The sequence below is a fragment of the Pseudarthrobacter raffinosi genome (assembly GCF_023913735.1).
GTDB classification, from domain to species: domain Bacteria; phylum Actinomycetota; class Actinomycetes; order Actinomycetales; family Micrococcaceae; genus Arthrobacter; species Arthrobacter raffinosi.
Genome location: NZ_JAMXBH010000011.1, coordinates 1 through 115343, shown reverse-complemented (window position 1 = coordinate 115343; position 115343 = coordinate 1). Strand labels below are relative to the sequence as shown.

Below are 115343 nucleotides of genomic sequence, written 5' to 3'. Positions count from 1 at the left end.
CGTGCCCGTGGGTGACGGGCAGAACCGCACCCGGACGGGGGTGTCGGCGGTGACGGACGGGATGGCGGCAGGGTTCAGCGCGGAGGCAGTAGTCATAGTGGTTCCAACTTTACCCGTCAGCGGCGGACCACCGGGTTGGACAGTCGTCCGATGCCCTCGATCTCCACGTCAAAGCGGTCCCCCGCGGTGACGAGGTCAACGCCCGCCGGGGTGCCGGTCATGATGACGTCGCCCGGAAGCAGGGTGAAGGCGTGGGACACGATTGAGACGATTTCCCGGACGCCGCGGATCATCTGGCTGGTGCTGCCGTCCTGGCGCAGTTCGCCGTTGAGCCAGCCCTTGATGGCCAGGTCTTCGGTGTCCAGCTCGGTCTCGATCCAGGGTCCAAGCGGTGCCGACGTGTCGAAGCCCTTGGCACGGGCCCACTGCAGGTCCGTTTTCTGGACATCGCGGGCGGTGAGGTCGTTGCCGCAGGTGTAGCCGAAGATGACGTCGTCCACGCGGCCTTCCGGGACGTCCTTGCAGATCCGGCCGATGACTACACACAGCTCGGCTTCGAAAGAGACTTCGTCAGAGAATTCCGGCAGCACAATAGGGTCGCCCGGGCCGATGACCGAGGTGTTCGGCTTCAGGAACAGCAGCGGCTGCTGCGGGACTTCGTTGCCCAGCTCGGCGGCGTGCTCGGCGAAGTTGCGGCCCACGCCGATCACCTTGCTGCGGGGAATGATCGGCGCCAGGAGCCGGACGTCTTCGAGCTTGTGCTTGACATGGGTGCGCTCCACCCCATTGAAGAAGGGATCGCCGTTGATGACAGTGATTTCCTCACTGCCGGGCTCGCCTTCAACAACGCCGTAGAGGGGATCAGAATCGACTACAAACCTGGCAATACGCATGGTTGCTAGCCTACCGTCATGAGCGGCCGCCCTGCCCTTGCGTCACGTCTTACTGTCAGGCGCCGGGCATCCCACGGAGGTAGTCAAGCTGCGCGGCAACCGACATTTCGGCTGCCCGCCGGACGGAAGGTTCGACGTCGGCGTACACGGCGTCTGCCACGGCCGCCACCGCGGCGTCCCCGCCAAGCAGGACCAGCGCTGCGCGGATCTGCGCCAGCCTTTCGTGCCGGTGCTCGCGGTAGGCGTGGGTGACGGCTGCAAGGGAGGGAAGTACGGGCCCGTGGGCCGGCAGGACGGTGGCCGGGCCAAGGGCTTCGAGCCGGTCCAGGGACCGGAGGTAATCCCCCAGCCTGCCGTCCGGGTAGTCCAGCATTGTGGTGCCGCGGCCCAGGATGGTGTCGCCGGTCAGCACGGAACCGTGCTGGCCGTCGTCCGGAAGGTGGAAGCAGAGGGAGTCGGAGGTGTGGCCCGGCGTGGCCAGGACCTGGACCGCCACTCCCGCCGCCTGGATGGTTTCGCCGTCCTGCAGTGGCTCGCCGCCGCCGTGGCAGTGCCGGGGATCGGCGGCGCGGACCGGGGCGCCGGTGAGCTCATGGAGCCGCTGGGAGCCTGCCGTGTGGTCGGCGTGCCGATGCGTCACGAGAATGAGTTCCACTGGGCCCACATCTGCGAGGCGGCGAAGGTGGCCCTCGTCCGCCGGACCCGGATCCACCACCACGGATGTACTGGCGCCGGGGGCGGAGATGACGTACGAATTGGTGCCGTCCAGGCTCATGGGCCCGGGGTTGGGTGCCAGGAAGAAAGCCGTCAGTGGGCTGGCAGCGAGAGGAGTGCCGCTCGAGGTGGAGGTCACTGCACCATCTTCGCATCAGGACGGCACGGAATAGCCGCACCCCCGGGGCGGGTTATGGCTGGTGTACCCACCGCCCAGAGAGAGCAGCCAGGCACCACCATGAGCACTTCACCCACCATTTCGTTGTCTGAACTGTTGTCCGGCGCCGACGCCGTGGGGCACGACCACGCGCTGACGGAGAAGAACAGCGGCCTGCAGCACATCCATAACCACGCGACCGGCGCCATTGTCTGGTTTCCCACGTGGCGGAAGTTCCGTGAGACCACCGATTGGCGCGAGGAAGTCGATGCTTTCGCCGAGGACCTCAAGTCGGGTTCACAGCTGGTGGAAAAAGTGGCGTCCCGTTCCGTAGCCGGAGAGTTGGAGTCACTCCTGAAGCGCGCAGCCGCAGCAAGTGATGCGAATATCTTTGTCCAGGACAACCTGACCAGGCACCTGACCCGGACCTGGGCTATTGCCGACGCCGTAGCCGAGGTAACAGGGAAGGACCTGCCCGCCGGCGGCACCATACCGTCCATCTTTGCTGACTACCCCTACGACGTTTACGCCCAGGACGGCGGCGCCTTCGCCACCGCACTCTGGAACGACGTCATCGATGCCCGCCGCAACCGCGCCCTGGCCGACGAAGCGGCACGCAAAGCCCTGAAGCCGGTCTCGCGCAAGGCCCTGAAGAACGCTGCCCGGAAGGCCGCCCGCCGCTGAGGGTGCCTGGAATCAGCAACGCGGGGCGCGAAGGTGGTGCTTAGGCCAGGCGGGTCAGCCAGCCGTGGGTATCCGGCACGGTTCCGGTCTGGATGCCGAGGAGCTGTTCGCGGATGGCCATGGTGGTCTCCCCCGCCTTCGCGTCCTCGGAGCCGATGAATTCGGTGGTGTCCTTGAGGACACCGATCGGGGTGATCACCGCTGCGGTGCCGCAGGCGAAGACCTCGGCGATCTCACTGGAGGCCACGCCGTCGCGCCATTCATCAAGGGTGATCTTGCGCTCCGTCACCTCACGGCCCATGTCCTTGGCAACCTGCATCACGGAGGAGCGGGTCACGCCTTCCAGGATGGTCCCGCTGAGCGCGGGAGTGGCCAGTGAGCCGTCCTTCATCACGAAGAAAACGTTCATGCCGCCGAGCTCTTCCACGGCGTCATCGTTGAAGTGGTCCAGGAACAGCACCTGCTTGCAGCCGTTGGCTTCGGCTTCCTGCTGGGCGATCAGGGAGGCGGCGTAGTTGCCGCCGCACTTGGCCGCACCGGTGCCGCCGCGGCCTGCGCGGGCGTATTCGCGGGAGATCCAGATGGAAACGGGCTTGAGTTCGCCGCCGAAGTAGTTGCCGGCGGGCGATGCGATCACTCGGAAGGACACCTCCCGCGCTGCCCGGACACCCAGGAACGCCTCGGTGGCGATCATGAACGGGCGCAGGTACAGGGCCTCGCCGTCACCGCCGGGAACCCATTCCTTGTCCGCCTGCACCAGTTCCCGGATGGCGCCGAGGAAGTATTCCTCGGGCAGTTCCGGAAGGGCCAGGCGTCGGGCCGACTTGTTCAGGCGGGCCGCGTTGGCCTCCGGACGGAAGGTCCAGATTGAGCCGTCAGCGTGGCGGTATGCCTTCAGGCCTTCGAAGATCTCCTGGCCGTAGTGCAGCACCGCGGCAGACGGGTCCAGGGAGATGGGTCCGTAGGCCTCAACGCGGGCGTTGTGCCAGCCACCCTCGCCTTGCTCGTCCACGCTGTAGTCGACGACGGCGGTGTGGTCGGTGAAGTAATTGCCAAATCCCGGGTTGGCCAGGATGGCTGCACGCTCTTCAGCTGACTTCGGGGTTGCCGAGAGCTGCTGGTTAAATTCGACGCCATGGGCGGTCTGAGTCATGGTTCCTCCACGATCGGCTGCCTTCTGAATGTGGTTCAACACTGAACCGCAGGGCAGCATTTGGTGATTCGAAACAAGCTTACGCCCGTTGGCAGGACCTTCCGGCCGGGCCTAGAGCGCTGCGGCGATGGCGTCCCCGACGGCGCTGGTACTGCGGGCGCCGCCGTCGCGGGTTTCGACGTCGGCGATCACCGCAGCTTCGATCCTACGGGCAGCGGCGGTGTAGCCGAGGTGGTCCAGCAGGAGCACCGCCGACAGGATGGCCGCGGTGGGATCTGCCTTCTGCTGTCCGGCGATATCCGGGGCCGAGCCGTGGACCGGTTCAAACATGGACGGGGCGGTGCGGTCCATGTTGATGTTGCCGGACGACGCCAGCCCGATGCCGCCGGTGATGGCTGCTGCGAGGTCGGTCAGGATGTCGCCGAAGAGGTTGTCCGTGACAATGACATCGAAGCGGGAGGGGTCGGTGACCATAAAAATGGTGGCCGCATCGACATGCAGGTAATCGTGGGTGACCTCCGGGAATTCCTGGGCCACCGCCTCGACGGTGCGTTTCCACAGGTGGCCTGCGTAGACCAGGACGTTGTGCTTGTGCACCAGGGTCACATGCTTGCGTTCCCGGGCGCTGGCGCGGCGGAAGGCATCGCGGACAACGCGCTCCACGCCATATGCCGTGTTCAGTGAGACCTCGGTGGCCACCTCGTGGGGTGTGCCGGTGCGAAGCGAGCCGCCGTTGCCCACATATGGACCCTCGGTTCCCTCACGGACGACGATAAAATCGATGGTGCCGGGATTGGCCAGCGGGCTCCCGACTGTTCCGTACAGCCGCGACGGCCGCAGATTGACGTAGTGGTCCAGGCTGAAGCGGAGCTTGAGCAGCATCTCCCGCTCGATGATGCCGGACGGAATCCGGGTGTCGCCGGGGGCGGCACCGACAGCACCGAAGAGGATCGCGTCCCGTGTACGCAGGTCGGCAAGGACATCATCCGGAAGGGTCTCGCCGGTGGCCAGCCAGTGCTCGGCACCGAGCTGGTAGTGGGTCTGCTCGAGGACAACGCCTTCAGCGGCGACAGCCTTTTCGAGGACTTTCAGTGCCTCGGCAATGACCTCTGGGCCAATGCCGTCACCGGGAATGACAGCGAGATTGATCGTGGATGCACTCATGCTCCAAGAATATTTAGATCATCCGCATGCCGGACAATCAGTCTCATTTACTGAGACGGAGGAGTGGGTCCTCCGGTGAGGCCACCACCACCACGTTGGTGCCCCAGGCATCACCCGTATAGCAGGAAATCAGGACCAGCCTGTGGGGTGCCACCTGCCAGATGGGGCTGTCTTTGAGGCCGGACTTGACGTAGTTAGTCACCGAGTCCACCAGGTAGGCCACTTCGCCCGTGGCTGTGGCCACGGTCAGCCTGTCACCAGCCGCCGCGTGTGTACTCAGCCGGTTGAACGGCGCATCCCGGTCCGTCCAGCTGTGCCCGGCGATGTACGTGGTATTGACCGAGCCCACTCCGGGCACGCCGTAGGGCAACAGCCAGTAGCCGTCCATGGTGGGGGGCGGCACGATGGTCTGGGTGGCTTGGTCCTCGCCCGTGGGTTCGAGCGGATGGACCACCACATCGATGTCTGCGGCCGGGTACACCAGCCGCTGCGGCGGCGACGCTGCCGGACCCGCCGGGACCGGGGCGCCGGTGTCCGTGGAGGGCGTGGGGGTGGACGGCGCTGGGGCCTGGGTGGTCGGCTGCACAGCAACCCCGGTCACGGTCGGCGACGGTCCCGGCCCGGCCAGGAATGGCAGAAACGCGAACGCCAGGTAGGCCAGCACACCGCACAGCACCACAAAGACGATGCTTTTGGTGGTGAAGAGCCTTCGATCGCTGTCCATGGTTACCCCGCTTGTGAGTCGGATTTGCCTGGTTTGCCGGCAGGCGCCGTGCCCTTGCGGCCACGGCGCCTGCCGGTGATTCAAACAGCGCCCCTGCGGGCGCCAGTAGCCGGCGTCATTCCTTCCGGGGCCGGGATACGGTACCGCTGGCTGCCAGGGTCCTGCGGGCAGCCACTCCCGCTGCAGCGAGCAACATCACGACGATGCCAGCGGCCCAGGGGGCGATGGAAACGTCAGTCGAACCTGCCATTGCAGTCTGGACATTGAAGCCAGGGTTGTTGGCAGCTACGGCACCTTGACCCGTCGGCGTACCCACAACTGCCCCACTGGGAGTTTCGCCCGGCGTCACCGGAGGAACAACAGGCGGGACCACCGGAGGAACAACAGGCGGCACTACTGGCGGCACCGTTGTGGGAACGCAACCGTTGTTATAGGTTGCCTGCCCCTCAGCCGTCCAGTTCAGGCCTGCAGGCAGCACCCTGCCGTTGTTCGGCGGGATGATGTCTTCAGAGTGCTGGTGGTTGGCATTGGCGTGGCCGTTGAGCCCCTGCAGGGCGATCGTAATCGACACGTACGGGTTCTTGTCCGAGCCGGTGGCGTGGCAGATGCTGATCTTGTGATCGCCACGGCCGTTACCCTCGCCTGGTGCGGCGCAGCCTGCATTCCAGATGCTGGCCTTGTCAAGGTTCTGGCCTCCGGGACGAACTTTCCCGTCGTTGGCCGGAATGATGTCCTCATCGTGCTGGTGGCCCACGTGGGCGTTGAGAGCGTTGAGGCTGATGGTCACCGGCACGTAGGGATTGCTTTCCGAGCCGGTGGCGTGGCAAATGGTGATCTTTTTCTCGTCCTCAGAAGGCGACGCGGTGGCCGGCGCAGTGGCACCCAATAGCGCAAGACCCGCGACACCAAAAGCGGCAAGGATCCGTTTCATTTCCGTCTCCATCCATTGTCTGGTCCAAACTGATCAGACAGGTGGAAGAACGGCGCCATCCCCGACACGGAGGGCTAAAGGCAAACGGACAGCATCGGGGCGACGGTTCTCCCAGATGCGAATCATCAGTTTGCTAACCAGATAAGGCTAGACAGACGGACACCAGGATGTCTCCAGTACTCAGTACGCGCCTTACAAGGCGGGCCCTACTGACCGGCCCCGGAACCGTACTCAGTCCGCGTACCAGCAAGTAGCCAGCAGCGACATACCTAGGCTTCGGCCGGTTCCTCATACTTGGGGAAGACGGGCGCCGGAGCCGGCAGCGGAGTTCCGGCGACAATAGGTGTGGTGAGCGCGGAATACTGGCGGGATCCGCCGTCGGGCTGTCCCAAGGTGTCCAACAGCGCGGCCGTGGCGGTGGGCATCACTGGCTGGGCCAGGATAGCCACGATGCGCAGCACTTCCAGCGTCACGTACAGCACGGTGTTCATGCGTTCGACGTCGGTCTTCCGCAGTACCCAGGGAGCCTGCTCTGCAAAGTAGGCGTTGGTGTCACCCAGGACGCCCCAGATGGCCTCGAGTGCGCGGCTGAATTCCTGCTTTTCGAAGGCGGTCCGGGCAGTCTCCAGGAGTCCGTTGGCCTGTGCCAGGATCGCGGTGTCTTCAGCCGTGAAGGCACCCGGAACCGGGACCCGGCCCTCGCAGTTCTTGGCCACCATGGACAGCGAACGCTGCGCCAGGTTGCCGAAGTTGTTGGCCAGGTCCGAGTTCATGCGGCCCACGATGGCCTCATGGTTGTAGCTGCCGTCGGCGCCGAACGGGACCTCTCGGAGGAAGAAGAACCGTACCTGGTCCAGCCCGTACTGCGCCACGAAGTCTGCCGGTGCCACCACGTTGCCGAGCGACTTGGACATCTTCACACCGTTGTTGTGCAGGAAGCCGTGGATCATGACGCGCTTGGGCAGCTCAATGCCGGCACTCATCAGGAACGCCGGCCAGTAGATGGCGTGGAACCGTGAGATGTCCTTGCCGATCACGTGCACATCGGCGGGCCAGAACTTCTTGAAGGATTCCGAGTCGACGTCCGGGTAGCCGACGCCGGTCAGGTAGTTGGTGAGCGCGTCCACCCAGACGTACATGACGTGCTTGTCGTTGCCGGGGACGGGGACACCCCAGTCGAACGTGGTGCGGCTGATCGACAGGTCTTCGAGGCCGCGCTTGACGAAGCTGATGACCTCGTTGAAGCGGGACTGCGGTGCCCCGAACTCCGGCTGGGCCTCGTACAGCGCCAGCAGGCGGTCCTCGTAGGAGGACAGCCGGAAGAAGTAGCTCTCCTCAGCCGTCCACGTCACCTCGGTGTCCGTCTCCTTGGAGTACCGCACGCCGTCGTCCTTGACCAGGGTGTCGTCCTCCACGTAGAAGGCCTCGTCCCGGACGGAATACCAGCCCTCGTACTTGGACAGGTAGATATCGCCGTTGGCTTCCATCTTCTTCCAGATGGCCTGCGACGCGGCGTAGTGGTCAGCGTCCGTGGTCCGGATGAAGCGGTCGTAGGTAATCCCCAGCGCGGCGTGGGCAGACTTGTAGACTTCCGCGTTGCGGTCCACCAGCTCCTTGGGCGTGACGCCTTCCTTCTCGGCCGCCTGCGCAATCTTCATGCCGTGCTCATCCGTGCCCGTCAGGAACATCACGTCAAAGCCGTCAAGCCGTTTGAAGCGCGCCATGGCGTCGGTGGCGATGTACTCGTAGGCATGTCCGATGTGCGGAACACCGTTCGGGTAGGTGATGGCCGTGGTGATGTAGAACGGGGTTTTGGCTGTTGCGCTCACGTGCGGACGTTACCTTTGGTGCGGAGGGGCAGGGCTAGATCAGTTCAGTCAGCGTATCGCTCAGGCGGACCAGTTCGTGGTCGTGTGAAGCGACCAGTACTGCGATGCCGTCCGAGGTGGTGTCCTTGAGGATGCTGATGATGCGGTTGGCTGAGGCTCGGTCCAGGCTGGCCGTGGGCTCATCAACCACCAGCACGCGCGTACCCAGGATCAGGGCGCGGGCGATCGCCACACGCTGGCGTTCACCACCGGACAGCTGGGCCGGACGGTGCCGCATCCGGCGGCCCAGGCCCACCAGGTCCAGGAGGTCCTTGGCCATGTCGCGGCGCTGGTCCACCTCGCCGTCGGGCACGGCCGGCAGGAGGACGTTCTCGAGGGCGCTCATGCCGTCGATCAGGGCGCCGCCCTGGTCAACGTAACCGATCAGGGCCCGACGTCGGTCGGCGATTTCGTCGTCGCCCATGCTTTCGAGGGAATCACCTTCCCAGAAGACACGGCCCGACGTCGGCAGGGTCAGTCCCGCACCCACTGTCAGGATGCTGGTCTTGCCGGATCCGCTTCGGCCGGCCACGCAGTGCATCTCGCCGGCGTGCAGCGTGAGGTCGAAGTTCTCCACAACACTGACGGCTTCGGCACCGCTTTTACCGCCGCCATAGCGGATGGTGATGTCGCTCAGTTCCAGCGGGGTCCCGTGGTCCGCGGCCTTGACGATGGTGTTGGCACGGGTCTGCAGGGGCGACTCAGCCGAGCCGGACCTCCGGCTCCGGTAAACGTTCGTCTCGTTTGTCATTGGACCACTTTCGTTGCAATCGGTATCCAGCAAAGTACAGCCACGAGGCCGGCGACGCCGGCCCATAGCGCGGCATACGGGGCAAGGAGGAGCCCGATGCCCAGCGCGCCCAGGACGCCCAGCGGCAGGGCCACCGTGCCCACCAGCGCGTTTTCGAAAAGACGGACCTGGCGGAGCATGTCCGGGTTCCAGCCCATGGCCTCAAGGATGCCCAGGTACTGGCGTTTGGCGTTCAGCTCAAACCGGCCGGTGACCAGGGTCAGGACCAGCCCCACTGCGACGCCGGCGAGGGCAAGGAGCATGCTGGGCATCGCCACGCTTGCTGCGGCCAGGCCGCTGAGGGCGCTCGCTCCGGCAGCACGGGGGATGTCGATGAGCAAGGCAACCAGCCCGCCCACCGCGGCTCCGAAGACGCCGACTGCGACGGCCAGGGACAGGGTGTTGAACTTGTTCGTGCTGAGCTGCCGGTTGGCAAAGGTCAGCGGGGAGTCCACCGGGATCAGCCGCTCGTCGTGCTGCGGTTCCTGGTCCACCTCATCACGGTGGCGCAGCTGTTGGGCGGCGAAGAAGGCCGCTGCCGCATACAGGACCAGGACGGAGGCTGAGACGATGGCTGTGGTCACGCTCCAGCTCACCAGGCTCAAGACGATCCCGGCTACCGCGAGCAGCGCAGCGCCGACACCGAATTCCTCAAGCACCCAGTTCCTGATGCGCACTTGGGTCCAGCCCATGGCGCGGAGGGTCCCGGCTTCACGTTTGCGTTTGCGGATGTAGCTGACGGTGGAGGCGCCGGTCAACAGCGCGGCTCCGCACAGGGTCAGGAAAAGCAGTGTCACGTTGGTCCCGGTGAGGGAGCCGGAGACTGCGTCCGCTGCATTCTGCCGGACCCAGGACTGCTGGACAGTGCCCAGCGCTGACTCCTTGCCGGCGTCGTCCTTGGAGTATCCGGGGACAAAAATGCTGGCGTCCTCTCGGGCGGAACCGGCCACAACAGTAGCCTCAAGACCCATTTCGCGGATCTCGCTGGCGAGCTTTTCGACGTCGGGCTGGGCTTCCTTCCAGCTGCCAGGAGCCTTGGCCCGGACACGTACGGCATCGATCACGGCGGCGTTGTCCTTGTAGCCGCGCGCTGCGGCCAGGCCGTAGAAGTCGGTGATGGCACCGGCCGACTGGCTCGCCAGTCCGGTGGCACTGAGTGAAGGCTTGAGTTCGGTACCGGTGACCGTCTTGCCTTCCGCGTCCTTGGTGAGGGTAAACGGAGTGGGGTCGTAGCCACCCAGCGGAAGGCGGTTGACGTCGCCGGCAGCTTTCTCAACAGCCGCGGGGTCGAAGGTCCCATAGACCATGGCCAGCGGAGCCGCGAGCTTTTCCCCTGTTGCCAGGTCTTCCCGGTAGGAACGTTCATCCACGGGCTCACGCTGGGTCTGGTCCACCGGGGCGCCGTTGGCACCCTTCTCCGGCAGGCGGTTTACAGTGACCCAGTCGCTGGGAACGGCGGTCTTCTGGACCGCACCATTGGCCGCGGCGTCGCCGTCCGTGTACTTCGGCGCGGCAGCGAAGTCGGTGCTCCACTTGGCCGGGGTGTAGAGGCCCTGGTTGAAGTTGCCGGCGCTGCCGAGGAGACCGGAGTGGTCGGTGGAGCCGGGCCAGGACAGCGCGAACGGGTCCTTGGACACAAACGGCAGGTAGTCCTTGCCGAGGGAACGCGTGGCGGTGCCGACTTCCTTGACAACCTTGCCCGCGGCGTCGATCTCCTCGATCTTTACGTTGTACTTAAGGTCCAGTGACGTGCCGGAACGGACAACCAGGGGAATGGCCTGCGAGTCCGCGGTCAGCTGTCCGCTGCGCTTCGCCTGCTGGTACTGCGTCATCAGCGGTGCCCAGTACTTGAGCTTGACACCGAGGAAGTCAGGGCCCTCGTTGAGCTCTTCCAGGCTGATGCCGTTGGTGAAGAGGCTTTCGAAGTGCCGGCCGATTGCTCCGGCGTTCCGCGCGTCAGCGGGCGGGGCCTTCTCCAGCGGGGCGAGGAAGTCGCCCGCCGAGCCGAGCAGTGCCCGCTCGGAGACGGGGTCGACGGCGACCACGGACTCGGTCACTTCGGGAGACAGGGGCAGTGACACCGAAAGGTTGAACAGGTTATGTTCGGAGCCGCCGGCTGGAGCGGGGAATTTGATGCCTGTCTCGCCTGCGGGTGGTGCGATCCGGATGCTGGTGCCCCCGGCAGCCTTCTCCTCGACGAGTTTGGCCTTGCCCAGGCTGCCCTCGGCGGTGGACTTGAACAGGGTCTGCTCGGAGACACCGTCGGAGCTGACGGCGCTGGCGGTCAGGCGGTAGTTCTTGGGGGTATCGCCGAGCACGGACTCAGCAGCGGGCCATTTGCTGGGATCTGTGGCGCCGGCGGCCTGGTCCGTCGTCGCTGTGCCTGCCAGCCCGGAGTTGTAGCCAAGGTAATCCATGGCGTCGAGCCGTGGCGCTTCCAGGTTCTGCGTCACGCGGGACACCAGGCTGATGGGTGCCGCCACGGACGTTCCGGAAAGCTTCCGGATGTTCTCGAGCTGGTCAAAGCCGATGCCGCCGCCACCGTTGGCGATCTCCGGCTGCATCAGCGCCCCGGAGCCTGCCTTGGCCTGGACCAGGACGTCGTAGAGACCCCGCGAGTTCTCATCCACCGTTCGATTGAGTGCGGCCTGCGACTGGCCTTGGACGAGGACCGACAAGCACATGGCTGCGATCAAGATGGCCGCGGTCAGCAGCAGCACTTTGCTTCTGATGAACCTCTGGACGGCGTTCATTGGGCTCCCTGAAACCTGGATTGCGTGCGCACACCGGGATCCGCAGGCGGCGGATATATAGGATTTCCTGCCTGGTGTGCAAAAAGTATTGGCCGGTCTGCCGGCGTGGTCCTGAAACAGGACCCAGCCATTGTAAGCAGACCGGCCAATCATACGTGGCCGACGTTAAGGTTCGGTCACGCGTAGTTGATGGCGGTGCGGTTCTTAGTCCTCGAGGTCCACTTCGCGGACCATTTCGGCGCCGATGCCTGCCTTGATGGCGTCAAGCACCTGCTGCGGAACGGAACTGTCGATGGTCAGCAGTGCCAGAACCTGGCCGCCTTCCGCCTGCCGTGCCACCTGCATGCCGGCAATGTTGATGTTGTTCATGCCCAGGATGTGTCCGATGGTTCCGATCACACCAGGCCGGTCGGCGTAGGCCACCACCACGAGGTGCTCGCTGATGGGGATCTCAACGTCGTAGCCGTTGACGCCGACGAGCTTCTGGATCTGCTTCGGACCCGTGAGCGTACCTGCCACGGAGATCTGGCTGCCGTCGCTCAAAGCACCCCGGATGGTGAGGACGTTGCGGTAGTCCTCCGCTTCCGCCGTCGTGATGAGGCGGACGTTAATGCCGCGCTGTTCGGCGATAACCGGGGCGTTGACGTAGGAGACCTGTTCGGTCACCACATCGGCGAAGATGCCCTTGAGCGCGGCCAGTTCCAGGACCTTGACGTCCAGCGCCGCGATCTCGCCGGCCACCTCGACGTCGATCTGGGTCAGGGAGGCGTGGGTCAGCGCGGTGAAGATCCGGCCCAGCTTTTCGATCAGCGGGATGCCCGGGCGGACGTCGGGGGCGATCACGCCGCCGGCCACGTTCACGGCATCCGGTACGAGCTCGCCGGCCAGCGCCAAACGTACGGACTTGGCAACGGAGACACCTGCCTTCTCCTGGGCTTCATCGGTGGATGCACCCAGGTGCGGGGTGACCACCACGTTGTCCAGGGCGAAGAACGGCAGGTCCGTGCTGGGTTCCTTGACGAAGACGTCCACGGCTGCGCCGGCGATCTGGCGGTCCTGCAGGGCTGCGTAGAGCGCCTCTTCGTCCACGAGGCCGCCACGGGCCACGTTGACCACGTAGGCGGTGGACTTCATCTTGGTGAACGCGTCGGCGCCGAGCATGCCGACGGTTTCCGGCGTCTTGGGCATGTGGATGGTAACGAAGTCCGACTGGCTCAGCAGTTCATCGAGGGTGACGAGCTTGACGCCGAGCTGCGCGGCGCGGGCCGAGGTGATGTACGGATCGTAGGCGAGGATTTCGGTGTCGAAGCCCTGGAGGCGGGCAGCAACGAGGGCGCCGATGCGGCCCAGGCCGATGATGCCGATCTTCTTCTCGAATAGTTCGATGCCGGTGTACTTGGAGCGCTTCCATTCGCCGTTTTTCAGCGCGGAGCTGGCCTGCGGGATGTGGCGTGCGAGGCTCAGGATGTGGCCCACCGTCAGCTCCGCTGCAGAAATGATGTTCGACGTCGGGGCGTTGACCACCATCACGCCGGCCTGTGTGGCGGCTTTAATGTCAACGTTGTCCAGGCCAACGCCGGCGCGGGCGATGACCTTGAGGTTCTTCGCGGCGGCAATGGCTTCGGCGTCCAGGTGGGTGGCGGAGCGGACCAGGATGGCGTCCACGTCCGCGATGGCGGCGAGCAGCTGGGACCGGTCGGAGCCGTCAGTCTGGCGGATCTCGAAGTCCGGGCCGAGGGCCTCGATCGTGGCGGGCGAAAGTTCTTCGGCGAGCAGTACTACGGGTTTTGACACGAGTGATCCTCTGCGTTGCAGTCCTTGGGATGGAACAAGTCTAGGCGGACGGAAAGGCCGGGCTCACATTGTTAAGTGAACCCGGCCTCATAATGGCACCCGAGGGGCACCGGCACAGCAGACTTAGCGGGCTGCGGAGCCCTCTACGTAGTCCTCGTCCGTCTGCTGCCAGGCGAACAGGGAGCGCAGCTCGCGGCCAACGGCCTCGATCGGGTGCTGCTCAGCCTTGGCACGCAGGGCCTTGAACTCTTCGCCGCCGTTGTCCTGGTCGTCGATGAAGCGCTTGGCGAACGCGCCGCTCTGGATGTCGGCGAGGACAGCCTGCATGTTTTCCTTCACCTCGGGGGTGATGACGCGCGGGCCGGAGACGTAGTCGCCGTACTCTGCGGTGTCGGAAACGCTCCAGCGCTGCTTGGCGATGCCGCCTTCCCACATGAGGTCAACGATGAGCTTGAGCTCGTGAAGAACCTCGAAGTAGGCGATCTGCGGCTGGTAGCCGGCTTCGGTCAGGGTTTCGAAGCCGTACTGGACCAGCTGGGACACGCCGCCGCAGAGGACGGACTGCTCGCCGAAGAGGTCGGTTTCGGTCTCTTCCGTGAAGGTGGTCTTGATGACGCCGGCGCGGGTGCCGCCGATGGCCTTGGCGTAGGACTTGGCCAGGTCCCAGGCTGCGCCGGTGGCGTCCTGCTCCACGGCGATAATGTCCGGGATGCCTCGGCCGGCTTCGAATTCGCGGCGCACGGTGTGTCCCGGAGCCTTCGGGGCGATCAGGATGACGTCAACGCCCTCCGGCGCCTCGATGTAGCCGAAGCGGATGTTGAAGCCGTGGGCGAAGGCCAGGGCCTTGCCCGGGGTCAGCTTGTCCTTGATGGAGTCGTTGTAGATCGAGCGCTGGTACTGGTCCGGCGCCAGGATCATGATGACGTCGGCCCATTCGGCGGCGTCGGCAACGGTCAGGGCCTTGAAGCCGGCTTCTTCGGCCTTGGCGATCGACTTCGAGCCTTCCTTGAGGGCGATGACAACCTCGACGCCGGAGTCGCGCAGGTTCAGCGCGTGGGCGTGGCCCTGGGAGCCATAGCCAACAATGGCGACCTTGCGACCCTGGATGATCGACAGGTCGGCGTCGTCGTCGTAGAACATTTCAGTCACTTGGGTAACTCCTCTTGAGTGATTCACTGGGTAATTAGTCTGGGGTGTTGCGGTACTGCACGGGCATTGCGCCGCAGGTGGGGCCGTGCCCCGCCTTAACTAAGCGCTGCGCAAAGCCCTGTCACTCATGGAGCGGGATCCCCGTCCAACGGCCAGGGTGCCGGACTGCACAATTTCGCGGATGCCGAAGGGCTCAAGCACTGAGAGCAGCGCCGTGAGCTTTTCGGGGTGGCCTGTTGCTTCAATGACCACGGAGTCTGTGGAGACGTCAACCACTGAAGCACGGAACAGGTCTGCAGCCTGGGTCACCTGCAGACGAGTTGCGGCATCCGCACGTACCTTGACCAGGATGTGGTCTCGCTGCACGGAAGATTCGGAGGTGAGCTCAACAATCTTGATCACGTTGACCAGCTTATTGAGCTGCTTGGTGACCTGTTCAATCAGGTCACCGTCGGCGTCGACGACGACGGTCATCCGGGACATGCCCGGAACTTCCGTCGGGCCCACGGCCAGGGAGTTGATGTTAAAGGCGCGTCGGGCAAACAGGCTCGCGACTCGGGTCAGTACACCGGGCTTGTCTTCAACCAGAACGGACAGTGTGTGGCGGGTCATGTTCAGTCCTCCTCTTCCCATTCCGGGGTCATGTTGCGGGCAACCTGGATCTGGTCGTTGCTCACGCCGGCGGGCACCATCGGCCACACCATGGAGTCGGGGCTCACCACGAAGTCGATCACCACGGGGCGGTCATTGATTTCGAGGGCCTTCTGTATGGTGGCATCAATATCCTCGTCCCGTTCGCAGCGGAAGGAGGCACAGCCGTAGGCCTCCCCCAACTTGACGAAGTCAGGGATGCGGACGGATTCGTGGCCGGTGTTGAGGTCCGTGTTGGAGTAGCGCCCCTCGTAGAACAGGGTCTGCCACTGGCGGACCATGCCCAGCGAGGAGTTGTTGATGATGGCAACCTTGATGGGGATCTTGTTGATGGCGCAGGTGGCCAGTTCCTGGTTGGTCATCTGGAAGCAGCCGTCGCCGTCGATGGCCCAGACCACACGGTCCGGCTCCCCCACTTTGGCGCCCATGGCAGCCGGTACTGCATAGCCCATGGTGCCGGCGCCGCCTGAGTTCAGCCAGGCGTGCGGGCGCTCGTACTTGATGAACTGTGCCGCCCACATCTGGTGCTGGCCAACGCCGGCAACGTAGATGCCTTCGGGGCCAGTCAGCGCGCCGATGCGTTCGATGACGCGCTGCGGGGCGCTGAGCCCGTCCTCCGGCTCGGTCCAGCCCAGCGGGTAGGTTTCCTTAAGGTTGTTAAGGAACGCCCACCAGGTGGTGAGGTCCGGCGTGCCGGCGGATTCGAACTGGGAGCGGACAGCCTCGGTGAGCTCGGGGATGATTTCCTTGACGGATCCCACGATCGGCACGTCGGCGGTACGGTTCTTGGAGATCTCGGCGGGATCAATATCCGCGTGGATCACCTTGGCGTTCGGGGCGAAGGACTTCAGGATGCCCGTCACCCGGTCATCGAAGCGGGCGCCGAGCGTGATGAGCAGATCGGACTGCTGCAGCGCCGTGACCGCGGAAACCGTGCCATGCATGCCCGGCATGCCCACGTGCTGCGGGTGCGAATCGGGGAACACACCGCGTGCCATCAGGGTAGTGACAACGGGCGCACCCGTGAGTTCCGCCAGTTCGCGGAGTTCCGCGGCAGCGTGTGCCTTCACCACACCGCCGCCCACGTAGAGCACGGGTTTGGTGGCCGAGGCGATCAGCTTGGCAGCTTCGCGGACCTGCTTGTTATGGCCGCGCGTCACCGGGCGGTAGCCGGGGAGGTCGATCTTCGGCGGCCAGGAGAAGGTCATCTGACCCTGCTGGGCGTCTTTGGCGATGTCCACCAGGACGGGTCCCGGACGTCCGGACGAGGCCAGGTGGAAGGCCTCCGCCATAACGTGCGGGATGTCGTTGGGGTCGGTCACCAGGAACGAATGCTTGGTGATCGGCATGGTGATGCCAACAATGTCGGCTTCCTGGAAAGCATCGGTGCCGATCACACCGCTGGAGACCTGGCCGGTGATGGCCACCAGCGGCACGGAATCCATGTGGGCATCCATGATGGGGGTAACGAGGTTGGTGGCACCGGGGCCCGAGGTGACGATACAGACGCCCACCCGGCCGGTAACCATGGCATAGCCTTGCGCGGCGTGGCCGGCTCCCTGTTCGTGACGGACCAGTACGTGATTCATGCTGGAGGCCATCAAGGGGTCATAGGTAGGCAGGATAGCGCCACCAGGCAAACCAAAAATATCGTCGACGCCGAGTTCTTCGAGCGATCGGACAATAGCTTGCGAGCCGGTCATCACCGTTGGGGGTACAACGTTGTTCGGCCCAAGGACAGGAGAGACAGCGGCAAGATCAGCGACGACGGCGGCCTGGTCAGCCGTTCGGTCGGCGCGTTCCGGAGCCTTGGGGGCTCCAGCGGACTTAGTAGCCATCAGCGAGGGGCTGATCGGCGATCCTTTGCTCATCGGACTCTTCCTTGTGGATCATCTGTGTACTTGGAAATGCGGAAATAAAAAAACCCCTCAGCCTGGCGGCTTTTCGAGGGGTTGCGCGTGACGGTTCGTTACCAGTCGGGCTAGTGAGCCACGCGCTTGGTAAGGACGACGGCTGCATCTGCAGCGGCGCAGCTGGTAACGAATGCGATCATGCGTTCAGTTTTCCCTCTGTGTGAGATACATGTCAACGAGGACTGTGCGCATCTCACAGTGTGGACACCATTGTCCACTGGTTGGCCACGTTCCCCAACTGGGTCGCAGTAACTGTCGTTATGAGCGCTCATAACGACAGTTACTGCTACCTAGTTGGGCTCAACCAGCAGCCGAGGTTGAGGAACGAAATCGTGCTACCCGCAGTATGCGCCGGTGGAGGCGCTGTGGACCAGCTTGGCATATTTGGCGAGCACGCCCTTGGTGAACTTGGCAGGGAGGGGCTCCCAGCCGATCTTGCGGGATTCGAGCTCGGCCTCATCAACCAGCAGGTCGAAGCTGCGTGCTGCGATGTCGACGCGGATCCGGTCCCCGTCCTTGACGAAGGCGATGGGGCCGCCATCGACAGCTTCCGGTGCAACGTGGCCGATGCAGAGGCCGGTGGTGCCGCCGGAGAAGCGTCCGTCGGTCAGCAGCAGCACGTCCTTGCCGAGGCCCGCACCCTTGATGGCGCCGGTGATGGCGAGCATTTCCCGCATGCCGGGGCCGCCCTTGGGACCTTCGTAGCGGATGACCACAACGTCGCCGGCCTTGATCAGACCCTCATCCAGGGCGGCCAGGGCACCCTGCTCGCGCTCGAAGACGCGGGCGGTGCCCTCGAAGACGTCGGCGTCGAAGCCTGCACTCTTCACCACAGCACCCTCGGGGGCCATCGTGCCGTGCAGGATGGTGATGCCGCCGGTCTTGTGGATCGGGTTGTCCATGGCACGGAGGATCTTGCCGTCCAGGTCCGGCGGGTTGATCGCAGCGAGGTTTTCGGCCACGGTCTTGCCGGTGACGGTGAGGCAGTCACCGTGCAGCAGGCCGGCGTCGAGCAGTGCGCGCATGATGACCGGCACGCCGCCGATCTTGTCGACGTCGGTCATGACGTAGCGGCCGAACGGCTTCAGGTCGCCCAGGTGCGGGATCTTGTCGCCGATGCGGTTGAAGTCCTCCAGGTTCAGCTCGACTTCAGCTTCGCGGGCGATGGCCAGGAGGTGCAGGACGGCGTTGGTGGAGCCGCCGAATGCCATGGTGACGGCGATGGCGTTTTCGAACGCCTTTTTGGTCATGATGTCCCGGGCGGTGATGCCAAGGCGGAGCAGGTTGACCACTGCCTCGCCGGACTTGCGCGCAAATTCATCACGACGGCGGTCTGCCGAGGGCGGGGCGGCCGAGCCGGGCAGCGACATGCCCAGTGCCTCGCCGACGCAGGCCATGGTGTTGGCGGTGTACATGCCGCCGCAGGCGCCTTCGCCGGGGCAGATGGCGCGCTCGATGCGGTCAAGGTCGCCGAGGCTCATCTTGCCGGCGGCGCAGGCGCCGACGGCTTCGAAGGCGTCGATGAGGGTGACTTCCTTTTCGGAGCCGTCCTCCAGCTTGACCCAGCCCGGCATGATGGAGCCGGCATAGACGAAGACGCTGGCCAGGTCCAGGCGGGCGGCTGCCATGAGCATGCCGGGGAGGGACTTGTCGCAGCCGGCCAGGAGGACCGAGCCGTCGATGCGCTCGGCCTGCATGACGGTTTCGACGGAATCGGCGATGACTTCGCGGGAGACCAGGGAGAAGTGCATGCCTTCGTGGCCCATGGAGATGCCGTCGGAGACGGAGATGGTGCCGAACTGCATCGGGAAACCGCCGCCTGCGTGGACGCCTTCCTTGGCGCCCTGGGCCAGCCGGTTCAGGGACAGGTTGCAGGGAGTGATTTCATTCCAGGAACTCGCAACGCCGATCTGGGGCTTCGCGAAGTCGTCGTCGCCCATGCCGACTGCGCGGAACATACCGCGCGCGGGGGCGGCATGGATCCCGTCGGTGACGACCCGGCTTCGGGGCTTGATGTCGATCTTGTTCTCGGTTGCTGTTTGGGTGTCCTCACTCATGGGTCAAAGTCTATGACTCCGATCGGGACGCCAACGACCCGAACAGCACGTTTGGCCCATTTTCAGGAATATTTCGATCAAACAGTGGACGCTCGTCTCAAATTCTGAGACGGACCCTTACGGGCCTGCCGGAACCTAGACAGCCCCGTTCGCACCGACGTACCGTCAGGGAACGGCAACCGTGCCATCCGGACTGAAGGGCCCTGCTATGGATTTTGTCTTCTGGATTATCCTCATTGTGCTGATCGTGGGCGTTGTGTGGTGGCTGCTGAACCGCAGCAGCTCCTCGAGCACCGGTGACTCCACGCCCATCCGGACGGACGGCGGACTCTCCGGCGGAAGCGCAGCTGCCTCGGCGGAAGCCGCAGGCACGGCGGGCATCCCCAGTGCTGCGGGCTTCGGCGCTGCTGAGCCGACACCACCGACGACGGCGGACGAGGCGCCCGTGCGGTCCAGCACGGCAGAACCCCAGGAAGCCGGGGGTGGGCACAAGGCCGGCCTTGGAGAACCCAGCTTGGAAAAGGACACCATCGTCGGGCAGGACGCCGGTGTTGACCCCGACGTTGTCGGTTCCACTGTTACTGCTGGTGCCGCAGATACCGCTGGCGCCACAGACACTTCTGGTCCCGCAGAAACCGCTGCAGCCGATGCACGGGAACGCCCGTCCGCCGAAGAACTGTCATCCCCCGAGTCGGCTGGCTCTGGGGAACCCGGCCGACCTGGGCAGCTGGCTGGGCAAGAGGAGCCGGCTCGCCCGGAGTCGCTAGCAGCCCAGGAACCTGGCAGCAAGGAGAGTGTGAGCCGGCAGGCAGACGAAGCCGAGTGGGAAACCCAGTGGTCAGAGGCAAGCGCACCAGCCCAACCCGCCGCCAGCCACCGGCCGGCAGGCGAAGCGTCCACCGTAATTGCCGACACCCCAACGTCCGAAGCACCACCGGCCCAGGGCGCTGGATTTGTGCATCACCCGGAATACACGGAGCCCCATGCGCCCACGCTGCCCGGCGCAGAAACGGCCGCTGCGGAAGCCGAAGCCGCTGATACGCAACCCGAAGTGGCCGCCGCCGATTCAGCCCCGCACGCGGCAAGCGCCGCTCCCATGCAGGCTGCAGGATCCATGGAGGCCGCAGTAGCCACAGACACCGCAGTATCACCAGAGGCCGCTGAAGCCCGGACCATGGAGCCGGCAGCCGTGGCGGACTACGAAGCTGCACCGGAACCGACCGGGCATCTGGCCGCGGACCAGCCCTACGGCGCAGGTTCCGCGTCGCCCGGCCCGGATGGAAGCGGTCCGGCGGATTTCGAGGTCAAGGCCGACGCCGGAACAATGGTCTATTACGAGGAGGGGCATCCGGACTATGTGCAGACGAAAGCCGACGTCTGGTTTGAGTCGGCGGCCCATGCGGAAGCTGCCGGCTTCCGCGCCCCCCGGCGGACGCGTATCTGACCGGACGCAGGCGCACTTTCGGGCCTTCGCGGCGGCCAAGCCCACTGCGGGCGCCTTCGCAGTGTGCCTGGCCGTGCTGCTGTCGGGCTGCACGGGGGACGCCAACGATGCCCCCACCGGCAATATCACAGGAACCGGGACCGGGGCCGGCCCGGGTAACGCCACGCCACCGGAGGTTGTGGCACGGCTCGATCTCCAGCTCGACATTCCCTGGGCCGCGGTATTCCTGCCGAACGGAACCGCCGTCGTCTCCGAGCGTGACTCTGCGCTGCTGAAAGCTGTCCGTGATGGCAGGGCGACCACCATCGGCCAGGTCCCCGGCGTGGCTCCTGGCGGTGAGGGAGGCTTGCTGGGACTAGCCCTCTCCCCCGGCTTTCCGTCCGACAACTACCTTTACCTGTACTTCACCTCGGCACAGGACAACCGCATCGCCCGGCTGAAGCTGACGGAACAGCCTGACGGATCCCTGGACCTTGGCGACCCCGAGGTGGTCTTTTCCGGAATCCCCAAGGCATCAACCCACAATGGCGGCCGGATCCGCTTCGGCCCGGACGGGTTCCTGTACGTGGGCACAGGCGACTCCCAGCGCCGCGAACAGCCACAGGACCGCAACGCTCTGGGCGGGAAGATCCTGCGGCTGACTCCGGAGGGTGACCCCGCACCTGGCAACCCTTTCGGCAATGCCGTGTACAGCTTGGGGCACCGAAACGTCCAAGGACTGGCGTGGGACAGCGCCGGCCGGCTCTGGTCCAGCGAGTTCGGCCCGGACGTCAACGACGAGCTCAACCTCATCGAGCCGGGAGCCAACTACGGCTGGCCCGCAGTAACCGGCGCACCTCACCGGGAGGCGTACCGCGACGCGAAGGTGGTGTGGCCTTCGACGGCGGACTCCTCACCCAGCGGCCTGGAAATTGCCGGGTCGACGGCCTACCTCGGCGCCCTGCGCGGCCAACGCCTCTGGACGGTGTCCTTGTCCGGCGAGGAGGCAAGCGCTCCTGTGGCCTATTTCACACGCGAATACGGCAGGATCCGGGACGTCATCCGGACTCCCGACGGCGGCTTCTGGCTGCTCACCAACAACAAAAACCCTGATTTTGTGCTGGTTCTGGCCCCTCCCGGCTGAACCTGGGGAGCATTGGGGCCTCGATTTCACATGGGTCGGAAGTTCGTGTAGAGTTTCATGTCGTTGCGGAGATCAACCGGGAAAGAAAAAGCCCGGTAGGTCACCACATAGGAGATGCACCTCTAGCTCAATTGGCAGAGCAATTGACTCTTAATCAATGGGTTCCGGGTTCAAGTCCCGGGGGGTGCACCAAAGAAACCCCGTCTTCACTGGCCACAAGCCGTGAAGACGGGGTTTCCTTTTTGCCCCTCGATCGCTGTGGGGTATTTGCGGGCTATTTATTCCCTGCTGCTCCGGGGAAAGAGCTGGGACACGCCGACATCACAGCCGACTGCCGCGAGACTCCGAATCCAACCACCTTTGGCTACCTCAGGCGGTGTCCTGCCGGCCCCGACCACACTTACAAGGCGAAGGCCGAGGCAGTGTTCAAATCCTCGAGAAGCGCCTGCCCTTCTGTGCTGGACGAGAGAGCTTTCAGTCACTAACCGCTTGGACGTGCTTTATCCGGAGATCGCCGCCGAATGGGACGCCGACCTCAACGCGGAGGTCCTCACGGGCAAACTCAGCGCGAACGCCTTCTATCCAAAGCACACCAGCATCGAGTTCGTCGATTTCCTGGGCCGGGACGCCGACGCCCACCCCGGGTTGAACTGCATGTTATCTGCGACAGCTATCACCCCGACCAGCTGTTCCCGGCTGAACATGGTGGAGATCTTCTTCGGGATCATCACCCGCCAGTGCCTCAAACGCGGGGCATTCAGCTCCGTGACAGAGCTGGGAGAATCTATGGAACGCTAGGGTGCGGAATGTGGCGGTACGTCCCTCATGCTCACCGTGATTGCCCAGCACGACAACCTGCCTGTGTCCGCCACCGGGCATGGTGACGGTATCAAATGTTAGTGCCCGAACCGGCGGTGATCGGAACCGAGGAATTAGCCATGGCTTCGAGACCCGCTGTCAGTCTGCATTCCGCCAGAAACGGGACGGAACTCCCACGTATAAGAGCCGTCAGCCTTGAGGCTCATCCGTAGGTGACCCCATGTGTCGCTAAACTTCCGCTGCACATAAGAGGGGCTGCTGGTGAACGCCCGGAGGCCGATTCCACCAGTGGACACCTGAAATTGTTGCATCCCGTCCGCAACGCACTGGTCCTCGTTGTTAATCGGGCAGGTCCGCTCATAATTGTGCTGTGAGCCGGACAGCAGCACACGAACGCGGTTCGCCCAGAACACGTCAATCCACGGCTTCGCCTTAGAGAAGCGGGTATGGCTCGACGTGTTGCTGGTGAAATACGGATCATGGTAGATAACCGCCAAATGCTTTCCAGCGGCCTTCGCCGCTTTCAGGTTGGCATCCATCTCCGAGGTCATCGCCTGCGCCCGCTTAGCGTTATAACGCCACGTGGCCGTAGGCGCGACAAGAATGTGCCAGTTGCCCTTGTCGAACGAATACCATTCAAGAGCGTCTTGGAACCGTACAACATCGGAGCTGGTCGCGCTCTTCACCGTGGACACGCACTGCCCATCCATGTACCGGTCAACGTCGTCATTCTCGCCGGGTTCAACATCATGATTCGGGCCAGCGGTCCAGTACGTCTTGGCCTTAGCCGGACCCCACAACTGGTTGTAAGCCTCGAGCTCGGTACAGGTGCCCTTGTCATACTGGAAATCGCCCAGCGCAAGGAAGTTGTCCAGCGAACCGTCGTTGAGACCGTCGATGATGCTAGCCGCATTTTTACCACTGTGCGACGTGGACGACGTGTTACCCGCAGGGTTTATGTCCCCGGTGGCAGCGAACTCAAACGACTCATCGGATGGCGGCCGCAGGGCAGCGGGAGTTGGATCGCCAGCCGCATAGACGCGAACCCAATCCACTCGCATCTCGCCGGCGCCGTTAACAGTGCTGTCTGGCTCCCAGTCCAGTTGTAGCGTCTGGTGCATCGGTCCGGGAGGCTGGTGCGTCGGGTCGTTGTCCTCAAACCACTTCACCCCATCGACGTAGCCGACGATCCCATTCGGAGACCAGTCAACCGCGTAGTTGTGGAACTGTGAAATGTCCAGAGCCTTGGCTGCCGACGTCTGCGAGTTCGAACATCCATAGTGGTAGAAGAACTTGATGACGTTCCAATCACCGGTCTTCTCTGCATAATTAACTTCGCCTTCACACGGCCAAATCCCACTATCCGGCCACAGGAGCAACACCATACGGTACTCGTTGTCACCCGAACCCGCCGCGCGGGCCTCCCACCTGCCGTACTTCTGGCGTCCAAACTTCGCGCTCATTCCAGCAGTCGTGCCGTCCGGGGTTCCAGTCATGACCATTTTGGAACCGTCTACCGTGACCTGCTGGGGACTCCGAATGCCATTCCCCGCGTGCCCGACACTGTTGTACACGGACCACTTCGCGGCGTCCGGTGCGCCGGTATAGTTGAACTCGTCGCCAGCGGTCGGCGTGCCCCAGTTCAGATCTGTCGCGGCCGAGCCTGTCGTTGGCGTAGTCGGCGTCGGCGTAGCTGATGCTGATGTGGCGGCCGGCGCCGCTGTCGTTACTGCCGGATCAGTTGAAGGGGCCGAGCAGCCGGCAAGGAGGATTGCCACGACCCCAAGGGCGACCAAGTGTTTCCGCATACGTCAGATGATAAGGGCATCGCGCGGCGAGACCTACGGCCAGATGCCGGTCGTGATGTTGAAGCAGCCCCTGAAGCCTTGATAGGTGCCGAGAGGATATGGACACTCCTATACCCAATGACGGGGATATATCCAGGCCACCGGTCTTCAGTTGAGACGTCCGGAACGTGCATGGTGGGTCCCGACGGGCCTCCTTCGGCGAACCACCATCGATTGCACCTCTTGGAAGTGGGCCCTGAACCGCTGCAAAATCACGCGGCCAAGACGCCACTTCTGGACGTTTCAGGGCACAAACCAAAAAGGGCACCACCACTGCGGAATTTTGCAGTAATGGTGCCAGTCAGATTTACCGGATTCCCGGGATTGCTAGCTGAGCGGGGCACCGTCCACCAGGGCGCTGGTTGACGGCGAGGCGAACTGGCTGGCCAGCTCCCTGACCACAGCCTGGAGCTCCTGCCGCAGGGCGTCAGGGTCAATAGTTGCCGCGGCAAGCACTGAGCGTTCCATCTCAACGGCTGCGGCTGCGGCTTCCCGTCCGCTGTCCGTGAGGGACACTACCTGGCTGCGGCGGTCCGAGGTGCTGCGGACGCGGGCAATGTGGCCGTGGGACTCCAACCGGCTCAGGGTTTTACCCATGGTCTGGGCCTGAACGCGCACATATTGGGCGAGTTGGGCCTGTGTCATCGGCCCCTGCGCTGAGAGGACTTCGATAGCGATCACGCCGGCGTGCGTCAGTCCGATGGCGCTTAGCTTTTCGTTCCAGGAGTGTTCTACGAGGCGTGCCGCAGTGGACAATAGGCGCCCAGTGGGCCAGCGATCCATGTCAGGCATACCAGCAAGTATAGCTAAGGCTGGTTAGCACCGGTCCTGGATGCTTACTAAACTGGTGTGTTCCGCCTGCAACGAGGAGATTAACAGTGGCTGACAGACTCTTGACCGGCGACGTAGCGCCCGGCTTCACCCTGAAGGATTCGTCGGGTAAAGACGTCAACCTGGCTTCCGGGCACAGCGGCAGCACAATCGTGTATTTCTACCCAGCAGCCGCTACCCCCGGCTGCACCAAACAGGCGTGTGATTTCCGTGTCAGCCTGGCGTCCTTCACGTCGGCCGGCTATCGGGTCCTGGGTGTTTCCCCCGATTCCGTGGACAAACTTGCTGCCTTTGCCGCCAACGAGGACCTGAGCTTTCCGTTGCTTTCGGACGGGGACCATGCCGTGGCCGAGGCCTATGGCGCCTGGGGCGAAAAGAAGAACTATGGACGGACGTATGAGGGACTGATCCGCAGCACGGTGGTGATCGATCCCGACGGAAAGGTGGCGCTGGCCCAGTACAACGTCCGGGCCACCGGCCACGTGGCAAAACTGCGGCGCGACCTCAATCTGGACGCGTAACGCATTACGCGTGCCGAGGCACAGGGGCAGGAACCGGCTGACCGGAACCCCGCCGGCCCGAGGCTACAATGGAAGCTGGCACCGCCGTCGTACGTTTTTATCCGTAGGCCATCTGGCCAAGGTTGAGACAACGGCGGCAACTGCCAAGCGCGAGTGGTGAAATTGGCAGACACGCAGGATTTAGGTTCCTGTGCCTTCGGGCGTGGGGGTTCAAGTCCCCCCTTGCGCACACTTACACAGAGATCCCGGGCCCACAGGCCCCGGGATCTCTGTCATTTAACTGTCCCAGCCACGGCATTCTCCCCCGGTTTGGCGCGCAATTAAAAACTCTTGGCGATCCACCCATCCGCTTCCGTGCTCCGGCCGAATACCCATTGAGACACCAGCCAAGGGCAGGTGCCCAACAGTCGGAAAAGGCCACGCGGCAGGCACAACGTCTGCCGCAGGCAAGAAATCGGCACAAACAAGGAGAACCGAAATGCAGTCATTCAAGCGCACATCCTTCACCGTCGCAGGCGTTGCAGCTGCAGCCCTGCTGAGCCTTACCGCCTGCGGTGGAACAGCAACCACAACCCCGAGCTCCTCCGCTCCGGCCGCCGCACCGTCAGAAACGAAGATGGCCCCGTCACCGTCCGCCAGTGCTGCTGCCATGGATCCGGCCGCAAACCTCGTTGGCGCAGGCTGCGCCGGCTACGCAGAGAAGGTCCCCACCGGGGCAGGCTCGGTTGCCGGGATGGCCCTTGACCCGGTAGCGGTCGCGGCATCCAACAACCCCATCCTGACCACCCTCACGGCAGCTGTCTCCGGCAAGCTGAACCCGAAGGTTGACCTGGTTGACACCCTTAACGGCGGCGAATTCACGGTCTTCGCTCCGGTGGATGACGCCTTCGCCAAGATCGATGCCGCCACCATCGAAACGCTCAAGACGGACGACGCCCTGCTGAGCAAGATCCTGACCTACCACGTGGTCCCCGGCCAGATCACCCCTGACAAGATCGCCGGCACACACGCCACGGTCCAGGGCGGATCGGTCACCGTGACCGGCAGCAAGGATGCCCTCATGGTTGATGGCGCCAGCGTGATCTGCGGCGGCGTCCAGACCAAGAACGCCACCGTTTACCTGATCGACTCGGTGCTGATGCCCAAGTAGTCCGGCTTTCAAGCCCAGAGGCCTGTTCCGCAGCCGGAACAGGCCTCTGGCGTGTGTCCAGGGAGCACCGGGGTGTGTCAACTAGACTGTGTCCTTGGCCCGCAGTCCGCGGCGCCGGCCGGAAGCAGCCAGAGGTGATAGACGAGTGCCCAGCAGTACTTCGCGGCGAACGGTCATCAAGACCGGCGCCGTTTTTATGGCGTTAGGCCTGACCTCCTGTACCGGCAACCCACCGCCTTCGCCCTCGGCAACGTCTCCTTCGACGGCGCCCGCCGGCGCTGAACCCACCGAAACGTTCACGTTCGGCACGGCGTCCCAGCCCCTCGGCCTGGACCCCGCGCTCTCGAACGATGTGGAAAGCTACCGGATCACCCGGCAGATCCTCGAAGGCCTGGTGGGTGTGGACCAGACCACGGGCAAGCCCACGCCGCTGCTGGCAACGGAATGGTCCGAAGAAAACGAAGGCCGCTCGTACACGTTCAAACTCCGCAGCGGCGTCTCGTTCCAGGACGGCATGCCCTTCAACGCCGACGCCGTGTGTGCCAATTTCAACCGCTGGTTCGCCTTCTCGGCGGAACTGCGGCGGCAAGCGCCGGGAAGCTCGTTCAAGAGCGTGTTCAAGGCACATTCCGAGGACGCTGCGCTCTCCATTTTCAAGAGCTGCACGGCCCTTTCCGCTGACACTGTCCGGATCGACCTGACCCAGCGCTTCACTGCGTTCCTCCAGGCGCTCACCCTGCCGGCGTTCGCCATCGCATCCCCGGCCGCCCTGACGGCGGGCACGGCGGATGTCCTGGATCAGACCCGTGGCGGAAACCCGGTCTCCCGGTTCGCCACCAACCCCGTCGGCACAGGACCGTTCAGCCTGGCCGCCTGGGACGAGGCGAGAGTCCGGCTCATCAGCCACAAAAACTACTGGGGTGACCGCGGGCAGATCTCCACCATTAATTTCGTCACGTACGACCACCCCCAGACGCGGCTTCAGGCCCTCCTGGACGGCAAGATCGACGGCTACGACGCCGTCACGGTGGGCAACTTCGATCAGCTGGTCAAGCGGGGCATGCAGATCGTCCAGCGTGATCCCTTCTCGGTGATGTACCTGGGCATCAACCAGGAAATTCCGGTCCTGCAGAACGAAAAAGTGCGGCAGGCCATTGAGCTGGCCATCGATAAGGAAACCCTGATCCGCAAGTTCTTCATCGACAACACCGCCAAGGCCTCACAATTCGTTCCTCCGAAGATCAGCGGTTTCAATAATGACGCTCCCGCACTGGGCCACGATCCTGTCAAGGCCAAGGCCTATCTGACCGAGGCCGGCTACACCGGGGAAGAGCTCAGGTTCTACTATCCGCTTAACGCCACCCGCCCGTATCTGCCCACGCCGGAGAAAATCTACGCCGAAATCAGCAGGCAACTGACCGCCGTCGGGTTCAACATTAAGCCTGTCCCGGTGGACTGGTCCGAAGGCTATCTCCAGAAAGTGCAGTCACCCGGGGACCACGGGCTCCACCTGCTCGGCTGGAATGGCGCGTATGCCGATGCCGATAACTTTGTGGGCCCGCTGTTCGGCGAAAAGAACGGCGAATTCGGCTACCAGGACCCGCAGGTCTTTTCCAAGATCAACCGCGCCCGCGGCCTCCCTGCCGGCAAGGAACGCGACGAGCAGTACCACACCATCAACGCCCAGATCGCGGCCACCGTGCCGGCAGTTCCCATCGCCTTCCCCATCTCGGCGCTCGCACTCTCGGACCGCGTCAGCAGCTACCCGGCGTCCCCGGTACTGAGTGAAGTTTTCACAAAGGTACAGCTAAAGCCTTGACGGCCCGGCCCAATTTCAGTATGCGGGCCGCCCGGGGATATTCTTTGACAGCCAGAGCCGCTGCTATCGGAGACTGATTGTGACCTTCATATCCAAGACCCAACATGCCGACGTCGTACTGATTGGCGGCGGCATCATGAGCGCCACGCTCGGGGCATTCATCAAGCAGCTTGAACCGAACTGGACCATCTCCCTGTTCGAACGCCTGGATCAGCCCGGGCTGGAAAGCTCCGACCCCTGGAACAACGCCGGAACGGGCCATGCCGCCCTGTGCGAGCTCAACTACTCCCCCGCAGCCAAAGACGGCTCGGTGAACCCGGCCAAGGCCCTGCTCATCAACGAACAGTTCCAGCTGTCCCGCCAGTTCTGGTCCCATCTTGTGGAAGAATCCCTGATCGGCTCGCCGAAGGGCTTCATCAACACCGTCCCGCACATGAGCTTTGTCATCGGCGAGGACAACACCAAATTCCTCAAGACCCGCTACGAAGCGCTCAAGCCCCACACGCTGTTCCGCAGCATGGAGTACTCCGAGGACCAGGCCCAGATCGCCAAATGGGCGCCGCTGATCGTCAAGGGCCGCGACGCGAAGCAGCGTATCGCCGCCACCCGGGCAACCGAGGGGACCGACGTCGACTTCGGGGCACTGACCCGTGAGCTCACCACCTACCTCGGGAACAACGGCGTCGAAATCAATTACGGCCATGACGTCAGCGGCATCTCCAAGGCGTCCGACGGCGGCTGGGACCTTTCGATCAAGCACCCGGCTTCCGGGGAACACGGCAAGATCCACGCCAAGTTTGTGTTTGTGGGCGCCGGCGGCGGCGCACTGCACCTCCTCCAGGCCTCCGGCATCCCGGAGAGCAAGGGCTTTGGCGGATTCCCCGTGTCCGGCCAGTTCTTCCGCTGCACCGACGAGAAACTTGCCGCCCAGCACAGCGCCAAGGTATATGGCCAAGCTTCGGTGGGCGCGCCGCCCATGTCGGTCCCGCACCTTGACACCCGGTACGTCGACGGGAAGCGTTCCCTCCTGTTCGGCCCCTATGCCGGCTTCTCCACCAATTTCTTGAAGAACGGCTCGTACCTTGACCTGCCGTTGTCCATCCGGCCCAGCAACATCATCCCGATGCTTGCAGTCGCCAAGGACAACATGGACCTCACCGCGTACCTCGTCAAGGAAGTTGCCAAGCGCCACGGGGACAAGGTGGATGCGCTGCGCGAGTACTACCCCGAAGCCAAGGACGGCGACTGGGAGCTGATCACCGCCGGCCAGCGTGTGCAGATCATCAAAAAAGACCCGAAGCGCGGCGGCGTGCTGCAGTTCGGCACGGAAGTCATCGCCGGCCGTGACGGCACCATCGGTGCGCTGCTGGGCGCCTCGCCCGGCGCGTCCACAGCGGTGCCCATCATGATTGAACTGCTGCAGAAGTCCTTCCCGAAGAACTTCAAGGGCTGGCAGGGCAAGCTCAAGGACATGATGCCGGGCTACGGCGTGAAGCTGGATGAGAATCCGGAACTTGCTGCCGAACTCGAAACGGCAACGGCCAAGGCACTGCAGCTGGAGAGCGTTTCCGCCAACCACTGACGTCCGGCCGCCCGCCGGGCGTCAGGCCGGGCTGGACGGTCCGGGCCTCAGGCCCGGCTGGACGGTCCGGGCCTCAGGCCCGGCTGGACGGTCCGGTCCGGTCCGCAGGAGTACGTCAACCCCACAGGAGAGACCCGCGATGTTCCGGCTGGCACAACTTTCATTGGCAAACCGGGCGCTGATCGCGCTGATCACCGTCTTCGCGACGGTGTTCGGCGTGATCACCATGTCATCGCTGAAACAGGAACTCATCCCCTCCATTGAGTTCCCGCAGATCACCGTCCTCTCCGCCATGTCCGGCGCCTCGCCCGAAGTGGTGGACAAGCAGGTCAGCGCACCGCTCGAAACCGCCCTGAACGGCGTCGAAGGCCTGGAGTCCACCTCCTCGACGTCACGCAACGGCGTCTCGCAGATCTCCATGGTGTTCACCTACGGGACAAACCTCGACCGCGCCCGGAACCAGATCGACCGCGCCATCTCCAACGCCAAACGCTCCCTGCCGGAGGACGTGCAGCCGCAGGCCATCGCGGGCAGCATCAGCGACTTCCCCATCGTGTTCCTGGCAGTGTCCTCGGACAAGCCCCTCAGCGAACTCAACGCCGACCTGGCACGCCTCTCCGTTCCCCGGCTCCAGAAGATCGACGGCGTCCGGGGAGCCGACGTGACCGGCGGCGCCACCCAGCACATCGAGATCCTCCCCCGGCCCGAGGCGATGGCCGCCAAGGGCACCACGATCGAGTCCATCCGGAACGCCCTCTCCAACAACGGCGCGCTGATCCCGGCCGGGACCATCCAGGAGCAGGGCAAGACGCTATCCCTCCAGATCGGCAGCCCGGTGGATTCCCTGGACGCCATCAAGGCGCTACCCGTGGGCGGAGCCAAGGATGCCGCGACCATCGGCACGGTAGCCGACGTTAGCCTGCAGGATGACGAACGGACCTCCATCACCCGGACCAACGGCCAGGAAACACTGGCCGTCTCCGTGACCAAGAAGCCCGACGGCGACACCGTGGGAATCTCCCACGCCGTGAACGACTCGTTGGCGGCCCTGGAGGCCGAGCTGGGGTCCAACGCAAAGTTCACGGCGGTGTTCGACCAGGCCCCGTTCATCGAGAAGTCCATCAAGGACCTCACCACGGAGGGCCTCCTCGGGCTGGGCTTCGCCGTCGCCGTCATCCTTGTCTTCCTGATGTCAGCCCGCTCCACCCTTGTTACCGCGGTCTCCATTCCGCTGTCGCTGCTGATCACCTTCATTGGCCTGTCCGCGACGGGCTATTCACTGAACATCCTGACCCTGGGCGCGCTGACCATTGCGATCGGCCGGGTGGTGGACGACTCGATTGTGGTGATCGAAAACATCAAACGCCACCTCAGCTACGGGGAGGAGAAAGTCCCCGCGATCCTCACCGCAATCCGGGAGGTGGCCGGCGCAATCACCGCCTCCACCTTGACCACTGTGGCGGTCTTCCTGCCCATTGCCTTCGTGAGCGAGCTCGCCGGCGAACTCTTCCGGCCGTTCGCCCTGACAGTCACCATGGCGCTGCTGGCATCCCTGCTGGTATCGCTGACCATCGTTCCGGTCCTGGCCTACTGGTTCCTCAAAAGCCCCGCCGGTTCCGCCCCCGCCGGTTCTCCCGCCGCTGGTTCGCCCGCTGCCCGCGAAGCTGCCGCCCGGGCTACTGCCGCCGCCCGTGCCCAGGCCCAGGAAGCCGAACAGAAAAGCCGGCTGCAGCGTGCCTACCTGCCCGTCCTCAGCAAGACCCAGAAGCACCCGGTGCTGACCCTCGTCGCCGCCGTGCTGGTACTCGGCGCCACGGCCGCCATGACGCCGCTGCTGTCCACCAACCTCCTCGGCGATTCCGGCCAGAACAGCCTGACTGTCCGCCAACTGATGCCAGCGGGCACAAGCCTGGCCGACACCAGCGCAGCCGCCATCAAGGTCGAGGACGTCCTCCGCGGCATCGAGGGTGTCAGGAATGTCCAGCTCACCTCCGGAAACGCGCAGGCAGGTTTTGCCGCCCTGACGTCCTCCGGCGCCGCCAACTCCACGTTCACGGTGGTGACGGATGAAAAGGCCAATCAGGCGAAGCTCCAGGAAACCGTCCGGACCGAAGTGGGCAAGGTGGCCGGTTCCGGGAAGATTACCGTCGGCACGCAGCAGGGTGGCTTCGGGACGTCCTCCACGGTGGACATCACCATCAAGGCGGCAACGTCCGAGGACCTCCGCACAGCCAGCGAGGCCATGGTGGAAGCAATGACCGGCGTGCCGGCGACCAGCGAGGTGGCAACGAACCTCGCGGCCAGACAGCCGGTGGTCCAGGTCAAGGTTGACCGGGCCAAGACCGCCGCGGCCGGACTGAACGAGGAACAGGTGGCCGGCGTCCTGGCTGCCACCATCAGCCCCATCCCCGCCGGCACGGTCCGGATCGACACCAACGACTTTCCGGTCCAGATCGGCAAGGGCACCCGGTTCACCAGCATTGACGCCGTGCGCAACATCGCGCTCCCTGCATCCGGCGCCCCCGTCACCCTGGGCAGCATCGCCTCAGTGGAACAGGTTGACGTGCCGGTCTCCATTACCGCCAGCAACGGCCAGCGGACCGCCAAAGTGTCAGTCACGCCGTCGGGCTCCAACCTCGGTGCGGTGAACGCGGAGGTGCAGAAGCGCCTCACGGAGGTCAGCCTCCCCGCAGGGGTCACCGCCGAACTCGGCGGCGCCACCACCCAGCAGGCCGAGTCCTTCCAGCAGCTGGGCCTGGCGCTCCTCGCCGCGATCGCGATTGTCTACGTCATTATGGTGGCCACCTTCAAATCGCTGATCCAGCCCCTGATCCTTCTGGTGTCCGTTCCCTTTGCCGCCACCGGCGCCGTGGCCCTGCTGCTGGCCACGGGCGTTCCGCTGGGCCTGCCGTCGCTGATCGGCATGCTGATGCTTGTGGGCATCGTGGTTACCAACGCCATTGTGCTCATCGACCTCATCAACCAGTACAGGCAGCCACGGGACGGCCGCGGCGGGATGAGCGTGGCGGACGCAATCACCCATGGCGCCAGGCAGCGGCTCCGCCCCATCCTGATGACCGCGCTGGCCACCGTTTTCGCCCTGACACCCATGGCGCTTGGCCTGACCGGGGGCGGCGGCTTCATTTCCCAGCCGCTGGCCGTGGTGGTGATCGGCGGCCTGGTTTCTTCCACAACGCTGACCCTGGTGCTGGTTCCCGTGCTGTACCGGCTCGTGGAGGGACGGCGGGAGACAAAAGCACTGCTCCGTGCCATGCAGCAGCGCCCGGAATTTGCGGCAGCCGACGACGTCGATGCCGAGTTCCGCGACTGGACCACCGGCATGGTGCCCCGCGTCAGTGGCCGCCGTGCCGCTCCGGGCGACCCCCTGTAACACCTGGAATATTCTCGCCGGCGAGGCGTTATATCCGTCGATACATGCAAACGCATGAAAATCGGGTATAGTAGAAGCAAGCTCAGAGAAGCCCAGGAAACGGAAGGCACACCATGCAGATAGGCGTATTCAGCGTCAGTGACATCACCACTGACCCCACCACCGGCCGGACCCCCACGGAGAACGAACGCATCAAGGCGGCCGTGGCGATCGCCAAAAAAGTCGAGGAAATCGGCATGGATGTCTTCGCCCTCGGCGAGCACCACAACCGCCCGTTCTTCTCGTCCTCGCCCACCACCACGCTCGCGTACATCGCAGCGCAGACCGAGCGGATCACCCTCTCCACTGCCACCACGCTGATCACCACCAACGATCCGGTCAAGATCGCCGAAGACTTCGCCATGCTGCAGCACCTGGCTGACGGCCGCGTAGATCTGGTCCTGGGCCGCGGCAACACCGCTCCGGTATACCCGTGGTTCGGCAAGAACATCCAGGACGGCGTGGAACTGGCCATCGAGAACTACAGCCTGCTGCGCCGGCTGTGGGACGAGGACACGGTGAACTGGTCCGGCAAGTTCCGCACGCCGCTGCAGAACTTCACCTCCACCCCGCGACCGCTCGACGGCGTGGCCCCCTTTGTGTGGCACGGCTCCATCCGCACGCCGCAGATCGCCGAAGTGGCCGCCTACTACGGCGACGGCTTCTTCGCGAACAACATCTTCTGGCCCAAGGAGCACTACCAGCAGCTGATCAGCCTCTACCGTGAGCGCTACGAGCACTACGGTCACGGCAATGCGGACCAAGCCATCGTGGGCCTCGGCGGCCAGTTCTTTATGCGGAAGAACTCCCAGGACGCCGTGAAGGAATTCCGGCCCTACTTCGACAATGCGCCCGTCTACGGCCACGGCCCTTCGCTGGAGGACTTCACCTCCCAGACACCGCTCACCGTGGGCAGCCCGCAGGAAGTCATCGAAAAGACCCTGACGTTCCGCGAGTACTTCGGCGACTACCAGCGCCAGCTGTTCCTGATCGACCACGCAGGCCTGCCCCTGAAGACAGTGCTGGAGCAGCTTGACCTGTTCGGCGAGGAAGTCCTCCCGGTCCTCCGCAAGGAATACGCTGCCCTCAAGCCCGCCCACGTGCCGGATCCGCCCACGCATGCCGGCCGCGTTGCCGCCCTGATGGCTGCACCGGCGCCTGAGACTGCCCCTTCGGAGGCCTGATGGCTGCCGACGGAAACGAATCACACATCCGCTTGGCGGCGGAAACCTGGGAATCCCTGTTCCGGGCGCAGGTTGCCGTCATGCGCAGGCTGCAGGCCGGAGCTGCCTTCCGAAAGGTGGCCATCAACGAGTACGACGTCCTGTTCACGCTGTCCCGGTGTCCGTCCGGCTGGCTCCGGCTCAATGAACTCAATGACCATGTCCTGCTGAGCCAGTCGAGCCTCAGCAGGCTGGTTGAGAGGCTGGAGAAGCGCGGGCTCGTGGTCCGGATGGCTGCCCCCGACGACGGCCGCGGCGTGCTGCTGAAGCTCACCGAGGAAGGGGCCGCCCTCCAGAAGGAGATCGGCCGGGAGCACGTGCGGGACATCTCCAGCCTGGTGGGGCCGGCCCTGACGGCTGCCGAGCAGAGGGAACTCCAGCGACTGACCGAGAAACTCCGGCATTCCGTGGGAGCGCGGCCGGCAAAGTAACTGCCTGGGAAATATCTGGCCGGGAAGTAACTGCCCGCCAGTAACCGGGCCGTGCGGGAATCTCAGCCCAGCATGACCAGCTTGGCCGGATCTTCCGGAGGCAGCTGGCCGTTGACCACAGCGCTGACGCGCAGCTCGTTCAGCGTGAGGCGCCCGCCCACTGTGGACAGGAATGCGGTGTCCGAGGAGTCCCGGCCGGCGGTGATCCGCAGCATCGACTCCCGCGGGGCCAGCCCCGTGGGGTCGATGACGTGCCAGGCGCCATTGACATGGGCCTCGGCTACCGCGTGAAAATCCATGGGGCTCAGCCCCGGCGCATACACGGCGGTGAGCCGGGCGGGGACGTCCTTGGAACGCAGCAGGGCGATGGCCAGGTGCGCGAAGTCCCGGCACACTCCCGTGCGGTGCAGCAGTGTTTCCACGGCGCCGTCAGTGCCCCTGGAGGACCCGCTGATGTACCGCAATTCCCCGAAGACCCAACTCCGCACGGCCTGGAGCAGCTCGGCACCGTGCAGGCCGCCGAATTCGGCATAGGCCGTGGGCAGGAGCCGGTCCGACTCCGCGTAGCGGCTTGGCCGCACGTAGCGGATGAGCTCAGCCAGGGTGGCTTCTTCCGGGACGGCCTGCCCGGCCACCGTCGCTGAGTACTCAACGGTGACCTCGGCGGGTTCAGTGAACTCCATGTAGTGCAGGCGGCCGCCATGATGGTCCGCGAGTTCCTGCAACGGAACCGGCTGACCGTCGGCCGTGACAGTCAGGGATTCATCAAACGAGGTATAGCCGGGATTCCTGGCCACAGCGATGGCCAGGGCTGCCTTCGTGTCGGCGATGGTCCTGAAAACCATACGTGCTGAAACGGTGCGTTCCATGTATCTCCGGGGTGTGAGGTAGTGGCAGAACTTTCCGCGCTGGCCCTGGGGTTGAGGGGCAAGGGGCAGGACTAGTTTTTGATCTCCAGAGACATTAGCATCCGTTGGACGTTCGCGAATTCCGAGCTCTCGTCCACGTACTTTTCGGCCTGGCCCAGGGTGTCAAACGCCTTCGCGGGGGCCACCTTCTCATCCGGGGCGAAGGCCTTCAGGACGCCCAGGTCACCGAACGAGTAGTCCCCTTTTCCTGCCGGGCCACGGACCACATTCCGCAGTTCGCAGGCCTGGCCGTCAGCCCCGCCCACAATGTTGGTGATGCCGTAGGAACCGAAGTAGCGGTAGCCCTGGATGACGCGGAACACCACGTGCGGGGCGATGGTGCCTTCCCCCGTCAGGCTGGGAAGCTCCACCGGCACGCTGCTGATCACAACGTACGGTTTCCGGGCAGTCTCGGGGCACTCGGACGACGACGGCGACAGTCCTGTCCGCAGTGTGGCCACCACCGTGCCGTCCGGCTTTTTCACCTCGATCTTCAGGGCACCCGGCAATGTCCCGTCCTCGGGCGTGACGGACTGGGCGATCCATTCCTCCGGCAGGTCGAAGCTGACGGTCTTCGCCGGATCGGTAAAGGTCTTCCAGGCAGCAGCTGTTGCGGCCGGGCCGGGTGCTCCGGACGTCGACGCACCTGCTGTGGCAACAGGATCCGACGACGGGGAACCGGTAGCGCCGGCGGTTGAGCTCGTACTGGAGCCTGGGCTGGCCGATGTCTCCGGCTGCGCCGTCCATGCCGAATCGCTGTTACTGGGCGCGCTGCAGCCGGCCGCCAGTCCACCGGCCATCAGCAGCGATACCGTCCGCACTCCCCACATTGCCGCCTTGTGTGTCATGCAGCCAGCCTATCGGCGGACGACGGTGGACAAGGGCCGGAGCCTCGTGTCGCCGTCGGACATTCCCCGCGCGCAAGGGACTAGGCTGGTGCCTATGGCGGATGAGCAGTACGGCGCGGACCTTGAGAGCCTGGCGGACATCTCCGCCATCGACATTGCGGACTGGCGGCTGCGGACGTTTGCGCTGTACGACACGGTACGGAAGGTTGCCGCTGAAGATCCGGCGGAGGCCCATTCCCTTTGGCGGCATGAACGCGACCGGATGTTCGCAACGCATCCGGCCTCGGCCCTCAGCGCTAGGGACAAATCGCAGTTCTCCGGCCTGAAGACGGCCGATTACGATCCTATCTACCGCTTCTATGTGCCGCTGACCCTTGAGGGAGCCGGCCGGGAAATGACCGTGGAAACCGCCACTGACGGCGTGGTCCGGTTTGTCCGGCTGGGCACGTTCGATCTTCCCGAGCTGGGCCAGCTCGGCGTGTGGAAGTTGCACGGCTACGGCGGCGGAATCTTCGTTCCGTTCCGGGACGCCACGGCCGGCCAGCCCGGTGGAAGCTACGGCGCCGGCCGGTACCTCCTGGACACCATCAAGGGCGCGTTCCACGGGGTCCATGGCTCGGGGGCGGGCGCGGAGTTTGTCCTGGACTTCAACTTTGCCTACAACCCGTCCTGCGCGTACAACGAGGCTTGGGCCTGCCCGCTGCCCGGCCCGTCCAACCGCCTGGCTGTGGAGATCCCGGTGGGCGAGCTGTACTGAGCCTGCCGCAGCCGGCCACCGGCCAGCCGGAGGACGTAGGATGTCATCATGACTGCCAGCGCTCCCCGCCGCCTTGCCCGTGTCCGCCCCCTGTCCCCGGCTGTTGCCGACGAGCACTTCTTCGTGGCCAAAGACGCCCCAGACTTCGGCTCCGACGCCGGCAGGTCCTGGACAGTCGTTGAATCCCCTTTCGGGGCGTCCCGTCCAAACGCCAACCACCCGGCCCGGCCCGGCTGGGAAACCGGCACTGCAGTAGACCAGGACTCGTTTACGTTCCTGGCGCCGTCGGTCCCCCTCAACCTCTTCAGCATGGCGCACAACACCGGCCAGGCCGGCCGGGACCTCCCGCCGCAGGCCTTTCACAAGGCGGCATCGAGCGTGATCGGCCCGGATGACGCCATTGAACTGAGCTCAACGGTGGGCTACGTGGACCCGGAAGCGGAACTGACCGTCGTCGTCGGCCGTTCTGTCCGCGGCCTTACGCTGGAGACGGCCCGCAGCGCCATCCTGGGCTTTACCATCGGCAACGACGTCTCGGCGCGCGATCTTCAGAAATCGGACGAACTGTGGATCAGCGCCAAGAGCCAGGACACCTTCACCCCCGTGGGCCCCTGGATCGTGACGGATCTCGACGACTCGGACCTGTCCATCAGCATCGTCCACAACGGCACCCAACTGAAGGCCGCCAGCAGCACCGATCTCGGCTGGAAGGTGGACGAAATCCTCGTCTACCTCAGCTCCTTTATGACCCTGCACGCCGGCGATCTGGTCCTGACGGGCTTCCCGGCAGAGTGTGCCCGCATCCACCCCGAAGACACAGTGGTGTGCCGCGTGGAGGGCATTGGCGAGCTCAGCAACCCGGTCAAGGCGGCGTCCTGGGAGGAACCACCGGCCTGATATGTCAGGCTTGACCCATGGAGACCCCTGCTGCGCCCGCCGCCCAGCTGACGCAGCAGCCCACGCGCGGTGCGCCAGCCACCAAGCATTACCGCGGAATCTTCAGGTTTCCGCTGGTGCGGCAGCTCCTCCGCTTCACGGGCGTCGGCATTATCTGCACCGCCACCTCCCTGGCGCTCTATGCGTTGCTGCGCCCCTGGCTGGGACCGCAACTGGCCAACGCGGCCGCCCTGGTGCTGACGTCTTTGATGAACACGGCACTGAACCGCAGGCTGACGTTCAAGATCTCCGGGCAGCGCCGGATGGCCCGCGACCACCTCAACGGCGTGATCGTCATCGTCGTGGCGCTGGTCATCACCGGCGGCAGCCTGGGCGTGCTGCACTGGCTGCACCCGGACGCCACCGTGTCCGATGAGCTGTGGACCACCACCCTGTCGGGCTTCGTGGCCACCGCCGTGCGGTTCACGATGCTGCGGCACTGGATCTTCCGCCGCGCCCGCCACATCTGAACCGCTCCCCTACGCTCTCCCAAGTAGGTAGCGCTATCTGTCGTTTTGAGCCTCCAAAACGACAGATAGCGCTACATAGTTGGGCAGGTTGGGGGTCGCTAGCTGCGGCCGAGGGTCCGGACACTCCCGACGGCGGTGCCCACGGCTGCCGCCGCTTGCTCCAGTTCCTCGGATGTCACCGTTGAGGTGAAGCTGAACCGCACAGCTGTCTGCGCGACCTCGGCGTCATAGCCCAGCGCGGTCAGCACCGGCGACGGCGCGTCCGAGCCGGCGGCGCACGCCGAACCGCTCGAGCACACCACGCCCTGCCGCTCCAGCTCCAAGAGCACGGATTCGCCGCTGGTGCCGGGGAAGCAGAACGACGCTACTGACGGCAGCCGTTCCGTCCGGTGCCCGGTGAGCAGGGCTCCCGGGACCGTGTCCAGGATGGTGGCGATGAAGTCTTCGCGGAGCCCTGCCACTCGGGCGGCCAGTTCCGGCCGTTCGGCGTGGGCGAGCGTCAGGGCGGTGGCCAGCGCCACTGCTCCTGCCACGTTTTCGGTCCCCGACCGCCGGCCGCGTTCCTGCCCGCCGCCGTGCACCAGGGGCTCGACGCGGGTCCGGCCGCGGACGTACAGCACGCCGCAGCCCTTGGGTGCGCCGAGCTTGTGGCCGGAAATGCTCAGGACATCCACCTCCAGCGCCTTAACGTCCAAGGGCAGCCAGCCGGCGGCCTGGACGGCGTCGGTATGGAACGGGATGCCCATCGCGGTGGCCACTGCAGCCAGTTCCGCAACCGGCTGGATGGTGCCCACCTCGTTGTTCGCGTACATGATGCTGACCAGAGCGGTCTCCGGCCGGAGCGCGGCCGCGAGCGCCTCAGGCGTCACCCGGCCGGCGCTGTCCACCAGAACCACATCCATGGTGAACCCGTGGAACCGCTCCAGGTACCGGGCGGACTCTTCCACGGCGGGGTGTTCGACGGCGCTGATCACCACGCGGTTGAGCCTCGGGTCCGCGGCCTGCCGGGCCAGGGCGATGCCCTTGACCGCGAGGTTGTCCGCCTCCGTTCCGCCGGAGGTGAACGTGACCTCGCCGGGGCGGCAGCCGAGCACCTTAGCCACGGCGGCGCGGGCGCCTGCGAGCGCAGCCGCAGCGGCCTCGCCCAGGGTGTGGTGGCTGGAGGGGTTGCCGAACTCGCCGCTTAGGTAGGGCCACATGGCCTCGAGGACTTCGCGGCGGACGGGCGTGGTGGCGGCGGCGTCAAGGAAGATCATGGCCGAATCAGCCGGCCCTCAGTTCGACGTCAAGGCCCAGGTCCAGGGCAGCCACGCTGTGCGTGAGGCCACCGATGGAGATGACGTCCACGCCCGCGGCCGCGATGTCCGCCACGGTGCCGAGGTTGACGTTGCCACTGGCTTCCACGATGGCGCGCCCTGCCACCTGCTTGACGCCTGCACGGAGCTCCTCGAGGGTGAAGTTGTCCAGCATGATGGTGTCCACGCCCGCGGCGAGAACAGGCTCGATCTGCTCGGCGCTGTCCACCTCCACCTCGAAATGCGTCGTGTGCCCCAGCTGGGCCTTGGCCGCGACCAGCAGGGCGGTGAGCTTGGCGGGGTCGCCGCCGGTCATGACGGCCAGGTGGTTGTCCTTGGCCAGCACGGCGTCGGAGAGGCTGTAGCGGTGGTTCGCTCCCCCGCCGCAGCGCACCGCGTAGCGCTCCAGCACGCGCAGGCCGGGGGTGGTCTTGCGGGTATCGGTGATGCGCGCTTTGGTACCTTCGACAAGCTCTACGAATTCCGCGGTCTTGGTGGCGATGGCGCTCATGCGCTGGACCAGGTTCAGCCCGACCCGTTCGGCCAGCAGCACGGAGCGGGCGCTGCCCCTCACCCGCGCGAGATGGGTGCCGGCGTCGAACGCTTCACCGTCTGCAAGCAGTAACTTCACGTCAGTCTCCGGATCAATGTGCTTCATGGCGTCGCGGAACACCGTTCCACCGCTGAAGATGCCGGGCACGCGGGCGTTGAGCACTGCCGTGGCGCGGGCGTCAGCCGGGATCAGCAGCTGGGAGGTGATGTCGCCGCTGGGCGCGTCCTCGGCAAAGGCCCGCTCCAGGATGTCCCGGACGGGTGCTGCGGGGAGGGTCAGGCTAGTCATGGACGAGGCTCGCTTTCCGGCTCATGGTGTAACGCTTATCAAAATGTTCGACGGCGGCATCCGCGGGCACGCTGTCACTGCGGTAATGCGCCCCCAAGGATTCCAGCCGCTCCCGCGCGGCATGCACCAGCAACTGCGCAGCCAACAAAAGATTGGCATCCTCATGCTCCCGAGGATCGAGGGAATCAGGAACATTCTCAGAGGGTTCGACGACGGCCCAGGAGCCCAGAGTGGCCCCTGCCTCCCGCAACAACGACCCATTCCGGATCACCCCGGCGTTGGCAGTCATCAACCGCCGAAGCGCCACCCGAGAAAACGGCTCCGCCTCAACAAACGACGTCTCGACAGGCCCAGGCGACGGAACGGTCTCAAACTCCCAGGCTGGCACCTTGAGGGCCGGCTCGTCAGTAGCCGCACCCAACGGGAGCGCCGAATCGTCGTCCGAGGGTGCTCCGGAAGCGTGCGTCAAGGGGAGGCCGCCAGCGGCCGAGACAGCACGCGGAGGAGCAGCGTCGGGCGACACCCAACCCGCGCCGTCGCTCAAGAATGCGGAGACTGCCCGCCGCCCAAAGACAAGTCCTTCAAGGAGAGAGTTGCTGGCAAGCCGATTAGCCCCTTGAACGCCGGTGCAAGCAACCTCACCGGCGGCAAGCAACCCAGGCACCGAGGTCCGCCCGTAGAGGTCGGTAAGGACCCCACCCATCCAGTAGTGCGCGGCTGGGGCCACGGGGACGAGTTCGCGGGTCCAGTCGACGCCGGCTTCGCGGGTGCGTTGGGTGATGGTGGGGAACCGCTTGGCCAGGTAGCCCTCGCCCCTCCGGGCTTCGACCACCATGGCGTCAAGGAAAACGTGCCCGTTTGGATCCCCAAGGGTCGCGAGGTGCAGGGCGATGCTGCGGGAGACGACGTCGCGCGGGGCAAGTTCTGCGTCGGCGTGGTAGGCGGGCATAAAACGTTCGCCGTGGGCGTCCAGCAGGATGGCGCCTTCGCCGCGGACGGCTTCGGAAATCAGGAGGGGTTCAGTGCCGTTGCCAGCGGCCTCGAGGGCATCGGCCGGGAGCACCATGCAGGTGGGATGGAACTGGAAGAACTCCAGGTCTGCCACTGCGGCTCCGGCCCGCCAGGCGAGTGCCAGCCCGTCGGCAGTAGCCACGGCAGGGTTGGTGGTCTGGGCGAACAGCTGGCCGGCTCCCCCGGTGGCCAGGAGCACGGCATCGCCATGGATGCCGAGTTCCCGCCCGTCGTGGAGGAAATTCACGCCTGCCACACGGCCTTCGCTCTGCGACAGGGAGATGACCTGGGCGTGCCCGATGACCTGGATCCGGCCAGCCGCCTGCGCATCCAGGGCGGTCTTGATGAGTGCCCTGGCCACGCCGGCACCGGTTGCGTCGCCGCCGGCGTGCAGGATCCGCGGCGCGGAATGGGCGGCCTCGAGACCCAGCGAGGGGTCACCGTCGTCGTCCATGTCGAAACGCACGCCGAAGCGTTCCAAGCCGGCGATATCCAGCCGGGCCTCCGTGCAGAGCACGCGGACGGCCTCCTCGTCGCAGTGCCCGGCTCCGGCCTTCAGCGTGTCTGCGATGTGCGCGGCCACAGTGTCCCCGGGCGCGGGCTCGTCGAGGACGGCGGAGATGCCGCCTTGGGCGTGGTAGGTATTGCTGTCCGCGAGCGCGCCCTTGGTCAGCAGCACCACTTCGGCGCCGGCCTCGGCGGCAAGCAACGCGGCGTACAGTCCCGCAATGCCGCTCCCGACGACGATCAGCCGCCGGGGTGCCGGACCACCGGCTGGGCTCTCTGCGCTCATGTGGGGCTCGTTTCGATTTCCGGTGTTACAGGAGTTGGACTACAGCGGACGGGCTACAGCGGACGCGAGGCGAGCATGCGCTCGAGCGCGGTCTTGGCGTTGTCCTGGACGGAATCGTCCACGCTGATGCGGTTGACGATGCGGCCTTCGACGAGTTCCTCCAGGACCCAGGCGAGGTAGCCGGGGTGGATGCGGTACATCGTGGAGCAGGGGCAGATCACCGGGTCCAGGCAGAAGATGGTGTGCTGGGGGTACTCGGCCGCGAGCCGGTTCACCATGTTCACTTCCGTGCCGATCGCGAACGTGGTCGGTTCGGTGGCCGCTGCGATGGCCTTCTTGATGAAGTCGGTGGAGCCGGCTGAATCGGCGGCATCCACCACCTCCATGGGGCACTCGGGGTGCACAATCACGTTGACGCCGGGGAACTCGGCGCGGGCCTTTTCGATCTGGCCCACGTTGAAGCGCTTGTGGACCGAGCAGAAGCCGTGCCAGAGGATCACGCGGGAATCGAGCAGGGCCTGTTCGTCGTTGCCGCCCAGTTCCTTGCGCGGATTCCACATGGGCATCTGCTCCAGCGGCACACCCATGGCTTTGGCGGTGTTGCGACCCAGGTGCTGGTCAGGGAAGAAGAGGACCCTCTGGCCGCGTTCGAAGGCCCATTCCAGGACCACCTTGGCATTGGATGAGGTGCAGACGATGCCGCCGTTCCGGCCGCAGAAGGCCTTCAGGGCGGCGGAGGAATTCATGTAGGTGACCGGAATGACCGGAACCCGCCCCTCGGCGTCGGCCTCGGTACCGAAAATCTCTTCGAGCTGTTCCCAGCACTCCTCCACGGAGTCGGTGTCCGCCATGTCCGCCATGGAGCAGCCGGCGGCGAGGTTGGGCAGGATGACGGCCTGTTCCGGCGTGGAGAGGATGTCCGCGGTCTCGGCCATGAAGTGCACGCCGCAGAAAATGATGGCTTCGGCGTCGGGCCGGGTCAGGGCGGCGTTGGCCAGCTGGAAGGAGTCGCCCACAAAGTCTGCGTACTGGATGACTTCGTCGCGCTGGTAGAAGTGGCCGAGGATCACTGCCCGGTCCCCGAGCTTGTTCTTGGCCGCGCGGATACGGACATCGAGCTCAGCATCGCTGGCGAGCTTGTATTCCTCCGGAAGCTGGCCCTGGCGCGGCGTGGCGGCCGGGGCAACGTCCGCGCTGGAGGCGCCGGGTCCGTAGGCAGGGGCACCCGCGAGGGCTTCGGCAAGGTCGTATTCCCACGGGCCCTTGGCGAGCGCCGGGCTGCAGGTGGATGCTGTTTTGCCTGCTGCCGCGCTTCGGGCCGCGCTTTCGGCTTGTTCGCGCGTGATCAGCTGGATGGCTGTGTTGACGCTGCTCATGGTGTGCTCCTGTTATCGGGGTCAAGGCCAGGACGGCCGGTGAAGCGGTAAAGACGTGGCGGGCGGTGCTTGCCGCCCTGGAGGTATTCGCCGGTTTCTTCGATCTCCGGCGTGGATTTGAGCTGGCGGCGGAAGTTGGCCGGGTCCAGCCGGGTGTCCAGGACGGCTTCATAGACCTCCCGGACCTGGGCGAGCGTGAAGTACTCCCCCAGGAAGTGGTAGGCCACGGAACCGTAGGCCAGCTTGTTCCGCAGGCGCCGGAGCGCGTACTCAACAATGGCGTTGTGGTCGAAGGCCAGGTCCCCCACCTTGTCTGCCCGGAACCACTTCACGTTCTCCGATTCGTCGGCCAGGGCGGCCTCGGTGGGCTGGACCAGCGCCCAGTAGACGATCGACACCACACGCTGGGTGGGTGAGCGGTGCAGGCCGCCGAACGCGTAGAGCTGCTCCAGGTAGCTCGGTGTGAGTCCGGTGGTTTCCTGCAGGTTCCGGGACGCGGCATCCTGCAGGGATTCAACGTGCGTCAGCGGTCCGCCGGGAAGGGCCCAAAGGTCCTTGTACGGCTCGCGAATCCTGCGGACCAGGGGAAGCCAAAGGGTAGGCCGGCCCGAGGATTCGCTGGGCCGCAGGGCGAAAATGACGGTGGAGATCGCGAGCGAGGGGGCAGCGGTGGCCCGCTCGGAGACGTTCGCTGAGCTGCTGTACACGGTCACTCACCCGCTCCCTGCTTCTGGGCTTCATTGCCATCACTTAGTTAAAGTCAAATTGACTAGAACTGATTCTACGGCCACATTCCTCTGATTCAAAATGTTTCGCCGCCACGCGTAACCGGGCAACGGCGCCTTGGGCTGGTCCCCGGAGCCCTACTCCGGCTGCCTGGCGGCCGCGGCTTCGAGCAGGTTCAGCGTCCTGCCCTGGAAATGGGTGTTAAGGACAATCACGGACGACGCTCGGAGCACGGTCCTGGTGGCGATCATCGCATCCAGAACACGCTGCAGGTCCGGATTGGACCGCGCGGCAATCCTCGCCATAAGGTCCGAACTGCCGGAAACAGTGTGGACCTCGATCAGTTCCGGGATCGCGGCCAGCGCCTCGGATACCGCACCGTGGCCCAGGTCCTGGTTGATGGTCAACTTAGGCGGTAAATTCAAGTGGTCCCTGCGGGGGCACCAACCCCAACCCCAAGAAGGTTCACCGGCATGACATCGAAGTCCACGGCAGTGCGGCCGGAATCCCACCTCGGCCATGAAACCCCGGCAGCTCACCATGATGGGGCTGGGCAGCGCCATCGGCGCCGGCCTGTTCCTGGGTTCAGGGGCCGGCATCCAGGCCGCGGGGCCTGCCGTGCTGATCTCGTACCTGGTCGCCGGGACGCTCATCATCCTGGTGATGTGGGCGCTGGGCGAGATGGCCGCTGCGAATCCCACTAGCGGCGCGTTCTCCGTCTACGCCGAGCGGGCCCTGGGAAAAACCGCCGGCGCCACAGTGGGCTGGCTGTGGTGGCTCCACCTGGTGGTGGTCATCGCCGCGGAAGCCCTGGGCGCGGCGGGCCTGCTGTTTTCCGTCTGGCCGGTTATCCCCGTGTGGGCCCTTGCCCTGATCTTTATGGTTGTGTTTACGGCCATCAACCTGACGGGCGTCAAGAACTTCGGCGAGTTTGAATTCTGGTTCGCCATCCTGAAGGTTGCCGCTATTGTGGCGTTCCTGGCCGTGGGGGTCGCCCTGCTGCTGGGCTTCCTGCCCGAGGTAGCTTCGCCCGGACTCGCTAACATCACCACTGATTTTGCCCCCGCCGGGCTTGGCGGAATCGCCACGGCATTGTTCGTGGTGATCTTTGCCTTCGGCGGAACCGAGATCGTGGCCGTGGCCGCCGCGGAAACGGAGGACCCGGAGCACAGTGTGGGCAAGGCGATCCGCACGGTGCTGTGGCGCATCCTGGTCTTCTACATCGGGTCGGTCTTTGTCATCGCGGCCGTCCTGCCGGTCTCCTCCGAAGGACTCGCCTCGCCCTTTGCCGGCGTGCTCGACGCGGCCCGGATCCCGGGCGCCGGCACGGCGATCACCCTGGTTGCCGTCGTCGCACTTCTCTCTGCACTGAACGCCAACCTCTACGGCGCGTCCCGCATGGTGTACTCGCTCGCCGAACGCGGCGAGGCTCCCCGGTTCCTGGCCAGGCTCAGCGGCGCCAGCGTGCCCGTGGTGGCGGTGGGCGTGTCCGTGGCGTTCGGCTTCTTCGCCACCGTCCTGGAGCTGCTGTTCCCGGACCGGATCCTGCCGGCCCTGTTCCAGCTGGTCGGATCCACGTGCCTGGTGGTCTGGGGCACGGCCCTCGTCTCGCAGCTGATCCTCCGGCGCCGCACGGACCGGGACGGTGCCGAACTTCCGCTGCGAATGAAGGGATTCCCGGGCCTGACTATCTTCGGACTCGTCCTCCTTGGCCTGATCTTCGCCGTCGGCTTCAGCGCGGAAAGCAGCCGCGGACAGCTGCTGAGCACCTTCGTTCTGGTTGCCTGCCTCGCGGCAGCCTGCTGGCTCAGCGCCCGGCTCACCACCCGCGATCGCCTACCCAAGTAGCAGCAGATGTCGTTATGAGCCGGCAAAGTCAACTGGTGGAAGCAAGTTGGGTGAGGGGCAGAAAGACCGACGGCGGCCCGCACTGTACAAATTGCGAAGCCGCCGGCCGAGCGGGATCCAACGAGTATTGGAGTACCGCCGTGGCTGAAATTTCCTTCCCGCTCCCGGACCTCGGCGAGGGCCTGATCGAGGCGACCGTGCTTGAGTGGCTGGTTTCGCCCGGCGATCAGGTAGAGCGTAACCAGCCGCTGGTGGAGATGGAAACCAGCAAATCCGCTGTTGAACTGCCCAGTCCGCAGGCAGGTAAAGTGGTCCGTATCTTCGGTGGGGCAGGCGACAGGATCAATGTCGGCGAACCCCTGATCGTGTTCGAGGTGCCGGATAACACCGCCGGAATCGTGGGCACGGTCCCAAAGGACGAGGCACCGACGCGCCCGGGTCCGCCTGAGCGCCGTACTTGATGAGGACTGACACCATGAGCGGCAGGCACACCGGCGAGATGCATTCCCACACCGTTGAGGGCACGGACCCCCAACTTTTTGTGGAGGTGCACGACCCCCAGAACGACGCCGGACTGCGCCCTGTGCTGCTGCTGCACGGCTTCTCCTCTTCCAGCAAACTCAACTGGCATGACACCGGCTGGGTGGCGGCCCTGCTGGAGGCCGGCCGCCGCGTCATCACCGTGGACCTGCCAGGACACGGCCGCAGCGGAGCCCCCGAGGACATGGACTCCTACTCCCCCAGCCGGATTCGCGCAGATCTGCTGCAGATAGCGTTCGACGCCGGCGTGCGGCCATTGCACGACGGTGACCCCACCAGCGGGGTGGACGTTGTGGGCTATTCCTTGGGCGCCCGGCTCGCCTGGGAATTCGGCGCCACCCAGCCCGAGATCGTCCACCGCCTGGTCCTGGGCGGACCGAACATCGCCGATCCGCTGGCAGCCTTTGACCTCATCGCAGCGCAGAACTACCTCGCCGACGGAACCCCCATCGCGGACGAGTCCACGGCCGGCCTGCTCAAGATGGCCATGCTCCTGCCGAGCAACAACATCTTCGCGCTGCTGTCCCTGGTGGATGCCATCAAGGCCGAGCCCTTCGATCCTGCCGAAGCCGTACCCCACATGCCGATGCTCCTTGTGGCCGGCGACCAGGATGAACGTGCGGCCACCATGCCGCAGCTTGCCGCACTCGGAATCCGGGCAGGGTCCATGGCTGAACAGCTGACGTTGCCTGGCCGCAACCACACCAACGCCATCACCAGCCGGGCTTTCAAACAAGGCGCCATCGCTTTCCTGGGGGTCTGACCAGTGGGGGTCTGATCAGTGCGCGGCTGATCCCTGACAGGGATTTCATAGCTCCCGCATAGGTTCCGCTGCTTGGATCGTCAGATGCACGATTCTTCCCAGCCGCGCGCCCGCCGCACGGTCGCCGCCCTACGCCGCCGTTCCGCCCTGGTGGCTGCCGCCGGTTTCCTCGGCGTCGTCCTGATCGCTGCCGCCTACGTACTGGCCCCTGCCCGGCCCGGGCAGGGTGCGGCATCGCGCGCATCAATTGGCATCGACACCTTTTCAAGCTCCGCCCCGATTGACGCGGGCCTGGACACAGCCATCGATGTCATCATCGGCGCCAACAGCCAGTACCAGGTGGGTGTTGCGCTGATGGCTACCGACGGCGGGGCCGTGCACCAGTACGGCGTGGAGGAACCGTTCGAGGCAGCGAGCACGGCCAAGATCCTGACCGCTGCTGCCTATTACCACCTCGTGGAGGAGGGTTCAGCGTCCCTCGATGATCCGCTGGGCGCGTTCACCTCGGAGTTCCAGATCCAGGCGATGGTCCAGGACAGCAACAACGAATCGTGGAGCCTGCTGATGGACGCAGTGGGCCTTTCCGAACTTTCGGAGTATGCCGACTCCATCGACGTCACGTATGACCCAGAGGTGAATACGCTTTCGACCGCCGAGATGGCCCATATCCTGGCGGAACTGTTCGAGGGCCGGCTCCTGGACCAGGAGCATACGGAGCAGCTCCTGTCCTATATGCAGGACACCAACTACGAAAACCTCATTCCGGCCACAGTTCCGGACGGCGTCACCGTCTTCCACAAATACGGGCTGCTCGATAACGAACTCCACGACGCCACCGTCCTCTTGATGTCCTCCGGCAGCTACGTGCTGGTGGTTTTCACGAAGGGTGCCGACCTGAGCGACATCCCGGAACGGACTGTCGTGATCAAGGAAATCACCAAGGCTGTTACCGCCGCCCTCTCGTAACTGAGCAGCGGTGGGAGGAAGTATCCCCGGTTCCCGGCGCGGCAGCAGAAGGTAGGCTGGAAGCGTGGCGGAGACGGCCGGAGAGGGAACAATGAGCACGCGTTTTGAAGACCGCACCGATGCCGGTGAACGGCTGGCGGCGGTGCTCACGCAGTTCCGGGAACGCCCCGACACCATCGTCCTGGGGCTGGCCCGCGGCGGCATCCCTGTGGCCGCCGCGGCTGCCAAGGCCCTGTACCTGCCACTCGGCGCCGTTCTGGTCCGGAAACTCGGCATCCCCGGCCACGACGAAACAGCGTTCGGTGCGCTGGCCTGGTCGGGAGGCCGGATAGTGCGCCTGCTCAACCGTCCCTTGATCACCCGCATTCTGGACCACGGCGTCCGCCAGGAGTGGCTGGACGAAGTGGAGAAACGCGAGAGGGCCGAGCTGCTCCGCCGGGCCGCGACTTACCCGGGGATCAGCAACGACCTCACCGGTCAAACGGTTCTACTGCTCGACGACGGCCTGGCCACCGGAGCCACCATGCGCGCTGCCGCCGAGGCAGCCCGTTCCGGTGGTGCGGCACGCGTCGTCGCCGCAGCGCCGGTGGGTTCGGTGGAAGCCTACACGGCCGTGTCGCGGGTGTGCGACGCCGTGCTGTGCCTGCATCTGCCGGGCAAGTTCCGCGCCGTTGGCAGCTTCTACCGGCACTTCGAACAATTGGCTGATGAGGACGCCATCAGCCTGCTGAACCAGTAGGCCCGACGGCAACACCGGGCCCGGAAAGCCAATCGGCGGGTCCAGGCCAGCTGGCCCGAACCCGCCGTTCTGCGATGCGCACAACTTTTAGTGGTGGCTGCTGACGCCCAGCGGGTTGCCCTTCGTCTCCTTGGCAAGCACAACCCCGACAGCCGAAATCACGCACAGGATCATGATGTAGATGCCGATGGATCCGGTCCATTTGGTGCTCTGCAGCAGAGTCTCGGCAATGGTTGCGGCGAAAGCACCACCCAGGATCGCACCGAACGCGTACCCGATGGAGATGCCCGAGTAGCGGACATTGGCCGGGAACATCTCGGCGTACATCGCCGACATGGGGCCGTAGGACAGACCGAGTCCGATGGTCAGGACGAAGAGCGCCACTCCGTAAAGCCAGATGTTCCTGGTGTCGATCAGGGCAAACATCGGGATCATCCAGACGAAGATGATCGCATACCCGATCAGGAACGTCTTGACCCGGCCGATCCGGTCTGAGAGCCAGCCGCCGGCGAGCGTGAAGATCAGCCAGCCGAAGGAGGCGAGGGTGGTGGCGAGCAGGATTTCCGGGACCGGCATCTTCAGCGTCCTGGTGGCGTAGGAGATGAAGAAAGCGATCAACAGGTAGCCAGCGGCATTGTTGGCGATGAAGATCATGGTCGAGTAGAGGACTGGCCTCTTGTGGCTACGAATGAGCTCGCTGAGCGGCGCCCTGCTTTCGGCCTTTCGGGCCGCCATCTCCTGGAAAACGGGGCTCTCGGCCACGGCCCGCCGGATCAGGTATCCCACCACAATCAGCACGATGGACAGCAGGAACGGAACCCGCCAGCCCCACGAAGCAAAGTCTTCCTTGGACATGTTCGAGTTGAGTATGAAGAGCAGGCCGGTGGCCAGGATCATGCCGACCGGGACGCCGATCTGCGGGTACGCGCCGAACACGCCGCGCCGGCTCTTGGGGGCGTGCTCCACTGCCATCAGGGCAGCGCCGCCCCATTCACCGCCGGCGGAGAAGCCCTGGGCAATGCGGAGGATGATCAGCAGGATGGGGGCCCAGACGCCGATCTGCGCGTACGTCGGCAGCATGCCGATCAGAGAGGTGGCTGCGCCCATCATCAGGAGGGTGAAGACCAGCATGGCCTTGCGTCCGAGCCGGTCACCAAGGTGGCCGGCAACCACTGCACCCAGCGGGCGGAACAGGAAGCTGATGCCGATCAGCGCGAAGGACAGGATCTGGGCCAGGCCCGGATTGGATTCGTTCAGCGGAGCCAGGAACAGCGGGGACAGCAGGGTACCCGTCAGTTGGGCGAAGATGAAGAAGTCGTACCACTCGATGGTGGTGCCGACCAGCGTTGCTGCGAGGACCTTGCGTTCCTCGTGCTTGCTGCTCGGGCCCGCCTCGGAATCGACGCGTGAAGTTTCGGTCATTGGAACTCCGTGGCTTGGGGCAGCCTGGTTGGGGATAACGGCTGCCGACGGTGGATTTGGGCCGTCCAATTTACTGATCGAACGGTCAGTTAGTATGACGTTACGCGAAGATGTGATGAAACGCACTCTTTTTCTTGATTCTCCGCACGGATCAGTTCCACAGTTGATGCGAGTCAGTTCCATAGTTGAACTTCCTTTTCGGAATCAGCACAGGGCTTTTCGAAATCCGCACGCAGTCCAAGCGAGGGAAGCACCGTCACGGCACCCGGGCAGCGCCCGTGCAGCCGCCTAGGATGGGACCCATGACGTCCACCGCAGTCCCCGCCGGAGCAGCTCAGGCTTCGCCGTCCCAGACCCTGTCGCGCGGAATCCGTGCGCTGGAAATCCTGGCGGCCGCGGAGACTCCCTTGACCATTGCGGAACTTGCCGACGCCATGGGGGTTCACCGTTCCGTGGCCTACCGGATCCTGCGGACCCTGGAGGACCACTCCTTGCTGGTGCGCGATGACGCGGGCAGAGTCCAGCCGGGGCCCGGGCTGGCTGTCCTGGCGCGTGGGGTTGCCCGCAACCTGCAGACGGCGGCACTGCCGGAACTGACGCAACTCGCGAACTCCCTGACCATGAGTGCCTTTGTGGCCGTCTGGGACCGCGATGACTGTGTCACGCTGGTCACCGTGGACCCGCGGCATACCGGCGCCGCCATCGTCCAGCACCCCGGCTCCCGGCATCCCATCAGCGCCGGTGCCCCTGGAATTGCGATCCAGTCCGCCTATTCAGAAGCTGAGTGGCATGCGGCAGCCCCGGGAATCCCCTACCGGCCCGAGGCGGGAACCGCGCGGCAGCTGGGCTATGCCGCCAGCCACGATGAAGTCATCGCCGGAGTCTCCTCCGTGGCAGTTCCGGTCATGGTCCCTGCCGGACGGCCAGCCGCGCTGGCCGTCGTCTATATCCGGGCAGCCCAGAATCCGGACGAAATCGCCGCTGCGCTGATGGCGGGTGCCGCGCGCATTGAGGCCCAGCTGGGCTGACCATTGCACACGCCGCCTGGCCGTGACCAGCGCCCGGCGTCGATCAGTGGCGTTTGCGGAGAATGACGGCGGCCGCGGCACCAAGCACCAGCAGGCCGCCGGCGGCAATCACAGGCACAATGAAGGCTGCGTGGTAGCCGTGGGCCTGCGCCAGCTGGCCACCAACGGCGGCCCCCAGTGCGGTGCCCGCCACGATCCCGCTTGCCAGAGCTGTCATCACGGTCCCGAGCCTTTCCACCGGCGCCACCAGGCCTCCAATCGCGAAGACCGTGACCATCACGGGGCCCACGGGCAATCCCAGGACCAGAAGCACCGCAATCATGCCGCCCAACGATCCGGGCACCAGAAGCAGCAGCGCGAGCACCGTCATGAGTGCCGCGCTAATCAGCCACCGGGCGGCGGGAGTGAAGCGCTGGGGCCAGTACGCCACGGACAGGGCTGCGGCGGCCGAACTCAGTCCCATGACCGCATACAGCAGTCCGGCGATCTCCGAGGTGGCGAAACTGGCGGAGAAGGAGCTCAAAGCCGTCTGGGCGGACCCGAAGAAAGTGCCCATGGCCACCATCGCCAGGACGGGCAGTGCGACGACGGTGGGAATCCTCGCAGCCTTGCGCGAAGCTGCCGAGCCCCGGTTCAGGGGAACCGCCTTGTGGGTGGAGTGCACGGCAAAGGCGGGCACCAGCGTGATGGTCATGGCTGCGGCCAGGGCCAACGGCAGCCAAGGGGCCACCAGGCTGGCCAGGATACCCACCAGAGCCGGTCCCAGCACGAACGTCAGCTCATCAGCCGTGCCTTCGTACGACAGGGCCGTGTCCAGATCCCTGCCGCCCTTCGCTTCCTTGCCCCGCGAGGTGAGCGCCATCCAGCGCACCCTGGCCAGCGGCCCTACCTGCGGGCAGCTGGCCCCAGCAAGGAATGCGGCGGCGATCACGGCACCGGGAAAGAATCCGGCTTCGGGCGCAGCCAAGGCCGTGCCGATCAGCGCCAGCACCGCCAACGTGTTAAGCACGGCCGCCACCAGGAGGACGGGCCGCTGCCCCCTGCGGTCTGCGAGCGCTCCAAAGACCGGGGCGCCCAGGGCTGAGCCGATCCCCACAGCACCGGCAACTGTGCCACCCAGCGCGTACGAGCCGGTCACGGACGTGACGAGGGTCAAGGCACCGACAGTCAGCATGGCCAGGGGAAGCCGGGCGAACAGGCCCAGCGGGATAAAGCTGCGGCCTGCGAGGTGCGGGAGCCTGGCGAACCGCCCGGTGGGCGGAGCCAGCGCAACGGAGGCTGGTGCAGCGGAGGATGGTGCAGCGGAGGCAGGCGCAGTGTCAGGAGCGAGAGGCGCTTCCACGGAAGCAGGCAAGAAGGACATTGTTGAAGAGTTCAAGGTTCCGGGCTCGTTCAGTAATGCGCATCGTCCCTCCTCCCGATGCGCGCGACCCGGTAACTATCCAATTATAGAGGCCGGCTGGGGCCAGTCCAGCCCGGCATGGCCGCCGTCACATCAGCGCTTCGGCGGCGTCGGAAATGCGGAGGGTGGAACCGTTCCGGCCCTTGAGGACCTGGAGCTGGGTTCCGATACGCTGTTTCATTTCCCCCACATGACTGACGAGACCCACAACGCGCCCGCCGTCGCGAAGGCCTTCGAGGGCATCCATCACCTGTTCCAGGGATTGTTCGTCCAGGCTGCCGAAACCCTCGTCCACAAAGAGCGTCTCGATCTGGATGCCGCCGGACTCCTGCTGCACAACGTCTGCCAACCCCAGGGCGAGTGAGAGGGACGCCATAAAGGACTCGCCGCCGGAAAGGGTGGAAGTATCCCGGCGGTGCCCGGTCCACTGGTCCACGACTTCAAGGCCCAACCCGGATTTCGCGCCCCGCGCGGCCTTGGCGTCTGAATGCTGTAGCAGGTAGCGGCCATCGCTCATGGCCACCAGGCGTTCGGAAGCAGCCAACGCCACCTGTTCAAGCCGTGCCGCGAGGACGTAGCTGTTCAGGCTCATGCGGTACGTGTTGTCTCCTCGGCCTGCGGCGGTATCAGCCAGGGCTGTTAGCAGCTGGGCGCGTTCCCGCGGAACCCGCCCGGAACCGGCAATCCGTTCGTAGTCATTGCGGACAGCGGCCAGCGATTCCACACAGCGCACGGCCATAGCGGCGGCGAGATCGGCGGCGCGTGCCTCCTCCCCGGCCTGCTCCGCGACGGTTTGCAGCTCGGCAATGAGGGCTTCGTCCACCGCGGGATGGGCTGCGGCTTCCGTCCGCGCCAGCAGCAGATCCTCGGATGCGAACAACTCGGCAATCCGCGCCTGTTCGTCGTGGCCGGCCCGGACCTCAGCCAGCAGGGCATCGGCGTCGGTGGCCGACAGCAGCTGCGCCCGGGCTTCAAGGTCAGAACTGAAACCAGCCTCCGGCAACGCCAGGTCAAGCTGGATCCGCGCTTCCTCGGCCCTGGCCCTGGCCCTGCTGAGCAAGGCCTGGGCCTCCACGGCCTTCTCCAGTGTGGCGGCAGCTTCCTGCACCGACCGCAGCCGGCGTGTGAGGCTGCGGTGGCCGCCACGCAGGCCGGAGAGCGCCTCGTCAAGCGACGCCAGCTGGTCCACGAGTCCCGACAATTCAACGGTGACCTGCGCGAGTTCGGATGTTGCTCTTTGCCTGGCGGAATCCGCTGCGGTAAATCTGGCTTCGGCTGCCTCAAGCTGCTGCCGGAGGTCAGCGAGGTTTTTCACCGCCAGCTGCGACTCGTCGGCGGCGGTGCAGGCAGACTCGAAGGCCGCAAACGCATCCTCTTCGGGCGTGTCCCCTCCTTGGCCTTCAAGGACAGCCACCAACTGGTTCGCGTCGCCCAACTCACGGGCACGCGCTGCCAGCTTTGTCTCTGCGGCCTCATGGTCCTGCTGGGCAGCTTCCTCGGCCTGGCTGAGGCCCACCGCTGACGCCGCAGCCTCCGCGGGAGCCGGGTGGTCCGCACTGCCGCAAACCGGGCACGCCTCTCCCTCGGCCAGCTGCGCAGCGAGTTCGGCGGCGGCGTTGGCGAGTCTTTCCTCGCGCAGGTCCAGCCAGCGGAGTTTCTTCTCGAGCTGGATCTCCCGGGACGCCGAGTGGCGCTCCGTGGCGAGCCCCTGCGCCGCCCGTGCAGCCGCGTAGCGCCGGACGACGTCAAGAAGTTCCTCAGCCGCAGCGGCTTCCTTGGCGTGCAGGATGGCGGCTGAGGCCAGTTCCGTCAGGGGCTCGAGGCCCGCCGTCAGGGTTTCCTGCTCCGTGCGGAGGGCCTGCAGCGAAACGCCCAGGTCAATGTCCTTTTGGGTGAGTTCCTGCTGCTTCGTGCTGAGTGCGGCACGCCTGGCAACGAGTGAATGGAGGCGTTCTTCGTCCGGCAATCTTGCTTCCACAACGGCCAACAAGGACCGGAGCAGGCTGAGCTCACCAGCGATATCAAGGGCCCCTGCGGCGGAGACCCCGCCATCGGAGTGGTCCGCATCCCAGGCGCCAAGGTCCAGCTGGTCCAGTTCGGGGTCTTCATCCGCCGCCATGCGCAGCAGTGTGATGGCGGATTCCATGGCTCCCGCCGCGTGCCGGACCTGGGTCTGGCTGGACTGGACTGCATGCAGCTGGCCCGAGAGCACCTCGGCGCGGCGGTGCTGTTCGAGGCGGGCGGCATGGACCTCCAGTGACGGCAGGGTTGCCTCTGCGGCTGCCTTCCTGGCCTCGGCGGCTGCCAGTTTGCGGTGCCGTTCCCGCCGCGCGGACTCGCTCTCCAGCCGGCCGGAGGTGTGCCTACTGACAGCTGCTGCAGCCTCCGCCGCAGCAGCCAGTTCCCCTGCGCGGTGGGCCACTGATTCCTGCAGCCATTCGATCCGGGCAGAAGATTCCTCCTGGGCAGGAGCTGCGGAATCGTCAATGGCCAGCGCGGCGGCCTCGGCTTCCGCCCGCGCCGCCAGCAGCTCAAGCTCCGCGTTCAGCCGGGCAACATCGTTCCGCGCGGCCTGCGCCTGCGCCGCCAATTCCTGTTCCAGGGCCTCGAACCGCTGGGTGCCGAAGAGCTTCTGCAGCAGTTCCAGGCGATCGGCTGCCTTGGACCGCAGGAAGGCGGCAAAATCGCCCTGCGGCAGCATCACCACGCGGGTGAACTGTTCCCGGTCCATTCCCAGCAGGGCGGTGATTTCAGCGCCGGCTTCGTCATTGCGTCCGGATCTCTCCGTCCACGTCCCGCTGACGCGTTCCCGGAGGAGCGTTTTGGCCTGCTGTGTGGTGAAGCCGTTCTTCCCCCGGGCACTGGGTTTATCCCAGGCCGGCGACCTGGTGACTTCGAAGTGGCGGCCCTGAGCGGAAAACTCGCAGGTTACCGCCGGTTCGAGCGACGGCTCGGCATGATCGCTGCGCAGGCGCTTACCCTCCTGGCGCGCCCCCGGCACGGATCCGTACAGCGCAAAGCAGACAGCGTCCAGCACGCTGGTCTTGCCTGCTCCGGTAGGGCCGTTGAGGAGGAAGAGCCCGTGGGCGCTCAACCTGTCGAAGTCGATTTCCTCGGTGCCCGCAAAGGGCCCGAAGGCGGAGATGGCAAGGCGGTGGATCCTCATAGCGATCCCTCCGTCAGGCGTACGTTATCCAGCGCCGCGGCGATAGCCGACCGCTCGGCGTCGTCCGCGTCCCGCCCCCGCACATGATCGAGGAATCCGCAGCAGAGCGAGAGATCATCCTGGGCTTCGGCGAGGCGGCTGCTGTAGCTCTTGGACGCCTTGACGGTGCCGCCCTGCGGATCAAAGCCGAGGACCAGCGTGTCCGGAAAACGGGCCCGCAGCCGCTCCATGGCCTGCGCGGGCCGCTGCTCATCCGTCAGGGTGATCTGGCAGAACGCCCCTTCGGCCCAGGAATGTTCCGCGGACTCCAGGAGCTCCGAGATATCGCCGCGGAGCACAGCCAGCTTCCGCGGGGCTTCCCACGACAGTTCCGATACGCCGGTCACACCGTCCGGGCCGACGTCGATCAGCCAGCTGCCCTTGGTGTGCTTGGCTTCGGAGAACGAGTAGGCCACGGGCGAACCCGAGTACCTGACCTGCGGCGACAGGGTCTGGCGGCCGTGCAGGTGCCCCAGCGCGGTGTAGCTGAATCCGTCGAAGAGGTCCAGGGGCACGGCTCCGACTCCCCCGATGCTGAGGTCCCGTTCGCTGTCTGAGCTGATCCCTCCGCTGGCGAACGTGTGGGCGAGGACCACCGAATGGACGGTTCCCGCTGCGCTGCGCTCCGCGAGGTCTGCCCGGATGCGGTCAGTGGCGGCGCGGGTGACTTCGAAGTGGCTGGTGGGTTCTGCACCGAGTTGTTCGGCGACGAGGCGCGGTTCCAGCCAGGGGATTCCATAGATGGCCAGGACAGCGCCCGGAGTCCCGCCGTCACCCGTCTCCAGGGGCAGGACGACTGGCTGGTCCAGGTCCGACAGCCGGGTCCGCAAGTGGACGCCGCCACGTTCCAGCAGCCGGGAGGCGAAGCCCAGCCGGATGGCGGAGTCGTGGTTGCCGGATGTCAGCACCACAGTGGCGCCGGCCGCCGTGAGCCGCACCAGGGCATCGTCCAACAGCCCCACGACGTCGACACCGGGCAGGGCGCGGTCGTAGACATCGCCGGCGATCAGGACAACGTCAACGGCGTTTCCGGTGACGGCGCTGACGAGCTGATCAACAAATGACCGCTGGGCGTCCAGCATCCCGACGCCATGGAAGGACCTGCCCAAGTGCCAGTCCGAAGTGTGCAATAACCGCATATTCTTACGCTAGCGGCTGCCACCGACAGTTTAGGAAACCGCCGCAACAGGCCGTTGCCCAGTCAGGCCAGCTAGCCGCGCTTTCCGTCGAAGAATTCCTGGGCCTCGTCGCGGTTGTCCGGCTCGTCCGCGGCGGAATGAACCGGTGCGGCCTTGGCCGGGGCAGCTGCCTTGGCCGGCACCTCGGCGGCCTCTTCGACGACGTCGGCATCCTCGTCGTCGTCAAAATCCTCAACGTCGTCGGCAGCACCGCCGACGGCGGCACTGACGTCATATACTGGTCCGTCAGCGTCTGAAGCAGTAACGGCAGCAACCGGCTCGGCGAACCCCCGGAAGACCAGCCCGGCGATGGCTGCGCCCGCCAAGGGAGCAACCCAGAAAAGCCACAGCTGCTCAAGGGACCAGCTGGAGCTGAAGACGGCCGAGGCCGTAGCGCGGGCGGGGTTGAACGGCGCATTGCCCACGGACTGGCCCAGCTGCAGCAGGACAGCGCAGGCGAGGCCCACGGCTACGGCGGCTGCCGTCTTGTTGACGTTGTTGCGTGCAGTGGTGCCCAGGAAGACTGCAACCAGGATGGCGGCCCCGAGCACTTCCAGCAGGAGCACGCCGGCGAGGGGCGCCTGGATGATGGAATGTTCGCCGAATCCGGCGGTCACGGTGTCGAACGCCGTCCGGCTGTCCTGGATGCCCGGCAGTGTGCGCAGGATGCCGAAGAGTGCGAGGGCGCCCAGGAGCCCGCCCACCAGCTGCGCGCCGATGTAAGCAGCGGCGTCACCGAGCCGGATCCGGCCGGCAACGGCGTGGCCAACGGTCACCGCCGGGTTGAAGTGTCCGCCGGAAACGTAGCCGAAGGCCAGCATCGCCGCGGTCACTGCCAGGCCTGCTGCGAGCGCGGCGGGCAGCGGGCTGGACTGCGGGATGGAGAACAGCGGCACGCCCAGGCCTGCCACCACGATGAAAAGGCTGCCAAAGGCTTCGGCAGACAGCCTGGACACAAGCCCGTACCGGATTTCGGCACCGCTGCCGGCAGTCAGCCCGGGGGCGGGGTCACGGTGGACGGGCACAGGCATGGTCATGGTGGGGCAATCCTTTTCGTTGGGGTTTGGTGCCTTTGCATTCTGCCAAGGGATTCTGGGCGTTGGCTGAGTCCGAGCTTAGTGGACGGACGGCGTGGCGCCCCGGCGCGTTCCACCTCCGCCCCACGGTAAATTTACTGTCATGAGCATTGAACCGGGCGCCGTTGCCGCGCCCCCGCTGAAGTCCCGCATCCACGGCTGCCTCCTGGGCGGGGCCTTGGGCGACTCGCTGGGCTACGCGGTGGAGTTCGACTCCGTGGAAGCGATCCGCAGCCGCTTCGGCCCGGACGGCCTGACAGACTTCTCCGCGCTCGACGGCGGCAGTCACTTTTCGGACGACACGCAGCTGACGCTGTACACCGTGGACGGGCTGGTGGAGGTGCTCGAATGGGCCAATGACGGCGTGGGTGCCGACGCGAACGCCTGCCTGTGGCTGGCCTATCTCCGCTGGCTGGCCACCCAGGGCGAGTCCTTACCGCCGCAGGCCCCGTCGCAGCCGCCTCGGTGGATCGACGGTCATGAGGTCCTGAGGCACCGCCGCGCTCCGGGAAACGCGTGTATCAGCGGGTTGGCCACCGGGGAGATGGGCACGGTTTACCGGCCGGTGAACCCGGACTCGAAGGGCCGCGGAACGGTGATGAGGTCGGCACCGTTCGGCCTGATTCCCTTCATAGCGTCCGACGCCGTCTATAAGTTGAGTGCCGACGCCGCCTCCCTGACGCACGGCCATCCGTCCGCACGGCAAAGTGCCGGCAGCTTCAGCCTGCTGATCCACCGCCTGGTGGCCGGTGACACCCTGGCGGACGCGGCGGCGGCGGTCCTGGCCGAAGTCCGTGGCCTGAAGGATGTGGCGGCGGAACTTCCCGAGCGGCTTGAAGCGGCCATCCGCTGTGCGGGAACAGGCGACCTGTCGCCGGAGGAACTGGTTCGGCAGCTCGGCGAGGGCTGGGTCGCGGAGGAGGCGTTCGCCGTCGGGCTTTACACTGTCCTGGCCACAGCGCCGGATGCGGACTCCACACTGTCGCCGCAAGACCATTTCCGGGCGGCCATGGCGCTGGCCGTCAACCACAGCGGCGCCAGCGATTCCACGGGATCCATCGGCGGAAACATCCTGGGCGCCTACTACGGCGAAGAGTGCCTGCCCCCGGAATGGCTCGACGCACTCGAAGGGCCGGACGTCATCCGCGGCATGGCCGACCTTCTGGTGGGCGTTACGACCGCCTGAGCGCGACGTTGTTGCAGGCCTCGCAGATGCCCTCCGGGATCAGGCCCCGGCGCTGCAGCACTCCGAAGATGACGCAGCCCAGGCAGAATCCGGCGAAGGCCTCCAGGGAGGCAGCCGCGATGAGTATTGCCAGCGCAATCCACGCTGCCGGGGCGGCACCGGCAAGGAACAGGATCAGCGCCGTGGTGGAGACTACGGTCCCCATGCCCTGGGCAAAACGCTTGGGCGGTCCGGGAACCAGGCGAACGCGGCCCAGACGGGGTGCCAGGACCTTGACGGAGAGCAGGGCCAGCGGCGAAATCCGTGGGCCGAAGAGCACCCGCAGCCAGAAGCCCGCGGCGATCAGCACGAGTCCCCAAACGGACCCGCTCAGCAGTGTGGCGCCCGCGAGGAGCACCACCAGGCCGGCGGTGATCCGGGCCGCGTATTCATTGACGGGGTTGGGAAAGGCGAACACGGCGGACCAGTTGATTCCGGTTGTTTGGCCGTCCGTTAGTTTGCTCATCCTGCAAGGCTAGGAGCCGGGCACGCCGCAGGGAAGATTTGTTGCGCCGGATGAACGCAGTGCGGCTCAGCCGCCCACCATCTGCAGGAACTCGCCTTCGGAGAGTACTTCGATGGGCTGGCCGCGGTCGTGGAGCTCCAGGATGCGCCGGGCCTTGCCGGTCAGCCTGCCGGACCGCAGGTCCGCGGCCACAAAGCCGTCACCCACCACCAGCACCGTGGTGCGGGCGGTTACCCGGCTTTCCGGCCGGGCACCCAGCTCGGCCGAACGCACCTTCGCTTCCGGCCGGGCCATGGAGAGCTCGCCGGTGAAGACAACGGTCTGGCCGTACAGCGGGTGGGACGGTTCGGCGTCGGCATTGGGGACGGGGTTGTCGCCCTCCTCCGGCCACCCGGACAGGAACGGGCGCACCAGCGCGGCGCTGTTTCCGCCAGCGGCGCCGGCAAGGGCGGTAAGGCTGGCTTTGGACAGGACATCGTGCGCCGGGTCAAACGCCTCCTGGTGCGGCAGGACCAGGCCCAGCGACAGGTAGAGCTCGGCAATGCTGTTGGCGTTGTTCCGGGCAGCGATGTCGATCAGGATGCCGGCGCAGGCACGGGCGTCTTCTGCGGCATCGTGATGGTTGACCAGCGGCACACCGGCTTCCTCTGCGGCGAACGGCAAGGAATTGGAGACGAGGGAGTAGCACCGCCGGGCCAGCATCACCGTGCAGACGTAGTCGTAGGCAGGGCCGGGCAGGCCGGAGACCTCAAGCCCTGACCGGATCACTCCAAGGTCAAAGGCCGCGTTATGCGCCGCCAGGATGTCGTCCCCGATGAAGGCACCAATCTCCGGGAACAGCTCACCGAAGCGGGGACGGCCGGCCACGTCCGTGGCCTTGATGCCGTGGACCCTGACGTTGTGGTACTCGAAGTGGTCGTGGTTGACCGGCGGCCGCATCAGCCACGACGCCTCATCCACCACGCGCCCGCCCCGCACCTTCGTCAGGCCAACCGCGCACGGTGAACCCCGGAAGCCATTGGCTGTCTCGAAGTCGATCGCCGTAAAGTCCAAACCCACGGCCCATACTTTACCGCCGTGCAGGGCCGTTCCCGTGTCACCGGGGCGGCCCTGTCGCGGATATCACGCGGACGACGCCGGGTAGCGAGGGTGCGTCAAGTACCCTGAGTAGGTGAACTTTCTTGCGATCAGCGACCTTGCCGTGCCCATGCTGGGTGGTGCAGGACCGGTCCAGCCGCAGCTGGCATCGTTCCTGCCCGACTGGCTGAACCCCCAGATTTTCTTGGCCGATCCAGCACTTGCGCCCTGGGTGGTGCTGCTGGTCTGCGGAATTGTCTTCGCCGAAACGGGCCTGCTGGTGGGATTCTTCCTTCCCGGCGATTCGATGCTGTTCACGGCGGGGCTGCTGGTGGCAACGGACACCATCCAGTTCAATGTCTGGCTCCTGGCGCTCCTGATCACCATTTCCGCCATCATCGGCAACCAGACCGGCTACCTGATCGGTTCCAAGGCCGGCCCCGCTATCTTCAATAAGCCGAACTCCCGCCTCTTCAAGCGCGAAAACGTGGAGAACGCCCATGCTTTCTTCGAAAAGCACGGCGGCAAGGCACTGATCCTCGCCCGCTTCGTGCCGATCATCCGGACCTTCGTGCCCGTGATCGTTGGCGTGGCCCAGATGAACAAAAAGAAGTTCTTCCTGTTCAACGTGATCGGCGCGGTCCTGTGGGGCAGCGGCGTCACGCTGTTGGGCTACCTGCTCGGTGACAGGGTCCCGTGGGTCCGGGAGAACCTGGACATCATCTTCATCGTCATCGTGCTGGTCTCCGTGATTCCCATCGGCATCGAAGTACTCCGCGGAATTTCCGCCAAGCGCCAGGCTGCCAAGTTCGGCACGGACGCCGTCGAGGAATTCATTGAGGAACACGAACCCGAGGCCGAGCGGAAGACCCACCGGGACCACTGAGCCCCCACCACGCAGCCTGTCACTACTCCCCGGCCACTCCGCCCGGAGTCACCGTCCAGATATCGGCATTTCTAACGGCTTTTGGGCGCGATATCTGGACGGTGAACTCCCGTTAGGTCACTGGCGGGCGAGCGCGCCGACGATGGCCGGCAGGAGGGCCCGGAAGGCCTTCCCGCGGTGGCTGATCGCGTTCTTTTCTTCCGGTGACAATTCAGCGCAGCTGCGGTCCTCGCCGGCCGGCCGCAGCACGGGGTCGTAGCCGAAGCCACCGTCACCGCGGGGTTCGCGCAGAAGGGACCCCTCAAGCTGGCCGTATTCCACCACTTCACGGCTCGCGGCACCCGGCCCGGGGACCGCCAGTGCCGCAGCGCAGACAAATGCCGCTCCCCGGTGCCCGTCCGGGACATCGGCAAGCTGGTCCAGTAAAAGCCTCAGGTTGGCGGCGTCGTCACCGTGCCGGCCAGACCAGCGCGCGGAAAAAATTCCGGGCGCCCCGCCCAGCACGTCGACGGCCAGCCCCGAATCGTCGGCGATGGCCACCAGCCCAGTGGCCTCCGCAACGGCCCGCGCCTTCAACAGCGAGTTTTCGGCGAACGTCACGCCGGTTTCGACGACGTCTGGCGCACCCACCGCCGCGGCGTCCACCACCTGCGTGTCGACGTCGAGCCCGGGGACCTGTCCGCGCAGCAGCTCCCGGAGCTCCCTGAGCTTGCCCTTGTTGTGCGTGGCCAGGACGAGGCGCGGTACGGGCGCGCCGTCAGGTTCAGCGTTCGGGTTCACAGTGTCCTGGTTCACAGTGCGTCGGCGAGGGTTTCGCGCTGGATCGCCGCCAGTGCGGTGGTGCCCAGGAGGGCCAGGTCCAGCAGCTGGTTCAGCTCGTCCCGGTCGAAGGGAGCACCCTCTGCGGTGCCCTGGACTTCCACGAACTTCCCGGATCCGGTGACCACCACGTTCATGTCGGTTTCGGCGCGGACGTCCTCAACGTAGGGCAGGTCCAGCATGGGCACGCCGTCGATGATGCCCACCGAAACCGCTGCGATCGTGTCGATCAGGGGCTGGGCGTTCTTGGCGATCAGCTTGTTGTCGCGGGCGAAGCGGATGGCGTCCGCCAGTGCCACGTAGGCGCCGGTGATGGCCGCGGTGCGCGTTCCGCCGTCGGCCTGGAGGACGTCGCAGTCCAGGACGATCGTGTTTTCGCCCAATGCCTTGGTGTCAATGATGGAACGCAGCGAGCGTCCGATCAGCCGGGAAATCTCGTGGGTCCGCCCGCCGATTTTCCCCTTGACAGATTCGCGGTCAGAACGGGTGTTGGTGGCCCGGGGAAGCATGGCGTACTCCGCCGTGACCCAGCCGCGGCCTTCGCCCTTGAGCCAGCGCGGCACGCCCGCCGTCAGGGACGCCGTGCACAGGACCCTGGTGTTGCCGAACTCGATGAGGGCCGATCCCTCGGCCTGCTTGGACCATCCGCGGGTGATGCTGATGGGGCGGAGCTGGTCGGGGGCGCGGCCATCGGCGCGCACTACGGGCACTGCGGTTGCTTCAGAAGTCATGCCTTTAGCTTATCGACTCACGACGAGCCGTCCCGCCGCAGAGCGTGCAGCGGGCCAGCCATTGCACTGGACCAGAGGGGCAGCGGGTCAGACGGTGTAGTGCACACCGGCCACGGCAACGGCCACGTCGCCGCCGAACACGGGGCGCGCTTCGGCCATAACAGTGGTGGGCGATGTCCAGACGGGGATGTGCGTGAGCAACAGCCGGCGTGCGCCCGCGCTCTCCGCGGCCTCGCCGGCACGCTTTCCGGTCAGGTGGACATCCTTGATGTCGTCGTCGCGGCCTTCCTCAAAGGCGGCCTCGCACAGGAACAGGTCAGCGTCCTTTGCCGCTTCCTCCAGTCCTGCGCAGGAATCGGTGTCCCCGGAATACGTCAGGATCCGGCTGACAGTGTTGCCTTGCTTGTCCGGTTCGGTCACTTCCACCCGCAGGGCGTAGGCCTCCTCCACGGGGTGGTTCACCGCGAACGGCGTCACCGTGAACGGCCCCACCGTGACGGATTCCCGTTCGGTCCAGTTCGTGAAGTCGAATTCCTCGTGCATCCCCGGATCGAGTTCCAGGCCGTAGGCGGTGGCCATCCGGTCCGCCGTCGCGGCGGGGCCCCACACCGGAATCCTGCCTCGTCCCCAGCCGCCGGGCTTCCAGCGGACGGCCACGTGCAGGCCGCACAAGTCCATGCAGTGGTCGGGGTGCAGGTGGGTGAGGAAGATCGCGTCGATGTCCTCAAGGTCCGTGTATCGCTGGATGGCGCCAAGGGCTCCGCTGCCAAGGTCCATCACGATCTTCCACGTCCGCTCGCCGTCGTTGGCGGTCAGGAGGTAGCAGGACGCCGGCGAGCTCGGGCCGGGAAACGAGCCGGTGCAGCCGACGATGGTGAGCTTCACAGGGCAGGTCCTCCGGCCCGATGGGCGCCCACAAAGTTCGAAATCCGAGGTCCCGACGACGACTGCCGGGCGCTGGCGGTCTGCGCGGCCGCGATCATCTCGGGGGTGATCCGTGCCAGGCTGCCGGTGGGGTATTGGGCCGCCACATGGTCCACGTGCCGGACGGACAGGACCTCCGGCCCCAGGAAACGGCGGGCCAGCGTTTCGAACTGGCCGGCGTCACCGGTGGCGATGAAGTGGTGTTCCGGCGGTGCTACAGCAGTGCGCTGAAGGTCGTGAGTGGCGAGGGCCCGGTACACGTCCTTCGCCGTTTCCTCCGCGCTGGACACGAGCGTCACGGCGTCACCCATCACGAAGGAAATGACGCCGGTCAGCAGCGGATAGTGCGTGCACCCCAGCACCACGGTGTCCACGCCTGCCGCCTTCAGCGGCGCCAGGTACTCTTCGGCAATAGCCAGCAAGGCGGGTCCGGTGGTGATCCCGGCCTCCACGTAGCTCACGAACTCGGGGCAGGCCACGGACGTGATGGCCAGGTCCGGCGCGGCGGCAAACGTGTCTTCGTAAGCCCGTGAACCAACGGTGGCGGAGGTTCCGATGACGCCGATACGCCCGCTGCGGGTGGCAGCGACAGCCCGCCGGACGGCCGGCTGGATCACCTCGATGACGGGGATGCCGTATTTCGCCGTGTACCGCTCGCGGGCGTCCCTCAGGACAGCGGCCGACGCCGAGTTGCAGGCAATGGTCAGCAGCTTGACGCCGGAGTCCACCAGTTCGTCCATCACGCCCAGGGCGTTGGCGCGCACTTCGGCAATGGGCAAGGGCCCGTAGGGCCCGTTGGCGGTATCCCCCACATAGAGGATGGACTCGTTGGGGAGCTGGTCGATGATGGACCGCGCCACGGTCAGTCCGCCGACACCGGAATCAAAGATGCCGATGGGGCGGGACCCCACCTGGGCGGTGGTGCTGCTGGCTGCGGAGTCCGATGCGGCTGCGCCTGACGGATCCATGCTCGAGGCTGTAGTCATGATTATTCGAGGATAGGTCTTCCCCGGGGCCGCAGCCATCACATTGTGGCGCCCGACTCATGTCAATTTTGTCACAGTGGCGGTCGAATCCCGGACCAGGACAGCAGTTCAGGCCCGTGAGTCCAGGGACTGGAGCATCGCCTGGACCAGTGATTCCTGCAGCCACGTGGTGAAGTTGTACACCAGGGCGAGGTAACTTTCCACGTCCTCGGCCTGGGACCAGTCCTGCATCAGGTGCACGTGTTCGGCGTCCTCTTCATCCCGGATATCCAGGCGTTCCGCCAGCACCAGGCGCACATCGTTCAGGGCCATGGACCAGAACCTTGCCCCTTCGGCGGTGAGGACCACTTCGTCCCTGTCCAGGTCCAGCGCGGCAGCGCGCAGCGCGCCGATCTTGGTTTCCCGCAGCGAGCGCTCGGTGAGCTGGCGGAACTCCAGGGACGCGCCGTCGTCGTTCTTCATCACGTTGGGCAGTAACCGCTTAACGGCACGGTCCGTCGGTTCCTGGACGTCCATATCCAGTCCGATCAGGGCGGCCAGCGGATCCTGGCTGGTGTGTTCGGCCGGCTGGAGCATGGAGATGACGTCATCGATCAGGCTGCGGAGCAGTTCCCGTTCGGCGGGTTCCAGGAACCCGGTGATGCCCTTGAGCCCGTATTTGAATGCCTTAGCCACGTTTCCCCTTGCCCTGCCCGGACCCGCCGGATTTTCCTGCGTTTTTGGAGTTTCCACCATTCCCGCCGGTGGCCTTCTCCACGGTGGCCCAGAGGCCGAAGCCGTGCATGGCCACGGCATGCCGCTCAACCTGTTCCTTGCTGCCGTGGGCAACAATGGACCGGCCCTTTTTGTGGACTTCCATCATCAGCTTGTTGGCTTTGGACTCGGAGTAGCCGAAGTAGCTTTGGAAGACATAGCTGACGTAACTCATCAGGTTGACGGGATCGTTCCAGATCACCAGGTTCCAAGGGATGTCCGGGGCGGTCAGGGAGTCCGTGGACGCCTCTGTCCCGGTCCGGGTGCCCTCCTGTGTATCAGGGCCGAGCGCAACGCTTAAGGTCATCTGTCCATTCTATGGGGATGCACACTAGAGTGAATTTTGTGAGTACCTCCGCCAGCTGGGACCATCCCCGCACGTCCTTTTATACAGACCACTACGAGCTGACCATGCTGCAGGCGTCCCTGCACTCGGGCGCCGCACACCGCAGGTCGGTCTTCGAGGCTTTTGCCCGGCGCCTGCCGGACGGCCGGCGGTACGGGATTGTGGCGGGAACGGGCCGCCTGCTGGAAGGCATCGCCGACTTCCGGTTCGGCGAAGCCGAGCTGGACTTCCTGGGGCGGACCGGCGTGGTCAACCAGGACACCCTGGACTACCTGGCGAACTACCGCTTTTCCGGTGACATCTGGGGCTACCCGGAAGGCGAGGCGTACTTCCCCAACTCCCCCATCCTGATTGTCGAATCAACGTTTGCCGAAGCCTGCATGCTGGAAACCTACCTGCTCTCGGTCCTGAACCATGACAGTGCCATCGCCTCCGCCGCCTCCCGCATGATCACCGCGGCCGGCAACCGGCCCTGCATTGAAATGGGATCCCGGCGGACCCACGAGGAATCGGCAGTCGCGGCAGCCCGCGCCGCCGTCATTGCCGGGTTCGACAGCACCTCCAATCTCGAGGCCGGCTTCCGGTACGGCATCAAAACGGTAGGGACCGCCGCGCACTCCTTCACGCTCCTCCACGACACCGAGCGGGAAGCGTTTGAGGCGCAGATCGCCTCCCTCGGACCCGGCACCTCGCTGCTGGTGGACACGTACGACGTCGAGGCAGCCGTGCGTGCCGCCGTCGAGTTGGCAGGGCCCAAGCTGGGAGGCGTCCGGCTGGACTCCGGCGACCTCGTGGCCCAGGCCCAATGGGTCCGGCGCCTCCTGGACGAGCTCGGCAACGTGAACACCAAGATCGTGGTCACCTCGGACCTGGACGAGTTCGCCATCGCCGCGCTGCAGTCCGCCCCGGTGGATTCCTACGGTGTGGGCACCTCGCTGGTCACCGGTTCCGGTGCACCCACAGCGAGCATGGTCTACAAGCTCGTCAGCCGCACCGACGACGCCGGCAATTTCGTCTCCGTGGCGAAAACCGCCAAGAACAAAACCAGCATGGGCGGCCGGAAGTACGCGCTGCGCAAGCTCAACGAGCGGGGGGTGGCTACCCAGGAAATTGTGGGCATCGGCCACCGCCCCGAAGACGACGGCAACGACCGGCCGCTGCTTCAGCAGTTTATGAAGAACGGCGAGCTGCTGCCGGGCTGGACCGGACACGAGGGTGTGGTCCGCGCCCGCCAACGGCACGCGGACACCATGGCCGAACTGCCCGGTGTCGTCAACCGCCTGCAGCGCGGCGAGCCTGCCATCCCCACTATCTACGAGGAGAACTGATGTCCCGCGCCCTGATCATCGTTGACGTCCAGAACGACTTCTGCGAGGGCGGCTCCCTGGCCGTGGCCGGCGGTGCCGGTGTTGCCGGAGCCATCAGCGAGTACGTGGACGCCCATCACAATGAGTTCGACCACATAGTTGCCACCCAGGACTGGCACATCGATCCCGGCGCGCATTTTTCCGACACGCCCGATCACAAGGACAGCTGGCCGCGGCACTGCGTGGCCGGCACTCGCGGCGCAGAACTCCATCCGGACCTGGACAGCGAATACATCCAGGCCTACTTCCAGAAGGGCCAGTTCGCCGCGGCGTACTCCGGCTTTGAGGGCCTGCTGGCACCTGAGGATGCCGTCCCCACAGGGGAACGGCAGCCGGGCGCCATGCCCGCTGACGCAGATGCCTACGCACCGGCGGACAACGCCATCGGACTGGACGACTGGCTGCAAAGCCACGATGTGGAGGACGTTGTAGTGGTGGGGATCGCCACCGACTTCTGCGTGATGGCCACCTCGCTGGACGCGGTCCAGGCCGGCTACTCCGTCACGGTCATCCGCTCACTCACCGCCGGCATTGCCGAGGACCTGGAGGATGCCGTCGCCGAAATGGAGCTGGGCGGCGTCGAAGTCGCGTAAGTACTACTTCCGGCCGATGAACCAGTCCTGGAGCTTCCGCAGCCTGGACTGAAGCTGTTCCTCGTTCGCCTGGGCCACCGGGGGGCCGCCGCAGACGGTCCGCAGCTTCGTGTGCACCACACCGTGCGGGGTTCCGGTCCGCGCCGACCAGGCCGCCACGTTCTTGGCCAGTTCGTTGCGCAGGTCCATCAGCATCCGGTGGTCCGGTATGGCCGGCGCCGCGGTGGCCGGCTCGGCTGCCGGTGTGCGCCGGTTCTTGCGGTTGAGCTGTTCGTGCTGGCGCTGCCGCAGCAGCGTCCCCACCTGCTCGGCATCCAGCAGTCCGGGGATGCCCAGGAAGTCCAGTTCGTCCTCCGAGCCCACTTCTCCCCCGGTGCCGAACTCGCCGCCGTCGAACAATACGCGGTCGAAGGACGCCTGTGAGTCGAGGGCCTCGAACTTGCCCTTGGTGAGGCTGTCGGACGCCTTGTCCTCCCGGTTGGCCTCTTCCATCAGCGAGTCCTCGGGATTGAACAGGCCGTCGCTGTCTTCTTTCTCGGGGCGGTCCAGCGCGTGGTCGCGTTCGGCCTCCATCGAGTTGGCCAGGGCCATCAGCGTCGGCACGGACGGCAGGAAGACCGAGGCCGTTTCGCCGCGTTTCCGGGCGCGCACAAAGCGGCCCACTGCCTGGGCGAAGAACAGCGGCGTCGAGGTGGACGTCGCATAGACGCCGACGGAGAGCCGGGGCACGTCCACGCCTTCTGACACCATGCGGACGGCCACCATCCACCGTTTCTCGCTCGCGGTGAATTCCTCGATCTTGCTGGAGGCCTTGGCGTCGTCGGAAAGGATCACGGTGGGCGATTCGCCGGTGATCCTTTTCAGCTGCCCGGCATAGGCCCTGGCATCCTCGTGGTCCGTGGCGATGACCAGCCCGCCGGCGTCCGGAACCGTGCGGCGCATTTCGCTGAGGCGTTTGTCCGCCCCCGCCAGGACAGCGGGAATCCATTCCCCGGCCGGGTTCAGCGCCGTCCGCCACGCCTGCGACGTGATGTCCTTGGTGACCGCGGACTCGCCCAGTGAGGCCGCCATTTCCTCGCCGGCACTGGTGCGCCACCGCATCTGGCCCGAGTAGGCCATGAACATGACCGGGCGCACCACATGGTCACGCAGGGCGTTGCCGTAGCCGTAGGTGTAGTCCGCTTTCGAGCGCCGGATGCCGTCCTTGTCCTGCGCGTATTCAACAAAAGGGATGGGCGAGGTGTCGGAGCGGAACGGCGTACCGGTCAGGGAGAGGCGCCGTGCCGCAGGGTCAAACGCTTCGCGGAGGCCGTCGCCCCAGGACAGGGCTTCGCCACCGTGGTGGATCTCGTCAAGGATCACCAGCGTGCGGGCGGCCTCGGTCTTGGCGCGGTGCAGCATGGGTTTGCTGGCCACCTGCGCGTATGTGACAGCGACGCCAACGAAACCGCGGCCGTGCTGGCCATCGGAGTTCTTGAAGTTGGGGTCGATGGCGATGCCCACCTTGGCAGCGGCGTCGGCCCACTGCCGTTTCAGGTGGTCCGTGGGCGCCACGATGGTGACGCGGTTGACCGCCCCTGATTCGATGAGCATGGAGGCCACTCGCAGCGCGAAGGTGGTCTTGCCGGCGCCGGGAGTTGCTACGGCCAGGAAGTCGCGGGGATCGGTCCTGAAGTAGAGGTCAAGGGCTTGCTGCTGCCAGGCACGGAGTTTTTGGGCGGTTCCCCAGGCTGCGCGTTCCGGATAGGCCGGTGGCAGGGTGGGGCCGCCAAAGAGCGTCTCCGTCACTACTTGTTGTTGCCCGAGTCCCCTCCGGGACCCTTGCCGCCGTCGTTCCCCGGGCGGAGGCCGTCATAAACCTCTTTGCACATGGGGCACACCGGGAACTTCTGCGGATCCCGGCCCGGCGTCCACACTTTGCCGCAGAGGGCAATGACAGGATCACCCGTCAGCGCGGATTCCATGATTTTTTCCTTGCGCACGTAGTGCGAGAAGCGTTCCCGGTCACCGGGCTCCACTTCCTGGCGCAGCTCTTCGCGCTCGATGGTTGCCGTGGACGTTCCAGCCCCGGAAAGCTCGCGCATCGGGTCGTTTTCGAGAGGGTCCGTCATGCTAGTCATGGCATCCATCTTAGCGTCCCGGGACGGAGGACGTTCGACGGCGGGAGGACCGTTTTGCACTCACTGCACCCGCCGCCGTCGGCTGTTCCGCGCAACGCCGCTAGGCACCCGCCCGTGGTGTGTGGCCGGAATTACAGCTCCTGCCAGTCAGGTTTGTGATCGTACGTGTGCCGGTAGAAGTCGGCGAGCTTCAGCGACGATGCCGCGGCCTGATCCACCAGGATGGTGGCGTGCGGGTGGAACTGGAGGACCGAGGCCGGGCAGATGGCGGCGACGGGTCCTTCCACGAAGTCGCGGACGGACGGTGCCTTCTGTGCCCCGGTAGCGATGAGGACAACGTGCCGGGCCTCGAGAATGGTGCCCAGCCCCTGGGTCACCACATGGTGCGGCACCTCTGCCAGGCTGCCAAAGAACCTGGCGTTGTCCCGGCGGGTCTGCTCGATCAGCGTTTTGATGCGGGTCCGGGATGCGAGCGAGGAACCGGGCTCGTTGAAGCCGATGTGGCCATCCGTACCCACGCCCAGGAGCTGCAGGTCCACTCCGCCCGCTGCCCGCATGGCCTCCTCGTAGGCGGAACAGGCCGCGGGCAGGTCCGCGGCCGCCCCGTCAGGCGTATGGACGTTGCCTTCGGCGATGTTGACCCGGCTGGTGAATTCCCGCCGGATGACTTGCCTGTAGGACTCCGGATGCCCGTGGTCCAGCCCCACGTATTCGTCCAGGGCAAAGGCATGGGCATTGCTGAAGTCCAGCCCGTCACGCTGGTGCCGCGCCGCCAGCTCGTCGTACACCGGCAGCGGCGATGACCCGGTGGCGAGGCCCAGTACGGCGGCGGGCTTGCGCCGGAGCAGGGCCTCGATGGCATCGGCGACGAGCTGTCCGATCTGCTTGCTGCCCTGGAGGATGACAACTTCCATGTCCGGCCGCCCTTCTGGTCTTTTACGGAATCAACGGTTGACGGTCAGTTGGGCCAGCAGTTCGGGTCCGCGGGCATCAAGCCACTTTCCACCCAGCCGAATGCCCGCCCCAAACAGCGCCAGTCCCAGCATCAGGCCGACGGCCAGGTTGGCCCACCCGAACATGGCATTCCCCGTGACCAGCTGCGCGATGAGCAGGCCCACCTCAGGCAGGACCAGCAGGCTCAGGACGCCCATGCCGGCAAACTGCACCACCAGGGTCTGCCCTACATTGCCCGGGGGCTTCTTGAACGGGCTGTCCCCGGGCAACGGGACGGCCACCGTGTAGCGTGCCGACACCACGGACGACAAGCCAAGCCCGGTGAACAGGATGCCCAGGCTCAAGCCCAACTGGCCGGGCAGTTCCGACCAGCTGCCGGTAAAGAAGTACTGGCCCACTGCAAAGATCAGCACCACGGGCAGGGCAAAAGCCAGGCAGGCCAACGCCCTGCCCAGCCGGTCGTCCACACCGCGGACGCCCGTGGCCACATGCAGCGCGAATGCCGTGTTGTCATAGGAGACGTCCGCTGAGATGGACCAGGCCAGCAGGAAGGCAGCCAGCGGTGCAGCCACCGCCAGTACTCCGTAGTGACCGGACTGGCTGCCCTGGAACACCAGCAGGATGGGGAGCAGCGGGACCACCACCAGGGAACCGGAATAGCGGGGATCGCGCAGCCAGTACGTCAGCGCGCGCGCTGTTACTGCACCGGCCGGTGTGGCCGGCAGCAGGTCGAACAGCCCCAGTTTGCCACCCTTGCGGCTCCCGCTGCCGGCGTAGGGCGGGTTGACCAGGGCCCGTTCAAGGAGCAGTTTCCAGCACCAGGACAGGACTGCGAGGGTTGCAGCGGCGATCACGAGTTTCAGTGCGGCCGCTCCCGGGCGGCCAACCGCAACATCACCACCGAGGGACCACGCGGCACCAAGTGGCGTCCAGGACAAGGTGGCAGCCAGCTCCGGCAGGAAACCCGTCGAGGCGGTGATGCCCCTGCCCACGCCAGCGACGATCGGGCCCATCAGGACCAGCGGGACCATAAATGCGATGGCGCTGACATCCTTGAACCGGCGCGACGACGCCAGGCTGGCGGTGGCGGTGGTGACCACTTTGGACAGGACAATACATGTCAGAACGCCGACGGCGGCGCCCACCAGTGCGGCAACCGCGGGAAGGGGGCCACGGGCCCAGGTCCACACGGTGGCGAGCGCTGCGAGCGCCGTGGCCAGGCCGGGGATGCCGATCAGCCCACCGAGGGCCAGCCCCGTGAGCAGTTGGCGCATGGGGATGGCGGAGGTGGTGAAGCGGGCAGGGTCCAGGGTCAGGTCCGCGGCGGACGCGACCACCGGAATGAGGCCCCAGCCCAGGAGGGCCGCTGAACCACCAAGCACCACAACCGTCCGGGCCAGTTCGGGGTCTACAGTGCGCAGCAGGACCAGTGCCACGACCACTAGTCCCACCAGCCCCAAGGCATAGAGACCGCCGAACGCCAGGCCGACGAGCTGCCAAGGGCTGCGGCGAAGGCCGTTCCGCAGCAGGGTCAGTTTGAGCCTTAGGAGGTGCGCAACCATTCCAGGCCTTCCGTGTGGTTGCGTCCGCCGACCAGCTGGACAAACCTTTCTTCCAGCGTTGCCCCGGCGCGGACTTCGTCCACGGTCCCGGTGGCGAGGAGCCTTCCGGCCGCCACCACGGCGACGTGGTCGCACATGCGCTGGACCAGGTCCATAACGTGGCTCGAGACGATCACCGTCCCGCCGGCGGCTACATAACTGTCCAGGATGGACCGGATGTTGGCCGCCGAGACGGGATCCACGGACTCGAAGGGTTCATCGAGCACCAGCAGCCGCGGGGCGTGGATCAGGGCCGAGGCGAGGGCGATCTTTTTTGTCATGCCGGCCGAATAGTCCACCACGAGCGTCCCGGCGTCCTCGTAGAGGTCCAGGGCGGACAACAGCTCCCCCACACGGGAGGCCACCACGTCTTTGTCCATGCCACGCAGCAGCCCCGCGTACGTGACCAGCTGTTCGCCGGTGAGCCGGTCAAAGAGGCGGACACCGTCAGGGAGGATGCCCATCAGCTTCTTGGCCTCCAGCGGCCGGGCCCAGACGTCCACCCCATGGACAACGGCTGTCCCGAAGTCGGGCCGCAGCAGGCCGGTGGCCATGGACAGCGTGGTGGTCTTGCCGGCGCCGTTGGGCCCCACGATGCCAAAGAATGAGCCTGCCGGGACGTCGAGGCTGATGCCGTCCACGGCGATTTTTCCGCCGAAACGCTTGGCGAGGCCGCGGATGGACAAGGCCGGAACGGGCCCCGCGTGCACCACCGGATCAGAGTGGGGATCAGGATGCGCAGCAGTCATGATGCCAGCCTAGACCCAGGGCCCTGCCGAAGGGGTCCTCCCGCGGGAGTAGTGCAAAGGCGTAGGGAACCCTAGAACGAATGCCGCGGCATGGCCCGTTCGTACTGCGGTGCCCAGGGGAGGTCGTGCCCCAGTTCAAACGCCGCACGGAGCCACCAGTGCGGATCCCGGAGCGCGGCCCGGGCAATAAGCACGCCGTCGGCCTGCCCGGTGGCCACGGCATGCTCGGCCTGGCCTGCGGAAGTCAGCAGGCCCACGGTGCCTGTGGGGACCCCCGCTTCGCGGCGGATGCGTGCGGAGAACTCCGTCTGGTAGCCCGGACCCGGACTGATGTCCTGGTGGGCCACGGCCCCGCCGCTGGAGACGTCGATGAGGTCCACTCCGTGCTCCGCCGCCTGGGCGGCCAGCCGGACCGAAGCCTGGACATCGACGCCGCCCGGCGCCCAGTCGGTGGCTGAAATCCGCAGCAGCAGGGGCATGGATTCGGGGATGACGTTGCGGACGGCATCAACGACGGCGAGCATCAGCCGGTTCCGTCCGGCCTCGTCCCCGCCCCAGGAATCGGTCCGCGTATTGATCAGCGGGCTTTGGAACTGGTGCAGGAGGTAGCCGTGCGCGCCATGGATCTCCACGGTGTCGAAGCCGGCGTCCACGGCACGCACGGCGCCGGCCGCGAAGTCGGAAATGATGTCCTGGATCTGCGCCTCGGTCATCGCGGCGGGTTCGGCAAAGCCGTCGAAGGCAAGCCGTGACGGCCCCACCGTGGGCCAGCCGCCGTCGGACTCCGGGACGCTCCCCCGCTGCCCGGCGAACGGCCAGTAGGCGGACGCTTTCCGGCCGGCGTGGGCAAGCTGGGCGCCGATCTTCGCTTCCGCGGCACCGTGCCGGTGCACAAAGGACGTGATCCGCTGCCAGGCCTCGGCCTGTTCGTCGTTGTACAGCCCGGTGTCGCGGGGGCTGATCCTGCCGGCCGCGTTCACAGCGGCCGCCTCGGTGAGGATCAACGCCGCGCCGCCCGCGGCAAAGGAGCCCAGATGCATCAGGTGCCAGTCGTTCGGAACCCCCGGGGCGCCGTCGGGACCGCAGCTGTACTGGCACATGGGTGATACCCAGCCGCGGTGCGTGAGCTCCAGGGAGCGGAGCTTGAGCGGCTGGAACAGGGCCGGCACTAGAACAGGACCCTGGCGAGTCCTTGGCGTGCCTTGGCAACACGGGGGTCGGACGTGCCCACCACGTCGAAGAGTTCCAGGAGGCGTACGCGGGCTGGCTCCCGTTCCGGGCCGAAGTTCCGGCCGATGAAGCTGACCACGCGGTTCAGCGCGTCCTCCACGTGACCGCCGGACACGTCCAGGTCCGCCACGCCCAGCTGGGCGGCCAGATTGTCAGGTTCGTTGGCGGCGAGGGTACGCAAGGCTTCCGAGTCCTCGGCGGAGAGCGGCTGGAGCCGGGCCATCAGCTCCACCTGGGCCAGGCCGGCCTTGGCCTCGGCGTCGGCGGGCATTTCCAGCAGGGCCTGCCGGTAGGCCACGGCGGCGGCCTCATAGTCGCCCGCCTCAATGGCGTCGAACGCGGCCTGGTGCAGCGGCGGAAGAGGTGCTGGTTCAGTCTCCATGGGCGCACTGCCCCCGCCGAGGCTGCCCGTAACCCCATTGGCCGCCGCGACTTTCAGCAGTTCATCCAGGAGGGGGCGGATCTGGGATTCCTCGGCACCGCCTTGGAAGAGCGGTACGGGCTGGCCCTTGAGGACGGCGACGGCCGTGGGGACGGCCTGGACCTGGAAGGCCTGTGCCAGCTGCGGGAAGGCTTCGATGTCCGCCGCCCCCAGGACCAGGCGGCCGCCGTAGCTGTTGATGACCCGCTCCAGCGAGTCGAGCATCGCGGCGGATTCCGGGGAGTACGCGGCCCATAGCGCGAAGACCACCGGAACCTGGGCGGAAAGCTCCACGAGTTCCTGGAAATTTCCTTCGGTGACAGTGACCCGCAGCGGTGCCGCGCCGTCGTCGGGCGTTACCGCACCCGCTTCTGCGCTGGCACCCGCATCCCCGGAAACAGGCGGATTGCCGGGAGCCGCAGGAGGCGCCTGGCCCTGTCTCAGGGATGAAAGGTCGACGGCGCCACGCAGGTTAAGCAGGCTGGCAGCGGCTGGAGGGACTGGGCGGGAAGCTGGCGAACTCATGCTTTCCACTCTAGCCACTCCGGCCGCTGCCGGGGGTACTGCATCAGGGACTGGACCCTGCGGGCCTATTTGAAGCTTGCGCCTACCAGCCCGCGCGTTGCGGCCACCAGCTTGATGGGATCCGTAGAACCTGCCGGCGGAACGTAGACCGCCATTGATTCAGCAAAGTTCAGGACCATGCCGGTGGTGGTTTCCTTGCCGCCGGCGAGGGCCGCGGCGTCGTCGCCGATGGTGAGCTTGTCACCGGAGGCTTTGGGCGTGCCATCAAAGCCGAAGTTGATCCGGCCCAGCACCAGCGCCCCGCCGTCGGCCGTCCGGAACACCACAGTGCTTTCCGGTACTACCTTGTGGGTGAAGGAGAAGTTGCCGTTTTCGCCGGACTTGACTACCTCGGCCTGGTAGGAGAGCGTGTCGGCGATGTACGGCGAGGATGCGCCCTCCACCAGCTTGTCCTTGAAGCTCGACTCTGAATTCGTCAGGCGGTCGGCCAGCCCGGCCAGGGCTTCTTCGCCGCTGTACAGCAGGCCGGATTTGTCGTTGGCGGCCAGCGTGTCGGTGCCGTTCCGGCCGATGGCGGGGAACGTAGTTCCCGGCTGCAGCGGGGTGGTCTCGGTCAGCTTGTAGTTCTCCCGCGGGGAGGGCTGGACCAGGGTGAGCAGCTGCGGGACGACGTTGCCGTCACCCTGCGTAACGGCGAGGACTGAACGCGGCCAGCTGCGGTCGCTGGTGACCACCGTGGTGAGGAGCTTGGTGGAACGGACGGGCATCCGGGCTTCATAAGTGCCCACCTGGGAACGGATCTTGTAGTTCTGCGTACGGACCTCAAGCTCCGTCCCGGCTACGCGCTCTGCGAGCTTGGCTGCGTCCTTTGCGGCGTCACCGGCGTCGGCGGTGCTGGAGACCTGCTCCAGGATCCTGCGGAACTGGGCGTCCAGGAGGACCGGCGCGGCCGCCTGGGCGGCCTCCGGCGATGCTGATTCGGGAGCCGGCGCGGGCGTGGTGGCAGCGTTCGCAGCAACACCCGTTCCGGCCACAACAAGGGCGGTCACTGCGGCGGTGACCATGCCGCCGGACACCATGCCGAGCCGTGAGGCGGACCTTGCCTCGGCCTTGGCCCGGGCGCGCCGGGCGAACAGGCTTCCCGTGCCGTTGCCTTCGCCGTCCCGCTTGCGTGCAGACAGGACCACCAGGGCAATGCCGGCGAGGATCAGCAGGCCGCCAATCACCATAAGCGGGATGGCCCACGGGGTGGCGGTGTCATTCGGGAACGTCATGGAGATCGACGACGGTGCGGGCTTGGTGCCATCGGACGCCAGCAGCAGTGACCATTCGCCGTCAGCGGGCGGCGTCCACGAGTACTCCAGCTCACCGCTCGCGTTCTCAGTGGAAACCCAGAGATCGGATCCGGACGGATTCGGCGCCGTGGCGTCGCCGTTGGCGTGCTCAACCTGCAGGGATTTGTTGTCCTCGGAAACCCCAGTGATGGTGTTGTGGGCCGTCGGGCCCACCCAGGCGTCCACGTCGTCAGGCCGGCCGGCCGCGAGCATGAAGTTGCCGTCGCCTTCGACCTTGATCTTCACCGTTCCGCCCTGCGCAGTGCGCAGGTTCTGGTCGATGATGGTCAGTGGCGCCTCCGCGGCATCTGCCGGGGCGGAAGCCGTAAAGGTCTCGGAGGGAGCCCAGATTGTCTTCTGGCCAATACCGGCCAGAAGTGTCAGGAGGCCTAGCAGCACGAGTGCAACTGCAGTCTTGAAGCGCAAAGGAAACACCTATCATTCGCGGGGGTTTACTTTCAATAGTAACCGTTTTGTTACCAGAACCCCCGTTGGGGCGCCAGCGGAGTCCGGAATCGGCGGCGCCCAGGCGGCCCGGCGGGCGCCCTCGCTCCTGTTGGCAAGGCTGCTGATAGTGTTTGCGATGATCATCACACCGGCCCGCAAATGCGGCGCCACGCACGGAACAGGCCCCAGAATCCAGTGACTGACAAGACGGAAGAGTCCTCCACGGGACACGAAAATCAACCGGCCGCTGGCGCTTTGGAATCCTCGCCGGGCACGCCTGCGACGGCGAAGCGACGGGGCTCCGCAGCTGCGGCCCTGGGCCAGCTTGTGCGGCGCCTGCGCCAGCCGCTGCCGGGCGCCCAGCCCAGGCTCCGGTTTGAGATCCCGCCGGAATACAACCACACGGAAGGACCTGCCGCCACCGAAGACGGCGAGACTGGCGGGAGAGCGGCGCAGTTTGGCCGTCCGGGTCCCCGGATGTCGATGCAACATCCCCTTTACATGGGCTTCATGGGCACTGTTGGAGTGGGCCTTGCCCTGCTCGTCTACTGGATCGGCTCCAACACCACGCAGCTGCTGCTGTGGATTGTGGCTGCCCTGTTTATAGCCCTTGGCCTGGAACCCGTGGTCGGCTGGCTGGAGAACCGCCGGATTCCCCGCCCGGTCGGCATTCTTCTGGCCGTCCTGGTCCTGGTGGTGGCTGTGGGAGGGTTCTTCGCTACCCTCATCCCCACCATCGTGGAACAGGTCACCCAAATTGTGGTGCAGGCACCCACCTGGGTACGGGACTTCATCGACTCTGAGTTCTTCCGCAACGTGGATGACCAGTTTGGTGTGCGCGACCGCATCAACGAGGAACTCGACAAGTTCGTCAACAACCCCGAGGCGATGGGCGGGATCTTCGGTGGCGTGGTTGGCTTCGGTTCCACCCTGGCCAACGGTCTCTTCGGCACGTTGATCGTCCTGGTCCTGAGCCTCTACTTCCTGGCAGCCCTCCCGGCCATGAAGAAGTGGGGCTACCGGCTGGCGCCGCGGTCTCGCCGGGCCCGGGTTGAAGCCCTCTCCGAGGAGATCACCCGGTCCGTCGGCAACTACGTGATCGGGCAGGCCTGCGTGGCATTGCTCAATGCCACGTTCGCGTTCATCGTGATGTCCATTGTGGGTGTCCCGTTCGCCCTCTTGCTGGCCTTCGTGGTGGCACTGCTGGCATTCATCCCCCTGGTGGGCGGCATGATCGCCGGCATCGTGGTCCTGCTGATCGCCTTGACGGTCGGGTGGCAGACTGCCGCCGTCTACGGCATCTGCTACTTCGCCTACCTCCAGTTCGAGGCCTACTTCATCTCGCCGCGCATCATGCAGAAAGCCGTGGCCGTGCCGGGCGCCGTCGCCGTGATCTCCGTGATTGCCGGCGGCAGCCTGCTGGGAGTCCTGGGGGCGCTGATCGCCATCCCGACGGCGGCGGCCATCCTGCTGCTGGTCAAGGAGATCTACATCGTCCGCCAGGACAAGCACTAGCGGACAGGCGCCAGCGGACAGCCACCAGCGGACAGGCACTAGTAGCGGCAGCCGCTAGGCAGCCGCAGTGGCCACCGGGCCGTTCCACACCTGCGGCAGGCCTTCGGGACCGGAGCCTGCCTCCGTCACCTCATCGACGATTTCGTTGAGCACGCGGGAAGCGTATTTCTCCCCCACCCAAAGGTGCTTGGCGCCGTCGACACCCACCACCCGGGCCTGCGGCACCAGGCTGAAACGTTCAGCGGCGGCGGCGGGCTGGAGGTAGTCGTCATGCTCCGGCACGAGGACGGTGAGCGGCTTGGCGGAGTCCGCCCAGAGACGCAGGTGGGCGTCGGTGGCGCGGTGCAGCGGAGGCGACAGCAGGACGGCACCTTCAATCTGGCTCGCCACCGGCTCAACGGCACCGTACATCAGCGCCAGTTCGGTGCCGAAGGACCAGCCCACCAGCCAGCGGTTGGGCAGTTGGCGTTCGACGGCGAAACGTACCGCCGCCTCAACGTCCTGCCGCTCGCCGATCCCCTCTTCGAAGGAACCTGCGCTGGTTCCCCTCGGCGACTCGGTCCCGCGCGTGTTGAAACGAAGCACAGCCACGCCGGCCAGGGCCGGAAGCCGGTAGGACGCCTTGCGGTACACGTGCGAGTCCATAAAACCGCCGTGCGTCGGAAGCGGATGCAGGGTGATCAGCGTCGCGGTGATCTGGCCGGACTCGGGCAGCGCCAATTCCCCCACCAGGGTGTGGCCATCCTCCGTGCGGAGCTCGATGTTCTCGCGCCGGGCCGGCAGCACCGTTGACGCGCGGATGGGTGCGGGCCCTGTTGGCTGGCTGAATTCGTACGACGCCGGATCAAAAGTCATGCCTGCCAGCTTAGCGACTCCCGGCGTCCGCAGGCGCAGTGCGCTGGCTCTTAACGCGGCTTCTGCGGGGCGGAGCCGTTCGCCCGGGCTATTCCGAGTCAGCGGTATCGGTACGTCCGGGACAGCCAGCAGTTGGTGTGCCAGTGGCGGCGCTCAGCCAGGCCTGCGGCCGCACCGAATATGTGATCGTCCTTCCAGACCACCAGGTGGGCGATGCCGGGGACCACAGCGGTGGAACAGCCGGGGCAAATGTAGGTCTTTTCCGCGTTCCTGGCGGTCATGGTCCTGACCGTCCACTCGCCGTCGGGCGCGCTTTCCCGGCGGGCGATTCCAGCCCGCGCCCGCTCCAAATCCAACTCCGGAACGTCGCCGTTGCCCTTCTTGCCGGCAGGCTTTCCGCCAGCTACGCCCGGCTTTCCGGAGGCAGGGCGGCGGGGACGGTTGGAACGCGGCATGCCTCCATTCTCCCCCAGCCCCGGTAGTGTGTACGGCGTGCGACTTGTCATAGCCCGATGTTCAGTTGATTATGTTGGCCGGCTCAAAGCCCATCTCCCCCTTGCCACCAGGCTCCTGCTGGTCAAGGCCGACGGCTCGGTGCTGGTTCATTCCGACGGCGGCTCCTATAAGCCGCTGAACTGGATGAGCCCGCCCGCCACCCTGCGGGTGTCCTCGCCGGAGGACATTGACCTGGAGCTTGGCGTCACGGAACAGTGGACCGTCCAGTCCGCCAAAACCGATGACCGCCTGATCATCAACATCCACGAGCAGCTGCACGAGAGCGCCCACGACCTTGGGGTGGACCCCGGTCTCATCAAGGACGGCGTCGAAGCCGACCTCCAGCGCCTGCTTGCCGATCAGATCGAGACCCTGGGCTCAGGTTTTTCGCTCATTCGCCGCGAATACTTCACCGCCATCGGCCCGGTGGACATCCTGGCCCGCGACGCCAGCGGGGCCACGGTGGCCATCGAGCTGAAGCGGCGGGGCGACATTGACGGCGTGGAGCAGCTCACCCGCTACCTTGAACTCCTGAACCGCGATCCGCTGCTGGCCCCGGTCCGCGGCATCTTCGCTGCCCAGCAGATCAAGCCGCAGGCCAAGGTGCTGGCCAACGACCGCGGCATCGACTGCATCACGCTGGACTACGACGCCATGCGCGGTGTGGACGACAGCGACTCCCGGCTTTTCTGAGGGCCCGCAATCCGCTTTTCTGACGCCGAGTTCCGCTTTTCTGACGCCGGATATCCGCACCGATGACGCCTTCGACCCCCTGACAAGGGGATTCATCCGTTTTATACCGCAAAATTTGCCGTATTGGCCGTTAAGACCGTTGACCTGACGGAATCGGCGTGAAATTCTTAGACCAGTCTTTGTGTAGGTGTTTTTCATGCTCGCAAGACATGTTGCGAGCGCGAAGCTCCTGCAGCGCAGGTTCCCAGGAACGGCATTGAAGGATTCTTCTCGCGGAGTGACCGAGTCCGGCACGAGGTGTGCCGGACTTAGACAAGTTCCATAATGAGGAGAAATAAATGGCACAGGGAACCGTCAAGTGGTTCAACGCTGAAAAGGGCTTCGGCTTCATCACCCCGGATGACTCCGATGGCGATGTCTTCGTTCACTACTCGGAAATCCAGACCGGTGGCTTCAAGACCCTCGACGAGAACCAGCGCGTTCAGTTCGAAATCGGTCAGGGTGCCAAGGGCCCCCAGGCTACCGGCGTAACGCTGGTCTAGTCCCCCGCCCGGCGGCCGCCATCTGTGTGGCCTCCAGCGAAGAAAAGATCCCCGGCATCCGTGCCGGGGATCTTTTCTTTGTCCGCAATGTCTTCGTCCACCGTGACTTTCCAGTCGCAAATCGTTCGGGCCGCTGTGAGGATCAGCTTCCCTGGCCCACCAGGCCCCGGACCAGCCGTGCCCCCTGCCGCAGCGAAAGGCCGGGCAAATAGGCCCGGGTGAGCGCCCGTCCGATCGCCGGCAACTGCAGCGGATCCTGGTAGTACAGGTAAAGCGTCCGGTACTCGGGTTTGAAGCGTGATTTGAAAGCCGCCAGGGACCGGAATCCGTAGACCGGTTCGAGGGCGTGGCCCACCACATCGAGGATGCGGACGAGGTTCTCTGCCGGCACCGGCTCCCCCGGCGTTTCGTCGCCGGGCCGGCTGGCGAGCGGGGACCCGGAGAGCGAGATCACCTCCACGGATTCGCGCAACTCCAGGACCGCCGAAGCAATGAGGAACTCCATCACCCCGGGGAATCCGTCAGCGCCCCGGCGCATAACGTCCAGAGTGCGGCTGACCAGCGTCCCGCCGTCGTAAACGGGCAACCAGCTCGTGACCCCGTGCACGTGGCCGTCGCCGTCCACGGCCAGGCAGCAGAGCACTTCGTCGTCCATCAGCTCATCCATGCCGCCCAGCGTGAATCCCATTTCCGGAACTGATTTTCCTGCCGCCCATTCCTCCGACACTTCGCTGAGCCGGGCACGCAGGGCGGACGGAAGCCCGTGGTACGTGCCCCAGACGGCTTTGACGCCCATCTTGGCGGCGCGGTTGCGGGCAGTCCTGACGTTCTGCCATTCCTTGCCCGTGAATTCAAGTTGCCGGACGGACAGCCTGGTCTCCTGCGCTACCGACACGCGCTGGAAGCCCCGGTCCCGCAGCAGGGGCCACAGCGTGTCATCGCACGAGTAGAAGGCCGGGATGAGCGCGCGGTTGCCGCAGTAGGAAAGAAACCCTTCGGCAGTCCGCTGACGGGAGTCTGCCGCACCGAAGGGACCGGCCAGCGTCAGGGCAACACTGCCGTGCAGCTGGTAGGCGACGGCGCCGCGTGCATCCGGGCTGAACCAGTACCGGTTGGGCTCCCAGAGGGCCATCCACGACAGTGAATCGCCGCCCTCGTGCAACAGCTTCCGCGCGGCGGCCCTGTCGTCGTGGCCCGAATCGCTGCCATGATGCCGGCCCAGGAGCACGGACCAGACGCCGGCCAGGGCAACCAGCCAGAAGACCGGTCCGGAGTATCCAAAGATCAGGGACTCAAGGCCGTTCCGTTCAGCAAACACCCGGTGGTAGAGATTCGGCAGTGGGACCGGCAGATACTGCCTGGACAGTTCGGCCAGCAAGCCCAGCAGGCCGCCGTCGCGCGTCATTCCCCCAGCGGCAAACCAGGCCAGGGCGTAGCTCGCGGCCAGGAGGAGCCAGACGCCACCGACCACCGCCAGGAGCCGACGGCGGGCGGCAGGGATCGTCTCGACGCGGAACTGGCGGCGGTTAGCCCAGAGCAGGACCGCCAGCAGCAGTGGGACGATCACCAAAGGCAGGATGTGGGCAAAACCTGAACCCATGGCGGCTGTGTGCGGCCGCGCGGGATAGTGCGGGATCAGCGCGAACAGGGCCAGGTAGACGGCGGCCATCGCCGTGACGGCCAGCTGAAGGGCCAATGTGATGCGCAGTGCCATGCGGCGGCCGCGGCGCATTCCGTCAGCACAGATGAGGAGCAGAACCACCGGCACTACTGCCAGGGCGAGGCCAAAGGGTCCGGCGAAGCCCGTCCGCCCCACCTCCAGGCAGGATGCCACCACTGTTGCTCCACAGTTTGCTTCGAGCTGACCCAATGTGGGCATGGGGTTCAACACCACGTCCCGGAGCAGCGCAAGCGGGCCGGTGGGCGTCCGGGCAACGGCGGTAAGAATGGGTCCCACGGCAAACACGGCCACCGTGAGGGCGAGCAGGTTCCTGGTTTCCCTGCCGCTCGAGCGGGGCGGATGAAGCTGGCCGTGGTCGCCCTGGTTCCACCAGCTGGCTGCGAGACCCACCGCTGCACCTACCAGGCCGATGACGGTCTCGGCATGCCCCACATACAGGACCAGCAGGAGCGACACCGAGAGCAGCGCCGTCCGCAACCGGCGCCGCCACAGAACAGGGATCCTGCCGCTCGCGGCCAGCGACGCCGCAAGGATAGCGGCGTAGGGACCGATCAGGCTATTGTCGGCCATCAGCCCCAGCCAGCCGTCTCCCGCATACCTCGCCAACTGGGTCAGGAGCAGGAAGACTGTGACAGCAACAAACTGGCCGCCGAGGAAAAACGCCGCAGTCTGAAGGGGCCCAAGGTTCCTCTCGGCCAGGCCCAGCAGCAGCAGGATCATCAGGGACGCCACCAGGTAGGCCAGCGGGTTCGTGGCAAAGAACAGTGACGTCACCAGTGCCCACCAGTTGCCAGCCTTCAGACCAGGGGCGCTGACGCCTGCGAGGGATAGAAGCTCTTCCGGCGGTCCGCTGAGGAAGCTGCCGGTTGCCGCCCCGACCAACAGGAAAATGCCGAGGATGCTGAGCGTCAGTGGCACCGACCGCAGGTAGCCCCGCATTCTTCGGCCAGCCGGAAGCAGGACGGCTGACCAGAGCAGGGCCGGCGCACGGGATTCGCCAGCTTCCCTCATTTCGCCCACCCCCAGTGAGCAGCCAGCAGCTCAAGCCCGTTGTCCATGCCGGGAGTCAGCACGTCCCACGAATGGCCGGTGTGAGCCACCACGTCCGAGCCCACGGTGAGACCTGCCCCGCGGGCCGCCGCCTCAAGGGTCCGCAGATTTGCGACGAACTCCGCATCTGTGGCCCCGGCCGCGAAATACGCCACGCTGCCAGGATATTTGCGCTCCTTCAACAGCGTCAGCGGTATCTGGGCATCAAAGGCAGCGGTGTCGCCGTGGAAGGCCACATCAACCGTTTTCTGGCGTTCCTTGGCCAGCGCAGGCTCGCTCTCGCTGGAAAAGGCGAGAACACCCGTGTACAGCTCCGGGTGGCGGGTGGCCATCTGAACTGCGCAGGTGGCACCAAAACTGAAACCGCCGATGGCCCATTGCCGGTGGTCGGAGTCCACGTCCAACGTTCCCGAGATCCATGCCGGCACATCGACAGAGAGGTAAGTGTCTGCCTTGGCGATGGCGCTGTCCATGCAGAGATTGTTCGCTGACTGGTTGCCGTTGGGATCAACCACCACAACAACAGGCGCCGCTCCCCCATGCCGGGCGGCGAAAGTGTCCATGCGTGCCGGGAGCGACCCGCCGGTCAACCAGTCGGCAGGGCCGCCGGGCTGGCCGGGGACCAGAACCAGGACCGGAAGGCTGGGACGATTCGAAGCAAAGTAGGCCGGTGGCAGGTAGATGTACGAGTCGCGTGCCTGGAGACCCGAGGACGTTCCTGGAATGGATGCGGTGCGAACAACGCCGTCGGCAGGGATCTCATTGGAGGGTTTCCATCCGTCCAGGGGCGTGGCAGGGCTGTCCGGCTGGCGCATCAGCTCCTGTTCCAGGGCCGGGATGCGGCTCAGCGCCGTTCCTGTCAGGTCCGCAACTGTCCGGTTGAGGCCGAAATACGCGTTGATCTGAACCGCAGCCAGCAACACTACGGCCAGGAGGGCGAGCACATCGAGCGCACGGCGGCGCCACGACGCCGTGGAGAGCCGGAGCAACACCAGCAGGAGGGCGGCCACGGCCGGGAACACCCAGGCCAAGACGTCGAACGGCAGTTCTTCGGGGAAGGCAGAGGCCCAATAGATAAGGATCCAATGGACCAGGAGCACCACGGCGGCGGCGGCGGCAACAGCGGCGGCAACACTGAGGAACCAGCGGCGGCGGCCAAGGGCGCGCGGAGGCCAGATCAGGGACAGAGCCGCGGCGGCACCAAGGACCCAGGCGGCCCAGTACACCGGTCCGTCGGTCAACCGGATATCAGCAATCCAGTCCACGTGGCTAGCGCCAGGTACCCACGCCGATGACCGGCCCGGCTTCCAGCCAGGAGGACAGCCCCGCGTACGCATCGAATTTCATGGCCAGCCGCAAATCCTGGCCTTCGTACCGCAGTTCAACAATCACGACGTCGGGCTGGACCTTCACGGCCTCGGCCTCGGTGGGCTTGCGGCGGCCCAGCAGCTCCAGGGAGCTGCGCTTGAACTTATGTTTGGGACGCACACTCAGTGACAGCAGGCGGAACCATTCAAGGTCGTTATCCTGATAACGACAAACCCCCATCTGCCAGCTGTTTCCAGCAACGCAAATGGAGGCGTCCACTGTGCCAAGGGCGCGCCGCAGATTGAAGCGGCGCACCCCCGAAAGGCCCAGTGCGAAAATCAGCAATCCGAAAACGATTGCCAAGGAGATGAACGTAAAAGTCGGAGCGTCCATCAAGGTCGTGCTAGCGGATCCCAGCAGTAGCCGCGTCACCCAGTTGGGCGTTGTCAGCAACAATCACCACGCGGTTGTTGTCGACGGAGAAGAATCCGCCGTCAACAGCCACGGCAATGCGGTTCCCGGAAACCGGCTCGATGGCCAGTTCACCTTCGGCCAGGATCGCCAGCAGGGGCGAGTGGCCGGGCAGGATTCCGATTTCACCATCGCTGGTGCGGGCCTTGACCATCTTGGCCGCTCCAGACCACACGAAGTGATCCGCTGCGACAATCTCAACCTCAAGCTCAGCCATACTACTTGGTCTGTTCCTGGATCTTGGCCCACTGGCGCTCGACATCGTCCAGGCCGCCGACGTTGAAGAACGCCTGCTCGGCTACGTGGTCGAAGTCGCCGTCGCAGATAGCGGTGAAGCCTTCAACCGTGTCCTTGATGGTGACGGTGGAGCCTTCGACGCCGGTGAACTGCTTGGCGGTGTAGGTGTTCTGGGAGAGGAACTGCTGGATGCGGCGTGCACGCGACACGACGATCTTGTCCTCTTCCGACAGTTCGTCAACGCCGAGGATGGCGATGATGTCCTGGAGTTCCTTGTTCTTCTGCAGGATCTGCTTCACACGGACAGCCGTGGTGTAGTGGTCCTGACCGATGTACTGCGGGTCCAGGATGCGGGACGTCGACGTCAGCGGGTCAACGGCCGGGTACAGACCACGGGAAGCAATTTCACGGGAAAGTTCCGTGGTTGCGTCGAGGTGTGCGAAGGTCGTGGCCGGGGCCGGGTCGGTGTAGTCATCTGCGGGGACGTAGATGGCCTGCATCGAGGTGATCGAGTGGCCCTTGGTGGACGTGATGCGCTCCTGGAGGAGACCCATCTCGTCTGCCAGGTTGGGCTGGTAGCCCACGGCCGAAGGCATACGGCCGAGGAGGGTGGAAACCTCGGAGCCTGCCTGGGTGAAGCGGAAGATGTTGTCGATGAAGAGCAGCACGTCCTGGTTCTGCACATCGCGGAAGTATTCCGCCATGGTCAGAGCGGACAGTGCAACACGCAGACGCGTTCCCGGCGGCTCATCCATCTGGCCGAATACAAGGGCGGTGTCCTTCAGGACGCCAGCCTCTTCCATTTCAACCCAGAGGTCGTTACCTTCACGGGTACGCTCGCCGACACCGGCGAATACCGAGGTACCACCGAAGTTGCGGGCCACACGGGTGATCATTTCCTGGATCAGAACCGTCTTGCCCACGCCGGCGCCACCGAAGAGGCCGATCTTTCCACCCTTGATGTACGGGGTGAGAAGGTCAATGACCTTGATGCCGGTTTCCATCATCTCGGTGGAACCCTCAAGCGTCGCGAAGGCCGGAGCCTTGCGGTGGATGGGCCAGCGCTCGGTGATCTCGAGTTCCGACTCAGCCACGTCAAGCGGCTGGCCGAGGACGTTGAAGATGTGTCCCTTGACGACGTCGCCGACCGGCACGGAAATGGGGGCTCCGGTGTCCACGACAGCGGTACCGCGGACCAGGCCGTCGGTTGCCTGCAGGGAGATGGCGCGAATGACGTTATCGCCGAGGTGCAGGGCAACCTCGAACGTGATCGTCTTGGTCTCACCGTTGAGGGTAATCTCCGTGGTGAGGGCGTTGTAAATCGAGGGGATTGCGTCAGCCGGGAATTCGACGTCGACAACCGGGCCAATAACACGTGCAATACGGCCGGTAGCACCGGTCGTCGCGGCTACGTGTTCGGTAGCAGTGGCAGTCATCTCTCTCACTTCACTCAGTAGATGGCGTAGGGGTTAAGTTTACTTTGGTGCAGGTACAGCTGGATCCGGGCTCGTGGAGGCTAGGACGCGTTCAACGCGTCAGCACCGGCCACGATCTCGGAAAGCTCCTGCGTAATTTCAGCCTGGCGGGCAGTGTTGCGCAGACGCGTGAACTTCTTGATGAGGTCCGTGGCATTGTCGCCGGCGGACTTCATTGCCCGCTGGCGGGCAGCGAGCTCCGAAGCTGCTGCCTGCAACATGGCGGCGAAAATGCGTGACTCGATGTAGCGCGGGAGCAGGGCATCAAGAACCTGCTCCGCTTCCGGCTCGAATTCGTAGAGCGGCAGGAGGTCCGACTCGGACGCCGCCTGCTCTTCGACAACCTCAAGCGGAAGAAGACGGATAACCGTCGGCTCCTGCGTCACCATGGACTTGAAGCGGGTGTAAACGACATGGATCTCGTCTACGCCGCCCTCTTCGTAGTCTGCAGCGAAGGCTTCGAGCAATGCCGCGCCGACCTCACGTGCAGTTCCAAACTCCGGCGCGTCAGTGTTGCCGGTCCACACGCGCTCGTAAGAAAGGTTGCGGAAGTCGAAGTACGCCTGAGCCTTGCGGCCCATCACGTACGTCTTGACTTCTTTGCCCTCCTCGTGGAGCAGCTCGGTGAGACCGACCGCCTGCTTAAGCACGGTCGCCGAGTAGGATCCTGCAAGGCCGCGGTCTGCACTGATAACCAGAACAGCTGCCCGGCGGATTTGCGTCGGCTCGGTGACCAGCGGGTGGTCGATTTCGCTCTGGCTTGCAACAGCAGAAACGGCACGCGTAATCGCGTTTGCGTAAGGCAGTGAAGCCGCTACGCGTGCGCGGGCCTTGCCAATGCGCGAGGTAGCGATCAGTTCCATCGCCTTGAAGATCTTGCGCATCGACGTGGTCGAGCTGATCTTCTGGCGGTAGACCCGAATCTGGGCTCCCATACTTTTCCTTTCCTAAGATCCCGGTGGCCGGGACTGCCGGAACCTCGGGGTTCCGACAGTCCCTGCCAGCGAAACTAGCGCTTCTGCTTGACGATCTTTTCCTGGTCTACATCGGCTTCCGAGATAGCTTCGTGCTCCTCGTGGCCGGCGCCTACCAGGCGGTTGTCACCTTCACCGAAGAAGCCCTTTTTGAAGGCCACAATCGCGGTCTTCAGTGCTTCAGCGGTGTCATCGTCCATAACGTTGGTCTGCGCCAGCGTGGTCAGGATGGAGGACTTGTGCTTGAGGTGCTCCAGGAATTCGGTCTCAAAGCGGTTGATGTCCTCAACCGGAACCTCGTCGAGGTGGCCGTTGGTACCTGCCCAGATGGACACAACCTGGTTCTCGATCGGGAACGGTGAGTACTGGCCCTGCTTGAGCAGTTCCATCAGGCGGGCGCCGCGGGTCAGCTGCTGGCGCGATGCGGCATCGAGGTCCGATGCGAACATGGCGAAAGCCTGCATGTCGCGGTACTGGGCCAGTTCCAGCTTCAAAGTACCGGAGACCTTCTTCATGGACTTGACCTGCGCAGCACCACCCACGCGGGACACAGAGACACCCACGTCGACGGCCGGACGCTGGTTGGCGTTGAAGAGGTCCGACTGCAGGAAGATCTGGCCATCGGTAATGGAGATCACGTTGGTCGGGATGTAGGCAGAGACGTCGTTTGCCTTGGTTTCGATGAGCGGCAGGCCGGTCATCGAGCCGGCACCGAGCTCGTCGGAGAGCTTGGCACAACGCTCCAGCAGGCGGGAGTGCAAGTAGAAGACGTCGCCCGGGTAGGCTTCGCGTCCCGGCGGGCGGCGCAGCAGCAGTGAAACTGCACGGTAGGCCTCGGCCTGCTTGGAGAGGTCATCGAACACGATGAGGACGTGCTTGCCGCCGTACATCCAGTGCTGGCCGATGGCCGAACCGGCGTACGGTGCCAAGTACTTGAAGCCTGCCGGGTCAGACGCGGGGGAAGCCACAATGGTGGTGTACTCCAGTGCGCCGTTGTCCTCGAGGGTCTGACGGACAGCCGCGATGGTGGATGCCTTCTGACCGATTGCCACATAGATGCAACGCACCTGCTTGGTCACATCGCCGGAAGCCCAGTTGGCCTTCTGGTTGATGATGGTGTCGATGGCGATAGCCGACTTGCCGGTCTGGCGGTCACCGATGATCAGCTGACGCTGACCGCGGCCGATCGGGATCATGGCGTCGATAGCCTTCAGACCGGTCTGCATCGGTTCGTGAACCGACTTACGCTGGGTCACGCCGGGCGCCTGGAGTTCCAGTGCACGGGTGGTTTCGGCCTTGATTTCGCCGAGGTCGTCGATGGGCTGGCCCAAGGGGTCAACCACGCGGCCGAGGAAGGCGTCGCCTACCGGTACGGACAGAACCTGACCCGTGCGGTGGACTTCCTGGCCTTCTTCGATTCCGGTGAAGTCACCGAGTACGATGACACCGATCTCGCGGACGTCAAGGTTCTGGGCCAGGCCCAGTGTGCCGTCTTCAAAGCGAAGCAGCTCGTTCGCCATGACCGAGGGAAGGCCCTCAACACGGGCGATGCCGTCACCTGCGGTTGTTACACGGCCAACCTCTACGCGCTCAGCGTTTCCGGGTTCGTAGGACGCCGCGAACTCGTTCAACGCATTACGGACGTCGTCGGCGTTGATGGTCAATTCGGCCATCTGCAGTCCCTGCTCTCCTGTTTTCGTGATCATCGTTGCTCACGATGACCGGGGTTTCGTTTCGTTAAGTTGTGCTTGTCCGGCTATCCGGCCAGTTGGCGGTGAAGCTGTCCCAGCCGGGTTATAACCGAAGCGTCGAGCACTTCGTCACCCACCTGGACACGGATTCCGCCGATCAGTTCAGGATCAACGGTGATGTTGATCTTGAGCTCGCGACCGTACAGGGAATTAAGCCCTGCCTGGAGGCGAGCGAACTGCGTCTCCGTCAAGGGACGGGTGACGCTGACCGTTGCAATCCAGCGCTGTTGCCGTTTGGCTGCCAGCTCGGCGAACCGGGCTACGAGCCGCGTCGGCTTGATGCCGCGGGGCTGGGAAACTGCCTGCGCGATGAGGACTTTTGCTTCCTCGCCTGCGCCGGGATGCAGCTTCTGCGCCAACCCGGTCTTCGCTGCAGCACTGGCCTGCGGCTCAGACAGAGCACGTTGTACCTCGTGGTTGGAGGCAACGGCCTGGTTGAAGGAGAACAGATCGTTCTCCAGCTCTTCCAGCCCAGAGATTCCGGAGGCAGAAACGGCCGACTTGTTTTCAGCAACGGCGATAACCACCGTTGCTGCAAGCGTCTCGAGTGCATCGCCGATATCTCGGGCCGATGCCCAGCGTGAACTGGCCAGTCCGCCCGCGATGTCCGCAGCCTCAGCGGAGACTTTTCCGCCAACAAGCTGCCTGACAAGCGCCGACTTTTCGTCACCGGTGCGGGACGGGTCAGTCAGGGCGCGGCGCAAGCCAGCCGAGCTGTCCACCGTTCCCAGGATTCCGAAGAGTTCCTTAGCCAACTGCAGCGAGGCCAACGGAAGCTTTGCTTCCAGTTGGGTCAGCGCCGTGGTCAGCGATTCGCTCGATACACCTGACATTACTTAGCTGCACCTGCGTTCTGGTTCTCCAGATCTGCCAGGAAGCGGTCAACCACACGGGCAGAACGCTCGTCATCGTTGAGTGCTTCGCCAACGATGCGGCCTGCCAGCGTGGTGGCCAACGTGCCTACCTCGGAGCGCAGAGACACAACTGCGGCCTGGCGCTCCGATTCGATCTGCACGTGTGCCTGGGCCGTGATGCGGGCAGACTCAGAGGCGGCCTTTTCCTTCAGATCTGCAAGGATCTGGGCGCCTTCTGCACGGGCTTCCTCGCGGATGCGGTTGGCCTCGGCACGGGCATCGGTCAGCTGCTGCTTGTACTCTTCGAGTGCTGCAGAAGCCTCTGCCTGCGCCTTTTCTGCCTTGGCAATGCCACCTTCAATGGCCTCGGCACGCTCTGCAAACGTCTTCTCGAACATCGGGACAACGAACTTGACCACGATGTACATGAGGACAGCAAAGCCGGCGAGAACGACGCCCATTTCCCAGACGTTGGGAACGAGCGGGTTGGTCGCCTCGGCGCCTTCCACGGCGGCTGAGATGATCGTTTGATACATAATTCACCCGTCCTTATCTACTCGGTTCTGGATGTTCGCTTGGTTCTGAAGTCAGACTAGAGAACGAAAGCGAAGACCAGGCCGAGGATGGCGAGGGCTTCAGTCAGGGCGAGGCCGAGGAATGCGATCGGCTGCAGGACGCGCTGGGCTTCCGGCTGACGTGCTACGCCGTTGATGTAAGCAGCGAACACGAGGCCAACACCGATACCACCGCCGATTGCGGACAGTCCGTAGCCGATGAGGTTGAGGGAGCCGTTGATGGTGCCTTCCATTTTTCTTCCTTTCAAGATGCCATCTATGTGGCAGGTTGTTTGGGTTGCTTCATCCCCGTGAGGGGAAGTTTGTGGGTGCCTAGTGGCTGTCCGCGTGCAGGGCGCCTTCGATGTAAATGGCGGTCAGCAGCGTGAAGACGTAGGCCTGCAGGGCCATGATCAGTGCTTCCAGCATGTACATGGCAACTGCGCCGGCGATGACCAGAAGGGAGGTTCCCTTGAGCAGGATGTTCTCCTGCATCACCAGGAACTCAATGCCGGAACCGGCGATCATGACGATCAAGTGTCCTGCCAGCATGGTGGCAAAGAGACGGAGGCTGTGTGTGACCGGCCGGACCAGGAAGTTCGAGATGATCTCGATCGGGATCACAATCGGGAGAATGTAGACCGGGACGCCGGACGGCACGGTGGCCAGCTTGAAATACTTCAGGCCGTTCTTCTTGATGCCGATGGCAATCCAGGTGACGTACACAATGCCCGCGAGGACATAGGCGCCGCCAACGTGCGAGAAGCTTGGGAGCTGGATCACGGGAATGGCGCCGTAGATGTTGTTCACCAGAATGAAGAAGAAAAGGCTGAACAACAGCGGGACATACTTCATGAAATCTTTGCCGCCGATAATGTCTTTTGCAATGCCGTTTCGGACAAAGCCATAAGCCATTTCACCAGCGAACTGGAGCTTGCCGGGAACAAGCTGCTGCTTCCGCGCAGCTAGCAGAAAGAATGTGGCGATAATGACGACCGATAGGATTACCAGCAGCATCTGCTTGGAGAATCCGTCAGCCACCCCCCACGGCAGGATTGCCGGCAGGTGCATTTCTTCAATTCCAGGAGGATTGAACTCTCCTGAATCTTGGGCCGGGAGCGCAAGCGCGATCAACGCGTTTCCTCTCTGCAGTGTCCATCATTGGGCGTTGGTCGAGGACCCGCGGAATTGTGCTCCGCAGCTCCCCCTGTGAAATTATTTGGCATTTGTGTTTCCGTCCGCGGACGGGCCGCTGTCTGCGCCGCTCTTACCTGCCGTGGTTCTGGAACTGGTAAGGCCATGCATGTGGGAAAGATAGAAACCTCCGAGAGCTCCAAGCAGAGCGCCTGCGAGCACGATCCAGCGGGTTCCCCACAGATAATCCAGACCCCACCCTATCAAACTCCAGACGATGATTCCGCCAATAATGTAGCTAAAGACGGCCATTCCGGCGTTGTATCCGCCGTCGTTGTTTTCGGCCGACACCCCCGGCGTGGGCGCAGCGTTCTTGGGCACGGAGGAACCGTTTTTCGCTGTTCGTTTCCGATCAGGCATCGTTCGGCTCCTTGGGCTCGGGGTCGTTGTAAATCTGCAGGCGCGCCTTGCTGAAGCCATAGATTTCGGCAGCCTGCCAGAAGACAACAGTGGCAACGGCACCAATCAGGAACCATCGGTCGTGAAGCCAGGCAGGTGCTCCGATCACAAACAGGACAACCGCGAAACCCACGACCTTGACAAAGTAGGTGGCCGCGAACATTCCGATGGCACCGGAGGGGTTGTTGCGCCCCACGAAGTGGCCCACGAGAAGACTGATGGCGAAGAAGAGCATCACCAGGAGGCCGCCCAAAGTACTGGACAGAACGCCGCTGGGGCCGTTCAGGATCACAGCCGGGATGCCCGCCAGAATCAGTGCGCCTGCACCGGCAGCTGAACTGAGTGCGAGGAGGCGAAGCCACAGCGAGCGCGTGGGACCGGAAACACCAACGGGTCCGCTGCCGGACAAACGTCCGGGTTCGGCGTTGGAGGTCATAAGATCCCAATCGTCGGCGCCCTGGGGCTGGGTGGAGGGGCAGCTTGGGCTGCCCCTAAATTCTACACGAGATAGAAATAAATCCGAACGCCGTTACGCCGGCGACTGGTCACTGTGGCGGCGCAGGTAAGGCCAGGCCGTAATCAGGCCCATGACCAGCGTGGCGAAGATGTCGGCGGCCAATACAACTTGCCAAGGGAAGACTGCAAAGGCCAATCCCCCGAAGGACAGGACGGCGGTCCAGAGGTACATCAGGATCACGGCCGTCCGGTGCGAGTAACCGATATCCAGCAGCTTGTGGTGGAGGTGGCCTCGGTCTGCGGACCATGGCGAACGTCCCCGCGCTGTCCGGCGGACGACGGCGAGGCCCAGGTCAAGCAGTGGCAGGAACAGCACGGCGAAGGGCAGCAGAATCGGTATGACTGTGGAGATACCGTTGGCGCGGTCGTACAGCCCTGAGGTGATCTGGCCTGTGGAGACGATGCCGGCGGCTGCCATCAGCAGGCCGATCAGCATGGCACCGGAATCGCCCATAAAGATCTTGGACGGGAACCAGTTGTGCGGCAGGAAGCCGATGCAACTGCCAACGACGACGGCGGTGAGCAGGGTGGCCAGGTCCGAATAGTCCAACAGGACGGCATTCCGGTGCACCCAGTACGCCGTGAAGAAGAAGGCAGTTCCGCCGATGATGGCCACGCCGGCGGCCAGCCCGTCGAGGCCGTCAATGAAGTTGAAGGCGTTCATGGTTGTCACGATGAGCCCGGCCGTAAGCACGACGCGGAGCAGTTCGTTCTCCAGGTAGATCGGCTCCGGAACCCACGGGACAATGGTCATCCGGACGCCCCAAATGGCCACCACCAGGGCTGCGGCGCTCTGGCCGATGAGCTTCACCCACCAACGGATATCCAGGAGGTCATCCGCGATCCCCACGAGCACGATCAGTGCCGCGCCCGCCAGGACGCCCCACGGCGAGAAGTTGTTCCGGTAGATGTCCTTGACGAAGAAGGACTGGCTGGCCACGAGGAGGGCCACCAGCACGCCGAGGAAGATGGCAACCCCGCCCAGCCGGGACACCGGCGTCGTATGCATGTCACGGCTGCGGATGGGGGCGTGGAGTTCAAGCCGGTGCCCGATGACGCGGGCACCCCAGGTGGCTCCGTAGGACACGACGGCAGCCGTCAGCCCCATAAGCAGGTACATAATCATGCGATAGCGGCCGTTTCGTCGGTGTGCGGCGCAACCCTGCGGGTGCGCACAGGCATGGACAGCGGCCCGAACAGGTGGTCCTCGATCGATGGGCTCACTGGCGGGGAATCTGACTTTCGATAAATGAAACTTCTCCGTCGCCGGGCGCGCAGCAGGCAGTGCTTGGTGCCTTACAGGGCTGTATTACAGTGGACTCTAGTCAAGATACTAGCGCCAACGGCTCCATGGCTTCGCGCCACACTGGCGCATTGCGAGCGGGGAATCCCCTGAAGGCCATGCTGAAAGGAATCCCCATGACCGTCCGGGTTGCAGTTGCCGCCGTGACATTTAACCGTCATAAAGAGCTGTCCGTCCTGCTGGACGCCATTAATGCGCAGTCCGCGGCAGTGGACACCATCTGCCTTGTCGACAGCGGCACGGACCCCGCACGCGATGTTGCCGCGCGGCACCCAAATGTTGATTACGTCCGTTCCGAAGCGAACCTCGGCGGGGCAGGCGGCTTCGCCCTCGCCGCGCTGAAGGCGGTGGCCAGCGGAGCCAAATGGGTCTGGATGATGGACGACGACGCCGAGCCGGCAGATCCCGAATGCCTCGCCACGCTGCTGCGTGAGGCTGAGGCACGCGACCTTGAAGCCGTGGTCCCGCTGGTGGTTGCCCCCGGCCATCCCGACCGGCTGTCCTTCTTCTTCCGGCTGGACGGGAAAGTCACCCATGACCGGGCCGAACTGGAAAAAGTAGGTTTCCTACCCAACGACGGACACTTCTTCAACGGTGCCCTGATCAGGTCCGACGTGTTTTTCAAGGTGGGCCTGCCGGACATGCGCCTCTTCATCCGCGGCGACGAGGTGGACTTCACCATCCGCCTCCGCAAGGCGGGCATCCGGTTCGGCACGGTGACCACCACCGCCATCACCCACCCGCATGCGTTTTCCGAGACGAAGCACGTCTTTGGTGCACGATGGCATGTGATCGTGCCGGATTCGGCGTTCAAACGTTACTACTACTACCGCAACCGCGGGTACCTGATCCGGCGCTATTTCCGGGTTAAGTCGCTGGTGGCCGACGTCGGCGGCTATCTTGGCTACTTTGCGCAGCGCCGTGACCTGAAGGGACTGCTTGCCTGGGCAAGTTCCTTCTCGAAGGGACTGCGTGCCAAGGGCTTCGCGCCGCTGGAGGACCAGAAGTTCTAGGACACGCGCCGCAGCCGGCGGCGGGCCAGCAGCCACAGCAGCACCCACGGCTCGCCAAACACGCGGTACGCCACGCGGCGGGGATGCAGCAGCAGGCGCCATGCCCACTCAAGCCCGAGCCTCCCGAGCCATCGAGGTGCAAGCTTCTGGATTCCGGCCAGCTGGTCGATAGCGCCGCCCACCGTGCAGTAGATGGCCGGCGGGAGCGTGTCGAGCTGGCGCTGCAGCACTGATTCCTGCAGCGGCATTCCCAACCCGAGCAGGACGAGCTGGGGCTGCTGCTCCGCGAGCCAGCGCACAGCGGCCGTTTCGACGTCGTCGTTCCAGCCTTCGCCGGGCAGGCCCGCTATCGTGGCACCGGGAACAATGCTCCGGAGTTTTTCGACAGCCAAGGCGTTCGCCTCGGCGCCGGCGCCAACCACCGCAATCCGCTTCAGGCCGGCAACCTTGCCCAGGGACGGCAACCAGTCCGTGGAACCCAGCCGGTACTCCATGACCGGCCCCACGGCATTCCCCGTCCGGCTCCACAGCCAGAGCACCGGTGCCCCGTCGAGGAGCACCACGTCGCTCTCCTCATAAACGGAACGAAAGCCGGCGTCGGAATGTGTCAGCGTGACACTGTGCAGGTTATGTCCGACGACGGTCCGCTTGGTCCCGTCGGCGACGAACCCCGCCAGCACCTCAAGCAGGTCGTCAACCTTGAGCGGCGTGGCGTCCACGCCCAGGACGGGGATGTGCTGGCGTGCCAGGCTCACCCGTCAGTCTCCCGAACCGGCGCGGACGGCTCGTTGGCAGCTTTTTCAGCTGCCGGCTCTTCAGCGGCCGGCCCTTCAGCGGCTGATTCGGCCGGCAGAGCGACTTCTTCAGATTCTTCCTCGGGCTCAGCCATCGGAATCTCGCCCAGGCCCAAGACGCCCGGAACGTGCGCCCGGAGTTGCTCCAGGGACACAGCGCCGTTGCGCACCACGCGCAGGAGCGTCCCGGTGGCATCCACGATTGTGGAGGGCACGGCGTCAGTTCCTTCCACAGGCCGGAAACCGCCTTCGAGGTAGACCTCCACGGACTCCGCGAGCTGGGCACGTGCCTCCGCGGCGGTCTGTGCCGGCGGCTGGCCGGTCCGGTTGGCGGAGGAAACGGCCAGCGGACCGGTCAGCGTCAGGAGTTCCTGGGCCACCTCGTCGGCGGGCATACGCAGGGCCACCGTTCCCTGGGTCTCACCCAGGTCCCAGTCCAGTGACGGCTGGGCGTGCAGAATCAGGGTCAGTCCCCCCGGCCAGAACGCCTCGGCGAGCTTGCGGGCATCAGCGGAAACATCTGTGGCCAGGCCGTCCAGCGCGTTGATCCGGGGAATCAGTACCGGCGGCGGCATGGTGCGGCTGCGCCCTTTGGAGGCCAACAGCATGGTGACGGCCTGCGGCGAAAAGGCGTCGGCGGCAATTCCGTAGACCGTGTCCGTGGGGAACACCACGCACTTCTTTTCGCTGATGGCACGCTGGGCATGCTCCAGGCCAAGGGCGCGCTGATCCTCGGACGTGCAGTTGTAGGTTGTGGTCACTGGCCTATTCTTTCATCACTCGTGGTGCGGACCGGCAAGGACGGCGCTCGTGGCGCGTTCCTTGCCGTTGAGGTCCAGGTGCGTGGTGATCTCCCGCCAAGCACCCGTCCGCTGCATCATGCCGGCGATCCAGCCGGCCTGGACTTCCGCGTGTTCCATCACGAAGTAGCCGCCGGGAACCAGCAGCCGGGCAGCCGAGGCGGCCGCCGCCGTCGGAAGTTCCATGCCGTCCGCTCCCCCGCCGTACAGGGCTTCGGGAGGATCGTGCAGGGCAACTTCGGGTTCATTCGGGATGGCTTCGGCGGGAATGTAGGGCGGGTTGGAGATTACGACGTCGAAGGTTCCGTTAAGTTCCGGCAGCGCGTCGCGGAGGTCCCCCAGCACCAGCTTGACGCCCAGGGGCGCCAGGTTCCGGGCCGCCCACGCGTGCGCGAACGGACTGTATTCCACGGCGTGGACTTCAGCGCCGGGCACCTCGTGGGCGATGGAGCCGGCTATTGCGCCCGAGCCCGTGCCCAGGTCAACAATCCGCGGGTGTGCCATCCCCTTGACGTGGTCGATGACCAGCTGCACAACGGACTCTGTTTCCGGCCGGGGGATAAAAACCCCCGGCCCGACGGCGAGCTCCAGATACCTGAAGTGCGCCACTCCGGTGATGTGCTGCAGCGGGATCCGTTGGGCCCGTTCAGCGACAAGTTCGGCATAGCCAACAGGCGCTGGAGTGTCCCCCAGCATCATCGCCCGGAGCCTCCCGAGCCCCACACCAAGCAGGTGGTCCGCCAGGAGTTCCGCGTCGACGCGGGGGCTGGGGACCCCGGCGTCCCGGAGGATCACCGTGGCCTCGCTGACGGCAGCCGCGAGGGACTGCCCAGACCCGAGTGTCATGGGTGCCGGCGGCTAGTCGCCGATGGCGTCCAGGCGTGCCTGTTCGTCCATCTCGATGGCGGACTGGATGACCGGTTCCAGGTCCCCGTTCATGACCTGGTCCAGGTTGTAGGCCTTGTAGCCGGTGCGGTGGTCCGCGATCCGGTTTTCCGGGTAGTTGTACGTGCGGATGCGCTCAGAACGGTCCATGGTGCGGATCTGGGATTTACGCTGGGCCGAGTTCTCGGCGTCGATGATTTCCTGCTGGTGCGCCAGAATGCGGGCGCGGAGCACGCGCATGCCGGCTTCGCGGTTCTGCAGCTGGGATTTCTCGTTCTGCATGGCCACCACGATGCCGGTGGGAAGGTGCGTGATACGGACAGCGGAGTCCGTAGTGTTCACGGACTGGCCACCGGGACCCGACGAGCGGTAGACGTCGATCTTGAGGTCGTTCTGGTTGATGTCCAGCTCTTCGGGCTCGTCAACTTCGGGAAGGACCAGGACGCCGGCGGCAGAGGTGTGGATGCGGCCCTGGGATTCGGTGACGGGCACACGCTGCACGCGGTGGACGCCGCCTTCGAACTTGAGCCGTGCGTAGACGCCCTCGGCAGGATCGTTCGAGTTGCCCTTGACGGCCATCTGGACGTCCTTGTAGCCACCGAGATCGGATTCGTTGGCCGAGATGAGTTCAGTCTTCCAGCCGCGTGATTCCGCGTACCGGGTGTACATCCGCAGGAGGTCGCCGGCGAAGAGCGCGGCTTCGTCGCCGCCTTCGCCGCCTTTGACCTCCAGGATCACATTGCGGGCGTCGTCGGGGTCCCGCGGAATGAGGAGCCTGCGCAGCTTCGCAGAAGCCTGCTCCAGCGCTTCTTCCAGCACGGGAACCTCGGCAGCAAACTCAGGGTCCTCCGAGGCCATTTCCTTCGCAGCGGCGAGGTCGTCCTCCAGGGCATGCCACTTGTTGTATGCCTCCACGATGCCATTGAGCTGCGCAGAACGCCGCCCCAGCTTCCGGGCCAGCCGCTGGTCAGCATAGACAGCAGGATCACCAAGCTGCGCCTGGATAGCATCATGCTCATCAAGCAGGCCCTGTACGGACTCAAACATTTTCAAAACCTCTTTCGACTCTTACAAGTCTAGTTTCACGAGACTTAACGACGAACCGCTCAAAATATGCCGGCCAAAGGGCCGGCATATTTTGAGCGGTGAGCGTAGCTACTTGTCGTTATCCGACTTCGCACCAAGCGTTGTCTTCTGGACCTGCATGAGGAACTCGACGTTGCTCCCGGTCTCCCGGATCTTGTTGGTCAGCAGCTCAAGGCTCTGCTGCGTTTCGAGTCCGGAAAGGACGCGCCGCAGCTTCCACATGATCTTGACTTCCTCGGGGGAAAGCAGGTTCTCTTCGCGGCGTGTGCCGGACGCGTTGACGTCCACGGCCGGGAAGATGCGTTTGTCCGCCAGCTGGCGGGACAGGCGGAGCTCCATGTTGCCGGTGCCCTTGAACTCTTCGAAGATGACCTCGTCCATCTTGGAACCGGTCTCCACGAGGGCGGTTGCCAGGATGGTCAGCGAGCCTCCGTTTTCGATGTTGCGGGCTGCACCGAAGAAACGCTTCGGCGGGTACAGCGCGGCGGAGTCGACGCCACCGGACAGGATACGGCCGGAGGCCGGTGCTGCCAGGTTGTAGGCGCGGCCCAGGCGGGTCATGGAGTCCAGGAGGACCACCACGTCCATGCCCATTTCCACCAAGCGCTTGGCGCGTTCGATGGAGAGCTCGGCCACGGTGGTGTGGTCATCGGCCGGACGGTCGAAGGTGGAGGCAATAACCTCACCCTTGACAGTGCGCTGCATGTCCGTGACTTCTTCGGGACGCTCGTCAACGAGCACCATCATGAGGTGGACCTCAGGATTATTGATGGTGATGGCGTTAGCGATGGACTGCAGGATGAGCGTCTTGCCGGCCTTCGGCGGGGAGACGATCAGGCCACGCTGGCCCTTGCCGATCGGGGCGACCAGGTCGATGACGCGGGGGCCGATCTTCTTGGGATCCGTCTCAAGGCGCAGGCGCTCGGACGGGTACAGCGGAACCAGCTTGGCGAATTCGACGCGGTCCTTGAGCTCTTCCGGCGTCTTTCCGTTGACGGAGGTGACGCGGACCAGGGCGTTGAATTTCTGGCGGGCGGTCTGCTGGCTGCGGTCTTCGCCTTCACGCGGTGCACGAATGGCACCGACGCAGGCGTCGCCCTTGCGCAGGTTGTACTTCTTGACCTGGGCGAGGGAGACGTAAACGTCGTTCGGACCCGGCAGGTAACCGGAGGTGCGGATGAACGCGTAGTTCTCCAGCACGTCCAGGATGCCAGCGACGGGCAGCAGGACGTCGTCCTCGGTGACCTCGACGTCGTCGACGTCCGGTCCCTGGGTGCGTCCCCGACGGCGGTCGTTGCGGTCGCGGAAGCGGTCGTTGCGGGAGTTGTCCCGGCTGTCCTGGCCACCCTGGCCGCCGGAGCGGTCATTGCGGTCGTTCCGGTCGCGGCGGTTGCGGCGGTTGCGGCGGCTGCCGCCGTCGGAATCGTCGTTATCGCGGCTGTCATCGCGACGGGCGCCGTCACGCTGGCCGGAGTCACGGTTGCCTGCGTTGTCGCGGCCACCATCGGTGGTCTCGCGGGCGGTGGTTTCACGAGCCGTGGTTTCACGGGCTGTGCTGTCACGGGCTGTGCTGTCACGGGCCGTGGTGTCGAGGGCGCCACGGGTGCGGCCGCTCTCGCGGCGGTCAGCACGCTGGCTGTCGCCGGATTCGGCGCCCTGGGTTTCCGTGCGCTGGGAATCGGCACGCTGGGTTTCGGTGCGGTCAGCCTGGCGCTGCTCAGCGGCGGGCTGCTCGGCCGGAGCCTCAGTGGCTTCTGCCTGCGTAGACGTGGCAGCCGCATCGCCGCGGCGCCGGTTCCGGGTGCGCGGCTGGCGGCGTTCGCCCTCAGCTGCTGCGCCGGCCTCAACGGGCGCTGACGCCGGAGCCTCAACGGGCGCGGCGGCCGGAGCTTCAATGGCCGTTGCCGCGGCGGGGGCCGCAACTACTCCGTCACTGACAGCGCGGCGGCTGCGTCCACGGCCACGGGCACGGGTCCCCTCAGTGGCCGGGGCCTCCGAGGTTTCGCTGGCGGCAGCCACCGGTACGGTAGCGGCCGGGGCTACGTGGTTTTCGGTCGCCTTCTCGGCAGCCTTGGCCGGGGCCTTGCTGGCTGACGTGCCTGCGCGATGGGCGGAAATGGCGGTCACCAGATCCCCCTTACGCATGCGGGATCCACCGGAAATCCCCAGCTGGCTGGCAAGTGCCTGCAGCTGGGCGAGCTTGAGGCCGGCGAGGCCACTGCTCTTGGCGGGTACGGCCGTTGACGATCCGGCAGCAGAAGTTGATGGTTCCACAGCTGAAGACAGCTCAGTGGTTTCGGTCACGAAGGATCCTTCCCCCTCGACGGCGTCCAGACTGGGAGCTGGACGCGATGATTTGATCTGGGCTGCAGTTCAGATCTGCAGCCGCATTTTCGGTCTTGCCGGTTGGATTTCGGCCAGCAGGGCCGGATACTGATTCACCTCACGCACCGATTAATGGCGGGGCGCTGGGCTGACTATTCAGGGGCAGACAATTCAGCTGCAGATTCCTGCGACAGACCAAGCAGGCGGCACCGGAAAATATTGCGCAGTAGGAGATCACTAACAACTGAATGCAGCTGCCGATCAGATAGGCGGAATTACCGCCGGTGCAAGTCCACCTTAGCACCTTCGACGTCCACTGCCAGCTTTAGCACGCGCCAGCCGATGCCCGGCGTGTTCGCCTCTGTAAAGGACTCAATAAACCCAAGGACCTCGGCGGCTTCGGCTTCGCCGTCGGCGAGAACCAGGACCGTAGGTCCGGCACCCGAAACCACTGCCGCGTGGCCCGCGTTGCGCAGTGCCCTGATGAGGGACGCGCTGGGCCGCATCGCCTCGGCCCGGTAGCTCTGGTGCAGGTAATCCTCGGTGCCGGCGTGCAGGAACTCGGGCTTCTGGGTCAGCGCATGGATCAGCAGCGCAGCCCGTCCGGAGTTCATGGCCGCGGCATGATGGCCCACAGACGCCGGCAGCAGGGCGCGCGCGGCCTCGGTGGACAATTCAAAATCGGGGACGGCCACGATGGGAATCACGGAACCGGCCACGGAAGCGCACGTGCTGCTGTACCGGTCACTGTCCTGCCATGACAGCGCCAGTCCGCCGAAAATCGCGGGCGCGACGTTGTCCGGATGGCCTTCCATCTCGCTGGTCAACTGCAGGATCCAGTCCCGCCCGCGACGCGCCGCTTCGGGCACCATGGCATTGGCGGCCGAGACGGCCGCCACCACTGCCGACGCCGATGATCCCAGGCCCCGGCCATGGGGGTTGACGTTCGTCGCCGTGATCCTGAGGCCGCCGTGCCGGTATCCAAGCCGGGAAAAGGCAGCCTCCATCGCCCTGACCACCAGGTGGCTGGCGTCCTGCGGCAGCGTGTCCGCCCCCTCACCGCTGAGCTCGAAGACGAGCTCAGCGGATTCGAGGCTTTCCACCGTCAGGGTGTCGTGCAGTGCCAGGGCGAGGCCCAGGCTGTCGTAACCCGGTCCGAGGTTTGCGCTGGTGGCCGGGACCCTGACGGTGACGCGCTGGCCTGCTTCGATGACGGGCAGGTCAACGGCGGTGGGCGAGGTGGTTTCCAAGGCTACTTTTCTTCCAGTCCCAGTTCAGCTGCGACTGTCACGACATCGTTTGAGACCTTGACCGGCTGCACTTCACTGCCGTCCTCGGTCCGGAGGGCCCACTGGGGGTCCTTGAGGCCGTGGCCGGTCACGGTGATGACGATGGTCTTGCCGGTCGGAACTTCACCGGCGGCGTGCTTCTTGAGCAGTCCGGCCACACCGGCGGCGGAGCCGGGCTCCACAAAAACGCCTTCGCGGGCGGACAGCCAGCGGTGGGCATCCAGGATCTGTTCGTCAGTCACGGCGTCGATGAATCCGCCGGACTCGTCACGTGCCGCGATGGCACCGTCCCAGGACGCCGGGTTGCCGATCCGGATGGCAGTGGCGATGGTGTCCGGTTCCGTGATGGGGTGCCCTGCCACGAACGGTGCCGCGCCGGCGGCCTGGAAGCCCCACATCTGGGGGGTTTTGGTGGATACGGCGGGCAAGGTTCCGGCCGTGTCGGATTCGAACGGCGCCGAGTACTCCTTGTAGCCCTTCCAGTACGCCGTGATGTTGCCGGCGTTGCCTACGGGCAGGACGTGGATGTCCGGAGCATCGCCGAGCGAATCAACAATCTCAAACGCGCCCGTCTTCTGGCCCTGGATGCGGGCCGGGTTCACGGAGTTGACCAGGAACACCGGGTAGGACTCCCCCAGCTTCCGTGCAATGTCCAGGCAGTTATCGAAGTTGCCGTCCACCTGGAGCAGCGTGGCGCCGTGCGCGATGGCCTGGCTCAGCTTGCCCATGGAGATCTTGCCTTCGGGGACCAGCACAGCGCATTTCAGTCCCGCTGCCGTGGCGTAGGCCGCGGCGGACGCTGAGGTGTTGCCGGTTGACGCGCACACGACGGCCTTGGCGCCGGACGCGACGGCGGCCGTCATGGCCATGGTCATGCCGCGGTCCTTGAACGAACCGGTGGGGTTCATCCCCTCGACCTTTAGGTACACCGTGGAACCGGTGAGCTCGGAGAGCTTCTGCGCGTGGACCAGCGGAGTGCCGCCTTCGCCCAGCGTGATGACCCTGGTGGATTCCGTTACGGGCAGCCGGTCAGCGTATTCGCGGATAACGCCGCGCCATTGGTGAGCCACTTAGACTCCTTCTACCCGCAGAACGGATGTCACTGAATTGATGACGTCCAGGCCTTTGACGGCCTCGACGGTGGCTGCGAGGGCAGCCTCTGATGCGCGGTGGGTAACGATCCGCAGTTCGGCAGACTCCACGTTGGACTCTGCGTCCCGGTGGATGGTCTGCCGCATGATTTCGATGGACACGCCGTGCTCCGCAAAGAGCTGGGCGATCCGGGCCAGCACGCCGGGCTGGTCAGCGACGTCCAGGCCGATGTAGTAGCTGGTGATGGCTGAGGCGATGGGCAGGGCCGGGACGTGGCCGGTGGTGGTCTCCGTGCGTCCCGGGCCGCCCAGCACAATGCGGCGGGCGGCCGAGACAAGGTCACCCAGGACGGCGGACGCCGTCGGGGTTCCGCCGGCACCCTGGCCGTAGAACATCAGCTCGCCGGCGTTTTCCGCCTCGATGAAGACCGCATTGAACGCGCCACGAACGGCGGCCAGCGGGTGCTCGCGCGGCAGCAGCGTGGGGTGCACGCGCACGGAAACGCCTTCGCCGCCGTCGGCATCCGTGAGCTTTTCGGCAATGGCCAGCAGTTTGATGACAAATCCGGCGTCCTTGGCTGCAGCGATGTCCGCCGCGCTGACGGACGTGATGCCTTCGCAGTGGACGTTCTCCAGGGCGAAGCGGGTGTGGAAGGACAGCGACGCGAGAATGGCGGCCTTGGAGGCGGCGTCGTGGCCTTCGATATCGGCGGTGGGGTCAGCTTCGGCGTAGCCAAGGCGCTGGGCCTCGGCGAGGGCGTCAGCGAACTGCGCGCCGGTGGAGTCCATCTGGTCCAGGATGAAGTTGGTGGTGCCGTTGACGATACCCAGCACGCGGGTAATGCGGTCGCCGGCCAGACTGTCCCGGATGGGGCGCAGGATGGGGATGGCACCGGCTACGGCGGCCTCGTAGGACAGCTGCACGCCGGCCTTGTCCGCCTCTTCGTAGAGAGTGGGGCCGTCCTGGGCGAGCAGGGCTTTGTTGCCGGTGACTACACAGGCGCCGTTGCGCAGCGCGGAGAGGATCAGCGTGCGGGCAGGCTCGATCCCGCCCATAAGCTCGATCACCAGGTCGGCGTCCTTGACCAGGGTGTCGGCGTCGGTGGTGAAGAGGTCCTGCGGCAGGTCCACATCCCGCTTGGCATTGACGTTGCGCACCGCGATGCCGCTGAGCTGCAGGCGGGCCCCGGTACGGGCGGCAAGGGCGTCGGCGTCCTCAATGAGAATCCGCGCAACCTGGGCCCCAACGTTGCCACAGCCCAGCAGGGCTACTTTCAGGGTTCGCAATTCAGTCATTCGGCACTCCCATGTCGCGGTTAAGCAGATCTTCTTCGGTTTCCCCGCGGACAATCAGCCGGGCAGATCCGCCGCGCACCGCGACAACGCCCGGCCGGGCCAGATAGTTGTAGTTGCTTGACAGGGCCCAGCAATAGGCGCCGGTCCCCGGTACAGCAAGCAGATCACCGGCTGCCACGTCCTCGGGCAGATATACATCTCTAACAACTATGTCGCCGCTCTCGCAATGTTTGCCCACTACGCGGGACAGCTGCGGGGACGCGGCGGACGTGCGTGAGGCCAGAATCGCCGAATAATCCGCGTCGTAGAGCACCGGGCGGGCGTTATCGCTCATGCCTCCGTCCACTGACACATAGCGGCGCGGATGCGTAACGTTCTCGTTGGCCTCTGAATCGCCCGGCGCGTCGACGCGGACAGTTTTCAGGGTACCCACCTCGTACAACGTGAAGGTGGTGCTGCCGACAATCGCGCGTCCGGGTTCGATCGAAATCCGGGGAGCAGTTATACCCAGCTCAGCACACGTGGAACGCACGACGGCGGCCATCGCCTGCGCGACGTCAGCTGCGGGGCGCGGGGTGTCCACCGGGGTATAGGCAATGCCGTAGCCGCCGCCGAGGTCCAGCTCGGGCATCACGATGGAGTACTTTTCCTGCATGGCAGCGTGGAAGCGCAGGAGCTTCTGCGCGGCGAGTTCAAAGCCGTCCGGCTCGAAGATCTGCGAGCCGATGTGGCAGTGCAGGCCCAGCAGTTCGATGCTGGCGTATTCCGTGGCCGCAGCCACGGCCTCCTCCGCTGCTGACAGTCCGGCCTGCTCGGTGGTATCCCCGGCCATGGATAGACCGAACTTCTGGTCCTCGTGGGCGGTGGCGATGAACTCGTGGGTGTGCGCGTGGACGCCGGGAGTCAGGCGCAGCATAACGTTGGCAATTTCGCCGCGGCCCGAGGCGATTTTGGCAACGCGGTCCAGCTCATCGAGGCTGTCCACCACAATTCGTCCCAGCTTCATATCCAGCGCCCGGTTGATCTCGGCGTCGGATTTGTTGTTGCCGTGCAGGCCCAGGTTTTCGCCCTTGATGCCGGCCCGGGCCGCCACCGCGAGCTCGCCGCCGGAACACGTGTCCAGCCGGAGTCCTTCGTCTGCCACCCAGGCGGCTACTGCTGTGCACAGGAAGGACTTGCCAGCATAGTAGACGTCCACTCCCCCGCAGATGTCGGCAAACGCGGCATCAAAGGCGTCCTTGAAGGAACGTGCGCGGGCCCGGAAGTCTGTCTCGCTCATCACAAAGAGCGGCGTGCCGAACTGCGCCTTGAGCTCGCTGACGGCGATGCCATCGATGGCGAGCTCACCGGCGTCGTTCTTCCGCACATCCTGCGCCCACATGGGCTCGTGGAGCGCATTCAGGTCCGCGGGAACGGCCAGCCACTCGGGAGCCAGCGGGGATCCGCTGTTGGTGTCCTCTGCTGACACCTTCTGCGTCGAAGTTTCCTGTGCCGACATCAGTTTCACATCCGTTCCGGTGCGGACACGCCCAGCAGATCCAGTCCGTTGGCCAGCACCTGGCTGGTGGCGTCGTTCAGCCACAGGCGAGTGCGGTTGACGTCGGTGACGGCTTCGTCGCCCTGCGGGGCAACACGGCAGGCGTCGTACCAGCGGTGGTAGGCGCCGGCAATGACCTCGAGATGGCGGGCCACACGGTGGGGTTCACGCAGTTCGGCGGCTTTGGCCACAATCGAGGGGTAGCTGCCCAGGTAGGAGAGCAGTTCGTTTTCCGTGGCGTGATCCAGAAGTGAAGCATCGAACGCGCTCCGATCCACGCCGGCAGCCACGGCGTTGCGGGCGGTGCCGCGGGACCGGGCGTGGGCGTACTGGACGTAGAACACCGGGTTCTCGTTGCTGTGCTTCTTCAGCAGATCGGGATCCAGGGTGAGCGGGGAATCTGCCGGGAAGCGGGCCAGGGAATAACGAACGGCGTCCTTGCCCAGCCAGTCGATAAGGTCCTTGAGCTCGATGATGTTGCCGGCACGCTTGGACAGCTTGGCGCCGTTAACGGACACCAGTTGGCCGATCAGCACCTCGATGTTCACCTCGGGATCATCGCCCGCGCAGGCCGCAATGGCCTTGAGGCGGTTGATGTAACCGTGGTGGTCCGCGCCCAGGAGGTAGATCTTTTCCGTAAAGCCGCGGTCCTTCTTGGAGAGGTAGTACGCGGCGTCCGCGGCAAAGTAGGTGGGTTCACCGTTCGCGCGGATCATCACGCGGTCCTTGTCGTCCCCGAAGTCGGTGGTGCGCAACCAGACCGCACCGCCGTCGTCGAACACGTGGCCCTGCTCGCGAAGGCGGGCGACGGCATTTTCGATGTGGCCGGTGTCGTGCAGTTCCTGTTCTGAGAAGTAGACGTCAAACGCAACGCCAAAATCGGCAAGGGTGTCCTTGATGTCCTTCATCTGGGCCTTGTAGGCGGCGGCGCGGATGACAGGAAGTGCCGCCACCTCGGTGAGTTCGCGGATGTCGGGGTGCTGGGTGAGGACGTCGTGGCCGAGGTCGGCGATGTACTGGCCCGGGTAGCCGCCGTCCGGCACCGGAAGTCCATGCAGCCGCGAGTAAACAGAGTTTGCGAACACGTTCATCTGCGAACCGGCGTCGTTGATGTAGTACTCGGCGGTGACCTCCGCGCCCGAAGCACGCAGCACACGTGCGATGGCATCGCCCAAGGCTGCCCAGCGTGTGTGGCCGATGTGCAGCGGACCGGTGGGGTTCGCCGACACAAATTCCATGTTCACCACGTGGCCGGCGAGCGTGGTGGTGGTGCCGTAGTCACGTCCGGCTTCCACGATGGCCTTCGCCAGGGCACCCGCAGCGGCGGCGTCCACGGTGATGTTCAGGAAGCCGGGGCCAGCGATATCCACGGCAGCGACGCCGTTGATGGACTTCAGCCGGGCGCTCAGGACGGTGGCGAATTCGCGCGGGTTGGTGCCGGCCTGCTTGGACAGCTGGAGGGCGATGCTGGTGGCCCAGTCGCCGTGTTCCCGGTTCTTCGGTCGCTCCACGCGCACCTCATCAGGGACAGCTGATGCGGAAAGCGCGATTTCGCCGGCGGCGACGGCGTCTTTTAGGCAGGCGGATATGGCGAGGGAGAGTTCTTCGGGAGTCACCCCTCTAGCCTACCGGGGGCCGCCACTGGGACGAATTTGGGGGTGGTGCGTGACTGGTTCCGCACAACTTTTCCTCACAGCGGACGCACTGCTGATTCAAAGGGTGAACCATTACGCTGAATCCGACGTTGAGTACAGCGCAAGCACCCAGCCCACGAAACGAGCCCCATCATGAGACCGTCAGTCCGCAAGAGTGTTTTCGTCGGCATCGCCGGCCTGTCCCTCTCTGGAACGGTGGCCGGCTGCGCGCCGTCGGCCACGCCAGCGGTGCCCGCCGCGGCTTCCGACAGCACGTCCGGCGCCACGACGGCCCCTTCCGGCACGGCATCATCGCCGGCCAGCAGCGCCTCCCTCTACCAGGACGGCACCTACAGCGCTGACGGCACCTATGTTTCCCCCAACGGGACCGAAACCGTGGGGGTTGAGCTGACGCTCGCCGCGGGCACGGTCACGGCCGTGAACATCACCCAGCACCACTCGAACCCCAACACCCGGAAATTCCAGGGCGAATTCGCCGGCGGGATCGCAGCGCAGGTTGTGGGCAAGAGCATCGACGAACTCAACGTCTCCAAGGTGGCAGGATCCTCGCTCACCAGCGGCGGCTTCAACCAGGCGCTGGACAAGATCAAGGCCGAGGCCCAGTAGGCCGTGCCGGACCCGGAGGACTTCCGCTTCGACGGGATCGGAACCCGTTGGGAAATCTCCACCCCCCGTCCGCTTGACGCCAGCGTCCGTGCCCGGCTGCTCGCCTTGGTGGAGCGCTACGACGGCGACTGGTCCCGGTTTAGGTCCGATTCGACCGTCGGTGCCATGGCCCGCCAGCCCGGGCGGTATGAGCTGCCGCCGGAAGCGGCGGACCTTGGCCGGCTGTACCGCTCGCTGTATGAGGTCACCGGCGGTGCAATGACGCCGCTGATCGGTGGCAGCCTGGAGCGCCTCGGGTACGACGCCGCCTATTCCCTGCGGCCGGCAGGGAACGCGCTTCCGGCACCCCGCTGGGAGGACGTCCTGACGTGGGACGGCAACGTGCTCACCACGACCGCTCCCCTGGTCCTGGACATCGGTGCCGCCGGTAAGGGGCAGCTGGTGGACCTTCTCGCTATTGAGCTGCGCTCCTGCGGCGTGGACTCCTTCGTGATTGACGCCAGCGGCGACCTGCTGCACCGCGGGCCTGATCCGGTCTCCGTGGCGTTGGAGCACCCGTACGATCCGGCGAGGGCCATCGGGGCCGTGCCGCTGGCAGGCGGCGCATTGTGCGCGTCAGCCTCAAACAGACGGGCGTGGGGCGACGGCCTGCACCATGTGCTCGATGGCGCAACAGGGCTGCCCGTCAGTACGGCGGTAGCCACGTGGACCATGGCAGAAAGCACCGTAGTTGCCGATGCCCTGGCCACCGCCCTGTTCTTTGTTCCGGGCAAAGAATTGGAACGGAGTTTCGATTTTTCCTGGCTGACGGTTTTTTCTGATGGAAGCGCTGCCTACTCGGACGGATTTGAAGGGACACTGTTCTCATGAGCCCCGTTGACGCCCCCAAGGCAACTGCCGTTTTCACTGCCGGCCGGCTGGACACCCTGCTGGGCAAGTACACGATGTACCGGCTGATCCTGCTGGTGCTGGCAGCCCTTGCCACGTACAGCCTTCTGCTGAATGCCCTTGGCTGGCTCACTTTCGGCATCCCGCAGATGCTGGTGCACTTGATGCTGTGCCTTGGCCTGACCTACGTGTCCAACCGAGGGCTGGCTGCCCTTTTCCACGTCCGCCCGCATTCCGAGTCGTCGCTGATCACCGGCCTGCTCCTGTACTTCCTCTTCTGGCCCTCCTTTATGCCCCTGGATATGGCGGGAGTGGCCTTGGCCTGTGTGCTGGCCTCCGCCTCGAAATACGCGCTGGCCTGGCGTGGCCGGCACATCTTCAACCCCGCCGCCGCCGGGGCGTTTGTCACCGGGCTGACGGGGCTGAACATCGCAACGTGGTGGACCGCCACGCCTGCCATGCTGTGGCTGCTGGTTCCGGGCGTCCTCCTGGTGCTCTACCGGACGCGTAAGTTGCTCATGGCGGCCGTGTTCCTTGTGGTTGCCACATCAATTGTGAGCGCTGAGCTGCTGCAGGCAGGGCTTACCCTGGGCAGCGCACTCTGGCAGGCCCTGGCGCAGCGGCCGCTGCTGTTCTTCGTCGGCTTTATGCTGACGGAGCCGCTCACCCTCGCTCCACGCCGCTGGCAGCAGCTCGCGCTCGCCGCACTGGTTGGTGTGGTGTTCGCAGTGCCGTACAACTTCAGCTTCATCGCCAACTCGCCGGAGCTGGCCCTGCTGGTCGGCAACCTGCTGGCGTTCCTTGTGGGCCAGCGCGGCGGGCTCAGGCTCCGGTTCGCTGGCTCCCGCCCTCTGACGCCCAGCACCACAGAGTTCGCCTTTGAACCGTCCCGGCCCGTCCGGTTTGTGCCGGGACAGTACATGGAACTGGATCTGCCGCACGCCAAGTCTGACGGTAAAGGCCGACGCCGGGTGTTCAGTTTGACCAGCGCCCCCGGTTCGGGGACGGTGAAGTTTGGCGTCCGGACGGCGGAGCCCCTGTCCGCGGCGAAGAAAGTCCTGCTGGACCTGAAGCCTGGTGATGAGGTGGCCGCCACATCCGTGGGCGGAGATTTTGTCTTGCCCCGCGATCCCCGGGCCCCCGTCCTCCTGATAGCCGCGGGCATCGGTATCACGCCCTATCTTGCGCAGCTGGCTTCCGGCGCCGCGCAGGACCGGGACGTGGTTCTCCTGCTGCTGGCGCGCAACGCTGCCGAAATTGCCTACACTGCCGAGCTGCAGGCGTCCGGGGCGCGCATCCTGGCACGCCTCGCAGACGGTTCGGTCCCGCCGTCGTTCATCACCGATGCCGGGACGCTGGAATCCGGGGGCGCTTCAGCTGGCGCCCGGCTGGACGGAGATTCCCTGAAGGCCCTCGTTCCCGACATTGCCGGCCGGGCTGTCTACATCTCCGGGTCCCCTGCGAGCGTCGCATCGCTGCGCCGTGCAGCCCATAAGGCCGGCTCGCGCCGGGTATACGTGGACTCTTTTTCGGGCTACTGAGCAGGGCCGTTTTTCCTTGCAGGCACCTTCCTGCTAAGCTCTAGGACGTCCCGCTGGCAACGGCAGGATCCCTGAATTGCCCTCGTAGCTCAGGGGATAGAGCGTCTGCCTCCGGAGCAGAAGGTCGTTGGTTCGATTCCAATCGAGGGCACATATGAAACCCCCGCCGCTTGCAAAAGCGGCGGGGGTTTCTGCGTTCCTCCCCCCACAGGCGCGAGCGGATCCTCACAGACACTTGAGGCCCTGCCGAGCTGGGCAGCCGGACACATGAGGCCCTACCGAGCTGGCGCGGCCGGACACCGGCCGCATGTTTATTGCGACGGGCTGTGGCACGCCGGTTTATTGTGGCGCGGCTGTGGCACTCCGGCTTGTCGGACTCCGCGGCTGACGCTGCGCCTCAATACCCAGCCCGCGACATGGCCCGCGCTAAGGCGGCGTGGTGCATAAGGCTCCTGTTGTTTCCGGTGCTGGCAACGTCGGTGGTTCCCAGTCGGGGTGTTCGCTCGCGTAGTGCCGTCCGGTGGGTGAGATCCAACCGGGTGGTTCATTCTTGCCCGCGGTGGTGGGTTTCCATGCGGTGGTGTGTCTGAGCCGGTGGTGTTTGTGGCACGGCTGGCCGAGATTACTGATCCCGGTGGTGCCGCCGTGGCCCCAGGCGAGGATATGGTCGGCTTCGTTGTCGAGGGAGTGGTTGCTGCAGCCGGGGAACGGGCATTTCCCGTCGCGCAACCTGAGCCATTGGCGTTGGGCTTTCGTGAGCCGGTAGCTGGTCCGGCCGATCTCGAGCGGTGCGCCATCGCGGGGATCGATCAGGACGCGGTGGAAGGATTCGGCACCGTCGGCGATCAGGTGGCGGGCAATGGATGGCGGGATCGGCCCGTATCCGTCGAGCATGGCCGATTCATCGGTGAGGCCGAGCAGCGCCATGACCGGGACCGTGATCAGCACCTGCGCCCGCGGTGAGGGAATACCGCCACCCACGCCGACGGATTCCCGGCCAGAGCTGAGATCGGTTCCGCCGGTGATGCCGCTTGATCCGCCGCTGATGCAGTCCGCGTTTACGCCGAGGAGCCAGGTGGCAACGGTGTCGGCGCGGAGCTGAGTGAGGGTCCGGTCCTCATGGGGGCCTTGGAGGGCGCGGGCGGCGGTGGTGGTACGGTCCCAGATCCCCGCGGCCTGATCCGCGGGCAGGTAGGCGGAGAGCCAGGCCATACCGTCCCGGTCCGGGGCATACTCCACCCGTCGGTCCGCGGCACACCTGGTATGGCGTTTTTCGATGCTGACCGGGTGGTGCCGCTCCCGCCAGGTCCGGGCTTTGTGCCGGAACCGGCCGGGGATGAGCTCACCGGCGCGGCCACGTGCCGGATTCACGA

Annotated in this window: 102 protein-coding genes, 3 tRNA genes and 2 pseudogenes (1 of these 107 running past the window's edge); 34 read left to right on the top strand and 73 right to left on the bottom strand. The window is 65.2% G+C overall.

Annotated elements, in window-relative coordinates; translation table 11 throughout:
* The 3 genes in view from gltX to NG698_RS11965 are tightly spaced (at most 55 nt apart) and all read right to left on the bottom strand, a layout consistent with a single transcriptional unit that may run on beyond the window.
* On the bottom strand, positions 1-96 hold the 5' end (the start) of the coding sequence (gltX, locus tag NG698_RS11975) for a glutamate--tRNA ligase (protein ID WP_252609937.1). The gene continues 1419 nt to the left of window position 1, outside the view; 96 of the gene's 1515 nt are visible here — the first part of the coding sequence; the start codon lies at positions 94-96; its stop codon lies beyond the left edge, outside the window.
* Positions 97-116: 20 nt separating this feature from the next.
* Positions 117-893, bottom strand: a complete 777-nt coding sequence (locus NG698_RS11970) for a fumarylacetoacetate hydrolase family protein (protein WP_252601432.1) — start codon at positions 891-893, stop codon at positions 117-119.
* A gap of 55 nt (positions 894-948) precedes the next feature.
* Positions 949-1746 (bottom strand): MBL fold metallo-hydrolase, encoded by a 798-nt coding sequence (locus NG698_RS11965; RefSeq protein ID WP_252609935.1) that lies wholly within the window; start codon positions 1744-1746, stop codon positions 949-951.
* Between the two features lie 99 nt (positions 1747-1845).
* Here NG698_RS11965 and NG698_RS11960 point away from each other — a divergent pair, with 99 nt between their 5' ends.
* On the top strand, positions 1846-2448 hold the full coding sequence (locus NG698_RS11960; protein WP_252609933.1) for a hypothetical protein: 603 nt from the start codon (positions 1846-1848) through the stop codon (positions 2446-2448).
* Positions 2449-2488: 40 nt separating this feature from the next.
* Here NG698_RS11960 and NG698_RS11955 read toward each other — a convergent pair whose 3' ends face one another.
* The 12 genes from NG698_RS11955 to ilvD all read right to left on the bottom strand — a co-directional run bounded on the left by NG698_RS11955 (position 2489) and on the right by ilvD (position 19395).
* Positions 2489-3601 carry a branched-chain amino acid aminotransferase gene (locus NG698_RS11955; RefSeq protein ID WP_252601440.1) on the bottom strand — a complete coding sequence of 371 codons (1113 nt, stop codon included), beginning with the start codon at positions 3599-3601 and terminating at the stop codon, positions 2489-2491.
* A 111-nt stretch (positions 3602-3712) separates the two neighbouring features.
* Positions 3713-4765: a 3-isopropylmalate dehydrogenase gene (locus NG698_RS11950; RefSeq protein WP_252609931.1), complete on the bottom strand. Its 1053-nt coding sequence runs from the start codon at positions 4763-4765 to the stop codon at positions 3713-3715.
* Between the two features lie 43 nt (positions 4766-4808).
* The gene (locus NG698_RS11945; protein WP_252609929.1) at positions 4809-5489 is read right to left on the bottom strand and encodes a class F sortase; all 681 of its coding nucleotides are present in this window, start codon (positions 5487-5489) and stop codon (positions 4809-4811) included.
* Between the two features lie 115 nt (positions 5490-5604).
* Positions 5605-6420, bottom strand: coding sequence for a hypothetical protein (locus NG698_RS11940; RefSeq protein WP_252609927.1), 816 nt, complete (start codon positions 6418-6420; stop codon positions 5605-5607).
* 269 nt (positions 6421-6689) lie between these two features.
* Positions 6690-8249 carry a methionine--tRNA ligase gene (metG, locus tag NG698_RS11935; RefSeq protein ID WP_252609925.1) on the bottom strand — a complete coding sequence of 520 codons (1560 nt, stop codon included), beginning with the start codon at positions 8247-8249 and terminating at the stop codon, positions 6690-6692.
* 34 nt (positions 8250-8283) lie between these two features.
* Positions 8284-9039 (bottom strand): ABC transporter ATP-binding protein, encoded by a 756-nt coding sequence (locus NG698_RS11930; RefSeq protein ID WP_056349225.1) that lies wholly within the window; start codon positions 9037-9039, stop codon positions 8284-8286.
* Positions 9036-11831, bottom strand: coding sequence for an ABC transporter permease (locus NG698_RS11925; RefSeq protein WP_252601454.1), 2796 nt, complete (start codon positions 11829-11831; stop codon positions 9036-9038). The genes NG698_RS11930 and NG698_RS11925 overlap by 4 nt, the downstream gene beginning before the upstream one ends.
* A 204-nt stretch (positions 11832-12035) precedes the next feature.
* Positions 12036-13625 (bottom strand): phosphoglycerate dehydrogenase, encoded by a 1590-nt coding sequence (serA, locus tag NG698_RS11920; protein ID WP_252609923.1) that lies wholly within the window; start codon positions 13623-13625, stop codon positions 12036-12038.
* Positions 13626-13748: 123 nt separating this feature from the next.
* Complete coding sequence (ilvC, locus tag NG698_RS11915) at positions 13749-14774, bottom strand: ketol-acid reductoisomerase (protein WP_058932075.1); 1026 nt, start codon at positions 14772-14774, stop codon at positions 13749-13751.
* A gap of 99 nt (positions 14775-14873) precedes the next feature.
* On the bottom strand, positions 14874-15386 hold the full coding sequence (ilvN, locus tag NG698_RS11910) for an acetolactate synthase small subunit (protein ID WP_028271611.1): 513 nt from the start codon (positions 15384-15386) through the stop codon (positions 14874-14876).
* A gap of 2 nt (positions 15387-15388) precedes the next feature.
* Positions 15389-17296: an acetolactate synthase large subunit gene (locus tag NG698_RS11905; RefSeq protein ID WP_252601457.1), complete on the bottom strand. Its 1908-nt coding sequence runs from the start codon at positions 17294-17296 to the stop codon at positions 15389-15391.
* A gap of 377 nt (positions 17297-17673) precedes the next feature.
* Complete coding sequence (gene ilvD / locus NG698_RS11900) at positions 17674-19395, bottom strand: dihydroxy-acid dehydratase (protein ID WP_252609921.1); 1722 nt, start codon at positions 19393-19395, stop codon at positions 17674-17676.
* Between the two features lie 208 nt (positions 19396-19603).
* Between ilvD and NG698_RS11895 the strand changes: the two genes are divergently transcribed.
* From NG698_RS11895 to NG698_RS11880, 4 genes are all read left to right on the top strand, one after another.
* On the top strand, positions 19604-20839 hold the full coding sequence (locus NG698_RS11895; protein WP_252609919.1) for a sunset domain-containing protein: 1236 nt from the start codon (positions 19604-19606) through the stop codon (positions 20837-20839).
* Positions 20793-21962, top strand: coding sequence for a PQQ-dependent sugar dehydrogenase (locus tag NG698_RS11890; RefSeq protein WP_252609917.1), 1170 nt, complete (start codon positions 20793-20795; stop codon positions 21960-21962). Before NG698_RS11895 ends, NG698_RS11890 begins: the two co-directional genes overlap by 47 nt.
* Positions 21963-22078: 116 nt before the next feature.
* Positions 22079-22154 (top strand) — tRNA-Lys (locus tag NG698_RS11885).
* Positions 22155-22451: 297 nt separating this feature from the next.
* Complete coding sequence (locus tag NG698_RS11880) at positions 22452-22760, top strand: hypothetical protein (protein WP_252601469.1); 309 nt, start codon at positions 22452-22454, stop codon at positions 22758-22760.
* A gap of 134 nt (positions 22761-22894) precedes the next feature.
* Here NG698_RS11880 and NG698_RS11875 read toward each other — a convergent pair whose 3' ends face one another.
* Together NG698_RS11875 and NG698_RS11870 are read right to left on the bottom strand one after the other, a co-directional pair.
* Positions 22895-24589 (bottom strand): family 16 glycosylhydrolase, encoded by a 1695-nt coding sequence (locus NG698_RS11875; RefSeq protein ID WP_252609915.1) that lies wholly within the window; start codon positions 24587-24589, stop codon positions 22895-22897.
* 366 nt (positions 24590-24955) lie between these two features.
* Entirely contained in the window at positions 24956-25411 is a 456-nt protein-coding gene (locus NG698_RS11870) for a MarR family winged helix-turn-helix transcriptional regulator (RefSeq protein ID WP_252601520.1), read from the bottom strand.
* Between the two features lie 95 nt (positions 25412-25506).
* Between NG698_RS11870 and bcp the strand changes: the two genes are divergently transcribed.
* The 8 genes from bcp to NG698_RS11830 all read left to right on the top strand — a co-directional run bounded on the left by bcp (position 25507) and on the right by NG698_RS11830 (position 35615).
* Complete coding sequence (gene bcp / locus NG698_RS11865; protein WP_252609913.1) at positions 25507-25980, top strand: thioredoxin-dependent thiol peroxidase; 474 nt, start codon at positions 25507-25509, stop codon at positions 25978-25980.
* Positions 25981-26127: 147 nt separating this feature from the next.
* A tRNA-Leu gene (locus NG698_RS11860) sits at positions 26128-26209 on the top strand.
* Positions 26210-26458: 249 nt separating this feature from the next.
* On the top strand, positions 26459-27130 hold the full coding sequence (locus NG698_RS11855) for a fasciclin domain-containing protein (protein WP_252609911.1): 672 nt from the start codon (positions 26459-26461) through the stop codon (positions 27128-27130).
* Between the two features lie 196 nt (positions 27131-27326).
* Positions 27327-28949: an ABC transporter substrate-binding protein gene (locus tag NG698_RS11850; RefSeq protein ID WP_252613639.1), complete on the top strand. Its 1623-nt coding sequence runs from the start codon at positions 27327-27329 to the stop codon at positions 28947-28949.
* A gap of 79 nt (positions 28950-29028) precedes the next feature.
* Positions 29029-30531 (top strand): malate:quinone oxidoreductase, encoded by a 1503-nt coding sequence (locus tag NG698_RS11845; protein WP_252609907.1) that lies wholly within the window; start codon positions 29029-29031, stop codon positions 30529-30531.
* A 139-nt stretch (positions 30532-30670) separates the two neighbouring features.
* Positions 30671-33922, top strand: a complete 3252-nt coding sequence (locus tag NG698_RS11840) for an efflux RND transporter permease subunit (RefSeq protein ID WP_252609905.1) — start codon at positions 30671-30673, stop codon at positions 33920-33922.
* 113 nt (positions 33923-34035) lie between these two features.
* A complete protein-coding gene (locus tag NG698_RS11835) occupies positions 34036-35145 on the top strand; it encodes an LLM class flavin-dependent oxidoreductase (protein ID WP_252601486.1) in 1110 nt (369 codons plus the stop codon).
* Positions 35145-35615 (top strand): MarR family winged helix-turn-helix transcriptional regulator, encoded by a 471-nt coding sequence (locus tag NG698_RS11830; RefSeq protein WP_252609903.1) that lies wholly within the window; start codon positions 35145-35147, stop codon positions 35613-35615. Before NG698_RS11835 ends, NG698_RS11830 begins: the two co-directional genes overlap by 1 nt.
* A 62-nt stretch (positions 35616-35677) precedes the next feature.
* Here NG698_RS11830 and NG698_RS11825 read toward each other — a convergent pair whose 3' ends face one another.
* The gene (locus tag NG698_RS11825; protein ID WP_252609901.1) at positions 35678-36484 is read right to left on the bottom strand and encodes a transglutaminase-like domain-containing protein; all 807 of its coding nucleotides are present in this window, start codon (positions 36482-36484) and stop codon (positions 35678-35680) included.
* Positions 36485-36555: 71 nt separating this feature from the next.
* On the bottom strand, positions 36556-37371 hold the full coding sequence (locus NG698_RS11820; RefSeq protein ID WP_252609899.1) for a hypothetical protein: 816 nt from the start codon (positions 37369-37371) through the stop codon (positions 36556-36558).
* Positions 37372-37465: 94 nt separating this feature from the next.
* Here NG698_RS11820 and NG698_RS11815 point away from each other — a divergent pair, with 94 nt between their 5' ends.
* From NG698_RS11815 to NG698_RS11805, 3 genes are read left to right on the top strand one after another with little or no spacing between them, the layout of a single operon-like run.
* Positions 37466-38128 (top strand): DUF1684 domain-containing protein, encoded by a 663-nt coding sequence (locus NG698_RS11815; RefSeq protein ID WP_252609897.1) that lies wholly within the window; start codon positions 37466-37468, stop codon positions 38126-38128.
* 48 nt (positions 38129-38176) lie between these two features.
* Complete coding sequence (locus NG698_RS11810) at positions 38177-39025, top strand: fumarylacetoacetate hydrolase family protein (protein ID WP_252609895.1); 849 nt, start codon at positions 38177-38179, stop codon at positions 39023-39025.
* Positions 39026-39042: 17 nt separating this feature from the next.
* Positions 39043-39534 carry a GtrA family protein gene (locus NG698_RS11805; protein WP_252609893.1) on the top strand — a complete coding sequence of 164 codons (492 nt, stop codon included), beginning with the start codon at positions 39043-39045 and terminating at the stop codon, positions 39532-39534.
* Between the two features lie 98 nt (positions 39535-39632).
* On the opposite strand, the gene NG698_RS11800 is transcribed toward NG698_RS11805, so the two are convergent.
* The 6 genes from NG698_RS11800 to NG698_RS11775 form a co-directional block, all read right to left on the bottom strand.
* Positions 39633-40790 (bottom strand): cysteine desulfurase family protein, encoded by a 1158-nt coding sequence (locus tag NG698_RS11800; RefSeq protein ID WP_252609891.1) that lies wholly within the window; start codon positions 40788-40790, stop codon positions 39633-39635.
* A gap of 7 nt (positions 40791-40797) precedes the next feature.
* Positions 40798-41670: a carboxylating nicotinate-nucleotide diphosphorylase gene (gene nadC, locus NG698_RS11795; RefSeq protein WP_252609889.1), complete on the bottom strand. Its 873-nt coding sequence runs from the start codon at positions 41668-41670 to the stop codon at positions 40798-40800.
* Positions 41663-43474, bottom strand: coding sequence for an L-aspartate oxidase (locus tag NG698_RS11790; protein ID WP_252609887.1), 1812 nt, complete (start codon positions 43472-43474; stop codon positions 41663-41665). The genes nadC and NG698_RS11790 overlap by 8 nt, the downstream gene beginning before the upstream one ends.
* 53 nt (positions 43475-43527) lie before the next feature.
* A complete protein-coding gene (nadA, locus tag NG698_RS11785) occupies positions 43528-44850 on the bottom strand; it encodes a quinolinate synthase NadA (RefSeq protein WP_252601514.1) in 1323 nt (440 codons plus the stop codon).
* Positions 44847-45557 (bottom strand): NUDIX hydrolase, encoded by a 711-nt coding sequence (locus NG698_RS11780; RefSeq protein WP_252610026.1) that lies wholly within the window; start codon positions 45555-45557, stop codon positions 44847-44849. Before NG698_RS11780 ends, nadA begins: the two co-directional genes overlap by 4 nt.
* A gap of 156 nt (positions 45558-45713) precedes the next feature.
* A complete protein-coding gene (locus NG698_RS11775) occupies positions 45714-45983 on the bottom strand; it encodes an Lrp/AsnC ligand binding domain-containing protein (protein ID WP_509908525.1) in 270 nt (89 codons plus the stop codon).
* A gap of 66 nt (positions 45984-46049) precedes the next feature.
* On the opposite strand from NG698_RS11775, the pseudogene NG698_RS11770 reads away from it, so the two are divergent.
* The 5 genes and pseudogenes from NG698_RS11770 (at position 46050) to NG698_RS11750 (ending at position 50432) form a co-directional block, all read left to right on the top strand.
* A pseudogene (locus tag NG698_RS11770) lies at positions 46050-47424 on the top strand (amino acid permease).
* A gap of 140 nt (positions 47425-47564) precedes the next feature.
* A pseudogene (locus NG698_RS11765) lies at positions 47565-47895 on the top strand (biotin/lipoyl-containing protein).
* Positions 47896-47899: 4 nt separating this feature from the next.
* Positions 47900-48727, top strand: a complete 828-nt coding sequence (locus NG698_RS11760; protein ID WP_056349303.1) for an alpha/beta fold hydrolase — start codon at positions 47900-47902, stop codon at positions 48725-48727.
* Between the two features lie 84 nt (positions 48728-48811).
* Positions 48812-49693 (top strand): serine hydrolase, encoded by an 882-nt coding sequence (locus NG698_RS11755; RefSeq protein ID WP_252609882.1) that lies wholly within the window; start codon positions 48812-48814, stop codon positions 49691-49693.
* Between the two features lie 91 nt (positions 49694-49784).
* A complete protein-coding gene (locus NG698_RS11750) occupies positions 49785-50432 on the top strand; it encodes a phosphoribosyltransferase (protein WP_104061201.1) in 648 nt (215 codons plus the stop codon).
* Between the two features lie 87 nt (positions 50433-50519).
* Here NG698_RS11750 and NG698_RS11745 read toward each other — a convergent pair whose 3' ends face one another.
* Complete coding sequence (locus tag NG698_RS11745; RefSeq protein ID WP_248760052.1) at positions 50520-51854, bottom strand: MFS transporter; 1335 nt, start codon at positions 51852-51854, stop codon at positions 50520-50522.
* A gap of 302 nt (positions 51855-52156) precedes the next feature.
* Here NG698_RS11745 and NG698_RS11740 point away from each other — a divergent pair, with 302 nt between their 5' ends.
* A complete protein-coding gene (locus NG698_RS11740) occupies positions 52157-52882 on the top strand; it encodes an IclR family transcriptional regulator (RefSeq protein WP_252600058.1) in 726 nt (241 codons plus the stop codon).
* Positions 52883-52925: 43 nt separating this feature from the next.
* Here NG698_RS11740 and NG698_RS11735 read toward each other — a convergent pair whose 3' ends face one another.
* The 4 genes from NG698_RS11735 to NG698_RS11720 all read right to left on the bottom strand — a co-directional run bounded on the left by NG698_RS11735 (position 52926) and on the right by NG698_RS11720 (position 59704).
* Positions 52926-54245 (bottom strand): MFS transporter, encoded by a 1320-nt coding sequence (locus tag NG698_RS11735; RefSeq protein ID WP_252600059.1) that lies wholly within the window; start codon positions 54243-54245, stop codon positions 52926-52928.
* A 127-nt stretch (positions 54246-54372) separates the two neighbouring features.
* Positions 54373-57450 (bottom strand): AAA family ATPase, encoded by a 3078-nt coding sequence (locus NG698_RS11730; RefSeq protein ID WP_252609880.1) that lies wholly within the window; start codon positions 57448-57450, stop codon positions 54373-54375.
* Positions 57447-58628: an exonuclease SbcCD subunit D gene (locus NG698_RS11725; RefSeq protein ID WP_252609873.1), complete on the bottom strand. Its 1182-nt coding sequence runs from the start codon at positions 58626-58628 to the stop codon at positions 57447-57449. The genes NG698_RS11730 and NG698_RS11725 overlap by 4 nt, the downstream gene beginning before the upstream one ends.
* Positions 58629-58699: 71 nt before the next feature.
* Positions 58700-59704, bottom strand: coding sequence for an MIP/aquaporin family protein (locus NG698_RS11720; RefSeq protein ID WP_252609871.1), 1005 nt, complete (start codon positions 59702-59704; stop codon positions 58700-58702).
* Between the two features lie 142 nt (positions 59705-59846).
* On the opposite strand from NG698_RS11720, the gene NG698_RS11715 reads away from it, so the two are divergent.
* On the top strand, positions 59847-60929 hold the full coding sequence (locus NG698_RS11715) for an ADP-ribosylglycohydrolase family protein (RefSeq protein ID WP_252609870.1): 1083 nt from the start codon (positions 59847-59849) through the stop codon (positions 60927-60929).
* Here NG698_RS11715 and NG698_RS11710 read toward each other — a convergent pair.
* Both NG698_RS11710 and NG698_RS11705 read right to left on the bottom strand, forming a co-directional pair.
* Complete coding sequence (locus NG698_RS11710) at positions 60916-61434, bottom strand: DUF4395 domain-containing protein (protein ID WP_252609869.1); 519 nt, start codon at positions 61432-61434, stop codon at positions 60916-60918. The two genes, NG698_RS11715 and NG698_RS11710, sit on opposite strands and share 14 nt — an antisense overlap.
* A 66-nt stretch (positions 61435-61500) precedes the next feature.
* Entirely contained in the window at positions 61501-62493 is a 993-nt protein-coding gene (locus tag NG698_RS11705; RefSeq protein ID WP_252609868.1) for a 3'-5' exonuclease, read from the bottom strand.
* A 127-nt stretch (positions 62494-62620) separates the two neighbouring features.
* Here NG698_RS11705 and NG698_RS11700 point away from each other — a divergent pair, with 127 nt between their 5' ends.
* Positions 62621-63397, top strand: a complete 777-nt coding sequence (locus NG698_RS11700; RefSeq protein WP_252600144.1) for a DedA family protein — start codon at positions 62621-62623, stop codon at positions 63395-63397.
* Between the two features lie 117 nt (positions 63398-63514).
* Here the strand turns inward: NG698_RS11700 and rdgB are convergent, their stop codons facing one another.
* The 6 genes from rdgB to clpS all read right to left on the bottom strand — a co-directional run bounded on the left by rdgB (position 63515) and on the right by clpS (position 67917).
* Positions 63515-64192: an RdgB/HAM1 family non-canonical purine NTP pyrophosphatase gene (gene rdgB / locus NG698_RS11695; RefSeq protein WP_252600066.1), complete on the bottom strand. Its 678-nt coding sequence runs from the start codon at positions 64190-64192 to the stop codon at positions 63515-63517.
* The gene (gene rph / locus NG698_RS11690; RefSeq protein ID WP_058932038.1) at positions 64189-64947 is read right to left on the bottom strand and encodes a ribonuclease PH; all 759 of its coding nucleotides are present in this window, start codon (positions 64945-64947) and stop codon (positions 64189-64191) included. Before rph ends, rdgB begins: the two co-directional genes overlap by 4 nt.
* Positions 64948-65034: 87 nt before the next feature.
* Complete coding sequence (locus NG698_RS11685) at positions 65035-65832, bottom strand: MBL fold metallo-hydrolase (protein WP_252609863.1); 798 nt, start codon at positions 65830-65832, stop codon at positions 65035-65037.
* A complete protein-coding gene (gene murI / locus NG698_RS11680) occupies positions 65829-66896 on the bottom strand; it encodes a glutamate racemase (protein WP_252609862.1) in 1068 nt (355 codons plus the stop codon). Before murI ends, NG698_RS11685 begins: the two co-directional genes overlap by 4 nt.
* A 69-nt stretch (positions 66897-66965) precedes the next feature.
* Positions 66966-67532, bottom strand: coding sequence for a DUF2017 domain-containing protein (locus NG698_RS11675; protein ID WP_141140950.1), 567 nt, complete (start codon positions 67530-67532; stop codon positions 66966-66968).
* On the bottom strand, positions 67525-67917 hold the full coding sequence (gene clpS / locus NG698_RS11670) for an ATP-dependent Clp protease adapter ClpS (RefSeq protein WP_252600070.1): 393 nt from the start codon (positions 67915-67917) through the stop codon (positions 67525-67527). The genes NG698_RS11675 and clpS overlap by 8 nt, the downstream gene beginning before the upstream one ends.
* Positions 67918-67955: 38 nt before the next feature.
* Between clpS and NG698_RS11665 the strand changes: the two genes are divergently transcribed.
* A complete protein-coding gene (locus NG698_RS11665; protein WP_252600071.1) occupies positions 67956-69284 on the top strand; it encodes a nicotinate phosphoribosyltransferase in 1329 nt (442 codons plus the stop codon).
* Positions 69284-69916, top strand: a complete 633-nt coding sequence (locus NG698_RS11660; protein WP_248760022.1) for an isochorismatase family protein — start codon at positions 69284-69286, stop codon at positions 69914-69916. Before NG698_RS11665 ends, NG698_RS11660 begins: the two co-directional genes overlap by 1 nt.
* A 3-nt stretch (positions 69917-69919) precedes the next feature.
* Here NG698_RS11660 and NG698_RS11655 read toward each other — a convergent pair whose 3' ends face one another.
* The 8 genes from NG698_RS11655 to NG698_RS11620 all read right to left on the bottom strand — a co-directional run bounded on the left by NG698_RS11655 (position 69920) and on the right by NG698_RS11620 (position 79276).
* Positions 69920-71704 carry a DEAD/DEAH box helicase gene (locus NG698_RS11655; protein ID WP_252609861.1) on the bottom strand — a complete coding sequence of 595 codons (1785 nt, stop codon included), beginning with the start codon at positions 71702-71704 and terminating at the stop codon, positions 69920-69922.
* Positions 71704-72045, bottom strand: coding sequence for a DUF3039 domain-containing protein (locus NG698_RS11650; RefSeq protein WP_056349372.1), 342 nt, complete (start codon positions 72043-72045; stop codon positions 71704-71706). The genes NG698_RS11655 and NG698_RS11650 overlap by 1 nt, the downstream gene beginning before the upstream one ends.
* Positions 72046-72167: 122 nt before the next feature.
* Complete coding sequence (nagB, locus tag NG698_RS11645; RefSeq protein WP_252600073.1) at positions 72168-72950, bottom strand: glucosamine-6-phosphate deaminase; 783 nt, start codon at positions 72948-72950, stop codon at positions 72168-72170.
* A gap of 30 nt (positions 72951-72980) precedes the next feature.
* On the bottom strand, positions 72981-74552 hold the full coding sequence (locus NG698_RS11640) for a transporter (RefSeq protein ID WP_252609860.1): 1572 nt from the start codon (positions 74550-74552) through the stop codon (positions 72981-72983).
* On the bottom strand, positions 74534-75340 hold the full coding sequence (locus NG698_RS11635; protein WP_252600075.1) for an ABC transporter ATP-binding protein: 807 nt from the start codon (positions 75338-75340) through the stop codon (positions 74534-74536). The genes NG698_RS11640 and NG698_RS11635 overlap by 19 nt, the downstream gene beginning before the upstream one ends.
* A 71-nt stretch (positions 75341-75411) precedes the next feature.
* A complete protein-coding gene (locus tag NG698_RS11630) occupies positions 75412-76509 on the bottom strand; it encodes an NADH:flavin oxidoreductase/NADH oxidase (RefSeq protein ID WP_252600076.1) in 1098 nt (365 codons plus the stop codon).
* Complete coding sequence (locus tag NG698_RS11625) at positions 76509-77516, bottom strand: tetratricopeptide repeat protein (protein WP_252609859.1); 1008 nt, start codon at positions 77514-77516, stop codon at positions 76509-76511. Before NG698_RS11625 ends, NG698_RS11630 begins: the two co-directional genes overlap by 1 nt.
* Before the next feature lie 65 nt (positions 77517-77581).
* On the bottom strand, positions 77582-79276 hold the full coding sequence (locus NG698_RS11620; protein ID WP_252609858.1) for a DUF8094 domain-containing protein: 1695 nt from the start codon (positions 79274-79276) through the stop codon (positions 77582-77584).
* 216 nt (positions 79277-79492) lie between these two features.
* Between NG698_RS11620 and NG698_RS11615 the strand changes: the two genes are divergently transcribed.
* Entirely contained in the window at positions 79493-80812 is a 1320-nt protein-coding gene (locus tag NG698_RS11615; protein ID WP_252600079.1) for an AI-2E family transporter, read from the top strand.
* Between the two features lie 54 nt (positions 80813-80866).
* On the opposite strand, the gene NG698_RS11610 is transcribed toward NG698_RS11615, so the two are convergent.
* The gene (locus NG698_RS11610; protein WP_252600080.1) at positions 80867-81667 is read right to left on the bottom strand and encodes an alpha/beta hydrolase; all 801 of its coding nucleotides are present in this window, start codon (positions 81665-81667) and stop codon (positions 80867-80869) included.
* A gap of 98 nt (positions 81668-81765) precedes the next feature.
* Positions 81766-82122 carry an Rv1322 family protein gene (locus NG698_RS11605; protein ID WP_252600081.1) on the bottom strand — a complete coding sequence of 119 codons (357 nt, stop codon included), beginning with the start codon at positions 82120-82122 and terminating at the stop codon, positions 81766-81768.
* Between the two features lie 37 nt (positions 82123-82159).
* Here NG698_RS11605 and nucS point away from each other — a divergent pair, with 37 nt between their 5' ends.
* Positions 82160-82855, top strand: a complete 696-nt coding sequence (gene nucS / locus NG698_RS11600) for an endonuclease NucS (RefSeq protein WP_104061289.1) — start codon at positions 82160-82162, stop codon at positions 82853-82855.
* 338 nt (positions 82856-83193) lie between these two features.
* Positions 83194-83397 carry a cold-shock protein gene (locus NG698_RS11595; protein WP_011692441.1) on the top strand — a complete coding sequence of 68 codons (204 nt, stop codon included), beginning with the start codon at positions 83194-83196 and terminating at the stop codon, positions 83395-83397.
* Between the two features lie 142 nt (positions 83398-83539).
* On the opposite strand, the gene NG698_RS11590 is transcribed toward NG698_RS11595, so the two are convergent.
* From NG698_RS11590 to NG698_RS11525, 14 genes are all read right to left on the bottom strand, one after another.
* Complete coding sequence (locus NG698_RS11590; protein ID WP_252600082.1) at positions 83540-86089, bottom strand: bifunctional lysylphosphatidylglycerol flippase/synthetase MprF; 2550 nt, start codon at positions 86087-86089, stop codon at positions 83540-83542.
* Positions 86086-87393 (bottom strand): alpha/beta hydrolase, encoded by a 1308-nt coding sequence (locus NG698_RS11585; RefSeq protein WP_252609856.1) that lies wholly within the window; start codon positions 87391-87393, stop codon positions 86086-86088. Before NG698_RS11585 ends, NG698_RS11590 begins: the two co-directional genes overlap by 4 nt.
* Positions 87394-87397: 4 nt before the next feature.
* Positions 87398-87829 carry a DUF2550 domain-containing protein gene (locus NG698_RS11580; RefSeq protein WP_252600084.1) on the bottom strand — a complete coding sequence of 144 codons (432 nt, stop codon included), beginning with the start codon at positions 87827-87829 and terminating at the stop codon, positions 87398-87400.
* 10 nt (positions 87830-87839) lie between these two features.
* Positions 87840-88124: a F0F1 ATP synthase subunit epsilon gene (locus tag NG698_RS11575; protein WP_056349400.1), complete on the bottom strand. Its 285-nt coding sequence runs from the start codon at positions 88122-88124 to the stop codon at positions 87840-87842.
* A 1-nt stretch (position 88125) separates the two neighbouring features.
* A complete protein-coding gene (gene atpD / locus NG698_RS11570; RefSeq protein WP_252600085.1) occupies positions 88126-89580 on the bottom strand; it encodes a F0F1 ATP synthase subunit beta in 1455 nt (484 codons plus the stop codon).
* A gap of 80 nt (positions 89581-89660) precedes the next feature.
* Positions 89661-90554: a F0F1 ATP synthase subunit gamma gene (locus NG698_RS11565; RefSeq protein ID WP_252600086.1), complete on the bottom strand. Its 894-nt coding sequence runs from the start codon at positions 90552-90554 to the stop codon at positions 89661-89663.
* 74 nt (positions 90555-90628) lie between these two features.
* On the bottom strand, positions 90629-92266 hold the full coding sequence (atpA, locus tag NG698_RS11560) for a F0F1 ATP synthase subunit alpha (protein WP_252600145.1): 1638 nt from the start codon (positions 92264-92266) through the stop codon (positions 90629-90631).
* Positions 92267-92349: 83 nt separating this feature from the next.
* A complete protein-coding gene (locus NG698_RS11555) occupies positions 92350-93177 on the bottom strand; it encodes a F0F1 ATP synthase subunit delta (protein WP_252600087.1) in 828 nt (275 codons plus the stop codon).
* On the bottom strand, positions 93177-93734 hold the full coding sequence (locus NG698_RS11550) for a F0F1 ATP synthase subunit B (protein WP_252609854.1): 558 nt from the start codon (positions 93732-93734) through the stop codon (positions 93177-93179). The genes NG698_RS11555 and NG698_RS11550 overlap by 1 nt, the downstream gene beginning before the upstream one ends.
* A gap of 56 nt (positions 93735-93790) precedes the next feature.
* Positions 93791-94006, bottom strand: a complete 216-nt coding sequence (gene atpE, locus NG698_RS11545; RefSeq protein ID WP_056349415.1) for an ATP synthase F0 subunit C — start codon at positions 94004-94006, stop codon at positions 93791-93793.
* Between the two features lie 79 nt (positions 94007-94085).
* Positions 94086-94886 carry a F0F1 ATP synthase subunit A gene (atpB, locus tag NG698_RS11540; protein WP_056349417.1) on the bottom strand — a complete coding sequence of 267 codons (801 nt, stop codon included), beginning with the start codon at positions 94884-94886 and terminating at the stop codon, positions 94086-94088.
* A gap of 81 nt (positions 94887-94967) precedes the next feature.
* Positions 94968-95306 carry a hypothetical protein gene (locus tag NG698_RS11535; protein ID WP_227008120.1) on the bottom strand — a complete coding sequence of 113 codons (339 nt, stop codon included), beginning with the start codon at positions 95304-95306 and terminating at the stop codon, positions 94968-94970.
* Complete coding sequence (locus tag NG698_RS11530) at positions 95299-95781, bottom strand: Cg1360 family ATP-synthase-associated protein (RefSeq protein ID WP_252609852.1); 483 nt, start codon at positions 95779-95781, stop codon at positions 95299-95301. The genes NG698_RS11535 and NG698_RS11530 overlap by 8 nt, the downstream gene beginning before the upstream one ends.
* Positions 95782-95874: 93 nt before the next feature.
* Entirely contained in the window at positions 95875-96987 is a 1113-nt protein-coding gene (locus NG698_RS11525) for an MraY family glycosyltransferase (RefSeq protein ID WP_252565138.1), read from the bottom strand.
* 293 nt (positions 96988-97280) lie between these two features.
* Between NG698_RS11525 and NG698_RS11520 the strand changes: the two genes are divergently transcribed.
* Positions 97281-98177 carry a glycosyltransferase gene (locus NG698_RS11520; protein ID WP_252609850.1) on the top strand — a complete coding sequence of 299 codons (897 nt, stop codon included), beginning with the start codon at positions 97281-97283 and terminating at the stop codon, positions 98175-98177.
* Here the strand turns inward: NG698_RS11520 and NG698_RS11515 are convergent.
* The 10 genes from NG698_RS11515 to argS form a co-directional block, all read right to left on the bottom strand.
* Complete coding sequence (locus NG698_RS11515) at positions 98174-98932, bottom strand: WecB/TagA/CpsF family glycosyltransferase (protein WP_252609849.1); 759 nt, start codon at positions 98930-98932, stop codon at positions 98174-98176. The genes NG698_RS11520 and NG698_RS11515 overlap by 4 nt on opposite strands.
* Positions 98929-99732 carry an L-threonylcarbamoyladenylate synthase gene (locus NG698_RS11510; protein ID WP_252600091.1) on the bottom strand — a complete coding sequence of 268 codons (804 nt, stop codon included), beginning with the start codon at positions 99730-99732 and terminating at the stop codon, positions 98929-98931. The genes NG698_RS11515 and NG698_RS11510 overlap by 4 nt, the downstream gene beginning before the upstream one ends.
* Positions 99733-99747: 15 nt before the next feature.
* On the bottom strand, positions 99748-100617 hold the full coding sequence (gene prmC / locus NG698_RS11505) for a peptide chain release factor N(5)-glutamine methyltransferase (RefSeq protein ID WP_104061165.1): 870 nt from the start codon (positions 100615-100617) through the stop codon (positions 99748-99750).
* A 12-nt stretch (positions 100618-100629) separates the two neighbouring features.
* On the bottom strand, positions 100630-101703 hold the full coding sequence (gene prfA, locus NG698_RS11500) for a peptide chain release factor 1 (RefSeq protein WP_058932004.1): 1074 nt from the start codon (positions 101701-101703) through the stop codon (positions 100630-100632).
* A gap of 108 nt (positions 101704-101811) precedes the next feature.
* On the bottom strand, positions 101812-104046 hold the full coding sequence (gene rho, locus NG698_RS11495; RefSeq protein WP_252609848.1) for a transcription termination factor Rho: 2235 nt from the start codon (positions 104044-104046) through the stop codon (positions 101812-101814).
* A 296-nt stretch (positions 104047-104342) separates the two neighbouring features.
* On the bottom strand, positions 104343-105317 hold the full coding sequence (thrB, locus tag NG698_RS11490) for a homoserine kinase (protein WP_252600094.1): 975 nt from the start codon (positions 105315-105317) through the stop codon (positions 104343-104345).
* 2 nt (positions 105318-105319) lie between these two features.
* The gene (thrC, locus tag NG698_RS11485) at positions 105320-106426 is read right to left on the bottom strand and encodes a threonine synthase (RefSeq protein ID WP_141140976.1); all 1107 of its coding nucleotides are present in this window, start codon (positions 106424-106426) and stop codon (positions 105320-105322) included.
* Positions 106427-107743, bottom strand: a complete 1317-nt coding sequence (locus NG698_RS11480; RefSeq protein ID WP_252600095.1) for a homoserine dehydrogenase — start codon at positions 107741-107743, stop codon at positions 106427-106429. It lies immediately after the preceding gene.
* On the bottom strand, positions 107736-109241 hold the full coding sequence (gene lysA / locus NG698_RS11475; RefSeq protein WP_252600096.1) for a diaminopimelate decarboxylase: 1506 nt from the start codon (positions 109239-109241) through the stop codon (positions 107736-107738). The genes NG698_RS11480 and lysA overlap by 8 nt, the downstream gene beginning before the upstream one ends.
* A 5-nt stretch (positions 109242-109246) precedes the next feature.
* A complete protein-coding gene (gene argS, locus NG698_RS11470; RefSeq protein ID WP_252600097.1) occupies positions 109247-110896 on the bottom strand; it encodes an arginine--tRNA ligase in 1650 nt (549 codons plus the stop codon).
* A 171-nt stretch (positions 110897-111067) separates the two neighbouring features.
* Here argS and NG698_RS11465 point away from each other — a divergent pair, with 171 nt between their 5' ends.
* The 4 genes from NG698_RS11465 to NG698_RS11450 all read left to right on the top strand — a co-directional run bounded on the left by NG698_RS11465 (position 111068) and on the right by NG698_RS11450 (position 114121).
* Entirely contained in the window at positions 111068-111541 is a 474-nt protein-coding gene (locus NG698_RS11465) for an FMN-binding protein (protein ID WP_252609847.1), read from the top strand.
* A 3-nt stretch (positions 111542-111544) separates the two neighbouring features.
* On the top strand, positions 111545-112411 hold the full coding sequence (locus NG698_RS11460; RefSeq protein WP_252609842.1) for an FAD:protein FMN transferase: 867 nt from the start codon (positions 111545-111547) through the stop codon (positions 112409-112411).
* Complete coding sequence (locus NG698_RS11455; RefSeq protein ID WP_252609840.1) at positions 112408-113970, top strand: ferredoxin--NADP reductase; 1563 nt, start codon at positions 112408-112410, stop codon at positions 113968-113970. Before NG698_RS11460 ends, NG698_RS11455 begins: the two co-directional genes overlap by 4 nt.
* Positions 113971-114048: 78 nt before the next feature.
* Positions 114049-114121: transfer RNA gene (locus NG698_RS11450), tRNA-Arg, on the top strand.
* A gap of 275 nt (positions 114122-114396) precedes the next feature.
* Here the strand turns inward: NG698_RS11450 and NG698_RS11445 are convergent.
* On the bottom strand, positions 114397-115343 hold a 947-nt coding region (locus tag NG698_RS11445; RefSeq protein WP_252609838.1), incomplete at its 5' end, for an HNH endonuclease signature motif containing protein.

Coding starts and splice junctions, on each gene's coding strand:
- NG698_RS11835 (WP_252601486.1), top strand. CDS start 34,036: ATGCAGATAGGCGTATTCAGCGTCAGTGACATCACCACTGACCCCACC.
- NG698_RS11890 (WP_252609917.1), top strand. CDS start 20,793: ATGCGGAAGCTGCCGGCTTCCGCGCCCCCCGGCGGACGCGTATCTGAC.
- nadA (WP_252601514.1), bottom strand. CDS start 44,850: ATGAGCAGCGTCAACACAGCCATCCAGCTGATCACGCGCGAACAAGCC.
- atpE (WP_056349415.1), bottom strand. CDS start 94,006: ATGGAAGGCACCATCAACGGCTCCCTCAACCTCATCGGCTACGGACTG.
- NG698_RS11805 (WP_252609893.1), top strand. CDS start 39,043: ATGGAGACCCCTGCTGCGCCCGCCGCCCAGCTGACGCAGCAGCCCACG.
- NG698_RS11820 (WP_252609899.1), bottom strand. CDS start 37,371: ATGACACACAAGGCGGCAATGTGGGGAGTGCGGACGGTATCGCTGCTG.
- NG698_RS11850 (WP_252613639.1), top strand. CDS start 27,327: ATGGCGTTAGGCCTGACCTCCTGTACCGGCAACCCACCGCCTTCGCCC.
- NG698_RS11520 (WP_252609850.1), top strand. CDS start 97,281: ATGACCGTCCGGGTTGCAGTTGCCGCCGTGACATTTAACCGTCATAAA.
- NG698_RS11740 (WP_252600058.1), top strand. CDS start 52,157: ATGACGTCCACCGCAGTCCCCGCCGGAGCAGCTCAGGCTTCGCCGTCC.
- NG698_RS11875 (WP_252609915.1), bottom strand. CDS start 24,589: ATGCGGAAACACTTGGTCGCCCTTGGGGTCGTGGCAATCCTCCTTGCC.
- NG698_RS11550 (WP_252609854.1), bottom strand. CDS start 93,734: ATGTATCAAACGATCATCTCAGCCGCCGTGGAAGGCGCCGAGGCGACC.
- NG698_RS11760 (WP_056349303.1), top strand. CDS start 47,900: ATGAGCGGCAGGCACACCGGCGAGATGCATTCCCACACCGTTGAGGGC.
- NG698_RS11605 (WP_252600081.1), bottom strand. CDS start 82,122: ATGCCGCGTTCCAACCGTCCCCGCCGCCCTGCCTCCGGAAAGCCGGGC.
- NG698_RS11755 (WP_252609882.1), top strand. CDS start 48,812: ATGCACGATTCTTCCCAGCCGCGCGCCCGCCGCACGGTCGCCGCCCTA.
- NG698_RS11595 (WP_011692441.1), top strand. CDS start 83,194: ATGGCACAGGGAACCGTCAAGTGGTTCAACGCTGAAAAGGGCTTCGGC.
- NG698_RS11480 (WP_252600095.1), bottom strand. CDS start 107,743: ATGACTGAATTGCGAACCCTGAAAGTAGCCCTGCTGGGCTGTGGCAAC.
- NG698_RS11555 (WP_252600087.1), bottom strand. CDS start 93,177: ATGTCAGGTGTATCGAGCGAATCGCTGACCACGGCGCTGACCCAACTG.
- NG698_RS11790 (WP_252609887.1), bottom strand. CDS start 43,474: ATGAGCGCAGAGAGCCCAGCCGGTGGTCCGGCACCCCGGCGGCTGATC.
- prmC (WP_104061165.1), bottom strand. CDS start 100,617: ATGACACTCGGGTCTGGGCAGTCCCTCGCGGCTGCCGTCAGCGAGGCC.
- NG698_RS11610 (WP_252600080.1), bottom strand. CDS start 81,667: ATGACTTTTGATCCGGCGTCGTACGAATTCAGCCAGCCAACAGGGCCC.
- NG698_RS11590 (WP_252600082.1), bottom strand. CDS start 86,089: ATGAGGGAAGCTGGCGAATCCCGTGCGCCGGCCCTGCTCTGGTCAGCC.
- NG698_RS11730 (WP_252609880.1), bottom strand. CDS start 57,450: ATGAGGATCCACCGCCTTGCCATCTCCGCCTTCGGGCCCTTTGCGGGC.
- NG698_RS11940 (WP_252609927.1), bottom strand. CDS start 6,420: ATGAAACGGATCCTTGCCGCTTTTGGTGTCGCGGGTCTTGCGCTATTG.
- atpA (WP_252600145.1), bottom strand. CDS start 92,266: ATGGCCGAATTGACCATCAACGCCGACGACGTCCGTAATGCGTTGAAC.
- NG698_RS11840 (WP_252609905.1), top strand. CDS start 30,671: ATGTTCCGGCTGGCACAACTTTCATTGGCAAACCGGGCGCTGATCGCG.
- NG698_RS11725 (WP_252609873.1), bottom strand. CDS start 58,628: ATGCGGTTATTGCACACTTCGGACTGGCACTTGGGCAGGTCCTTCCAT.
- NG698_RS11950 (WP_252609931.1), bottom strand. CDS start 4,765: ATGAGTGCATCCACGATCAATCTCGCTGTCATTCCCGGTGACGGCATT.
- NG698_RS11455 (WP_252609840.1), top strand. CDS start 112,408: ATGAGCCCCGTTGACGCCCCCAAGGCAACTGCCGTTTTCACTGCCGGC.
- NG698_RS11800 (WP_252609891.1), bottom strand. CDS start 40,790: ATGATCTTCCTTGACGCCGCCGCCACCACGCCCGTCCGCCGCGAAGTC.
- NG698_RS11855 (WP_252609911.1), top strand. CDS start 26,459: ATGCAGTCATTCAAGCGCACATCCTTCACCGTCGCAGGCGTTGCAGCT.
- NG698_RS11650 (WP_056349372.1), bottom strand. CDS start 72,045: ATGGATGCCATGACTAGCATGACGGACCCTCTCGAAAACGACCCGATG.
- nagB (WP_252600073.1), bottom strand. CDS start 72,950: ATGGAAGTTGTCATCCTCCAGGGCAGCAAGCAGATCGGACAGCTCGTC.
- NG698_RS11970 (WP_252601432.1), bottom strand. CDS start 893: ATGCGTATTGCCAGGTTTGTAGTCGATTCTGATCCCCTCTACGGCGTT.
- nadC (WP_252609889.1), bottom strand. CDS start 41,670: ATGACTAGCCTGACCCTCCCCGCAGCACCCGTCCGGGACATCCTGGAG.
- NG698_RS11925 (WP_252601454.1), bottom strand. CDS start 11,831: ATGAACGCCGTCCAGAGGTTCATCAGAAGCAAAGTGCTGCTGCTGACC.
- atpD (WP_252600085.1), bottom strand. CDS start 89,580: ATGACTGCCACTGCTACCGAACACGTAGCCGCGACGACCGGTGCTACC.
- NG698_RS11720 (WP_252609871.1), bottom strand. CDS start 59,704: ATGACCATGCCTGTGCCCGTCCACCGTGACCCCGCCCCCGGGCTGACT.
- ilvD (WP_252609921.1), bottom strand. CDS start 19,395: ATGAGTGAGGACACCCAAACAGCAACCGAGAACAAGATCGACATCAAG.
- NG698_RS11710 (WP_252609869.1), bottom strand. CDS start 61,434: ATGAGCAAACTAACGGACGGCCAAACAACCGGAATCAACTGGTCCGCC.
- NG698_RS11640 (WP_252609860.1), bottom strand. CDS start 74,552: ATGGTTGCGCACCTCCTAAGGCTCAAACTGACCCTGCTGCGGAACGGC.
- NG698_RS11535 (WP_227008120.1), bottom strand. CDS start 95,306: ATGCCTGATCGGAAACGAACAGCGAAAAACGGTTCCTCCGTGCCCAAG.
- ilvN (WP_028271611.1), bottom strand. CDS start 15,386: ATGACCCGCCACACACTGTCCGTTCTGGTTGAAGACAAGCCCGGTGTA.
- NG698_RS11815 (WP_252609897.1), top strand. CDS start 37,466: ATGGCGGATGAGCAGTACGGCGCGGACCTTGAGAGCCTGGCGGACATC.
- NG698_RS11635 (WP_252600075.1), bottom strand. CDS start 75,340: ATGACTGCTGCGCATCCTGATCCCCACTCTGATCCGGTGGTGCACGCG.
- NG698_RS11565 (WP_252600086.1), bottom strand. CDS start 90,554: ATGGGAGCCCAGATTCGGGTCTACCGCCAGAAGATCAGCTCGACCACG.
- NG698_RS11625 (WP_252609859.1), bottom strand. CDS start 77,516: ATGAGTTCGCCAGCTTCCCGCCCAGTCCCTCCAGCCGCTGCCAGCCTG.
- prfA (WP_058932004.1), bottom strand. CDS start 101,703: ATGTTTGAGTCCGTACAGGGCCTGCTTGATGAGCATGATGCTATCCAG.
- NG698_RS11575 (WP_056349400.1), bottom strand. CDS start 88,124: ATGGCTGAGCTTGAGGTTGAGATTGTCGCAGCGGATCACTTCGTGTGG.
- NG698_RS11530 (WP_252609852.1), bottom strand. CDS start 95,781: ATGACCTCCAACGCCGAACCCGGACGTTTGTCCGGCAGCGGACCCGTT.
- NG698_RS11830 (WP_252609903.1), top strand. CDS start 35,145: ATGGCTGCCGACGGAAACGAATCACACATCCGCTTGGCGGCGGAAACC.
- NG698_RS11735 (WP_252600059.1), bottom strand. CDS start 54,245: ATGTCCTTCTTGCCTGCTTCCGTGGAAGCGCCTCTCGCTCCTGACACT.
- NG698_RS11810 (WP_252609895.1), top strand. CDS start 38,177: ATGACTGCCAGCGCTCCCCGCCGCCTTGCCCGTGTCCGCCCCCTGTCC.
- NG698_RS11750 (WP_104061201.1), top strand. CDS start 49,785: ATGAGCACGCGTTTTGAAGACCGCACCGATGCCGGTGAACGGCTGGCG.
- NG698_RS11895 (WP_252609919.1), top strand. CDS start 19,604: ATGGATTTTGTCTTCTGGATTATCCTCATTGTGCTGATCGTGGGCGTT.
- NG698_RS11945 (WP_252609929.1), bottom strand. CDS start 5,489: ATGGACAGCGATCGAAGGCTCTTCACCACCAAAAGCATCGTCTTTGTG.
- NG698_RS11905 (WP_252601457.1), bottom strand. CDS start 17,296: ATGAGCAAAGGATCGCCGATCAGCCCCTCGCTGATGGCTACTAAGTCC.
- NG698_RS11870 (WP_252601520.1), bottom strand. CDS start 25,411: ATGGATCGCTGGCCCACTGGGCGCCTATTGTCCACTGCGGCACGCCTC.
- clpS (WP_252600070.1), bottom strand. CDS start 67,917: ATGACCTTAAGCGTTGCGCTCGGCCCTGATACACAGGAGGGCACCCGG.
- NG698_RS11465 (WP_252609847.1), top strand. CDS start 111,068: ATGAGACCGTCAGTCCGCAAGAGTGTTTTCGTCGGCATCGCCGGCCTG.
- NG698_RS11745 (WP_248760052.1), bottom strand. CDS start 51,854: ATGACCGAAACTTCACGCGTCGATTCCGAGGCGGGCCCGAGCAGCAAG.
- NG698_RS11660 (WP_248760022.1), top strand. CDS start 69,284: ATGTCCCGCGCCCTGATCATCGTTGACGTCCAGAACGACTTCTGCGAG.
- NG698_RS11580 (WP_252600084.1), bottom strand. CDS start 87,829: ATGGACGCTCCGACTTTTACGTTCATCTCCTTGGCAATCGTTTTCGGA.
- NG698_RS11930 (WP_056349225.1), bottom strand. CDS start 9,039: ATGACAAACGAGACGAACGTTTACCGGAGCCGGAGGTCCGGCTCGGCT.
- murI (WP_252609862.1), bottom strand. CDS start 66,896: ATGGCTGCGGCCCCGGGGAAGACCTATCCTCGAATAATCATGACTACA.
- NG698_RS11960 (WP_252609933.1), top strand. CDS start 1,846: ATGAGCACTTCACCCACCATTTCGTTGTCTGAACTGTTGTCCGGCGCC.
- lysA (WP_252600096.1), bottom strand. CDS start 109,241: ATGTCGGCACAGGAAACTTCGACGCAGAAGGTGTCAGCAGAGGACACC.
- NG698_RS11525 (WP_252565138.1), bottom strand. CDS start 96,987: ATGATTATGTACCTGCTTATGGGGCTGACGGCTGCCGTCGTGTCCTAC.
- rph (WP_058932038.1), bottom strand. CDS start 64,947: ATGACTTCTGAAGCAACCGCAGTGCCCGTAGTGCGCGCCGATGGCCGC.
- NG698_RS11715 (WP_252609870.1), top strand. CDS start 59,847: ATGAGCATTGAACCGGGCGCCGTTGCCGCGCCCCCGCTGAAGTCCCGC.
- NG698_RS11955 (WP_252601440.1), bottom strand. CDS start 3,601: ATGACTCAGACCGCCCATGGCGTCGAATTTAACCAGCAGCTCTCGGCA.
- NG698_RS11825 (WP_252609901.1), bottom strand. CDS start 36,484: ATGGAACGCACCGTTTCAGCACGTATGGTTTTCAGGACCATCGCCGAC.